Origin of the sequence: Aeromonas sp. 96A, assembly GCF_051919165.1 — a bacterium.
GTDB lineage: Bacteria > Pseudomonadota > Gammaproteobacteria > Enterobacterales > Aeromonadaceae > Aeromonas > Aeromonas veronii.
This window is the reverse complement of sequence record NZ_JBQBFE010000001.1, coordinates 687,776-802,316: the sequence shown is the minus strand read 5'-3', so window position 1 is coordinate 802,316 and position 114,541 is coordinate 687,776. Positions and strand designations below refer to the sequence as shown.

Sequence of the window (114,541 nt, the reverse complement as noted above, 5' to 3'; positions counted from 1 at the left end):
GCTTTTCACCGACCACGCGCAGCGGCGCAAGCAGCTGGGCGACCCCGGCAACGGCCAGCACGGCCACCACGCTCCCCATGGCGCGCAGGCCGCGGGCCGCCCCGCCATGGGGTGAGAAGTGGAACCAGAGGGCGTGGTCATACTCCACCTGGCGGTAGGAGAAGAGCAGCAGCCACAGCGCTCCCAGCAGCACGGCGCCGACCGAGATGAGCCAGCCCGGGGTGTACTGGGGATAGAGCAGCGACCCCTTGCGATAGAAGAGAGAACGGCAGGGGGTCATGATGAGCAGGAAGCTGCCGAGCAGCAGGGCTGACTCCCAGTCCCCCCCCTTGAGCAGGGAGAAGGCGATACCCAGAGCCAACAGCAGCTGGGTGATGCGAAACGCGGCGTCGTGACGGCGATAGAGGCTGCGCGCCAGCAGGATCAGGAGGATACCGCTCACGCTGCCGAGCACGTGGGAGAGCTCGAGCAGATGGAGCGGCAGCACTTGCAGCCACACCTCGATGTGGCTGCGCATGGTCGGGATCATCCCCGAGCAAAGCAGCAGGCTACCGGCGGCGAAGGTGCCCATGCTGATAAGGGCAGGCAGAAATTCGCGCACTGCGCTCATCAGCCCCTGTAGACGCTGCCAGCGCGCTTTTTGTTGCAGCATCTCCTGACTCGCAAAGAGCAGCAGGGCACAGAGAAAGGGAAGCAGGTAATAGATGCAGCGATAGAGCAGCAGCGAGGCGAGCAGCTTGTCGGCCGGCAAGTAGTGGGCCAGCAGCAGACTCATGCTCGCTTCGAACACCCCGATCCCGCCCGGCACGTGGGCCAGCACCCCGAGGAAGCTGGCCAGCACGAAGGCGCTGAGCAGCACGGGGTAGGGGACGCTATCTGCAGGCAACAGCACAAACAGCACTGCGGCGGCGGCCATCCAGTCGGCCAGCGCGACCAGCAGTTGCAGCAGGCGTATCCGAAAGCCCGGCAGGGTCAGGGTGTGTTTCCGCCAGGATAGACGGTGTGTGGGCCAGCAGAGGTAGCAGGCCACCAACAGCAGAGCCATGACGCCCGCCAGCCTGAACAGGGTATCTGCCCATTGCGGCCAGTCAGGCTGCAACTGTGATACATCGCAGGTCAGTAGGGCGCCACCTCCCCACGCCAACAGGCCGAGGAAGAAGGTGATGGAGCAGAACAGCACCACGCGGGCCACTTCTCCGGTGGCGAGCCCCAGTGCAGAGTAGAGGCGATAGCGTACCGAGGTGCCGGTCAGCAGGGCAAATCCCAGGGTGTTGGAGAAGGTGTAGGCGATAAAAGAGGTGATGCTGACCTGTTGCCAGGGAAGGCGTTTGCCCAGCGCATGGAGCGCCAGCATGTCATAGCTGCAGAGGCAACTATAACTGAGCAGGGTCAGCAGCAGGGCGCCCGCCAGTCGCGGCAGGGGTTGGGACCAGATGGCCACACGAATATCGTGCCAGTGCCATGCCTGAGTCAGGTGATACAGCACGGTCAGAGCGGTGCCGAGTAGCAGCAAGCTGCACACGGGGCCGAGCCATTTAAGCAGATGACGCCACATGCCATGTTCCTGTGGTCATTGACCGTTTCCCGCAAAGGGGGAGCCGGGTCGTGGATCCGGTTTGGACGAGGGAGGCGCTCGTCAGGAAAATTTCGGGAAGAGATGGAAAGGGAGGCGTCAGCCTCCCTCTGTGTTATCCAGTGACCGGTTGGATCACTTGGTTTTCGGCGCGACTTTGACGGCAGGGGTCTTGGCGTGGGTGGCTTTATGGTGTTTTTTCACCACCTTGGTCTGGGTTGCCTGCGGTGTGGCTGTCTTGGTCGGGGTGGCCGCCATGGTGAAACCGGAGGTGAGGGCGAAGACGGCAGCCAGGGTCAGGGGAATGATCTTTTTCATGTTCAATTTCCTTATTCGGGTTGATGTTATGGAGCGTTCTCCATGACAGTCATCCTATGACGGTTGCGGCGTCCCTTCAGTGAGTGGTTGGTGACGGTTTGTATCCAAATGTACAGGCAGGGTGAGGCAGAAGTGGGCGCCGTGGTCACTGGCCAGCAACGCCACATCCCCCCCGTGATGACGGGCAATGCTGCGCACGATGGCCAGCCCCAACCCGGTGCCGCCGGTGCGACGATCCCGGCTCTGATCAAGGCGTACGAACGGCTCGAAGATCTGGGGCGCCAGCGCGGGATCGATCCCCGGCCCATCGTCGCTAACCTCCAGCAGATAGTTCTCCTGTAGCCGCGAGATGGAGAGGGTGACCTCGCTCTCGGCGTAGCGCAGAGCATTGCCGATGAGGTTCTCCACCGCGCGCGTCAGCAGACGCTGATCGCCGCACCAGGGCATGTGGCGTGGCGGCAGATCGAGGGTGAGCTTCTTCTCGGGTGCCAGCGCTTGCCAGTCGCCGAGATGTGCTTGTGCCCAGTGACTGAGCTCCAGCTCGTCCCGCTGCAGCGGCAGTTCGGGTCTATCCAGCTTGGCGTAAGTGAGCATCTCTTCGATCAGGGCGTCCAGCGCCCCCAGATCTCGCTCCAGCGCCTGCTGCTCCTGCTCGGCAGGGGCAGGATCGAGCATGGCAAGCCGATAGCGCAACCGGACCAGTGGGGTGCGCAACTCGTGGGCGATGGCATCGGTCAGTTGCTTGCGGCTGGCAATCATGGCCTGCAATTGGGTCGCCATTTGATCGAAGGTGCGTCCCACCCGGGCCAGACTGCTGCCCGGTGGCAGATTGGTTCGGCAGGAGAGATCCCCATCACCTACGCGACGTGCGGTTTGCTCCAACTGTTGCAAGCCGCGCCAGTGGGGACGCAGCCACAGAAGGATGGGTAGGCCGAGAGAGAGGCCGATCACCAGCAGCAGTCCCACATCGACCCAGTGCAGCTCGTGCAGGTAGGAGAGATAGGGAACCGGGCCGACAATCAGCACCCGATCGGTATCGGGGATGCGCTGCAGGAAGGTGTCATCTTCCTCGACGATGACAATATTGCCAGCGGCCAGAAAGGCCTGATCCTCGCTGGCCAAGGGCTGGCGCACCAGCTCGCCGATCTTGAGGGGGAGGGTAAACTGGCGGCTCTGCTCGGCCAGCCGATCGGGCCAGCGCTCTGGCGGGGTTCTTGCCAACTCGCTGGTCAACAGGCCAAGAGAGCCCTGCATCATGCGTTCGAGATAGCGATCACCCGCCCGTTCGGCGGTCACCTGATAGACCACGCCAACCAGCAGGATGGCCAGCGTGAAACAGCCGATCAGCAGCAGATAGAACTGGATAAAGAGGTGGCGCATGGCGGTGCTCCCGAAAGAGGGTTATTCCCAGGCGTGGGGGACAAAGAGGTAGCCTTTCTGGCGCACCGTCTTGATCCGGGTCGGGTTGTCGGGGTTATCACCCAGTTTTCGGCGCAGGCGGGAGATGGCCACATCCATGCTGCGATCCTGGCCGTCGTACTCCCTGCCGCGTAGGCTGCGAAAGAGGGCTTCCCGACTCAAGATTTGGCCCGCGTGACAGGCTAGCTCCCACAGCAGATCAAAGTCGGCGGTCGAGAGGGCAATGCTCTCGCCATCGAGCCGCACATCTCGCCCCGGGCCATCCACCCGCAGCCGACCAAATTGCAACTGCTGGGGAACGCTGCTGGTGGCGACGGGTTGGGTTGATGTTTGCTGGTGTTGGCGAAACTGCACCCGCAACCGGGCCAGCAGCACCGGCGGCGGCGTCGTTTTGAGAATGTAGTCGTTGGCGCCCAGCTCCAGACTCAGGATCTGGTTCATGTCACTATCCAGTGAGGTGAGCATTACGATGGGGCCGTCGAAGCGTGGCCGCAGATCCCGACAGAGGGACATGCCATCTTGCCCCGGCAGCATGATATCGAGCAGCACCAGATCGGGCTGTTCGGCCTCGACCCGGGCCAGCGCCAGATCCCCTCTGGGCTCGAGGATCACTTCCATATCGTGGCGACCGAGCCAACTGCTGATGAGCTGGCCAATCTCGGGATCATCTTCGACAAAAAGAATGCGTTGCATAGAAAAGCTCCGACGGGAAGCAGGAGAGAAGAAGAGCGATCAGCATATCAATGGCGCTTGGGAAATACAGAAAAAGAACCGGGCAGGCTGATGTGTGGGGGAGTGTGGCCGTGTGTATCGATGGGGAGGCGCATATCGTGACAAATGGGCGGGGCCGCGTTTATCGATCTGGAGGATGATGGCCTTGCAGACAAGGCAAGGTGCTGCCTGGCACAAAACAAAAAAACCGGCTAAGGCCGGTTTTTCGCGGAGCAGACCAGAAGGTCACTACACCAAGTCGATGGACATCACCTTGCGGTGATTATCGACAGAATAATGGGGTGGCTGATGGGGCTCGAACCCACGACAACCGGAATCACAATCCGGGACTCTACCAACTGAGCTACAGCCACCACTGAAATTTTCATCAACGCTCGCCAATCCAGAAGGATTGGGGAACATCAATGGCGCGCCCTGCAGGATTCGAACCTGCGACCCACGGCTTAGAAGGCCGTTGCTCTATCCAACTGAGCTAAGGGCGCTTTGTATCAACACGTCTTGAAGACAGGTCGATGAACATGGTCGGTGATAAAGGATTCGAACCTTTGACCCTCTGGTCCCAAACCAGATGCGCTACCGGACTGCGCTAATCACCGAAAATCCCTGACCAGCATATCGACATGATTCGTACTGGGCAACGGGCGGGCATCATAGCCAAGCGTAAGGGCCAGCGTCAACGACTTTTTCCCCCAGTAAATTCAAGTGCCTACTTATTGCCCGCTACAGGTCTGGCGTGCGTCTGCCGCTAACATCCCGGCTAAAAAAATGCGACAATGCGCGGCAGTTGAACACATGGTGAGTGGAGAACGATGTCTGCCAAAATCATAGATGGAAAACAGGTTGCGCAAACGATTCGCAGCCAGGTCGCGGCGCAAGTCCAACAGCGGTTGGCGGCAGGGAAACGGGCTCCAGGGCTGGCAGTCATTCTGGTGGGGGCGGATCCCGCCTCTCAGGTCTATGTCGGCAGCAAACGCCGGGCATGTGAGGAGGTGGGGTTTCTCTCCCGCTCCTATGATCTGAGTGCAACCGCCAGTCAGGAAGAGCTGCTGGCGCTGATCGACCAGTTGAATGCGGATAGCCACGTAGATGGCATTCTGGTTCAGCTGCCGTTGCCGGATCACTTTGATACCACTCAGGTGCTGGAGCGGATCCAGCCTGACAAGGATGTAGATGGATTTCACCCGTATAACGTCGGTCGTCTGGCCCAACGTATTCCGGCGCTGCGCCCCTGCACTCCGAAAGGGATCATGACACTGATCGAGACCACCGGCGTGAAGACACATGGTCTGCATGCGGTTGTGGTGGGAGCGTCCAACATAGTGGGGCGTCCCATGACCCTCGAATTGCTGCTGGCGGGCTGCACAACCACGACCTGTCACCGTTTTACCCGGGATCTGGAAGAGCAGGTACGCCGTGCCGATCTGCTGGTTGTTGCGGTCGGCAAGCCCAACTTCATCCCGGGCGAGTGGATCAAACCGGGGGCACTGGTAATCGATGTGGGCATCAATCGCCTGGCTGATGGCTCGCTGGTCGGGGATGTGGAGTTTGAGACGGCGCGCAGCCATGCCTCCTTCATTACTCCGGTACCCGGTGGCGTGGGCCCGATGACGGTCGCCAGCTTGATGGAAAATACCCTGATCGCCTGCAGCGAATATCACGACTGATCATGGCTGGTGATAACCCTGTGATCCCGTGAGGAGGCAGGATTCGCCAGAAATCTGACAATAAAAAACCGGTTGCTCAGAGAGGAACCGGTTTTTTATTTATCCAACGGGTGTTATTTACATATTTTGTGCTTCGTTTGGCACAATCACAGAGGCGTGATTTCCTTTCGGCCCCTGTTGCAGTTCAAAATTGACAGCCTGACCCGCTTTCAGGGTCTTGTAGCCCTCCATTTGAATCGTGGAGTAGTGAGCGAAGATATCCTCACCGCCCCCTTCCGGACAGATAAACCCAAATCCTTTTGCGTTGTTAAACCACTTAACTGTGCCGGTTGCCATACTTCTACATCCTTTTATTGATTACCCAGAAGTCGTTGAGTAACCTGCGCCAGCCCTTTATAACTAGGGACATGGGCCCATAGCAGACGGGCACAGATTAGCAAGTAACCAATCTAGTCTAACTTTTGAGCGAGTCAAGAAGTTGTTAACAGCTGATGTGATCTGGTTAACAAGTCTATTGACAACCTTGTGTTAGACGGTAGTAATCTAGAGGTACCAAAGCGCGATTATGAGCAAGCAGAAAGAACTCTTTGCTAATGAAGAGATTGCAGAAGCAGAGAAAACAAAACTGCAGCCGCCACCCATGTATAAGGTTGTGTTGAACAACGATGACTACACCCCGATGGAGTTCGTGGTGGAGGTGCTGCAAAAGTTCTTTGGTATGGATTTGGACAAGGCGACTCAGGTCATGCTGAGTGTGCATTATAGTGGTAAGGGTGTCTGCGGCATGTTTACCGCAGAGATCGCCGAAACCAAGGTTGTCCAGGTCAACACCTATGCACGTAACAACGAACATCCACTGCTCTGTACTATGGAAAAGGCTTGAATCTGATGACTTGATGGCGAGTGTGACACCACATTGTAGCTGTACTAGGGGAGGTGCCTATGTTGAATAAAGATCTAGAAAAGACGCTGAACGAGGCTTTCAAACTGGCCCGTGACGAGCGCCACGAATTCATGACCGTCGAGCATCTGTTGTTAGCCCTTCTGGATAACAGTTCAGCCCATGAGGCGCTGAGCTCTTGTGGTGCCGATGTCGAGCAGATGCGCAAGGAGATCCGCGCATTCATCACCCAAACTACTCCGCTCATACCGCGCGATGATGAAGATCGTGAAACCCAGCCGACACTGGGCTTCCAGCGCGTGTTGCAGCGTGCCGTCTTCCATGTGCAATCCTCCGGCAATACCGAAGTCAGCGGCGCCAACGTGCTGGTCGCTATCTTCAGTGAGCAGGAGTCACAAGCTGCCTATTTCCTGAAAAAAGCCGAGATCAGCCGTCTCGACGTCGTCAATTTCCTCTCCCACGGGGTGCGCAAGGACAGCAAGCCGGATCTCGGCAGCAATAACAATCCCGAGTCTGATGATGATGTTTCTGCCGCACAGATCGAGAGCTTTGCCACCAACCTGAACCAGCTGGTGCTGGAAGGGCGCATCGATCCGCTGATTGGCCGTGATCAGGAGCTCAGTCGGACTATTCAGGTGCTCTGCCGCCGTCGCAAGAACAACCCGCTGCTGGTGGGTGAAGCCGGCGTGGGCAAAACAGCCATTGCCGAAGGGTTGGCCTATCGCATCGTCAAGGGGGATGTCCCCGAGGTGATTGCGGGCAGTACCATCTATTCGCTGGATATGGGTTCTCTGCTGGCGGGCACCAAGTACCGTGGTGATTTCGAGAAGCGCCTCAAGGTACTGCTCAAGCAGATTGAGCGTCAGGAAGGGGCCATCCTCTTTATCGACGAGATCCATACCATCATTGGTGCCGGTGCTGCTTCCGGTGGTCAGCTGGATGCGGCCAACCTGATCAAGCCACTGCTCTCAAATGGTTTGCTCCGCTGTGTGGGCTCCACCACTTATCAGGAGTACGCCCAGATCTTCGAGAAAGACCGTGCGCTGGCCCGTCGCTTCCAGAAGATCGATATTGTCGAGCCAACTATCGATGACACCACGCGCATCCTGATGGGGCTCAAGAGTCGCTATGAAGCTCACCACTGCGTGCGCTATACCGCCAAGGCGATCCGTGCAGCTGCCGAGCTCTCTGCCAAGTACATCAATGATCGTCACTTGCCCGACAAGGCGATCGACGTGATCGACGAAGCGGGTGCCGGTCAGCGGTTGCTGCCGGCGAGCAAGCGCAAGAAAGTGATTAATGTGCAGGAAATTGAGTCCATCGTAGCCAAGATCGCCCGCATTCCGGAGAAATCAGTTTCTTCCTCGGATAAAGAGGTGCTGAAGAACTTGGAGCGTAATCTCAAGATGGTGGTCTTTGGTCAGGATAAAGCCATCGAGGTACTGACCGATGCGATTCGCCTCTCTCGTTCAGGACTTGGCAACGAGCGTCGCCCGGTTGGTTGCTTCCTGTTTGCCGGTCCTACCGGTGTTGGTAAAACAGAGGTGACCCAGCAGTTGGGCAAGGCATTGGGTGTCGAGATGCTGCGCTTTGATATGTCCGAGTACATGGAACGCCATACCGTATCTCGCCTGATTGGCGCGCCTCCCGGTTATGTCGGTTTTGAACAGGGGGGGTTGCTGACCGATGCTGTTATCAAGCATCCTCATTCCGTTGTGTTGCTTGACGAAATTGAGAAAGCTCATCCGGATGTATTCAATCTACTGCTGCAGGTGATGGACAACGGCACCTTGACCGATAACAACGGGCGCAAGGCGGATTTCCGTAACGTCATTTTGGTGATGACTACCAACGCCGGTGTGCAGGAGACTCAGCGTAAATCGATTGGCTTCCAGCAACAGGATTTGAGCCACGATGCCATGGCGGTGATCAACAAGACCTTCAGTCCGGAGTTCCGTAACCGGCTTGATCACACCATCTGGTTCAACCATCTCGATATGACAGTGATCCATCAGGTGGTCGACAAGTTCATTGTCGAATTGCAGGTTCAACTGGATGCGAAGGGAGTTTCTCTCGAGGTGTCCGAGCGTGCCCGCCACTGGTTGGCGGAGAAGGGGTATGACAGAGCCATGGGGGCCAGACCGATGGGTCGGGTAATCCAGGAGCACCTCAAGAAACCCCTGGCCAACGAGATCCTGTTTGGTTCACTGGTTGACGGGGGGATAGTGAAGGTTGAGTTGGTAAATGACAGCCTCAGCTTTGATTTTCAGGTCAATGTTGAAGCTGTTTCCCACTAAGCGTCAGTGATCAGAAAACGACAAAAAACCCCAACCGAAAGGTTGGGGTTTTTTGCTGAATTCCTGGCTTAGCGAGAGCGGAAAACAATACGTCCCTTGGAGAGATCGTAGGGAGTCAGTGCTACCGTTACTTTGTCTCCAGTCAGGATACGAATGTAGTTTTTGCGCATCTTGCCTGAAATATGAGCGATAACCACGTGACCATTCTCCAGTTCCACACGGAACATGGTATTGGGCAGGGTTTCGAGAATAGTGCCCTGCATCTCAATACTGTCTTCTTTAGCCATTGAATCCTCTTGATAAGCCACAACAAAAAACCGCTGGATCATGCCGGATTTAAGGCTATGTGTAAAGTTTACTCGGGCTTGGTGTCGATATTTTTCCATTCCCCCTGAATTAACAGCTCATGAGGGAGATAATTGCGCTTGTAATTCATCTTGCGACACGCCTCCACCAGATAGCCAAGATAGAGCCAGCTTCGCCCGGTTCGCCTGGCCAGATCGAGCTGGCAGAGGATGGCAAAGGTGCCCAGGGAGCGATCGGCATAATCCGGATCGAAGAAGGTGTACATAGCGCTCAAGGAGTGGGGTAGCAGGTCTGTGGTGGCCACGCCGATAAGACGGCCCTCCTTGCGCATCTCCAGATAGAGTGGCGGCATCCAGTCACAATGGAGAAATCCGCGATACTGGCTACGGTTGGGGGGATACATGCTGCCATCGTGATGGCGTTCGCGGATATAGCGTTCGTAGAGCAGGTAATACTCGGGCTTGTCGTCGTAGCTCAGGACGATCTCGATATCTTTGTTGAGCTGGCGGATCCGCTTCTGGCCACGGCTGGGGCGAAAGCGCTCGCTGTGAATTCGAAGGGATTGGCAGGCATGGCACGCCGGGCAGTGGGGGCGATAGATGTCGTTGCCACTGCGGCGAAAACCGGCAGTCAACAATCGCTCGTAACCGTTGGCGTTGAGCAGATTGTGATCCATCAGCACCAGCAACTGCTCCTGTTCATGGTCCAGATAACTGCAGGGATGCTTGGGAGTCAGCCCTACTTTAAGGATCACTTCTTCAGTCATAGGCTGATCTCCCCCTCTTGCCAGCAGGAAGCCAACAGTGGTTGATGGCCAAGGCGCGCCAGCTCGGCCAGAAAACGGGCCCGTGGCCACTCCTCGATACCCAGGGTCGCCAGAAACGGGTTTTGCATCTGGCAATCGATGAGGGCGCCGCGATGGCGGGCGAAGTGGCGACAGAGTGCCACCATGGCAAGTTTGGCGCCGTTATCAATCCGGCTGAACATGGATTCACCGCAAAACAGTCGGCCGATAGAGAGGCCATACAGTCCCGCTTGCAGCTCTCCCTCCTGCCAGATCTCGATAGAGTGGGCATGACCCAGTTGGTGCAACTGCTGGTAGGCCTCGATCATGGGTTGGCTGATCCAGGTGCCATCGGCAGTGCGACGAGGGGCGGCGCAGGCGGTAATGACTTCATTAAAGGCGCGATTGACGGAAATATCGAATGGGGTACGGCGGATAATCTTCTGCAGTGTCCGCCCCACATGGAGTTGGTCGGGACGGATCACCCCACGGGGATCCGGTGACCACCACAGGGTCGGTTGGTGGGGTTCATTCCACGGGAAGATCCCCTTGTGGTAAGCTGCCAGCAATCTGGCAGGGGAGAGATCCCCGCCGATCGCCAGCAAGCCGTTGGGTTCTTCCAGCGCATGGCTGGGGTCGGGAAACCAGCAAAGCTCATCATCCAGTTGGGTAAGATAGCGAGACATAAGGCAACGAGGTTCATAGATGAAGGCCATTATCCTGATAGTATCCAGCTTGTTCTGCTTTGTCACGGCGCCCGCCGGGGCGGAGGTCTACCAGCGCAATACCGCGCGGCCGGTCAATCAGGTGGTGTTTGGTCAGGTCGAAACGGTGCGCAATATTACCCAGCGCCAGATCCTGGAGTCCGAGCACTCTGGCTGGAAGACGCTGGGTGGTGCCGTGTTGGGCGGCCTGCTGGGGAACCAGTTTGGCGGCGGTCATGGCCGTGAAATCGCCACCGCCGTCGGCGCGCTCGCGGGAGCTGCGGCTGCGCAGCAATACCAGTCCGGGGGAACCGTGGTGGAAAACAAGTTGGTGGAGCTGCTGATCCGCAACGAGCAAAATGCCCTTATCAACGTGATCCAGGATTATGATCCCGCCATGGTCTTTGCCAATGGGGACAAGGTGCGCATTCTCTACTTCGATGATGGGGTGCGGGTGGATAAAACCTATTGATGCTCATGTTGAATGATGCAGTTGCGGCCAGCATGCTTGGCTTGATAGAGCAGTTGGTCTGCATCGTTGAGTAGGTTACCTAGCTCATCCGATGGGGTGTTGGTGATGCCAAAACTTATGGTTATCGAAAAGACAGCATTGTCTACCCTGATCTCTTCCTGTGATATTGCCACTCTAAACTGGTCTAGTCGCTCAAGCAGGCATGAGAAACTTGGTTGTTTACTGAGAATGCAAAACTCTTCTCCGCCGAGTCTGGCCACCAACTCTTCCTTGAAGTATTCCTTTAACTTCCCTGCGACCAGTTTAAGTACAGTGTCGCCGATGTGATGCCCATGTTGGTCATTGACACGTTTGAAGTGATCGATATCGAGTAAACAGGCCGTCAGCGTAGGCTGTTCTTGCAGCCATTTGTTGCCGTGTTCGAACAGAAAACGGCGGTTGTAGAGATTGGTTAGATAGTCGCGATTGGCTGTATCACGGATGGTATCCATTAGCTCCAGTGTCTCCAGATTATGGCCAACCCGGCAGTAAAGCTCTTCGGGGGTGAACGGTTTGCTCAAAAAATCATTTGCCCCCAGTTTGATGAATCGGGCTGAAAGCGTTTTGTCTTCAGAGCTGGAGAGTCCAAGAATAGCGAGAGACTGTTTATCGAAGATGTCCCGTAGTCGCCGAACCAACTCTATACCATCCATCTGTGGCATTAGATAATCGGTCACGATAAGACGAATGGTAGGATGCTCCCTGAGCAGTTGTAACGCTTGTTGGCCAGATTCGGCTTCAAAGACGGTCAATAACTGACGACGTAGCAGGTTGGCAATATGGTGGCGTGACATCATTGAATCGTCCACTACCATGACCTCGATAGCGCGGTTATTAGAGAGGCGTCTTACCATACTGACAGTGTATTGGGCACTGAAGCGGGAATCCTTGATGATGTAGTCAAGTGCGCCTTGTTCGAGCCAATAGCGTCTGGAATCTTCGTTGAGGTTAGCAGTCAGGATTATGACAGGCACCCCACGAGCTAATAATGCGCTGGCCGCTTCACCATTTGGTGCATCGGGCAATGTCAAATCGACTAACGCCACAAAACAGTCACCATGATGTTTGGCTAGACACTCGGTCAGGGTATATACAGCATCCACTTCCAGATTGAGATGTTGGCGGATGGCTTGTGTCAGCATACGGCTTATGGTCTGACTATCTTCCACCAGAAGAAGTTTATTCATTACGCGAGTTCCCTGCGAGAGCGACATTCTATCCAATAAAGCAAAAGGTATACCAGAGTATACCTTTTGCCAGTCATTGCGTTGTTAGAGAGCCGTGCTTTTATTGCGCGTCGAGGTAGCGTTCGGCATCGAGGGCTGCCATGCAGCCGGTACCGGCAGAGGTGATCGCCTGACGGTAGTTGTGGTCGGCCACATCGCCGGCAGCGAAGACACCTTCAATGCTGGTCTGGGTGGCAAAACCGTCGAGGCCGCCACGTACCTTCAGATAGCCGTTTTGCATCTCCAGCTGGCCATCGAAGATCTGGGTATTGGGCTGGTGGCCGATGGCGATGAAGACGCCCATCAGCGGCAGCTCGCTGGTGCTGTTGTCCTGAGTGTTGCGCAGGCGCACACCGGTGACCCCCATCTGATCACCCAGCACTTCGTCCAGGGTCTGGTGGGTGTGCAGCACGATATTGCCGCTCGCGACCTTGTCGTGCAGACGCTTGATCAGGATCTTCTCGGCACGGAATTCGTCGCGGCGGTGGATCAGGTGCACCTTCTTGGCGATGTTGGCCAGATACAAAGCTTCTTCAACAGCGGTGTTGCCGCCGCCGATCACCGCCACTTCCTGATTGCGGTAGAAGAAACCGTCACAGGTGGCACAGGCGGAGACGCCGCGACCCTTGAAGGCCTCTTCGGAAGGCAGACCCAGATACTTGGCGGAGGCGCCGGTCGCGATGATCAGGGCATCGCAGGTGTACTCGCCGTTGTCGCCCTTGAGACGGAACGGGCGCTGAGCCAGTTCGACACTGTTGATGTGATCAAACAGGATGCGAGTATCGAACTTCTCAGCATGGGCTTTCATGCGCTCCATCAGGGCTGGGCCGGTCAGCCCTTCCGGATCACCTGGCCAGTTTTCCACTTCGGTGGTGGTGGTCAGCTGACCCCCTTGCTGCATGCCGGTGATGAGCAGGGGATTGAGGTTGGCGCGGGCGGCGTAGACGGCCGCGGTGTAACCGGCCGGGCCTGACCCTAAGATCAGCAATTTGCTGTGAGTGACTTGGCTCATGATGTCATTTCCGGGATGTGATGAGTTTGCGCGATTGTAGGTAATTCGTGATCCGGGGTCAAAGGCTGGTGAGTCGATTGCACTAATCGTGTTCACAAGGGGTGACATGCAAAATAAAGGAATAAAAAAACCGCCCATCGCGGGCGGATTTTCACTCATCTCCAACTGGCGCAGGCCAGCGCAGATCAGTTCAGCAGGGTCAGGGGATCCGTGTAGGCAAGGCCATGCGCCACGGCCACTTCCTTGCAGGTGAGCTTGCCCTCCATCACGTTGAGCCCGTGCAACAGGTTGGGGTCGCTCAGCAGTGCCTGACGATATCCTTGCTGGGCCAGCTTGATGATAAAGGGGAGGGTGGCATTGTTGAGCGCAACGGTCGAGGTGCGGGCCACCGCCCCCGGCATGTTGGCGACACAGTAGTGCACCACCTCATCGACAATATAGGTCGGATCCTGGTGGGTGGTGGCGTGGGAGGTTTCCACACAGCCGCCCTGATCGATGGCCACATCGACGATGGCAGAACCCGGCTTCATGCGCGCAATGTGGTCACGGCGGACAAGTTTTGGCGCAGTGGCACCCGGTACCAGCACACCGCCGATGACCAGATCGGCCGCCAGCAGATGGCGCTCCAGCGTCTCGCTGTTGGAGTAGACCACTTTGGCCGCTCCCTGGAACTCGTTATCGAGACGGCGCAGGGTATCGACGTTGTTATCGAGGATGGTCACATCTGCGCGCAGGCCAATGGCCATGCGGGCTGCATTGGATCCGACCACGCCGCCACCGATGATCACCACCTTGGCCGGTTCGACACCGGGCACGCCGCCGAGCAGCACACCGCTACCACCGCGCGATTTTTCCAGCGCCTGGGCACCCGCCTGAATAGACATGCGTCCGGCCACTTCCGACATGGGGGCCAGCAGGGGCAGGCCGCCACGGCCGTCGGTGACGGTTTCATAGGCGATACAGATGGCGCCGCTTTTCAGCAGGGCTTCGGTCTGGGGCAAGTCTGGCGCTAGATGCAGATAGGTAAACAGGGTTTGACCCGGACGCAGCATGGCACATTCGACAGGCTGAGGTTCCTTGACCTTGACGATCATCTCGGCTTTGGCGAAAACCTCTGCTGCAGAGGCCAAAATTTCGGCACCAACAGCGATATAATCTGCATCGCTGAAGCCAATGCCGTTTCCGGCACCGCTTTGGACGAAAACAGTATGGTTTCGTGCTGTCAGTTCACGTACACTGGCCGGAACCATGCCTACGCGGTATTCATGGTTTTTTATCTCTTTAGGTACACCGATAATCATGCTATCCCTCGTCTATAGATTGGTGTTTTATGTTGCCAAAATGTTAACCAACATTTGCGCCTAGTATATTCAGGTATTGACAGGATTTGTGACCATAATTATAAAATGACTGGTGATTCTTACCAAAAAATAGCCAAAGGATGGAATAAAATGATGGAAGCTAAGAGTCGGCTAAAGGATTTGGACAGGATTGACCGCAACATTCTTAATGAACTGCAAAAGGATGGCAGGATTTCGAATGTTGAGTTGTCCAAGCGAGTTGGCCTGAGTCCTACACCGTGTCTGGAACGGGTTCGTCGCCTCGAGCGACAAGGTTATATCGAAGGATATGCCGCTATTCTGAACCCTCATTATCTGGACGCATCTCTGCTGGTGTTTGTAGAGATAACCCTCAATCGCGGGGCGCCTGATGTGTTTGAACAGTTCAACAAGGCTGTTCAGGTGCTCGAAGAGATCCAGGAGTGTCATCTGGTTTCCGGTGACTTCGACTACCTGCTCAAGACCCGAGTCAGCGACATGTCGGCTTACCGCCGTCTGTTGGGGGAAACCCTGCTGCGTCTGCCCGGTGTCAATGACACCCGCACCTATGTGGTGATGGAAGAGGTCAAGCAGAGCAGTCGTCTGGTGATCAGCACCCGATAAAGCAGGTTATGCCGTGGTATCTTTTCCATATGAGACACCATGACAGTCAGAAACGAGCGGCCGGTCCGCTCGTTTCTTCTTGTAAAGATAATTGCAAATATGGCCCCGTCCCATCAGGCTCTGGCTGACAATCGATGGGCTTTTCGGGGATACTAGGCCCCCTTATTTCCTGCATTACATGTTTTCAGAAAGGAGCCGGAGTTTGGCCGATAAAAAGCTGTTTACTCCTTTATCAGGTACACAACGGATCTTCGAAGCCGTCTTGATCGCCATCACCCTGATGGCTGCTTATCTTCTGCTTGCCCTGTTGTCCTATCATCCCGCTGATCCCGGCTGGTCCCAGACCTCCTGGCAAGGGGAGGTGAAGAACCTCGCCGGTAGTGCCGGTGCCTGGCTCGCCGATATCACCATGTTTACCTTTGGTGCCTTCTCCTATCTGGTGCCGCCGCTGGTGGTGGTGCTGGGCTGGAGTCTGTTCTGGCGGCCGAGCCGTCTGCTTGATGTGGATTACCTCACCCTGGGGGTGCGGATCATCGGCTTTATCCTGACCGTGCTCGGCATGTCGGCCATTGCCAGCATGAACTTCAACGATATGCAAAACTTCTCCGCCGGTGGTCTGGTGGGGGATGTGATCGCTTCTGCAGTGGTGCCGCTGTTTGGCGGCGTCGGGGCCAACCTGATGCTGCTCTGCTTCGTGGCAACCGGCATCACTCTGTTTACCGGCTGGTCCTGGCTCACCATCGTCGAGCAGATCGGTGCGGCCTGTACCGGTTCGGTCAGCGCTGTTTACCACTTCCCGACCACCCTCGGCCGCTGGCTGACCGGTGGCTGGCGTCAACCCCGCAACGAGGGGCCGGATCCCTTGCTGGAAGGCGGGGTAGGGGCCATCGCGTTTGATGATGAGGAAGATGAGCCGCACACCAGCTGGACTCGCAAGCCCAAGGCCAAGAACCAGAAGGCTGCCGCCGAAGAGTGGCTGCCGGAACTCGACGACGATACCTTCGAGTTCGACCCACAGTTTGATGATGAAGATGATGAGCCGTCTCCGGCTGCCAAGCCCAAACGTGCGGTGGCGGCCGCCAATGGTCGTCGCCAGCCGGTACTGGCTGTGGCCGATGACGATGATGAGGACGATCTGGATCTGCCCTGGGCCGAAGGGGACGACGAGGTTGCCGCGCCGGTAGCCGTCGCACCAACCAAGCCCAAGCGTCGTCCGCAGTCAACAATGCCGCCGTTACCGAGTATCGAACTGCTGGACAGACCGCCCGCCAAGACTCAGATGATGAGCAAGGATGAGCTGGATCGCATGGGCCGTCTGGTGGAGGCCAAACTTGCCGACTACAACGTGCAGGCCAAGGTGGTGGGTGTCTATCCGGGTCCGGTCATTACCCGTTTTGAACTGGATCTGGCGCCGGGCATGAAGGCGAGCAAGATCACCAACCTCTCGCGCGACCTAGCACGTTCCCTCTCTGCCAGCAGCGTGCGGGTGGTGGAAGTGATCCCGGGTAAAACCTATGTCGGTATCGAGCTGCCCAACCGGGTGCGCCAGACCGTTTACCTGCGTGAAACCCTCGACTGCGATGCTTTCCGCGATAGCCGCAACCCGCTCACAATGGGCCTGGGTCAGGACATCGCCGGCGAGCCGGTGGTGGTGAACCTGGCCAAGATGCCGCACCTGCTGGTGGCCGGTACCACAGGTTCCGGTAAGTCGGTAGGGGTCAACACCATGATCATATCGATGCTCTACAAGTCATCCCCCGATGATCTGCGTTTTATCATGATCGATCCCAAGATGCTGGAACTCTCGGTCTACGAAGGGATCCCGCATCTGCTGACCGAGGTGGTGACCGACATGAAGGACGCCGCCAACGCACTGCGCTGGTGCGTGGGTGAGATGGAGCGCCGTTACAAGCTGATGTCGGCTGTCGGGGTGCGCAACCTCAAGGGCTACAACGACAAGGTACTGGCCGCCATCGAGGAGGGGGAACCCCTGCTGGATCCGTTGTGGCGTCCGGGTGACTCCATGGATCAGATGCCGCCGGAGCTGGAGAAGCTTCCCCACATCGTGGTGGTGGTGGACGAATTTGCCGACATGATGATGATCGTCGGCAAGAAGGTGGAAGAGCTGATCGCACGTATCGCCCAGAAGGCGCGGGCCGCAGGTATTCACCTTATTTTGGCAACCCAGCGTCCGTCGGTGGATGTCATTACCGGTCTTATCAAGGCCAACATCCCGACCCGGATCTCGTTCCAGGTGTCGAGCAAGATCGACTCGCGCACCATCATCGATCAGGGCGGCGCAGAATCTCTGCTCGGTATGGGCGACATGCTCTACATGCCGGCCGGTACCTCCAACCCGACCCGGGTACACGGTGCCTTTGTCGATGACCACGAAGTGCACAAGGTGGTGGCGGACTGGAAACTGCGCGGCGAGCCGAACTACATCGAGGAGATCCTCTCCGGTGAGTCGGGTGGCGAAGGTGGCAGCGGCGAATATGGCGGTGGTGGCGATGAAGAGCTCGACCCCCTGTTCGACGAAGCGGTCGCTTTTGTGGTGGAGTCCCGCCGTGGCTCGACCTCCAGCGTCCAGCGCAAGTTCAAGATTGGTTACAACCGGGCAGCCCGTCTCATCGAGCAGATGGAGAATCAGGGCATCGTCAGCTCACCGGGTGGCAATGGTCAGCGCGACGTGCTGGCACCGCCGCCGGTGCGGGACTAAGCCTCACCGTTTCATACTATCCCTGGCCATGCCCTCCGCGGGCGTGGCCTTTTATCGAGAGCGTCTTTATGAAGAGCGTGATGAAAAAACAACTGTTGATGGGTACCGTGTTGCTGATGGCCAGCAGCCAGGTGTGGGCCGATGCGGCCAGCGATCTCAAACAGAAGCTGGCGGGGGTGAGCCTCTTCTCCGCCAAATTTGCCCAGACCGTCTATGACAGCAAGGGCAAGGAGCTGCAAAAGGCCAGCGGCGATCTGCTGGTGCAGCGGCCAAACCGTTTCAACTGGCACACCACCTCGCCGGACGAGAGCCTGATCGTGGCCGATGGTCAGGATGTCTGGGTCTATGATCCCTTCGTCGAGCAGGTGACCGCCCTCAAGCTGAAAGATGCAGTGCTCAACACCCCCTTTATTCTGATCGCTGGCAATGACGACAAGTTCTGGAAGAACTATGACGTGACCCAGCAGGGGGATGTCTATACCGTCACCAGCCGTAACAAGGATGAGCTGATTGCCTCCTTCCGTGTCACCTTCGACAGACAAGACAACATCAGTCGTTTCGATGTGAAAGAGGCGCAAGGGCAGTGGAGTGAATTCACCCTGAGCAGCTTTAACCGCAAGCCGGTGCTCAAGGGCAACGAATTTGTTTTCAAGATCCCGAAGGGGGTCGAACTGGACGACCAGCGCTAATGAGCAAGCGGTCGTTGGATTGCTCGCCACTGCGCCAGTCAAAGGTGAGTGGCGTGACGCTGGGTGGTCAATACAGATGAGCAACTTGTCGCTGGATTTCTCGTCGGACTTTCGTCCGCTGGCGGCCCGGATGCGGCCGCAAAACCTCGACCAGTATATCGGTCAGCAACATATCCTGGGGGCTGACAAGCCCCTGCGCAAAGCCATTCTGGCGGGTCACTGCCACTCGATGATCCTGTGGGGGCCGCCCGGTACCGGCAAGACTACGCTGGCGGAGCTGATGGCTCACTACTGCCAGGCGGAAGTGGAGCGACTCTCTGCGGTCACCTCCGGTATCAAGGAGATCCGCGCCGCCATCGACAAAGCGAAGGAGAACAGCTGGCGCGGGGTGCGCACCATTCTGTTTGTGGATGAAGTGCACCGCTTCAACAAGAGCCAGCAGGATGTGTTCCTGCCTCACATCGAGGATGGCACCATCACCTTTATCGGTGCCACCACCGAAAACCCCTCGTTCGAACTCAACAACGCACTGCTCTCACGAGCCCGGGTCTATCTGCTCAAGCGACTGGAGGAGAGCGATATTCTCGCCATGCTCGATCAGGCGATGACCGATCCCCGTGGTCTCAATGATCCGGCACTCACCTTCGCCCCCGGCGTCAAAGAGGCGTTGGCTAAGGCAGTTGATGGAGACGGGCGTAAATCCCTCAACTATCTGGAGCTGTTGGCCGACATGGCCGAAACCGACAGCACTGGGGCGCGGGTGATCGACAGTGCCCTGCTCGCTGCCGTGGTGGGGGAGCACGTGGCCCGCTTCGACAAGGGGGGCGATCACTTCTACGACCTCATCTCGGCGGTGCACAAATCCATTCGCGGCTCGGCGCCGGATGCGGCGCTCTACTGGTACGCCCGCATGGTGAGCGCCGGTTGCGATCCCCTCTATATTGCCCGCCGCTTGCTGGCGATTGCCTCGGAAGATGTGGGCAATGCCGATCCGCGCGCCATGCAGGTCGCCCTGTCGGCCTGGGATTGTTTCCATCGGATCGGGCCGGCGGAAGGGGAGCGGGCCATCGCCCAGGCGATCGTCTATCTCGCCTGTGCCCCGAAAAGCAATGCGGTCTACACCGCCTGGAAGGCGGCGCTTAATGATGCCAAAAACCTCCCTGACTTCGAGGTGCCGGTACACCTGCGCAATGCGCCGACCAAGCTGATGAGCGATCTGGGCTATGGCGCCGAGTATCGCTATGCCCATGACGAGCCGGGCGCCTATGCCGCTGGCGAGCAGTATTTCCCGCCCGAGCTGGCGGGCAAGCAGTACTACCAGCCCACCGATCGCGGCCTTGAAAAGCAGATTGGTCAGAAGCTCGATTACCTCCATGAACTGGACAGGCAAAGTCCGCAGCAACGGGGCAAATAGCCCCTTTGTTACCTCGCATGGCTGAAAATTGGTCAGGCGTTTGAATATGCAGGACGGTTTGCGTGCCAAAGTCGGTAAAAACGACACAAATAGTCCCTGTTCGGGCGGGGGGGCGGTCTGCTACACTGCCCGTCTGACCCCGCTTGTCTTGGCCTTGCGCCATCTTCTTGATCTCGAAGGCCTGATAGTTAAGGCCCGATTCTGAAGACGATTGGGGTGCGCCAACCGATGTTAACTTCCGGATCTGTTTCCCAGCCCGTCATGACGACTCAGGCCCAGATCCCATTTTAAAAAAGTAGGTAAACCATGCTGGATCCCAAATATCTGCGCAGCGATATCGAAGAGGCTGCCGCTCGTCTGGCGACACGTGGCTACGTTCTGGACGTAGCGGCTGTCAACGCTCTGGAAGAGAAACGCAAGGATCTGCAGTCCCGTACTCAGGAGCTGCAGGCCGAGCGCAACGCCCGCTCCAAATCCATCGGTGAAGCTGCCCGTCGTGGTGAAGATGTTGCCCCGCTCAAGGCCGAAGTGACCAAGATCAACGATGAGCTGGAGACCAGCAAGGTCGAGCTGGATGCCCTGCTGGCCCAGCTGAAAGCCATTGCCGACGCCATCCCCAACCTGCCGAGCGAGACCACTCCGGTGGGCCGTGACGAGAACGACAACGTGGAAGTGCGCCGCTGGGGTACCCCGCGCGAGTTCAGCTTCCCGGTACGCGATCACATCGATCTGGGCGAAGCGGCCAAGGGCGTTGACTTCAAGAATGGCGTCAAACTCTCCGGTACCCGTTTCGTGGTGATGAAGGGTCAGATTGCCCGTCTGCACCGTGCCCTGGCTCAGTTCATGCTGGATTTGCACACCCAGCAGCACGGTTACACCGAGTGCTACGTGCCCTATCTGGTGAACCCGGACAGCCTCTATGGCACCGGCCAGTTGCCGAAATTTGCTCAAGACCTGTTCAATACCGGTATCGAAGGTGAAGGGGAAGAAGAGGGCAAGCTGCGCAAGTTCTCCCTGATCCCGACCTCCGAAGTGCCGCTCACCAACATGGCCCGTGACGAGATCTTTGACGCCCAAGAGCTGCCGATCAAGATGACCGCCCACAGCCCCTGCTTCCGCTCCGAAGCCGGTTCCTACGGTCGTGATACCCGTGGCCTCATCCGTATGCACCAGTTCGACAAGGTTGAAATGGTTCAGCTGGCTCACCCGGAGAAATCCTGGGATGCGCTGGAGGAGATGGTGGGTCACGCCGAGAAGGTGCTGCAACTGCTGGAGCTGCCGTATCGCGTGATGGCGCTCTCTACCGGTGACATGGGCTTCTGCGCCTCCAAGACCTACGATCTGGAAGTGTGGCTGCCGGCCCAGAACACTTACCGCGAGATCTCCTCTGTCTCCAACTGCACCGACTTCCAGGCGCGCCGCATGCAGGCTCGCGTGCGCATCGACGGCAAGCCGCAACTGCTGCACACCCTGAACGGCTCCGGTCTGGCAGTGGGTCGTACCCTGGTTGCCGTGATGGAGAACTACCAGCAGGAAGATGGCCGCATCGCCATCCCAGCTGCGCTGCAATCCTACATGGGTGGCCTGACCCACATCGGGTAAGTTCACGCCGCTGACCACAACGCCATGGCATTGCCATGGCGTTGTGCATTCTGGCGCCGATCAACCGTTTTAGTGCTGAAAAAATGCGGCTTTTCGGCGTCGCTTTGAACAGTTAACACATTTTTATCAAGCAATGCGCAATCGTTTTTGTTAGACTGCGCCGCAATTTCGCAGGACATCTTTTTCTATGGTCTGGATTGATTACGCCATCATCGGCATCGTCGGTTTCTCTGCTCTCATCAGCCTGGTGCGCGGCTTCGTCAAGGAGGCCATGTCTCTTGTCACCTGGTTCGTCGCCTTCTTTATTGCCAGCCATTTCTATCCCGATCTCGCCGTCTATTTCACCTCCTTCTCCGACGCGCTGGTTCGCAACGGTCTGGCCATCACGGCGCTGTTTGTGGCGACCTTGATCCTCGGCAGCGTGGTCAACTATGTGGTGGGCCTGTTGGTGGACAAGACGGGTCTCTCCGGTACCGATCGGGTGCTGGGGGTCTGTTTCGGTGCAATTCGCGGGGTGCTGATCGTCAGTGCCCTGCTTTTTTTCATGGATACCTTCACCAGCCTCTCCCAGAGCGACTGGTGGGTGGCGTCCAAGCTGGTGCCGGAGTTCAAGCCGGTGATCCAGTGGTTTTTCGGGTTCATGTTGAACTCATCCAGTTTTCTTAAACAGGTATAGTGACTTCGAGGTAGCAAAGACATGTGTGGTATTGTCGGTATAGTTGGCACCACCCCCGTCAATCAGGCCCTCTACGACGCCTTGACGGTGTTGCAGCACAGGGGACAGGATGCCGCCGGGATCGTGACCATTGATAGTGGAAACTTCCGGCAACGCAAGGCCAATGGCCTGGTGAAGGACGTGTTTGAAGTGCGCCACATGCAGCGTTTGCAAGGGAACATCGGCATAGGTCATGTCAGATATCCCACCGCAGGTAGCTCAAGTGCCGCTGAAGCCCAACCTTTTTATGTGAACTCACCCTACGGCATGGTGCTGGCCCATAACGGCAACCTCACCAACGCCAAGGAGCTCAAGGAGCAGCAGTTCAAGGTCGCCCGCCGCCACATCAACACCACCTCCGACTCGGAAGTGCTGCTGAACGTGCTGGCCCACGAGCTGGATCGTTGTGACAAGATGGCGCTGCGCCCCGAAGATATCTTCGCCGCGGTGCGCAGAACCCATCAGCAGATCCGCGGTGCTTATGCGGTGGTCTCGCTGGTGATTGGTCATGGTCTCATCGGTTTTCGCGATCCCAACGGCATTCGCCCGCTGATCCTCGGTCGTCGTCAGGACGAGCAGGGCCAGGTGGAGTACATGCTCGCCTCCGAGAGCGTGGCGCTCGACGCCATCGGTTTCGAGACGGTGCGGGATATTGCGCCGGGTGAAGCCATCTACATCACCGAGCAGGGTCAACTCTTCTCCGAGCAGTGTGCGGAGAACCCGCAGATGAGCTCCTGTATCTTCGAATATGTCTATTTCGCCCGTCCCGATTCGTGCATCGACAAGGTCTCGGTCTACGCCGCCCGCCTCAACATGGGTCGCAAGCTGGGTCAGAAGATTGCCCGCGAGTGGGAAGATCTCGACGTTGATGTGGTTATCCCCATCCCCGAGACCTCCTGTGACGTGGCGCTGGAGATCGCCCATACCCTGGATCTGCCTTACCGTCAGGGCTTCGTGAAAAACCGCTACATCGGCCGTACCTTCATCATGCCGGGCCAGACCCAGCGCAAGAAGTCGGTGCGCCGCAAACTCAACGCCATCAGCTCCGAATTCAAGGGCAAGAAGGTGTTGCTGGTGGACGATTCCATCGTGCGTGGTACCACGTCCGAGCAGATCATCCAGATGGCCCGTGAAGCGGGGGCAGCCAAGGTCTACTTCGCCTCGGCGGCGCCGGAAATTCGCTTCCCCAACGTCTATGGCATCGACATGCCCACCGCCAACGAGCTGATCGCCCACGGCCGTGAAGTAGAAGAGGTGTGCAAGCTGATTGGCGCTGACGGTCTGATTTTCCAGGATCTGGAAGATCTGGAAGCCGCCGTACGGGAGATCAACCCGGATCTGCGTCACTTCGAGACCTCGGTCTTCAATGGCCACTACGTCACCTCCGACGTGGACCAGTCCTATCTGGATCACCTCAATGCCCTGCGCAACGATGACACCAAAGCGGTGCGTGAATGGCAGGAAGGCACCAGCAATCTGGAAATTTTTAACGAAGGCAGTTAAACGTTTGCGGTTTTTGCCGGATGGGATAGCGAGATGGGGGCCAGTGGCCCCCATTGTCGTTTCTACCTTGCACGGGCAGAAGGGGTAGGGGGTATCTGTTTGAAAAACATCCGTTTATCTTGCCGGATATGGGCATGGCCAGCGGGATCCGCTAGCATAGGCGGCAACATATATGATCGATACGCTTTTAAGAGACGAGATTTCAGATGGATGATCTGCTAGCCCCAGTGCGCCAGTTTTTGCAGTGCGAGACCCCGGATGAGTGGGTGGAGATGGCGCGGGATCCGGCCCGTTTACCGACCCTGCTCATCGATCACGCCAACTGCGAGACCAAGGCCGCACTCACTGCCCACAGTCTGGTGCGCCGCTACTGCCTGCCCAAGGGCAAGCGCCATCTGCTGCCCAAGCTGGAGTTTTATCGCGAGCTGGATGCCATTCCGGAGAAGGCCGAGATCCTGGGCAAACGCAGCATGGGAGAGTCTGATCGCACCGTCTTTGCCGAGCTGGAGCGCAATCCGCTGCTGTTTCCCATGGTGCGGCTCATTCAGGAGGAGCTGCACCACTTCGAGCAGGTGCTGGAGATCATGCAGGCCCGCGGCATCGAATACGGGCCGGTGACGGCCTCCCGCTATGCTCGCCAGTTGATGCAGCATGTGCGCACCCATGAGCCGGCCACCATAGTCGACAAGATGATCATCGGCGCCTATATCGAGGCCCGCTCCTGCGAGCGCTTTGCCAAGCTGGCCCCCCATCTGGACGAGGAGTTGAGCCGCTTCTATGTCTCTTTGCTGCGCTCCGAAGCGCGTCACTATCAGGATTACCTGAGCCTGGCCGAACAGTACGCAGGGGAGGATATCAGCGAGCGGGTAGCCTTCTTTGGCAAGCTGGAAGCCGAGCTAATCTGCTCGCCGGATCCGCAGTTCCGGTTCCATAGCGGCCTGCCTGTCACATCTGACAGTTGTTGACGCACAGGGGGCAAACTACTATTGCCCTGTTCCTACTACGAGCGACAAGTAGTTACTTTTAAGCGCAATTCCCGGCCCTGAGCCGGGATCTTTTTTTCTGTCGTACCTCCTTCCTGCTTTTGGCGCTCTATGCTGAATCCCTGGCTATTTTTGCGTCTTCCCCTTGCGATGAAATCCTGTTCGATCAGCCGGTTATTGTGGTGATAAAGTGCTCATTCAGGTGGCTCACCCTTGTAGAAACGGGCGAAACCGTGTACTTTTTTGCCTTCGCAAGATTTGAATAACCAATCAATAGGAGCGTGTATGCGCATTGTTCTGTTGGGGGCTCCGGGCGCCGGCAAAGGTACCCAGGCTCAGTTCATCATGGAAAAACACGGTATTCCCCAGATCTCCACCGGCGACATGCTGCGTGCGGCGATCAAAGCGGGCACCGAGCTCGGTCTGAAAGCCAAAGCTGTGATGGACGCAGGTCAGCTGGTCTCTGACGACATCATCATCGGTCTGGTCAAAGAGCGCATCGCTCAGCCGGACTGCGCCAAAGGCTTCCTGTTGGACGGTTTCCCGCGCACCATTCCCCAGGCGCAAGCCATGAAGGACGCCGGTGTCGTAGTTGATTTCGTGCTGGAGTTCGATGTGCCGGACGAAGAGATCGTCAAGCGCATGAGCGGCCGTCGCGTTCACTCCGGCTCCGGCCGTACCTACCACGTGGTGTTCAACCCGCCGAAAGTGGAAGGCAAGGATGACGTGACCGGTGAAGATCTGGTGATCCGCGCCGACGACGAAGAGACCACAGTACGCAAGCGTCTGGATGTATATCATCAGCAGACCGCACCGCTGATCGGTTTCTACGGCAAAGAGGCGGAAGCGGGCCACACCCGTTACGTCAAGATCGACGGCACCCAGCCGGTTGATCTGGTCAGCAAGCAGCTTGCCACCATTCTGGGCTGATCTTTGCTGCCGGCACTGTTTCCCGTGCCATCAGATAAATAAAGAGAAGGGCCCTGTCGGGCCCTTTTTGCATAATGACAGATAGACAGGAAGCCAACGTGACCACGAAAACCGGAATATTGCTGGTCAATCTGGGTACCCCAGCCGCACCGACCACCGCTGCCGTCAAAGCGTTCCTCAGCCAGTTCCTGCACGATCCCCGTGTGGTGGACCTGCCCCGTTACCTCTGGTGTCCGCTGCTCCACTTCATCATCTTGCCGACGCGCTCGCCCAAAGTGGCCAAGCTCTATCAGCAGGTGTGGACCGAGCAGGGCTCGCCGCTGATGGTGATAAGCAAGCAGCAGCGTGCTGCGCTGGAGCAGGAGCTCAAGCGGGAGGGGGTTGAGGTGCCGGTGGAGCTGGCGATGACCTATGGTTCTCCGTCAGTGAATGATGGCTGGCAGGCGCTCAAGGCCAAAGGGGTCAACCGGGTGATCCTGTTGCCGCTATATCCGCAATATTCGGTCAGTACCACCGCCTCGGTCTTTGATGCCTGGGGCAAGGCAATGAAGAAAGAGCGCAATCTGCCGGTGGTACGGCTCATTCGTGATTATCACGCCCACCCCGAATACATTCAGGCGCTGGCCATGAGCGTGCGCCGTCACTGGGAGCAGCACGGTCAGGGTGATCACCTGCTGATGTCGTTCCACGGTATTCCCGAGCGCTACGAGAACGAAGGAGATCCCTATGGTCACCAGTGTCGCCATACCGCCAGCTTGCTGGCCGAGGCGCTCGGGCTGGAGGCAGGGCAGTGGACAGCCAGCTTCCAGTCCCGCTTTGGCAAGGAGGAGTGGCTCAAGCCCTACACCGACGTGACCATCGCTGGCATGCCGGCAGCGGGCATCAAGCGGCTCGATGTGATTTGTCCTGCCTTTGCGGCCGACTGCCTCGAAACCCTCGAGGAAATTCAGGTACAGAATCGGGAGATCTTCATGGAGGCCGGTGGCGAGCGGTTTGAATATATTCCGGCCCTCAACAGCGATCAGGCCCACATCAGGATGATGGTCTCGCTCATTTGCCGCGAATTGGCATGAGTGACCGGCAGTCAGTCAAACAAGGAGTCGAGTCATGGTACATATCACGCTGAGCTACGCAGGCCTGCTTGGGCTGCTGTTTCTGGGGCTCTCCTTCTGGGTGGTCAAACGCCGCGCCCAGTTCGGGGTGATGATAGGGCAGGGGGAGGCCCCCGAGCTGCTGGCGGCGATCCGGGCTCACGGTAATTTTGCCGAGTATGTGCCGCTGACCCTGCTGCTGATGGCGCTGTGCGAGCTCTCCGGTGCCGGTGCGCTCTGGCTGCATGCCGGTGGCGCCATGCTGCTGGCTGGCCGCATCCTGCATGCCATCGGCATCCAGATCCCCAAAGCCCCCAATGTGCCCCGTTTTCTGGGCACCTTGCTGTTCTGGCTCGCCCTCGGCCTCTTCTCGGTGCTGGCTCTGTTGCAGGGCATGGCGGCCGCCTGAAAACAGGCGCTTTGTATGCTATTGAACCACCTCGGGCAGGGTGGTTTTTTTATGGTGAAAAGGCAAACGTTTTTCCTTGCGGGCCTTGTCTATACTGACTCCATTATTTAAACAGGGCGACTTTTCGGGGCGGCGGATTGTGTTAAAATCCCGCCCCTCTTTCCCCCAGAGCACAGAACATTGCCATGAAATTTCCCGGTCAGCGCAAGTCCAAACACTACTTCCCTGTCGACAGACGCGATCCCCTGGTTCCGCAAAATCCCCTGTTAACCGAGCTGGGCAAAGCCTACGTGGTCGGGATTGATCAGACCCTGGTTGATATTGAAGCCCATGTGGATGAAGACTTTCTGACCCGTTATGGTCTGAGCAAGGGGCACTCCGTCGTCATCAATGACGATGTAGCCGAACGGATTTATGACGAGCTCAAGGCCAACAACATGGTAGTGAGCGAGTTTGCCGGTGGCACCATTGGCAACACGGTACACAACTACTCGGTACTGGCCGATTCCCACTCCATCCTGCTGGGTGTGATGAGTCAGGATATTCGCATCGGCTGCTACGCCTACCGTTATCTGTGCAACACCTCTTCCCGTGTCAATCTGGACTATCTGCAGCCGGTGGATGGCCCCATCGGCCGTTGCTTCACCTTCATTACCGAGTGCGGCGAGCGCAGCTTCGGCATCAACGCCGGCAAGATGAACCAGCTGGATGTGCAGCACATTCCGGAGGATGTGATTAAGGGGGCGTCTGCCCTGGTGATCACCGCCTATCTAGTGCGTGGTGACGATGGTGACCCGATGAAAGAGGCGGCCATGACCGCGGTGCGTTATGCCCGCGAGGCCGGTATTCCCGTGGTGCTGACCCTGGGCACCCGTTTCGTCATCGACGAAAACCCCCAGTGGTGGCGCGACTTCATTGCCGAAAACGTGACTGTGCTGGCGATGAACGAAGACGAAGGTGAAGCCCTGACCGGTATCGCTGATCCGCTCGGTGCGGCCGACAAGGCGCTCGACTGGGCCGACATGGTGCTCTGTACTGCTGGCCCCATCGGCCTCTACATGGCGAGCTACACCGATGAGGACTACAAACGCGAGACCACTCATACCCTGTTGCCGGGCGTTATCCCCGAGTTCAACATGTATGAGTTCAGCCGCCCGATGGCCCGCGCCAAGTGCCGTAAACCGGCCCGCATCTACTCCCACATCTCCCCGTACATGGGTGGCCCGGAGAAGATCAAGAACACCAACGGGGCAGGGGATGGCGCGCTTTCCGCCGTGCTGCACGACATGGTGGCCAACTCCTATCACCGGATGAATGTGCCCAACTCCGCCAAACACATCTCCGAGTTCCTGACTTACTCCTCACTGGCCCAGGTGTGCAAATACGCCAACCGCGTCAGCTACGAGGTGTTGGCCCAGAGCAGCCCCCGTCTCTCCCGCGGTTTGCCGGAGAAAGAGGACAGCCTGGAAGAGGTTTACTGGGAGCGTTGATCTCCTGAATCTGCAAGACGCCTCCATCGGGAGGCGTTTTTGCAGGCAAATATGAGTTATCCCGGCTTTTTTCCCGGAATAACCCCAATATGCTTGAGTCCATGTCACTTTTACGACACCATTTGGCCATCGTATTGTCGCCCGACAATGCCGCAGCACCCGAAAGAAAGAGAGAACCCCATGAGTATGCTTAACGACAACCTTGACGCCAATTTCCAACTGTTTATCGAACAAGTCCGCGAGTCGGGTCAGGTGTGGGGTCTGCGCTATGGGGAAGACTGGGTCGTCTGCCGCTCCGCCGAATTTGAAGATGCCGACGTGATGCCGCTCTGGTCTGCCGAAGAGGACGCCCGTCTGCACTGCGTCGACGAGTGGGCCGATTACGAGCCGGAAGTGATCGATCTGGAAGAGTTTCTCGATATCTGGATCAATGATCTGGATGAAGATGATGTGCTGGTAGGCCCGAACTGGAACGCCGATCTGGAAGGTCAGGAGCTCGAACCCATCGAGCTGGCCAAGGCACTGGTTGAACTGGACGCCTGAAAGCGCCTCCATTGATGGTCTGAACGCACAGGCCATCGGGACAAAGACCGGCATCCGTGAGGGGGCCGGTCTTTTTTATGGTCGAATGGTCCGATTGATGAGTTAAAAGCCGATTTGCCTTTGCACCTGTCAGGGGGATGGTCCATCATCAACCTTTTGCCAAGGGAGGAGCGCCATGTTTGTATTCGACGTAACGGGAGCTGCGGGTGAGAAGGCCAGCATTCGGGTGCAGGCGCTGGATTGGGCGCAAGCCGGACCAGTGACCTTCCAGTGCGATGACGATCAGCTGGCGGTCGTGCTTCTGAGCGGTTGTCGTTGCGACGCGGTGGGCTTTTTCAACCTGTTGGCGGGGTGCAAACCGCTCTATATCGAACAGTGGCTCAGCTATCTGCAGGAGAGTGGTCGCATTGGCAAGTGGAGCCACCAGACCGAGAGTCCCGCCGATGGGGACTATCTGGCCAGAGCAGGTCTGGAGCACGATGAACTCAATACCCTGCTTGGCCAGGTCTATCAGGTGGCGGGGTTCAATCGCCTGCAAATCAACCGTTACCTCAAGAACCGCCACAACCCCACCACACTGGCGACCCGGTACGATCAGAAAGAGCTGGAGCGCTATCGCCAGCTCAATGACATCATTCTGACCCTTTTGAAGCTGAAGCATCCTCAGTAAAGAGCCCCAGTTGGCTGATATCCGGTCGCAGCGGTTGCGGCCGGGCGATCAGATAGCCCTGCAAGCCATCCACATACATCCCCTGCAGCAGCTGTTTCTGGCCAAGCTGTTCCACCCCCTCTGCAATCACCTGGCACCCCATCCGATGTGATACATCGACGATCATCCGCACGAACTGCTGGTTGGTCTGATCCTGCTCCAGTCCGGTGATCAGGGCAGGATCGAGCTTGATGTAGTCGGGCTTGAGCTCGCGAAACAGGGTAAAGGAGCCGATCCCTTTGCCGAAATTGGCGATGGCCGAGCGGCTGCCGTTGCGGCGCAGCAGTTCAAACACCCGCTTGGCGCCTGTCAGGTTGCGTTCCAGATGCTCTTCATCCAGTTCGAACACCAGATTGGCGCTGGTATTGGGATCTTTGAGCAGCTGGCGGTCAAGCCAGATCAGGAAGGCGCTGTTTTGCAGTAGGTTGGGGGAGAGGTTGATCCCCCAGCGACTCTGGTTGGCACCAAAGGCCCGGTACTGGCGCATGATGTGGGTAATGACCAACTGCTCCAGCCGCATCACCATATCCAGCCGCTGTGCCATGGCAAACAGGGTGTCGGTGGGCAGGGCGGTGCCGTCATTGCCGCTGAAGCGGGTGTAGATCTCGTTGTAGGCCAGCATGCTGCGGTGCAGTGGCTGGATTGGCTGATAGGTAAAGCTGAGGCGCTCCTGTGCCAGCACTTCGGTCAGCACGTCGCGCCAGTGGTGTTGCCCCTGCAGATCGGAGGCGCTGTCATCCTGCTGGATGGCCCAGCCGTTGATGGTTTCGGTCTGGGCGCGAGCCAGCGCCAGATCCGCTCTGGCCAGCACAGCTTCGATTTTCTGGCCGCTGCTGAGCTTGGTCAGCCCCGAGTAACCGGTGCTCTCCAGCTCGTGCTGATCCTGATAGTGATCGAAGGCCACCTTCAAATCCTGCCCCAGCAGATGGGGGGGAATATTGGCCACCGGTTGCACCAGCACGGCAAAATCGGCCCCCGAGATGCGGTAGACCTGATTGCCCGGGAAGCGGCTTACCACCCGCTTGATAAGGGCCGCCATGTCCTTGATGTAGGCATCACCAGACTGGAAGCCGCGCTGGGCGTTGATCTTGCCAAGCTCGGTGGCACGGATCAGCACCAGGGTCGCGGTCTGGGTGTCCTGATCCCGCTGCAGCAACTCGGTCATGTCGCGGCGAAACGCGTGGCGGTTGAGTAGCTGAGTCAGCTCGTCGGTGGTAGCCAGATTGCTGAGCTCGGTCAGCTGGCGATGAGCGCTCTGCTCGGCGCTTTCGAACTGTTCCAGCAGCTGTTGCAGCACCTCCTGGGAAGCGGGCTCATCGAGTTGTGAGGGATCCCGTCCTCTGATCGCCTTGACCCAGGTGAGCTCCTGATGCTGAAGCATGCCATCCATGGTGCGGATGGCCAGCATCAACAGCAGGATCATGCCAAGCAGTGTGGTGGCCAGAATAATGGCCAAAGTGAGCGGTGTGCTCTGAAGGGCCAACCAAACTGCTTGCAGGAGCAGCAGGGGGATGGTCACTATGGTGGCGATCAGAAAGAGGGTACGTCCGAGCTTGTGAACCATCTTGTCATCCTTGAAGTGGCTGCTTTGTGGGGGAATTTTAACCAAGCTGGCGGAGCAAAGCATGCTATTCCTCGCAACTCGGTGAAAAGGGTCAATTGAGATCGGTTAAATGTGAGTGAAACCACTTTCACAGGTGCCGAAACAGGCGAAGATGAGTTGAAAATAGATCAAACAAGGCAGAGGTAAATCATGTTGTTAGAGCCCGAAAATAGTGCCAAAGCACGACAATTATTGAACCAGAGTATGGCACTGGTGCTGGCGGGTGGACGTGGTAGTCGCCTGAAGCAGTTGACTGACAACCGCGCCAAGCCTGCCGTCCATTTCGGTGGCAAATTCCGGATCATTGATTTTGTGCTCTCCAACTGTATCAACTCGGGGATCCGCCGGGTTGGTGTAGTCACCCAATACAAATCTCACAGCCTGCTGCGTCACCTGCAATCGGGCTGGTCCTTCCTGCGTTACCAGATGAACGAATTCATCGACCTGCTCCCTGCCCAGCAACGGGTGGACGAGGTGCACTGGTATCGCGGCACCGCCGATGCCATCTATCAGAACGTCGATATCATCCGTGACTACGGCCCCAAATACCTGGTGGTGCTGGCGGGGGATCACATCTACAAGATGGATTACGCCGCCATGCTGCTCGACCATGTGCGCCTTGGTGCCAAGGTGACTGTGGCTTGTATCGAGGTGCCGCGGGCCGAGGCATCCGCCTTCGGGATCATGGATATCGACGAGCAGCGCAAGATCCGCGCCTTCGTCGAAAAACCGGCCAATCCGCCCGCCATGCCGGGTTGCGAAGATCGCTCGCTGGCCTCCATGGGGATCTATATCTTCGAGGCGGAGTACCTCTACCAACTGCTGGAGGAGGATATTCACAATCAGGACTCCAAACACGACTTCGGGATGGACGTGATCCCCCGCATCGTGGAGGAGGGGATGGCATTTGCTCACCCCTTCAACATGTCCTGTGTCGGGGCGCGTGAGGGGCAAAAGCCCTACTGGCGTGATGTAGGTACGCTGGACTCCTTCTGGGAAGCGAACATGGATCTCGCCTCCGTGTTGCCCGAGCTTGATATCTACGATCAGAACTGGCCCATCTGGACCAGCCAGACCCTGACGCCACCGGCCAAGTTCGTGCAGGATCGCAATGGTCAGCATGGCATGACCATCAACTCCATGTTCTCGGGCGGGACCATCGTCAGCGGGTCGTTTGTGCTCAACTCGGTGCTCTTTACCAATGTGCGGGTGCACTCCTTCTGCACCCTGGATCAGGCCATCATCTTCCCCGGGGTCGAGATTGGCGCCGGTTGCCGTCTGCGCCGGGTGGTGGTGGACAAGGGATGTGTGCTGCCCGATGGGCTGGTGGTGGGTGAAAACGCCGATGAGGATAGCCGCCGCTTCTACCGCTCCGAGCAGGGAATTGTGCTGGTGACCAAGGAGATGCTGGATAAGCTGGTTTGAGGAAGGCCCTTGAAACTGTGTCAGACGCTGTAATGCAAAGGGAGCCAAACTGGCTCCCTTTTTCATGCTGGTGAATGGCGAGGATTATTCGCTAACCACTGCTTTGGCGGCCATCACCATGGCGGTGCCGTGCTTGCCACCGGCGGCGGTCACTTGCGGTACGCCATCTTCATCGGTGTCGCTGCCGGCACCTTCGATGATGTTCTCGCCGGAGTCACCGATCCACTCAGCCATTTGCATGCCACCGTTGACGGTGCCACGGAACCAGCTGACGTACTGACCGGTCAGCTTGGCCAGCTCCAGCTCGGGCGCCTTCTCGGCCCCTTCGTTGCGCAGGTTCAGCATGGCTGAGCGCAGGGCGCCGGAGATGGCTGCCTGGGTCCAGGGGGTGTATTCACCCTGTTTGCCAGCGAGCCAGGTACCGGCCTTCTGGTTGAAGTAGGCCTTGTCGGCGGCGATAAACAGTTCGCGCGCCGCGGTGCGGTACTTGGCATCCGAGGTCGCCAGGAAGGCGGCGGTTAGGCCGCGGATGGCGGCAAACTGCGCATCGATGGAGTGGCCGGCATCGAGCTTGCCATCTAGCGTGATGCCGTCATGCACCAGCCCATGTTTGCCCTTGAGATTGGCAAGGATGAAATCGGCCTGTTTGCGGATCAAGTCGAGCGCCTCTTGACCCTGCCTGGTCTTGAGGTTCAGCTCGCCATTGTCACCGGCGGCGTAACCGACCGGCAGCGCATCCTGAGCGCGCTGGAAGATCTGCAGGGCGACCAGTGCGTAAGCAGCGTCAAAGGTGGTGACGTGCTTGCCCTGTTTGCCTGCCTGCCAGCTGTCGACCAGGGTGCCAGCCTTGGTATCAAAGTGCAGGGCAGCCAGGTTCTTGAAGGTGAGGTTGGAGAGATTGATCGCCAGCGAGAAGGCATCGCTGCCCGCGACCGCTTTGCCCAGGTCATTGGTCTTGTTGGCAGCCGGTGCGGCGGCAAACGGCGCACCGTCAAACACGGCGTGGAAGGCCGGGTTCTGGTTGGTGTTGGCGCTGCGCTGATCGCTGAAGGCATAGAACTCGGATAGCGGCCACAGCATCATCCAGGCATCGCGCAGCTGGGCGGAGCCATCCACCACCTCCAGCTTGCCGATGGCACCGGCATCGTTGTTGCTGGTTTCGGTCACTTTCACCTGATGGGGGAAGTAAATCACGCCCTTGGCCGGATCGTACTGCGGGGTGATTTTGGCGCCCAGTTGCTTGCCATCGAAGCCAAGCTGGTTCTGCATGATGGCCAGCTTGTCGATGGATTGCTCGGTCAGCATCATGCCATTGAAGCCATCGGCGGCAGAGACGCCCAGCTTGTGTTTGCCATCCTGATCCATGGTGGCGGAGGCGGCTTCTACCTCTTCATCGGTCTCGGCCACGTGCACGCCGCCGAGGAAGTCTTGCGACCACATCACCTCTTTGAGCAGGATGCCGCCTACCGCTGCGGGCACCAGCAGGTTGTCGCTGCCGCTCCAGCGCAGGGTGCTGTAGTCACGGAAGTAGGCGGGTACCTGGGTCTTGACGGTTTTCTCGGTCCCTTTGGCGGTCTTGATGGTGATCTGGTCGCCATTGACCGGGGTGGCGTTAACGGCCTGGGCAAACTCCGGATTGGCGGAGGCGTAGGGCAGGGAGAGGGGATACATGCCCTGCGGCACTTCATCAGCCGGGAAGCCAACGGCATCGGCCATGGCCAGCACCCGTTGCCCCAGAGAGGCCATGGTGCCACCACGAGCCAGGTTTTGCGGCCCGTTCACCAGATGCGGGCCCATGCCGGATTGGTAGTTGAGGGCGTACATCGCCTCTTCTGAGTATTCGTAGGATTCGATGCCGGCGGCGAAGTCGAACGGGGTCGGCTCATCGGCACGGTTGGCATCCAGCACATCCAGATCCAGCCCCAGCGCTTCGGCAAGCGGCTCACCGGAGAGCTCGAATTCGGTATAGGCCAGCATGTTGGCGGCGGTATTGAATGTCTTGTCTTCGACTTTGACGGCAGCGTGTGCGGCGCCGCTGATCAGTGCGCAGGCAATCGCCTGAACCAGTACGGTTTTTCTCATGTCCCTTCTCACCATTGGTTTTATTATTGACGCTTCTCATAACGAATCTAAATGAGAATGGTCTGCATTATGCTGTGTTGCAGGGGACTTGAGAAGTAAAAAACCGCCCCATTCGGCTGCACGTTAAACCGGATGTGTGCTGTCGAAGAGGACGGTTATCTGTTTATTGCGATGAAAGTGCCGGTGCGACGGCGATCAGAGCAGCTTGAACGGGATGACCAGACGGCCCGGCTCTACCTTGAGGGCTTCTACCTTCTCCTTGATCCTGGCTTCGTTCTTGCGGCTGCTGTCGAGGCGGTAGACCGGGGTCTGCGACAAGAACAGGGAGAGCGACTGATTGAAGGTGGGTAGCAGCGGGGTGAGGGCGGCCCCGATATCGGCCGGCTCGGTCTTGACCGAGACCAGTTCAAGGTCGCGCAGATAGATGGCGCCCTGATCGGCCACATAGTCCGGGCGGGCGCTCAAAGCAAAGCGGATCTTCATCTGCTGGCTGCCAAGGGGGCTGCTCACCTGCAGGTCGCCAGCGGCGTCCAGCTCGATGCGATCTGCTTGTTTGCGGCCTATACGGCTCTGCATCTCATCCAGACGGATCTTGCTCGACATGATACCGGGGATCCCCAGCTGTTTTTCAAAAGAGACCTGATCTTTGAGGTATTGGTTGATTTCGGCCTCGCTGACATTGTACTGGGTCAGGGAGCAGGCCCCCAGCAGCAGGGCGAGGGGGAGTAACAACAGCTGTTTCAACATGATGGATTCCGCTTGGGCAACTATGATGGCGCTATCTTACGCGATAACGGGCGTGGAATGAGAGCCTCATACCGTGGGAAATCACGGACTTGCTGCATTCCCGATTGTTTTTTGGCAACCGCCGGGTTCATCATCGACGAGTGAGCGGAATAGGGCTGAGCTATTGGCTGCAGGCATGGGTCTACGCCTTAAGCAGAGAGAAGAGCACAGAGAACGAGGAGAGCGTAATGGTTCGGATGGGCAAGGTTGGCCGCAGGGCGCTGTTGTGGCTTGGCTGCATGATGGGACTCTGGAGCCCGTTGTTGTGGGCCGAGGTGAAGGTGATCCCGGTCTTCGAGGCGCAGGCGGCGGTGCAGACCCTCAAGGAGATCTATCCCCAGCTTGGGGTCAGCGCCATGGGTAACCAATTGGTGCTGAGCGGGACGCCAGCCCAGCTGCAGGAGGCCGAAGCCACGCTGGCGCAGGTCAACCAGCCGCCGCAAAGTCTGCTTATCGAGTGGCGGGTGGAGGGGACCGCCAGCGGTCAGCAACTGGGGGGCTCAATCAGTCGCGACGAGGCCAAGCGGCAGTGGCTGCTCGATGGCAACGCCCAACAGTACCAGCGCAGCCAGAACGACAGCTGGCAGGTGCGCGGGCTGTCGGGCCGTCCCGTGCTGCTGCAGATGGGCTCCTATCAGCCGGTCACCTTCTATCAGTGGAACGGGGGCGCCGTGGTGGGGATGATGCCGCTGGTGAACGGCCTCTATGCCACGGCCACCTTGATTGGCGATCGGGTGCAGATTGCGCTGAGCAGCGAACAGGCGAGGCTGGATCAGGGCACCATCAATCGTGGCCAGAGTGCCACCGAGGTGAGCGGGGCCCCGGGCAAGTGGCTGACGGTGGGGGAGCTCTCGACCAGCTCAGCGGATCAGGGGAGTAGCCTCGGCACCCAGCTACAGGGGGGGCGAGGCAGCCAGAGCGAGCGCCAGACCCTGCAGATCCGGGTCACTCGTCAATAGGTGTCAGCCCCGTCAGTGGGGCTGATCTGCGGCATATTCCCGTAGCTGGCGACTGCGCAGCAGATACCAGAGCGCCCAGAGGCTGGCGACCAGCACCAGTGCGGTGGGCCAGCTGAATGACCACTTCTGCAGATTGAGGCTGTGCAGTTGCATCAGCAGGCCGCTGACGGCAGAGCAGAGCAGCAGCAGCGGGCTGTGGCGCCGGAGTCTGGCGCGAATGCTCTGGGTCTGCTGATAGGTGCCGCCGCAGGCGAGCAACGCCAGGATGGCGGGCACGTCGGTCAGCAGGCTGATGTAGAGGGTGATCTTGTCCGGATAAAAGAGGGTCAGGATCTCGCTGCCGCTCTCGCGGGTCACTCCCGCCATCAGAAAGAGCCAGACCGAGCGGGTCAGCAACAGGGCGATGGGCCAGAACCAGAGAGGCGGGCGCAACTGGCCGTGATCGTCATATCGGTGTTCGGGGTAGAGGGTCATGGTTGCCCGTTATCCACTTGAATTGAATGATGGAAGGGATATGGGGCGACGAAGAGCCCTTTGCAAGGCGTTGGGTGTGGCGCAAATTAATCGGGGGGCCATGCCCCCCAATCGGTTTCTTAAGATATCGCAGCGCGCGTCGGCGGCGTTACAGCCAGCCTTTGCGCTTGAAGAAGAGGCCGGTGCCGAGCGATGACATCACCATCAGCACCAGTGACATGGGATAACCATACTCCCAAGCGAGCTCCGGCATGCGGCCGAAGTTCATGCCGTAGATACTGGCGATCAGGGTCGGCGGCAGGAAGATCACTGCGGCTACCGAGAAGATCTTGATCACCTTGTTCTGCTCCAGATTGGTCACCCCCATGGAGGCCTCCAGCTGGAAGTTGATCTTGTCGAACAGGAACTGGGTGTGGGGCAACAGGGATTCCACGTCGTGCAGCATCTCGTCAATCCACTTGTTCTGCTCAAGGCTCATGCGCTGGCGCAGGCTGCGTTTGAGGAAACGCAGGGCGCGGCGGGTATCGTGCAGAGAGAGACGGATCTGGCCGTTGGCCTCTTCCTGCGCCATCAACTCTTTCAGCATGGGGTTGATCTGATCCGGCTCGAAGATCTGATCGGCGGTGTTTTCCAAGGTCTTGTAACCATCTTCGATAAGGTCGGAGAGGTACTCCACCTTGAGGTTCTGCACCTCCAGCAGGATGTCGAGGGCATCCTCCACCTCCAGCCGATCCTGGCGCATATAGTGGCGCAGCAGGCGCACCAGCCCGATGTCATCTTCGCGAATGCTGATCAGCAGGTTGTTGCGCAGGGTAAAGGAGACGTGGACACCCTTGGTGTCACGACCGATCCGCTGGGGAAACAGGGAGTGAATGTGCAGACCATCGGTATCCCAGTAAAAACGGGCGGATGCTTCGATGTCGTCGAGCTCTTCCTTGTCGGGGACCTCTTCCAGGAACAGGCCCGTCAACCATTCTCGCTCTGCCGTGTCCGGCTTGTAGGCATCCAGCCAGACCGTGTTGTCAGGTACTATGTCGTCAGGCCCGAGCGTGACTATGTCCAGCACCTTGTTGTTGAGAATGTAGGCGGTGATCATCTGTCCCCCCTTAAAAAGTCATGGGTAATCAGGGATGGTTGCACAGGTCATGCGGCCTTAGATCGCTGCAGAAGGCGATCCCGTGGATAAGCAGATCGGGCCGATGGAAAACCTGAATGCGGCGAACTATACAGGGGCGGGCCGCGCTTGTCAGGGGCTATTCATCAGGGATTCAGCCTGTTTGTTCAAAAAAACAGCGAGGTCGGATCACCTGAGCGGCTATGCGGGGTAGAACCCAGCCTTTGGTTGGGGGAGGGCTAGCTGGGGCTGCTTGTTGCCGCTCCCCCGCTTCATCACATATTCGGATAATTGGGCCCGGAGCCCCCCTGTGGTGGCGTCCAGATAATGTTTTGACTGGGGTCCTTGATATCGCAGGTTTTGCAGTGGATGCAGTTGGCGGCGTTGATTTGCAGTTTGGCCGCGCCTTCCATTTCCAGCACTTCAAACACCCCTGCCGGGCAGTAGCGTTGGGCGGGTTCGGCCCAGGTGGGCAGATTGACCTCGACCGGAATGCGCTCGTCCTGCAGCTTGAGGTGGCAAGGTTGATCCTCGTCGTGACTGGTGTTGGCCAGATACACAGATGAGAGCTTGTCAAAGCTCAGCTTGCCATCGGGTTTGGGATAACGAATGGGCTCGCAGCGGCTGGCCACGCGCAGCTGACGGTAGTCGTGAGCCTTATCGAGCAGCTTGAAGGGCGAGTTTGCGCCAAACAGCCGTTGCTCCAGCCAGTTGAAGGCACCACCCAACCAGGGACCATAGCGATGAAGCGCCGCGCCGAAGTTGCGCGCTGCCTTGAGTTCGCGGGCCAGCCAGCTCTGGTGCAGCTCGTCACCATACTGGGCCAGATCCCGGCCCCCTTCATCGCCACCTCGCAGCGCCATCGCGACGGTTTTTGCCGCCAGCATGCCGGACTTCATGGCGGTGTGGATCCCCTTGATGCGGGAAAAGTCGAGAGTTCCCGCATTACAACCGATCAGCAGGCCGCCCGGGAAGTGCATGCGGGGCAGGGCGTGCCAGCCCCCCTTGGTGATGGCGCGGGCGCCATAGCTGATGCGCTCACCCCCTTGCAACACGCCGGCGATAAGCGGGTGATGCTTGAGACGCTGGAATTCGTCGAACGGGCTGAGCCAGGGATTCTGGTAGTTGAGATCGACAATCAGCCCGACCGCGACCTGATCCCCCTCCATGTAATAGAGGTAGAAACCGCCGTGGCTATTGCCGCCCCCCTGCTTGCCAAGGGGCCAGCCACTGCCGTGCAGCACCTGTCCCGCTTTGCCTTGGCCAGCAGGCAGTTGCCACAGTTCCTTGAAGCCGATGGCATAGTGCTGGGGCTGGGCAGGGCTTGCCAGGTTGAAGTCGGCGATCAGCTGCTTGCCGAGATGGCCTCGGGCCCCTTCGGCAAAGAGGGTGTAGCGACCGAGCAGCGCCATGCCGGGCACATGATCTGCTTTCGGGTTGCCCGCCCGATCAAGCCCCAGATCGCCGGTGATGACCCCCTTGACCCGGCCCGCTTCCATGATAAGTTCGCTGGCGGTAAATCCCGGGTATATTTCGACTCCCAGTTTTTCCGCCTGTTGGCCAAGCCAGCGGCAGAGATTGCCCAGACTGACCACATGGCAACCCTCATTGTGCATCCGTGGCGGCACCGCCCAGGCGGGGAGTTGCAGGGAGCGTTGCTCGCTTTGCAGCAGATGCACCTGATCGTCGTTGACCGGTACGCCGAGCGGCGCTTGCTGCCAGCAATCCGGCAGCAGCTCTTGCAAGGCGACGGGATCAAACAGGGCGCCGGAGAGCAGATGGGCGCCAATTTCCGCCCCTTTCTCCAGCAGACAGACAGAGAGAGTGGCATCCTGCTGTTTCAGGGCGATGGCTGCACTGAGCCCCGCCGGACCGCCGCCGACGATGACGACATCAAATTCCATTGCTTCCCGTTCCATCTTGCCTCTGCGCTCTGGTTGGCCTAGGGTAATGCTGGTAGTTTACGTAAACGTAAAGCAGTTGTAAGCAAAACTGAGCAAGAAAAAGCAAAAAATCAGGGAAGAGCGTACTGCAACAAACGCAGAGGCACACTAATGAATTCAATCCAAAGAGACGAGGCATGACCCCATGAAGCTGCTGGTCGCAATCAAACGGGTAGTCGACTACAACGTCAAGATCCGGGTGAAGGGAGACGGCTCCGACGTGGAGCTGGCCAATGTGAAGATGGGGATCAACCCCTTTTGTGAAATTGCGGTGGAGGAGGGGGTCAGGCTGCGGGAAGCCGGGGTTGCCAGCGAACTGGTGGTGGTGACCTTCGGCCCTGACGCTGCCGCCGAGCAACTGCGCCATGGGCTGGCGCTGGGGGCGGATCGGGCGCTGCATTATGTCACCGATGAGACGCTCACCCCACTGACTGTCGCCCGCGCCTTGCACAAGGTGTGTGAGCTGGAGCAGCCAGGTCTGGTGCTGCTTGGCAAGCAGTCCATCGATTCAGACAACAATCAGGTGGCCCAGATGCTGGCTGCCCTCAATGATTGGCCGCTGGCGACCTGTGCGTCCGCCCTCAAGGTGGAAGCTGGGGAACTGCTGGTGACCCGCGAAATCGACGGTGGCCTCGAGACCCTCGGCATGCCGTTGCCTGCGGTAGTGAGCGCCGATCTGCGTTTGAATGAACCGCGCTTTGCCTCGCTGCCCAACATCATGAAGGCCAAGCGCAAGCCGCTTGATAGCGCTCCGTTCTCGACACTCGCCGTTGAGGTGACCAACCAGACCCGCTTGCTCGGGGTGATGGCGCCGCCAGCCCGCAGCGCCGGGATCAAGGTGGGCTCGGTGGACGAGCTGGTGGACAAACTCAAACACGAAGCGAAGGTGCTGCCATGAGCGTGCTGATCATTGCCGAACATCATCAGGGCCATCTGGCCGACAACGTGGCACAACTGGTCACCGCCGCCGGATCCATCGGCGGTCAAGTTGACCTGCTGTTGCTGGGTCAGGGGCTGACCGAGGCGGGTGAACAGGCGGCAGCCCTCAGCGGTGTCGACAAGGTTCTGCTTGCCGAGCATCCCCTGCTGGCCGACGGGCTGCTGGATGGGGTCGACAAGCTGCTGGCCTGCTGGTGCGAAGGTTACAGCCACTGCCTGATGGCGGCGAGTACCATGGGCAAGGCGCTGCTGCCACAGGTAGCGGCTCGGCTCGGGGTGGAGATGCTCTCCGAGGTGACGGCTATCGAGAGCAGCGCCACCTTCCTGCGCCCCATCTATGCGGGCAATGCCATCGCCAGAGTGGCAAGCTCGGCGCCCGTCAAGGTGATGACGGTGCGGGCCACCGCGTTTGCCAAGGCGGCGACGGGCGGGCAGGCTCTCATCGAGCCCTTGGCTGTGCCCGAATTCGCTGGCCGTACTCGGCTGGTCGAGCGCCGCGCGGTGCGCTCCAGCAGGCCTGAACTTACCGCCGCCAGGGTGGTGGTCTCCGGTGGCCGCGCGCTTGGCTCCAAGGCGCAATTTGCCCTGATTGAGGCGCTGGCCGACAAGCTGGGTGGCGCGGTGGGGGCGTCGCGGGCTGCCGTTGATGCAGGATATGTCGCCAACGATCTGCAAGTGGGGCAGACCGGCAAGGTGGTGGCGCCGGAGCTCTATATCGCGGTCGGTATCTCGGGCGCCATCCAGCATCTGGCGGGGATGAAGGAGTCGAAGGTGATCGTGGCCATCAACAAGGACAGCGACGCCCCCATCTTTCAGGTGGCGGACTACGGGCTGGTGGGGGATCTCTTCACCCTGCTGCCTGAGCTTACCGCCAAACTGTAAATTTGTCAGAAATGGCTGAGCTGTGGTCGTTTATGCGCTCTGCCCGCCATTTCTGTGCATGTTCCCTGCAAGCCCTGACCCGTTCAGGGCTTTTTCTACTGCAAGGGGGACGCAGAGTGACGGTAAAAGGTTGAGCCAGCTCCCAAAAAGCCTTTGATCCGCTGGCTGCTCTTGTGTAAAACCTGACAAGTCATCGATTACTCTCATCCACTCACGGAAAGCGTCATGAGCAAACAGATTTACAACTTCTGCGCCGGCCCCGCCATGCTGCCGGTTGAAGTCATGGAGCGCGCCCAGCGCGAATTTTGTAATTTTCAGGGGCTGGGAGCCTCGGTCATGGAGCTTTCCCATCGCGGCAAGCCCTACATGGCGGTTGCCGAGAAGGCCGAAGCGGATCTGCGTGAGCTGCTGGCGGTGCCGGACAACTACAAGGTGCTGTTTATGCACGGCGGTGGCCGCGGTCAGTTCTCCGCTGTGCCCATGAACCTGCTGGGCGGGGCCAACAAGAAAGCGGACTTCCTGCTGACCGGTGTCTGGTCCCAGAGCGCGGTGGATGAAGCCAAAAAGTATGGCGATATCCAGACCTTTCAGGGGGTTGCCAAGAACGAGCAGGGGATCTCTCACCTGCTGCCGACCCCGGCGTTTCGCGCCGATGCGGCCTATGTTCACTACTGCTCGAACGAAACCATTGACGGCATCGAGATGTTCGACATCCCGGCCACCGGCGAGGTGCCGCTGGTAGCAGATCTCTCCTCCACCATTCTCTCCCGTCCTCTCGATTTGAGCCGCTTTGGCATCATCTATGCCGGTGCCCAAAAAAATATCGGGCCGTCCGGGCTTGCCATCGCCATCGTGCGCGATGACTTGCTGGATCAGGCGAGAGCCGATGTCCCCTCGATTTTTGACTACAAGCTCACTGCCAAGAACGACTCCATGTTCAACACGCCGCCCACCTACGCCTGGTATCTGGCCGGTCTGGTGTTCGAGTGGCTGAAAGAACAGGGTGGCCTCGAGGCGATGGAGGCGCGCAACAAGGAGAAGGCCGACTTCCTCTATGACTATCTCGATCAGTCGAGCTTCTATGGCAATCAGGTGGATGTCAGCTGCCGTTCGCGTATGAACATCCCGTTCCAGCTGAAAAATGCCGAGCTGGACAAGCAGTTCCTGGCCGAATCGGAAGCCGCTGGCCTGCTGGCCCTCAAAGGACACCGCATTGTCGGTGGCATGCGCGCCAGCATCTACAACGCCATGCCGCTGGAGGGGGTGAAGGCCCTGGTGAGCTTTATGGATGACTTTGCCAAGCGCCACGGCTGAGAAGAGTGCCCCTATGTGTTTGCTGGTGGCCTCTCGTGACAACTCGTGAGCCGCTTCCAGCTATTGCAGTGATTCAAGACGCCGGGGATACCCCGGCGTCTTTTTTTCAACAGAACCAGCGCGCTGGCGTTTACCGTGCGATTTCCCCTGAAAGTGCCCTTGCCGAGCGGGACGCAGGCTGTTAACGTCCGGACAGGCGTTTATTTTTGAGATAGCACAGGAAGTCTATGAATTCGTTGCGTTTGGAACCCATCTCTCGTGTGGCCGGTGAGGTCAATCTGCCCGGCTCCAAGAGTGTCTCTAACCGTGCGCTGCTGTTGGCGGCGCTGGCTCGTGGCACCACCCGTTTGACCAACCTGCTCGACAGCGATGACATTCGTCATATGCTGGCTGCGCTGACCCAGCTCGGGGTCAAGTACAAGCTCTCCGCCGACAAGACCGAGTGTACCGTGCAGGGTCTGGGTCGCAGCTTTGCGGTGAAAGAGCCGGTCAATCTGTTCCTCGGCAACGCCGGTACCGCCATGCGACCGCTCTGCGCCGCGCTATGCCTAGGTTCCGGTGAATATACCTTGGGCGGCGAGCCGCGCATGGAAGAGCGTCCCATCGGCCATCTGGTGGATGCCCTGCGTGAAGCGGGTGCCCATATCCAGTACCTCAAACACGATGGTTATCCGCCGCTGGTGGTGGATGCCAAGGGGCTGTGGGGCGGCGATGTGCACGTTGATGGCTCCGTCTCCAGCCAGTTCCTGACCGCGTTTTTGATGGCAGCGCCGATGGCGGCCGGTGATACCCGGATCCACATCAAGGGGGAGCTGGTCTCCAAGCCCTACATCGACATCACCCTGCACATCATGAAGCAGTTTGGGGTGGTCATCGAGCACGACAACTACAAGCTCTTCTACATCAAGGGCAACCAGACCTACATCAGTCCGGGTGATTTTCTGGTGGAAGGGGATGCCTCCAGCGCCTCCTACTTCCTCGCGGCGGGTGCCATCAAGGGCAAGGTGCGGGTCACCGGTATTGGCAAGCACAGCATTCAGGGTGATATCCACTTCGCCGACGTGCTGGAGAAGATGGGCGCGCGCATCACCTGGGGCGATGATTTTATCGAGGCGGAGCAGGCACCGCTGCACGGAGTGGATATGGACATGAACCATATTCCCGATGCGGCCATGACCATCGCGGTTGCCGCGCTGTTTGCCGAGGGGCCGACCTCCATTCGCAATATCTACAACTGGCGGGTGAAAGAGACCGATCGTCTGCACGCCATGGCGACCGAGCTGCGCAAGCTGGGCGTCGAAGTGGAGGAGGGGCATGACTTCATCACAGTGACCCCGCCAATGCAGCTCAAGCACGCCGAGATCGATACCTACAACGATCACCGTATCGCCATGTGCTTCTCGCTGGTGGCGTTGTCGGATACCCCGGTCACCATCAATGATCCCAAGTGCACGTCGAAGACCTTCCCGGATTACTTCGACAAGCTGGCCAGTATCAGCCAGCGTGGCTGATCACTGACAAACCCGTCATCACCGACACTTCGGGCCCGCGCTGAGCGGGCCTTTTTGCCTTCCTCACCAGTATCGTCATTTCGCCTAGCATCATTTCAATAACTTGCAAGATTGCCATATAAAATAGTTTTGTGATTGCTGTAATTTCCTATTTACACATGCGCGGTCGCGGGCTATGTTGAGATTTCCTAATCGCAGTCATCTAGCAGGAAGCCTTGTCATGCAGCATCAAACCGACGACGTTCGTATCAGTGAAATCAAAGAGTTATTACCCCCGGTTGCGGTGCTTGAGAAGTTTCCGGCTACCGAGGTTGCCTCGTCCACCGTTTTTGAATCCCGTCAGGCCATTCACAATATCCTGGCCGGCGAAGATGATCGTCTGCTGGTGGTGATTGGTCCTTGCTCCATCCATGATCCGGTTGCCGCGCTGGAGTACGGCAAGCGCCTCAAGGCGTTGCGCGACGAGCTGAAAGGTCAGCTGGAGATCGTGATGCGGGTCTACTTCGAAAAACCGCGCACCACAGTGGGCTGGAAGGGGCTGATCAACGATCCGTACCTCGACAACAGCTGCAAGATCAACGACGGTCTGCGCATTGGTCGCAAGCTGTTACTGGATCTCAACGACATGGGGCTGCCGACTGCCTCCGAGTTCCTCGACATGATCACCCCGCAATATGTGGCGGATCTGATGAGCTGGGGCGCGATCGGTGCCCGTACTACCGAATCCCAGGTACACCGCGAGCTGGCCTCCGGCCTCTCCTGTCCGGTGGGCTTCAAGAACGGCACTGACGGCACCATCAAGGTTGCCATCGATGCCATTGGCGCTGCCAGTGCGCCGCACCACTTCCTGTCGGTCACCAAATATGGTCACTCCGCCATCGTGGCGACTCGCGGCAACCCGGACTGTCACATCATTCTGCGTGGTGGTCGTGAGCCGAACTACAGCGCGGCTCATGTTGATGAGGTAGTGAAGGGGCTGGAGAAGGCCGGTCTGCCGCAAAAGGTGATGATCGACTTTAGTCACGCCAACAGCAGCAAACAGTTCAAGAACCAGATGGTGGTGGCAGAAGACGTAGCCGGTCAGCTGCGTGCTGGCAGCAAGGCGGTGTTTGGGGTGATGGTGGAGAGCCATCTGGTGGAAGGCCGTCAGGATCTGGTGGAAGGGTGTGAACTCACTGTTGGCCAGAGCATCACAGATGCCTGCATCGGTTGGGCCGATACCGAAGTGTTGTTGCGCAACCTGGCGGATGCCGTCGCAACCCGCAACGCCCGCTAAAGCCATCCTAGCGGCGCTGTTAATCGTCAACGCGCCGCTGGAACAGCAAGCGGCCGTTCGGCCATATCGAATCCATAAAGCAAAAGCGCGACCCTCGGGTCGCGCTTTTTCGTTGGTGAAGTGGATTACCAACGGTAGGTTTTCAGCAGCGCCTCCAGTTTCTGACACTGCTCCACCAGCTGGATGCTGGCGAGATTGGCGGCGTGCGCTTGACCCAGGGTGTCGTTGGAGGTGTTGCGGATATCGCTCACCGAGCTGTCTACCTCATGGCAGACCCTGTCCTGCTCTTCGGCCGACTGCGCCATCTGGGCGTTGAGGTCGTTGATGCGGGCGATGCGCTCGATGATGTTCTGCATGGCTGCCAGGGTCGCTTCGGTCTTGCTGATGCTCTCATCGGCTTTGCTTTTTGCATCCCCGATCACCGTAACTGCGCTCTGGGCCTCATTTTGCAGGGCGGCGATCATCTGGGAGATCTCTTCGCTGGCGGCGCGGCTGCGGTTGGAGAGGGCCCGCACTTCATCGGCCACCACCGCAAAGCCACGGCCTTGCTCACCTGCCCGGGCTGCTTCAATGGCGGCGTTGAGGGCCAGCAGGTTGGTCTGATCGGCAATCCCCTTGATCACCTCGAGTACGCCGTCAACCGCCAGGCAGCGGCTGTCGAGTTGCTGGATCACCTGATCCACTCGATCGATCTCTGCCGACATCTCGCCCATATCGGTGATGGAGTGCTGGGCGAGGCGGCTGGTGTCGGCGGCATCCTGATTGGTGAGGGCGGAGAGCTCGGCGCTGTGGCGGGCATGTTCGCGCACTTCATGAGAGCTGGCGGCCAGCTCGCTGACGGCGGCGGCAACCTGGGTGGTCATCCCCTCTTGCTGGCGGGCCGAGTTTTCGGTCTGGGTCGCGACCTGACGGATCTGGTTCGACTCCTGATAGAGCTGGTGGGTCGCCCCTTCCACCTCCTGCAGGCTGTGGCGGAATCCCTGCACCATGTCATTGACGGCGCGGGTCATCTGGCCCAGTTCATCCCGGCTGTGATTGACCAGGGGGAGGGCGAGGTCGCGCTCTTTGGCCATCCGGATCATGGTGAGCTGCAACTGGCGCAGGGGGTGTTTCACGTAACGTTGCAATACCCACCAGAGCAAGCCGAAGCCGAGGCTGAAGACGGCGGCCAGGCTGCCGCTCAGGATCAGGTTGTTGTGGCGGATCTCGCCGAAGGTGTGGCTGAGGTCATAACTGATCCGCACTGCCCCCATCACTGTTCCTTCATTGACCTGGTGACAGGTGAGGCACTGGGTGCCGCGATACTCCTTGTAGGCTTTGAACGGTTTGATCAGGGTGAGCCGGTTGCCCTGCTGCTCCAGGATGGCTTCGCCCTGATTGATGGCACGCTCATCGAGGGGATCCTGCGCTTTCTGATCCGGATGACCCGGGCCAAACAGGTTGCTGACGGCCGGCGCGCGCACCAGACGGGCCTCAACGATGCCCGCTTCACTCTTGAGTTTGGTCTGCACTATCTGCCGGTTGGCCATGCCACCGGTCATCATCAGCACGTTCACCTGATCCATATAGGTGTTGGCCATGCTCTCAACTTTCTCCTCTGCCAGCCGGATGGCGAGATCCCGTTGCAGCCAGGCGGAGAGTTCGAAGCAGAGGCCAAAGGTGGTGCTGATGACCAGCGCAAGAGGGAGGAATATTTTCCAGTTCAAGGAGAGGTTATGCATTTTGGGCAAGTTCCATGCGCTTGGTGTTGTTATGTGATCCCGTATCATCTTGATCGTAGACGAAGAAACGGCGGGAGATGGTTCTCTATCGGCACACGATAACCACTCTTGAGTAAATAATCTGTTAAGCAGATCGGTAATGCAGGTTGCCAAAATGCCTTTCGGGAGGGGGGCTGCTCCTCGGGTTGATCCAGAACAAATTGCTAGTAACGATAATCGTTATCATTGTCATTATTTGCTGATAATAGTGACCATCATGAATCTGACCCCTTCCATGACCGGTATTGCCACGCCGGATCCCCTCAAGTTTGCTTTTAGCGCCAAGACCTCGGCTCACGCCAGTCGGGGAGGGATGCGCCCCTTCCCGCTGGATGAGGCTGGCTGGCAGAGCTGGTGGCAGCGAGAGAGTGAAGCTGAGGAGCGCGCCCTTTACATCCACATTCCGTTTTGCCGAAAGCGCTGCAGCTTCTGCAATTTCTTTGAAAATGGCGCCAACCCGGCGCGGATCAACCGCTATGTCAACGCCTTGTGCGCCTCTCTTGCGCAGGCGGCTGACACCCCGCTGGCGCAGAGCATGCCGTTTTCAGCCGTCTATGTAGGGGGCGGTACACCGACCGACATGAGCGCCGACGAGCTGGCCATGCTGGCCGCCGTGATCCGCCGTTTCCCGTTGGCGGCCGATGCCGAGGTGACGCTGGAGGGGCGTCTAAACGGCTTTGATGATGAGAAATGGCAGGTTGCGCTGGCGGGGGGCTTCAACCGTTTCTCATTCGGGGTGCAAAGCTTTGATACCCGGGTGCGTCAGCAGGCGGCCCGTTTCGATGACAGGGAGACGCTGCTGACCCGTCTGGGTGAGCTGACCCGGGATGATGCGGCTGTGATCGTGGCGGATCTCATCTTTGGTCTGCCCGGTCAGGATGATGCCGTGTGGCAGCAGGATATCCGCGATGTGATGGCGAGCGGTGTACACGGGGTCGATCTCTACCAGCTCATCGCCATGCAGGGCACCAATCTGGAGCGGGCGCAGGAGAAGGGCACCCTGGATTGGCTCGCCGATGGCCAGCAGCGGGCGGCCATGTATGCCTATGGCGGGGCGCAACTGGAAGCCCACGGCTGGGAGCGTCTCTCTTGCAGTCACTGGCGGCGCAGCCCGGCCGAGCAGAGTCGTTATAACCAGATGGCCAAGCGCGGTGCGGAGATCCTCCCCTTTGGCGCCGGTGCGGGGGGCAGCATTCTTGGCCACGGTTTGATGTATGGACGGGATCTGGCCCCCTGGCATGACGCGCTGGCCAGTGGCAAGCGGGCGCCCGGGATGGTGATGGGACGCAATCCCAATGCAAGGATGGACGGTCTGCTGCGTGGCGCCCTCGACAGTGGCGTGCTGGAGCTGGATCGTCTGCCAGCGCCTTTGCTGACCCATCTGATGCCGCTTTTTGCCGCCTGGCAGCAGCACGGGCTGGCCGAGATCGAGAATGCACGGTTGCAACTCACCCTCGCCGGACGCTTCTGGAACGTCAATATGCAGGCTGGCTTGTTCGAGTTCTTGCAGCACAATCCGCTCGATGGTTCAGCGCCGCCCAGCCATGGTACCGCCGCGGTTCGCCATTCGCTGGTTTGAGCCCGAGCGGAGCATTTGCACGGAGCACTTGCATGGCTCCGAGCGATCCATAACGAAAGAGGGAGCCTTGCAGGCTCCCTCTTTTGGCTTGGCAGTTAGCGTCGCGCGAGCTTACTCGTCGCTGCTCTCCTGATAACTGTCGCGCATCGCCTTGGGCAGGCGGCGCATCGGAGTAAAGCCGATATCCTCGCCCACCACTTCCCGCTTGCGGGCCGGGGCGGGTTTCTTGGCTGCATCACCCTTGGCTTTGCCCTTGCCCGCGGCCGGCTTGCCCTTGGCATTGCTGCTCTTGGCGTTGGCATGACCGCGAGACCGAGGCGGGTTCTGCACCGGCTTGCTGCCCGGCAGAGTCTGGCGACTCGGCTTGCCGCTTGGCTCATATCCTTCCAGGATCTCCACGGTCAGGGATTGGCCGATCAGGGCTTCGATAGCCTTGAGCTGACCCAGCTCGTCCTGGCTGACCAGTGAGATGGCCTCACCGCCACGACCGGCGCGGCCGGTACGGCCGATACGGTGGATGTAATCTTCCGCCATCTGGGGCAGTTCAAAGTTGATCACGTAGGGCAGTTGATCGATGTCCAGACCGCGGGCGGCGATATCGGTCGCTACCAGCACCCGCACCTCGCCACTGCGAAAATCGGCCAGCGCCCGGTTGCGGGCACCCTGGCTCTTGTCACCGTGGATCGCCACGGTATTGAGGCCATCTTTTTGCATCTGCTGGGCGAGGCGGTCGGCGATCTGCTTGGTGCGAACAAACACCAGCACCCGCTGCCAGTTGCCACGGCCAATCATGTGGGAGAGCAGCTCGCGGCGGCGTTCCCGATCCACCTGAATGATGCGCTGGGTCACCTGCTCGGCGGCCGTATTGCTGGGGTCCACCTCGATCAGGGTGGGGTCGTTCAGCAGGTCATCCGCCAGCGCCTTGATGTCGTTTGAGAAGGTGGCAGAGAAGAGCAGGGTTTGCCGCTCTGCAGGCAGCGCCTTCATGATGCGGCGAATGTCGACGATAAAGCCCATGTCGAGCATGCGATCCGCTTCATCCAGCACCAGCACTTCCAGCTGGCTCAGGGTCAGGGCGCCCTGGGTCAGCAGATCCAGCAGACGGCCCGGGGTGGCGACCAGAATGTCCACCCCCAGCTTGATGGCGTCCAGATTGGGCTTGATGCTGACACCGCCATAGGCGATCAGAGTCTTGAACGGCAGGTGGTGGGCATACTTGATGATGCTCTCGCCCACCTGTGCCGCCAGTTCGCGGGTCGGGGTCAGTACCAGTGCACGCACCTGACGACGGCCACGGCCGTGGTTGGCCAGCAGACGCTGCAACATCGGCAGGGTGAAACCGGCCGTTTTGCCTGTGCCTGTCTGAGCGCCGCCGAGCACATCCTGACCGGCCAGAATGGCCGGAATCGCTTGCTGCTGGATGGGGGTTGGCTGTTCGTAACCCAGCTCCTTGACGGCCCGCAGAATATGCGGAGACAGACCCAGTTCGTTGAATGACATGTTCGAGAGAAACTCCTGAGATGAGCCTTTGGCTCAACGGGCAGCCAGCGTATTGGGGCCAGCCACAATATGGAAAAGATAGTGGGGCCGTAATATAGCAAAAGAGCGGCCGCTGCGCAGTAGCTGTCGCACCGGCCGCCATACAATCGCTCAATGCAGTGGCACAAAACGGCTCGGGAGGGTCAGAGCATCTCGCGGATCTGCTCGGCCAGACTCTCCGGTTTGGCCTGGGGGGCGAAACGCTCTACCACATTGCCATCGCGGTCGATCAGGAACTTGGTGAAGTTCCATTTGACGTTTTCCAGCCCAAGAAAGCCCGGTTTCTGTTGCTTGAGCCACTGGTAGAAGGGGTGGGCATGCTCACCGTTGACATCGCTCTTGGCCATGATGGGGAAGGTGACCGGATAGTCGAGGGAGCAGAAGCGAGCGATCTCGTCCGCATCCCCCGGCTCCTGCTGACCGAACTGGTTGCAGGGGAAGCCCAAAATCACCAGCCCCTTGGGGCCGAGTTCCCGATAGAGCGTTTCCAGCCCTTCATATTGGGGAGTAAAGCCGCAGCGACTGGCCACATTGACCACCAGCACCACCTTGCCCGCCAGTTGAGTCAGCGGGTAGGGGGTACCATCCAGTCGTTGCAAAGTGAGATCGGGCAGAGGCATGAGAAGATCCTTTCGTGGGTGATGCGCGGGTTGTGCCGTGAGTAGTTCGGTCGGTGACAGAGACAAGCGCCGGATGAACAGCAACATGGCGATGCGGATACGGTATCGGCTGGCTCTTGGCACCGCAAGGAGGCCGCGGCGCCTCCTCGTCCCGATTGCAAGAGCCATCACAGTTTCTACAGCCAATACGCTTTTTGGCAGGGCAGGATCACAACTGGCGACAAAAATGCGGGGAGGCGGGCAGCAACTCGCGTATTGATGTTGGGACTTCTCAAGAGAAGCAAACCGGTTTGTGACTTTGCCGGTAAGTCGCTACAAAGCGCCCTCTTTCCACTCATTGTGAGCCAATCTTGGACTATCAAGCTGCCATGGATGCCATTTACACCCGGGGATGGGTGATAGTGGATGATTTTTTGACCGCCGCCGAGGTGGATGCCCTCAAAGCCTGTTTGCCAAGCGAATGGCAACCGGCCGGGATCGGCCGTGACGCCCTGCACCAGGGCAATCCCGATATTCGCCGTGACCAGATCCACTGGCTGGAGCCCTCCCTCGGTGCGCCGGTGGCTGACTACCTCGCCCGGATGGAGTCCCTGCGTCTTGCCGCCAACCGGATGCTGATGCTGGGATTGTTCGACTACGAGGCCCACTTCGCCCGCTATCGCAGCGGGGATTTTTACGCCACCCACCGGGATGCCTTTGCCGGTCGCTCCAACCGCCGTCTTACCACCGTGTTTTACCTCAACAACGACTGGCTGCCCGAAGCGGGTGGAGTGCTGCGCATGTATGACGACCAGGAGCAGTTTCTGATGGATGTCAGCCCCAAGGGGGGCCGGCTGGTCATGTTTCTCTCCGAGGAGTTTCCCCACGAGGTGCTGCCTGCCAATCGCGAGCGCTACAGTATTGCCGGCTGGTTTCGGGTCAATGGCAACGGCATGGGAAGGGTCGATCCCCCGCGCTGAGGGGCAATGTGTCCCGATTTTGACACAGGGGAGACTTTTCACTGCAAGAAGTGGGGTCATGGGTCTCCCATCAGCTGACAAGGGTTGATCTCCCTTGCTACACTGGCGCGCACTTATGTTCGTATCTGGCTTCGTCCGGTTTTTATGGTGGTTGGCTTATCAAATGGTCATGACGAGGCCGCTTTTCCCAAGGGATCACATCTAATGAAGAACATGCATGTCTTGCTGCTGTGCGGCGGCGGTGGCTCAGAGCACGAGGTTTCTCTGCGCAGCGCCAATTTCCTCGAGCAACAACTGGGCCTTCTGCCCGGTGTCGAAGTGACCCGCGTCGAGATGTTCGCCGATCGCTGGCTCAGTGCCGATGGCCGTGAGTGCAAGCTGGGGCTCGACAAGCTGCTTTCGTTTGACAGCGTGGCCCGTCCGGTGGATTACGTGGTGCCCTGCATCCACGGCTACCCGGGTGAGACCGGCGATCTGCAATCCTTCCTCGAACTGGCCGGATTGCCTTATCTCGGTTGCGATGCCGAGGCGAGCAAGATCTGCTTCAACAAGATCAGCACCAAGCTGTGGCTCTCCGCCATTGGCATTCCCAACACCCCGTACCTGTTCCTGACCGAGCAAAATGACGCTGCGCTGGACGAAGCGAAGGCCGCGCTGGCCAAGTGGGGCAAGGTCTTTATCAAGGCCGCTTCCCAGGGCTCTTCCGTTGGCTGCTACTCCGCCAGCAACGAAGCTGATCTGGTAAAGGGCATTGCCGATGCCTTCGGTTACTCCGAGCAGGTACTGATTGAGAAAGCGGTCAAGCCGCGCGAGCTGGAAGTAGCGGTTTACCAGTATGGTGACGAGCTGGTGGCGACTTATCCGGGCGAGATCTGCGTGCCGCAGGACAAGTTCTACACCTATGAAGAGAAGTACAGCAGCGCCAGCCATACCGAGACTGCACTGCGTGCCGAGGGGCTGACCCAGGCGCAGGCCGATGCGATCCACGAGTATGCCCTCAAGGCGTTCCGTCAGCTGAAACTGACTCACCTCTCGCGCATCGACTTCTTCCTGACCGAGGAGGGGGAGATCCTGCTGAATGAAATCAACACCTTCCCAGGCATGACCTCCATCTCCATGTTCCCGAAACTGCTGGAGCATCACGGTCACCGCTTCGCCGACTACCTTGAGCAGATCCTGCGCAAGGCCAGCTAAGTGCGCTCTCCCGCTCGCGGGATGAAGCAGAACCCAATAAAAATCCCCGCCAACTGGCAGGGATTTTTTTATGTCTTTATCAAGCGGGGCAGGCCAGCTTGAAGGGATAAACAGGCGGGGAGGGGATGACTCTTCCCCGCCTGTTGCTACCTGTGGGTGTTACCGGCGGTTAGCCGCGAGCCACCCGAAAGCGCACGCTGCGGGAGTGGCACGGCGCCAGCTCGCCAAACTCGCCAGCGGCCAGTTCAAGGGGCTGGGGCTGTTCGTCCATCCGCACCGCTTGCCAGTCGCTCAGGGCGTGTTCGCTGCTCATTTTGCCACCCTCCAGTACCGCCTGCTCGCTCGGGTTGTAGACCCGGATCACCAGCGCCTCTTCATCTTCGGCTTTCTTTAGGGCGCTCAGCACCGGACCGGAGGGATCCATGGTGAGCAGACTGAAGTGGAGCGGGGTGGCGAAGCTCGCCTTGTTGAGCTTCATGGCATCGAACGGGATCTTGTTGTAGCAGTGTACCGGAGTGAGGTAGCTGCGCGCCGCCTGCATTACGTTGGCGCTGATGTGATCGCCAGCAAACGCCAGCAGGCTGAAACGGCAGCTGAGCTTGCCACGCACCTGGGAGTCAGGGGTGGGCAGCTTGATGCCGGAGGGGCGACCCGGGCGCAGCAGCAGCTCCTCTTTACCGAGCACGCCGACCCCGCGCAGCAGGGTGAGTGCCAGGGTGTCACACTGCTCGCCAATCACTTCAAACTCGCGCAGACCGTCGCTCAGCACCGCCAGCCCCTGCTTGCCATCTTGCAGGGCGACGAAGTTCATCAGCTGCCAGACCGGAATGGGGGCCTCTTTCCACCCTTCTGCCTCCCAGTTCGCCATGGCGCTGTCGCGGGTGGGGCGAGTGATGCAGCCAAACTGGTTGTCAGAGACCACGGTGTCGCTCGGGAAGGGGGTGGGGATCAGCACTCGCACCCGGTGGTCATCGGCCTGATTGTCGAGCTCCAGCTCGATGTCGATGCGCGGACTCTGATGTGCAAGCGTGATGCGGCAGGTGCCATCAAGGTGACCGCTGCACTGACGGTTGGCTCGCTCGGCGAGGTTGGCAGGCAATGCCATACGCAGTTTGAGCGTGGCGATGCTCTGCCATGCCTGATGGGTAACCTCGCGGGTCACTGCAAACTCGGTGGAGTAGCGCAGCCATTCGTCCCGCGACGGCGAGTAGTCATACTCGTCGCCATCATCGGAGCCCTCTTCCAGCGTGAGCACCTGATCGAAGGTGGTGCCGCGAAGCTTGTCCAGGATCTGCAAAGTGCCGTTGTCATTGAGGGCGATGCGGTAAAAATCGTTCTCCAGCAGCTCGCCGCTGGCCATCACCGGCTGCTCCAGTCCCGGCTGATTGCCCTCGATATGCAGAGTGCAGTAGCCCATAGCCGGCAGCGGATGGCAGAGTTGGATGTCGTACTCCATAAAGGGGTCGTAGTTGCCGTAGTGCACGATCTGTCTTTCTACCAAACCAGGATCAATCTCGCGCTTGGCGCGGATGAAGTAGGGAACCGGCTGGCCCGCCTCATCGCTCAGGGCAAAGGATTGGGCGCGAATGCGGATGCTGGTATTGATCACCTCCTGACGGGGGAAGGGCATCAGGTTGAACAGGCAGAGCTTGTCGGCCACCTGCACGCCGTCTTCACAGAGCGCCACCGGCATGTTGTCGACAATCTTGCGCATGTAGAAGCGGATCAGGTTCTCGGCCATGTCGTCGGCCAGAATGAAGCGGGTCATCACCTCCTGATGCACCTTGTCGCTACAGCAGCAGCCGATGCTGTCATGGGCGTGGTTCTTCATGATCTCCTTCCACATCTTCTCCAATAGCCCGTGGTGGTACTCGAAGCCGAGTGCCCAGGCGATGCTCGCCAGCGGCTCGAGGATGTTGACGATCTTGTTCTCGATGGCGGCGTGGGCCAGCTTGATGTCCATCCGGGTGGAGGAGATGGTGCGGTGTACCCGCATGTATTTGCCGTCGTTGAACTCCCCCTTGAGGGTGGCAAGCTGGTCGCGGCACGCCTCGATGCGCTCGAAGACCTGCTCGAAGCGGCTCATGTGGAATTCACGCTGGGGGTAGATCTCCCGCAGCTTGTCGATAATGGCGAAGATGTTCTGTTGCAGCGGCATCTGGTCGTGGCCGTTGGGCAGCAGGATATCCTTGGTCACCGAGGCCTTCTCCAGCACCTCGAAGTAGGATTCGAGCCGCTTGCGCAGGCCCGCTTCATCTTCCGGCAGGTACTTGCCGATGGCGTAGCCGAGCGGCAGGACCTGGGCGGTCACCTCGCTGCCATCGTTGCTCTGCCAGAGGAACTCGGTCTTGTCGGTGCCGTGACGCTCGGAGCAGCCGCGCCAGAACATGGCCCGATCGATCCCGAAGCCGTTGAAGATGTGGGGTAGCTGGGAGGACATGCCGAATGAATCGGGCAGGTAACCGATCTTCATCGGCTCGCCAAGGCTAAGGCAGTCGCGCATCCCGTAGAGCAGGTTGCGCAGGATGGACTCGCCGCTCACCTGCATGGTGTCGGTCTGGGTGTACCAGGGGCCGATGATGAGTTTGCCCGCTTCCACCAGCGCCTTCACCCGGGCCTTGTTCTCGGGCTGGATGGCGAAGTAATCCTCCAGCACCGCGGTCTGGCCGTCCAGCACATAGAACTTGTAGTCAGGGTCGGATTCAAGACGTGCCAGGATCTCCGCCATGTTGTTGACCAGCAGGATGCGGGACTCCTCGGTGGTGAAGTACCACTCCCGATCCCAGTGCATGTGCGGCGTGATGTGAACTCGTGAAACTGTCATGACAATGATCCTTTGCTGACGCACGGCGGCCCTTGCCTGCCGTGCGGAAAAATAGTCTGTTGAAAAAACGGTGGTGAAGATGAGCCTTACTCTGCGGCGACCACCTGATAGGTGCCGCGCTGCATGGCGTGACGGCGCCAGCCGATCAGCACCACAGTGGAGATAAGGGTGCCCACCAGCGCCGCACCGAGCCAGACGGCGGCAGCCGTCAGGGCGCCATGGCCACCATCGTGGAGCAGGAATAGGGAGAAGATGCCGGCCCCCGGGGTGGAGAGACCAATCCCCATGGCTCCTACCATGGCGCCGGTGACCACCGAGCCTGCGAGGAAGGAGCCGATCACCCGGATCGGATCTTCGATGGCCATCGGAATGGCGCCCTCGGTGATCCCCGCCAGCCCCAGCAGCCAGGTCGATTTGCCGGTCTCGATCTCGAAGGTCTGGAACAGGCGTGGCGCCAGCAGGGTGGAGAAGGTGACGGTAAAGGCCGAGACCATCTTGACCGCGCCGAAGATGGCGTAAGGGCCGTAGACCCCGTTGGCCATGGCGCCGAGGCAGAAGGCGTAGGCCGCCTTGTTGACCGGGCCACCCAAGTCAAACGAACACATAAAGCCGAGCAGGGCACCCAGCACCAGCGCATTGGTGCCGGAGAGGCCGTTGAGCCACTCGGTAAGGCTGTTGTTGAGCCAAGCTACCGGCTGGCCGATGACAAACAGCATCAGGCTGCCCGCCACCAGGGTGCCGATCACCGGATAGAGATAAAAGGTGAGAAAGCCGTTGAAGTTGGGGCTAAGGCGCACATGCTGCTTGACCCAGCGCATCAGGTAACCGGCGATCAGGCCGCCGACCACGCCGCCGAGAAAACCGGAGCCAATCATGTTGGCGGCCAGCCCCGCCGCAAATCCCGGGCCCAGCGCCGGTTTGTCCGCCAGCGAATAGGCGGTATAGGCCGCCAGCACCGGTACCATCAGAGTGCCCAGCATGCCACCGCCCAGCTTGCGGTACATCCAGAGCCAGGAGTTCTCGGTATCAAACAGATGTTGCAGGCCGAAGATCTGGGCCAGCAGCACAGAGACGGCGAGCACGGTACCGCCCGCCACGATCAGCGGCACGGCAAAGGAGATACCGCTCAGCAGCGCCTGCTTGAGCTCGGTCTTGAGGCTCACCTTCTTGCCGGTCTGCGCGTCGCTCTGGCTGGGGTTGGGCGTCGGGGCGGTGCGCCCGGCCTTGGCCGCTTCCAGCGCATCATTGAGGATCCGCTCGGCATGGCGGATGGGCTCGGCCACCGGCGTCTCGATCCGGGGGATGCCAGCAAAACGCTCCTGCTCCTTGATGGCCACCTCGGCGGCGAAGATGCAGGCCACCGCAGCATCGAGCGCCTCTTGCGGCAGGCGATCCTCGATGCCGTTGGCACCCTGCTTTTCGACCAGTACCCGAATGCCCAGCTTGCGCCCCGCCTTTTCCAGATACTCGGCAGCCATATAGGTGTGGGCGATCCCCGCCGGGCAGGCGGTGACACAGACCACAGTGGGTTTATTTGTATTTAAGTTGTCTTCTTTTTCTGGTTGCTTGTCGCCATCCCCTTCACCATCAAGCAGCGCCATCAGCTGCTCGGCACTCTGGGCCGCCAGCACCGCCTCGCGGGTATCGTCATCCACCAGGGCAGTGGTGAGGGTGGTGAGCAGCTGCATATGGGTGGAGCCCGCCTGATCGGTCGGGATCGCCAGCATGAAGATCAGGTTGACCGGCTCGGGGCCGTCGATCCCCTCCCAGCCCAGCTCCTCGCTCAAGGTCGCGACGGCAAAGGCCGCTTCACGCACCGCATCACACTTGCCGTGGGGCACTGCCAGCCCTTCGCCAAGGGCGGTGGGGCCCTGCGCCTCGCGGGCCATGACCGCGGCCAGAAAGGCGGCCTTGTCGTGCAGCTTGCCGGCCTGATCGAGCCGATCAGCCAGGGCATGAATGGCCGCATCCCGATCGGCAAACCGGGTTTGCAACGTGATGAGATAGGGGCCGGTAAGACTGGTCAGATTCATGATGATCCTCTGTCAGGTTGGCTTGCCAGCAAGCCGTCATGGTGAAAGTGACAGCGATGCTAACAAACCGGCCGACTGATTTTTGTGAGTGGTATCATACAATTCATTATTTGTATTGTTTTTGTATTGTTTGGTCAAGGTGATTTGTTAGGTCAAATGGGGCCGAGCCGTTTTGTCTGCCAGGCAACTGGGGTAGAATGGCGCCTCTTCCATTTATCATGGCGCAGAGCCGACGAGGTGGCCTTTCGTGTCGAAAAAACCCATGTATCGCCAGATAGCCGACACCATTCAGCAGTGGATTGCGCAAGGGGAGCTGGCCCCCGGCGATGCCTTGCCCACCGAAGCCGAGCTGCGCGAGCAGTTCGGGGTGAGCCGGGTGACGGTGCGCCAGGCCCTCAAGCAGCTGACCGAACTCAATGTCATCGAGAGCATTCAGGGCAGCGGCAGCTATGTGCGGCAGGAGAAGGTGAACTACGACATCTATCAGCTCACCAGCCTCTATGAGAAGGTGACCGATCCGGCGGCCGAGACCCACAGTGACATTCTCGCCTTCGAGGTGATCAAGGCGAGCAGCGAGCTGGCCGAGCGGCTCAATCTGCTGGAAGGGGCGCTGGTCTACTACGTCAAGCGGGTGCGCTTTATTCGCCAGATCGCGGTAACGCTGGAGGAGACCTGGATGCCGATCGCCCTCTTCCCCGACCTCAGCTATGCGGTGATGCAGGGCTCGAAGTACCACTACATCGAAGAGGTCAAGCAGCTGGTGATCGACCGCAGCGAGCAGGAGATCATTCCGGTGCTCCCCTCGGCGCAGGTAGTGGAGGCGCTCGGTATCGATCCCGCCAAGCCCATTATCGAGAAGGTCTCCCGTGGCTTCTTGCAAGATGGCACAGTGTTCGAGTTCAGTCGCAACTTCTTCAAGAGCGATGATTACAAGTTCACCCTGGTCGCCCGCCGCGCCAAGGGGTGAGCAGGCGCCTGCACCCGAGATAAAAAAGGCCACCACCGTATTTGCGGTGGTGGCCTTTTTGTTTGGTTGATTAACGGGCCAACAGCCGGGCTGGGTAGCATGCTGGTTGGTGGTTTGGCGCAGTGGATCTACTGCGCTGAATCTTTGATAACTCCCTCGACCCGTACCTGCAGGCTCCCTTGTGCCAGGGTGGTGATGAGCTGATCGCCACTGTTGACCTGATCGGCGCGGCTGATAACTTCACCACGCGCGGTTCGGGTGATGGAGTAGCCGCGCCCCAGGGTGGCGAGCGGGCTTACCCCGTCGAGGCGGGTGGTGAGCATGGCGAGGCGGTGACTGGCAAGGTCTTGCCGCTTGGCAATCAGGGCATAGAGTCGCTCTTCGGCCAGCTGGTGGCGGCGCTTGCCAGCTGCCAAGAGGCGCTCCGGGCTCTTGCCCTGCAGGCGCAGTTCAAGGTTGGCGAGGCGCCGCTCACCCTGATGCAGCCGCTGGCGCAATAGCTGCTGCAAACGGGTGGAGAGTTCGTCGAGGCGCTGGGACTGCTGTTCCAGCCGCCGCTTCGGATCCTGATGGTCGAGCCGCTTTTGCAGCAGGATGAAATCGTGGCGGGCGGCGGTCTGCTGGCGGCTCATCGCCTGCAGCAGTCGCTGCTTGAGGTGAACGAGACGCTGGGCGCGGGCTTGATTGTCTGGCGCCACCAGCTCGGCGGCGGCCGACGGGGTAGGGGCGCGCAAGTCGGCGGCAAAGTCGCTGATGGTAACGTCCACCTCGTGGCCCACCGCGCTCACCACCGGGATGGCGGAGTGGGCGATGGCGCGCGCCACCGCCTCTTCGTTGAAGCACCAGAGATCTTCGAGGGATCCGCCGCCGCGCCCGACGATCAGCACATCCACCTCGGCGCGCTGGTTCGCTTTGGCGATCGCCGCGACGATCTGGCTGATGGCGGCGCTCCCCTGTACCTGAGTCGGGTAGATAAAGACAGGCAGATCCGGCGCGCGCCGTTTAAGCACCGTCAGCATATCGTGCAGGGCGGCACCGGTGGCGGAGGTGATAAGGCCCACCGCCCGTGGTTCACGGGGCAGCGGCCGCTTGCGGCTTTCGTCAAACAGCCCCTCGGCGCCGAGACGGCGCTTGAGCTCTTCAAAACGCAGCGCCAGCACGCCATCGCCTGCGGGCTGCATCGACTCGATGATCAGCTGGTAGTCGCCGCGCGGCTCATAGAGGGAGACCCGCGCCTGCACCAGCACCTGCATGCCATCCTGCGGGCGGAAGGCCACCCGCCGGTTGTTGCCCTTGAACATGGCGCAGCGCACCTGCGCCGACATGTCCTTGAGGGAGAAGTACCAATGGCCGGAGCTTGGCATCGCCAGATTGGAGAGTTCGCCGGTCAGCCACACCAGCCCCAGATCCTGCTCCAGGATCATGCGTACGGCGCTGTTGAGGCGGGTGACGGTAAAGACCTGCTGCTCGCGGCCATTCGCCGCACTGGATGGGGTAAATCGGTTCAATGGCGTACCTGTGGTCTGCCCCGGCGGGGCCGGGATAAAACGATGGCCGCTATCTTAACCCGAAACAGGGGGAGGGCGCTAAGCAGGAGGCGTCAGCAGCAGAAAAGCAAGATTGGAAACGCTGCCGTTTATCCGGGCAGGCAGTATGGCTCCCGACAAAGCCCTCGCGCTTGCCTGCATCTGACCAAGTTGCGGCTTGCCTCGATGCCGTTGATCTCTCAGGTGCTGCTGATATTCACGGCGCCACCATCTTGACCAGCGTTCACTCGCCCCCTGTTTGGAGTAGCTTATGAATCCCTCAACCCGCTTAAGTTTGACGACCCGTTTGCTGCACTGGTCGGTTGCCTTGCTGATGATTGGCCTGACCCTTGTCGGTTATCTGATGGTGAAATTTGAAATATGGGATCTCTATGCGCAGCATAAATCTCTGGGGGTGATTGCACTTATCTTGATCCTGCCCCGCGCCATTCTCCGCCTTGTTAAAGGGTGGCCTGAGCCTGTGCGTCAATATCCTGTTTACGAGGCATTGGCAGCCAGGGCGATCCACTGGGGTTTGCTGATTTCAACGCTGCTTATTCCGGTGTCCGGTCTCTGTTATTCCGCTGCGGCTGGCCGAGGTGTTTCGATATTTGGCTAGTCTATTATTCCGATGAATTCAGATATCCATGATCCGGCCAATGTAATTCCACTCAGTGAATCCGTTCGGGATATTGCTCACACAGTCCATATTTATTTGCCATATGTCATGCTGGCATTTTTGTTGGTGCACATTGTCGGGGCGCTGAAACATCATCTGCTGGATAAAGATAATACCTTGTTGCGGATGGTGGGGCGAAAATAATAAAGAGAGGCACCCCTTGTTGTGCCGGAAAATATATATTGTCAGTGGGTGAAATTTATTATCCAGACCGAGCAAGGGACATTGAGAAGAGAATGATACCGGTGTGAGTGGTCACCGCGAGGGCAAGAGAGAATACAAGGACACAAAACAAGGGGAGGGGGTCAGAGGCCCCTTGCCCCCTGAGCCCTTGTCGATCATCCCGTTGCATGGGGGTTGCGCTGCGTCGGCACCTACCGGTTTTGCATAAATCACCGGTTAGCCAACTCTTTTGCCCCGAAATGGCGCTTTTCGTACTGATAATCTTGGTTTTTTGGCGTTTTGGCCGCCTAAAAGAGGGCTATGCCATAAAAAATTCAAAAAACTTCTTTACCAGTGACCAATGCGTGAGTAAACTTCGTCGGCAATATTTTACACCCCCACTTCCTCAACGGTGAGATATTGCCATGCTCAGGATTGCCAAAGAAGCGTTAACCTTCGACGATGTACTGTTGGTTCCCGCCCACTCCGAAGTTCTTCCCAATACTGCCGATCTGCGTACCAAGCTGACCTCTGCCATCAGTTTGAACATCCCGATGATCTCCGCTGCCATGGACACAGTGACCGAAGCCCGTCTGGCTATCGCACTGGCCCAGGAAGGCGGTATCGGCTTTATCCACAAGAACATGTCCATCGAGCAGCAGGCTGCCGAAGTGCGCAAGGTCAAGAAGTACGAGAGCGGCGTGGTCACTGACCCCGTCACCGTGCGCCCTGACATGACCATCGCCCAAATCAAGGAGCTGAGCCACAAGAATGGCTTCGCCGGTTACCCCGTGGTGACTGACGGCAATCAGCTGGTCGGTATCATCACCGGCCGTGACGTGCGCTTCGTGATTGACCTCTCCCAGACCGTTGAACAGATCATGACCCAGAAAGATCGTCTGGTCACCGTGCGTGAAGGGGCCCCTCGTGAAGAGGTGGTTGCCCTGATGCAAAAGCACCGTATCGAAAAAGTGCTGGTGGTGAACGCCGACTTCAAACTCAAGGGCATGATCACCGTTAAAGATTTCCAGAAAGCCGAGCGCAAGCCCCACGCTTGTAAAGATGACAAGGGTCGTCTGCGGGTCGGTGCTGCGGTTGGTGCCGGTGCCGGCAACGAAGAGCGCGTCGCCGCGCTGGTGGAAGCCGGTGTTGACGTGCTGCTGATCGACTCCTCCCACGGCCACTCCCAGGGCGTGCTGGATCGCATCAAGGCCACTCGCGATGCCTATCCGGATCTGCAGATCATCGGTGGCAACGTGGCGACCGCCGCGGGCGCCAAAGCGCTGGCTGCTGCCGGTGTCAACGCCGTCAAGGTCGGTATCGGCCCGGGCTCCATCTGTACTACCCGTATCGTGACCGGCGTGGGCGTGCCCCAGATCACTGCCATCTCCGACGCCGTTGACGCGCTGGAAGGCACCGGTATTCCGGTGATTGCCGATGGCGGTATCCGCTTCTCCGGCGACATCGCCAAGGCCATTGCCGCGGGCGCCAGCTGCGTCATGGTAGGTTCCATGTTCGCCGGTACTGAAGAAGCGCCGGGCGAGATCGAGCTCTATCAGGGCCGCTCTTTCAAATCCTACCGTGGTATGGGTTCTCTGGGCGCCATGTCCAAAGGCTCCAGCGACCGCTACTTCCAGACCGACAACGCCGCCGACAAGCTGGTGCCGGAAGGCATCGAAGGGCGCGTGCCGTACAAAGGCCGCCTCAAAGAGATCATCCATCAGCAGATGGGCGGCCTGCGCTCCTCCATGGGCCTGACCGGCAGCGCCACCATCGACGACATGCGCACCAAAGCTGAATTTGTGCGCATCTCCGGAGCCGGGATGAAAGAGTCCCACGTCCACGATGTGACCATTACCAAAGAAGCCCCCAACTATCGGATGGGCTGATAAAACGGGGCCCTGCGCCCCGTTTTTCCACCCTTTTTTTATCCCGTGCCCTTTGTGACAACATCAGCCTGATGCAGGAATAAAATGACTAAAGACATTCACCAGCACCGTATTCTTATCCTCGACTTCGGTTCCCAGTACACCCAGCTGATCGCCCGCCGCGTGCGCGAAATCGGCGTTTACTGCGAACTGTGGGCCTGGGACGTAACCGAAGAGCAGATCCGCGAATTCAATCCGAGCGGCATCATCCTCTCCGGCGGCCCCGAGTCCGTGACCGAAGCGGGCAGCCCGCGCGCCCCCGAGTATGTGTTCAACGCCGGTGTCCCTGTGTTCGGTATCTGCTACGGCATGCAGACCATGGCCGAGCAGCTGGGTGGCAAGGTGCAATCCTCCACCGAGCGTGAATTCGGTTATGCCAAGGTGGAAGTGCTGGGCGAAGCTGGCAAGAGCAGCGCCCTCTTGCGCAACATCGAAGATGCCATCGCCGACAACGGCAATGCCCTGCTGGATGTCTGGATGAGCCACGGTGACAAGGTCACCACCATCCCGGCCGACTTCACCACCATCGCCCGGACCCCGACCTGCCCGCACGCGGCCATGGCCAACGAAGCCAAGCGTTTCTACGGCGTGCAGTTCCACCCAGAAGTGACCCACACCCGTCAGGGTGCCCGCATGCTGGAGCACTTCGTCAAAGATATCTGCGGCTGCGAATGCCTTTGGACGCCGGCCACCATCATCGACGACGCCGTTGCCCGTATCCGCGAGCAGGTGGGTGACGATGAAGTGATCCTCGGCCTCTCCGGCGGTGTCGATTCCTCCGTGGTTGCCATGCTGGTGCACCGCGCCATCGGCGATCGCCTCACCTGCGTCTTCGTGGACAACGGCCTGCTGCGCCTGAACGAAGGCACCCAGGTGATGGAGATGTTTGGCGATCACTTTGGTCTGAACATCATCAAGGTTGAAGCCGAAGAGCGCTTCCTCTCTGCCCTGGCCGGTGTTGACGAGCCGGAAGCCAAGCGCAAGATCATCGGCCGCGTCTTCGTTGAAGTGTTTGATGATGAAGCGAAAAAGCTGAAAAACGCCAAGTGGCTGGCGCAAGGCACCATCTATCCGGACGTTATCGAATCTGCTGCCAGCAAGACCGGCAAGGCCCACGTCATCAAGTCTCACCACAACGTCGGCGGCCTGCCGGAAGAGATGAAGATGGGTCTGGTCGAGCCGCTGCGCGAGCTGTTCAAAGACGAAGTACGCCGCGTTGGCCTCGAGCTGGGTCTGCCTTACGACATGCTCTACCGTCACCCGTTCCCGGGTCCGGGTCTGGGCGTGCGCGTCCTTGGCGAAGTGAAGAAAGAGTACTGCGATATCTTGCGCCGCGCCGATGCCGTCTTTATCGAAGAGCTGCGCAAAGCCGACCTCTACAACCAGGTCAGCCAGGCGTTCGCCGTGTTCCTGCCGGTGCGCTCCGTTGGCGTGATGGGCGATGGCCGCAAATATGACTGGGTGATTGCCCTGCGCGCTGTTGAAACCATCGACTTTATGACCGCCCACTGGGCTCACCTGCCTTACGACTTCCTCGGTCACGTATCGAACCGCATCATCAACGAGATCAACGGTATCTCCCGCGTGGTGTACGACGTCTCCGGCAAGCCGCCCGCAACTATCGAATGGGAATAAGCGGCTCGCGCCCTTCTGCCCTTCGAGCATAAAAATGCAAAAAAGACGCCCTTGAGGCGTCTTTTCTTTTCTCAATCGTTTGCGCCACATATATTCTTTTTCGAGCAGCTTTTTCGCCACCTTGCCCCTGTCATATGTGACAGGGGCATTTTTGCCATGTCGCACTAGGCTCTCTCATGCCAATTGAGCCCGCTGTCAACAGCGGCTCGTGGCTGGGGGGAGGGCTGATCCAGTTGCAGATAGCTGCGTAAATTTGCCCATCGTTATCGCGCCAACCGGCAGTGACGATCCCCCGGTGGAGACCGGAAACCACTTGAATCAACGGGGCGCAGCCCGAACGGCCAAACGAGTCGGGATCATAGAGCACGGAGAGTTTGATATGTCAGAACAAGCAGTGTTGGTGGGTGGATGGACCGCATATCACAAGCTGACCGCCGAGGATCAGGCGGTATTTGATCAGGCGCTGAAAGGATTTGTCGGGGTGCAGTACGTACCCTTTGAAGTCTCCACCCAGGTGGTGGCTGGCACCAACTACCGCTTCAAGTGCAAGAGCACTGTGCCGCTCGCCCAGCCGATCCATGGCGAAGCCGTGGTGCAGATCTTCCAGTCTCTGGATGGCTCGGCCCATATCACCTCCATCACCCCGATCTGATTGCGTTGCGGGGCAAGGCGGGGAGGGGAAATCTCCTAACCGGTTTGCTCCAAATCCTGGAAATAAGAAAGACGCCTTAGGGTAATGCAAGTCAGTTAAGAGAATTTGAGTCCCAACCCGCGGGGTATAAGGGCTAACGAGTGAGGGAGGCATGATGCCTCCCTCTTTTTATTGCATGCCAGTCAGGGCAAGGGTTGGAGCCAAATTGACTCTTTAATCATGGAGCTACTTTTGATATTCAACATCTTGAATATTTAATCATAAAGGTGCTTGACTGACTGGCATTAACGCCTTAGGGCGTCTTTTCTTTTTCCAATTGTTCGTGTGGTAAAGTAGCTTTCCTAAGACAGCAAGTCACATAGAAAAGATAAGTCGATGTTATATCGGGGTATCACCGTCGCTCGCTGGCAGAGACGGCAATGTATCGGTTCAAGCAGTTGCTGGCGGGGAAAATCAGTCTGCGTAACTACAACGGCCAAGTGGGAGAAGTCATGGCATATGTAAGTGCCATAAACAAACGGAATACCCTTGGCCTACCTGTCAGAAAGCCTCGAGTGTAGCGGTCACTTGGGGCTGGGGCAGGTGTGGCTTGATGGTTGATTTGGGAAACAACGCCCAACCGCGTTCAAGGATCATGGTGTACCGCTACGGTATGTTGCGGCGATCTTGGGGCATACCAATGGTGCCATCAGTGAGCGAAAATTCGATCAATGTTATATCCTTGATGGCTTTTTATTACAGGGTAAATAACTACCGGACTATCAATGTCGTGACTCCGCCACTCTGATGCAGTTACGGCCGGATGATTTGGCGGTGTAGAGCGCAGCATCAGCCAGTTTGACCAGTTCAGACGGCTGCCAGTGACTCGATGGTCTGAGGCAGGCGACACCCATGCTAACGGTCACCAGACCGGTGGTATTTTGTGCGTGTGGCTGCGCGAGTGCAAAAATCAGTCGCTGGATATGTTGGGCAATTTCATAGGCGGATTGACGCTCGACATGTGGCAACAGGATGACAAATTCCTCTCCGCCGTAGCGGGCCACCAACTCCCCCGAGCGGCGCCCGGATAGCGCCAGGGTATGGGCCAGCAATCGAAGGCACTCGTCACCGGCAACGTGGCCATAGAGGTCGTTGAACTGCTTGAAATGATCGATGTCGAGCATGATGAGCGCAATCGGCATCTCTGTCTGAATACAGTGCTCCCAGGCCTGGTTCAATGAGTTGTCGAACAGACGACGGTTACCGATATTGGTGAGCCCGTCGGTATTGCTGAGCGCTTCCAGTTTTCGGTTCGCTTCCGCCAGCTCCTTGGTTCTGAGCTCGATAATGAGCTCCAGCTCATGTTGGCGCTCCTCCAGACTGGTCATCGGATAGATTTCGTTCTCGCGAGCCAGACCGTAAGGGATGGAGATGCTGCTGTGAGCAATTTTCCACGCCATGGCTTCATGCCGAAACATCAGCACCAGCCTGGCGGTTCTGCGGGAAAGGATAGGTTCTGATTTCGGTAGATGGATATGGAAGAAGGCGGTGACAGCCACCACGTCAGCGGCCAGATCTTGCAGGCTCACATCGAGTATTTCCAGGTGGATTCTGCCCGGGATCTGGGCAAAATCGCGGCGGGTTATCCGGATCCACTCATCTTTATCGGTAACCAGAACATCACTGCTGCCGGCAAAACCGCTAAAATTGTCGCTAAACCGCGTGGTGAGCCGATCATCCCGTGATGAATACAGCTCGATGTACTCATCAAACAGTGAGCGGATCAACAGTTCCCGTTCAGTGGTCATTGCGCTGGGCCCATGTGAAGTGGTCACGTTTTTCAAACGTTCGATTTAACTATAGTCAATTATGTCATTTTAATTGACTATCTATCTTGATTTTTCTCGTTTTTTTGTTCAATTCCCGCACTTGGCAAGTGTCCGTAGGGCCCGCCAGAAACAAGGTTCCATGGCGTGGTTATCGGGTAGGCATCTCTCTGCAACTGCGGCCGCTGCGGGCTGCATTTCACGAGGTGAGCAGGGCTGTCAACGAGTTCGAGTTTGATAAGGCAAGGTAGTTGCTGGAGCCACTGCTCGGCTGATGATTAACACGCTTATCGTTTGTCATGTTCATCGTCATCCAAACTCATTTTTTGGGGTTGCCATTGAACAAGAATAATTATCATCTATATCGATGGAGATGGATATTTACGCTCTGGTTAATTACGCAGGGTGACGTGAAGGTAAATAGTGTGAAGGTGGGCAGTAACATCTGTAACCGGATGAGCGAATGTATCGCGAGTTAAATATGATCACTATGTTGCAGGCAGCCTTCCACCTTGCATTTTCTCTTACCATTAATTTGAATGCAGATTCACGATGATGCGTAAACATATCCGTGAGTGCGATATTTTACTCACCAGCATCCAAGACAATAAAGAGTGGGGGGAGCGTATTGATATGCATACCTCGGCGGCATCTTTTCATTAACCTGTGTTAAACGGCAGGGAGGCTAAGCGGGGTTGTGTTGTGTGCGCTAGCAGTAGAACGTGTCGCACTGAAGCGCAGGTAAAATGCAAACTGAAACCAAGCGACATGCAGGTAAATCGTGCCGTGCCGTGCCGTGCCGTGCCGTGCTTGCTACCGGTGGCAGCTGGCCGTGAGACCGTTCTGGTGTGGGGAGGCAAGTCAGGAGGTTGTTCCGTGGATGACTGTATGGAATATGCAATGAGATGAGTAAAGATATATTCAATGGATCATTTATTGGTGGGCATCAGTATTGTGAAATGAGCGGTATAGCCAAGATTTCAATCATGTTAATTTGGCTCACAGTGAAAGAGAGGATATGCAGTGATTAATTATTTAATATCCAATTAAGTTCATAAAATTTATGGGGATGCTAAATATCTCTTTGGGGGTAATTAATTTCATTTGTGATGTGGCTCGCTATGAAAATAGGGGTAAGCCGGTCGAAATTGATAGAGATCAATACTGCAGGGTGGGTGAGTCCTTAGCATTTCCGCTATTAAGCATTTATCAAACAAGTGCTCACTACGGGAATAAGAAGAATGGTCGAGGATAATTTTTTATCGGCTCATGGGATTAATCGCCGTGATTTTATGAAATTGTGTGCCGGGATGGCCGCAACCCTGGGATTAAGTCAGCATGCCGTCGCCAAGATGGCCACTGCGCTCACCAGCCCCGAACGGCCGCCGGTGATCTGGATTGGGGCGCAGGAGTGCACCGGTTGTACCGAATCGCTGCTGCGGGCCACCCACCCCACCATCGAGAACCTGATCCTCAACACCATTTCGCTGGAGTACCACGAGGTGCTCTCGGCGGCCTTTGGTCATCAGGCGGAAGAGAACAAGCACAACGCCATCAAGCGCTATAAAGGCAAGTATGTGCTGGTGGTGGATGGCTCCATTCCGCTCAAAGATGGTGGCGTCTACTGCATGGTGGCCGGTGAGCCTATCGTCGACCATATTCGCCGTGCTGCCGCCGACGCGGCTGCGGTGATCGCCATCGGCTCCTGCGCCGCCTGGGGCGGTGTGCCTGCCAGCGGCGGCAACCCGACCGGCGCTGTCAGCCTGGAAGAGGCCCTCGGCAATATCGGCACCCCCATCATCAATATCCCGGGCTGCCCGCCCAATCCCCACAACTTCCTCACCACGGTTGCCTACTACATCACCTACGGCAAGCTGCCGGCGCTGGATAGCAAGAAGCGCCCGCTGTTTGCCTATGAGCGGCTGATCCACGAGAACTGCGAGCGTCGTCCGCACTTCGACGCAGGGCGTTTTGCCAAGGAGTTTGGTGATGAGGGTCACCGTCAGGGTTGGTGTCTCTACCATCTTGGCTGCAAGGGGCCGGAGACCTACGGCAACTGCTCGACTCTGGAGTTCTGCGATGTGGGCGGCGGCATCTGGCCGGTCGGCATCGGTCACCCCTGTTATGGCTGTAACGAGCAGGGGGTCGGTTTTAGCAAGGGGATCTTCCAGCTCGCCAAGGTAGAGAATCCGACTCCGAGGGTGGATAAACCCGATGTGAAGATCCAGGAGGGGGGCTATACCTCGCCCACCGCGACCGGCCTTATCGGTGGCGCCCTCGGGGTGCTGGTAGGGGTGAGTCTGATGACGGTGCGTGAACTCGGTCGCCAGCAGAAACGCCACGAAGCCGGGCAGCACCCATCACGGGAGGAGTAGCCGTGAACAGACGCAACTTCCTCAAATTCGCCTCCGTCGGCGCGCTGGCGGCGGGCACAGCCGTACCCGGCACCGCACTGGCGGCGGCCAAGAACAAGCCGCCCATTCCCGGCGCACTCGGCATGCTCTACGACTCCACCCTCTGCGTTGGCTGTCAGGCCTGTGTGGCGGAGTGTCAGCGCCTCAACGGCAACCCGGCCAATCCAGCCGGGGCGCAAACCTGGTCCAACAACGACAAGCTGACCCCCTACACCAACAACATCATTCAGGTGTGGAAGAGCGGCACTGGCGAGCACAAGGATCAGTTGGTGGATGGCTACGCCTACATCAAGAAGCAGTGCATGCACTGTGTCGATCCCAACTGCGTCTCTGTCTGTCCGGTGCAGGCTCTTAAAAAAGATCCCAAGACCGGCATCGTTCACTACGACCCGAGCGTCTGCACCGGCTGTCGCTACTGCATGGTGGGTTGCCCGTTCGATGTGCCCAAATATGACTATGACAACCCGCTGGGGGCGATCCACAAGTGCGAGCTCTGCAACCAGAAGGGGCTTGAGCGGATCGATCAGGGGAAATTGCCCGGGTGTGTCGAGGTGTGCCCCACCGGCGCCGTCATTTTCGGTACCCGCGAGGAGCTGATGGCCGAGGCCAAGCGCCGCCTGCTGGCGACCCCTGGCAGTGAATATGCCTATCCGCGCCAGACCCTCTCTGCCAACGACCCTTACCTGCACGAAGTGCCCAACTACCAGCCTTACGTCTATGGCGAGAAGGAGGGGGGCGGTACCCAGGTGCTGGTGCTGGCCGGGGTGCCCTATACCAAGCTCGATATGCCCGATCTGCCGGAGCTCTCCTCCGGTGCCCGCTCCGAGCATATCCAGCACACCCTCTACAAGGGGATGGTGCTACCCATGGTGGTGCTGACCGGCCTCTCGGTGCTCATTCGCCGCAACACCAAGAATGGTCACGATCACCATCACGATGATGGCCATGATCAGGGGAGTGCGCAGATCAAGGATCAGGGCACCACAAAGGGAGGCAAGGATCATGAGTAACCACAAGGCGTATCCCCTCGGCGGCAAGCTGGTCAGCTGGCCGGTGCTGGTGCTGGCCCCCTTTGCCGTGCTGTGCGGCATGTTGATTTTAAAACGCCTCGTCTTCGGGCTGGGTTCGGTCACCGATCTGAATGGCGGTTATCCCTGGGGACTCTGGATCTCGTTCGATCTGCTGATCGGCACCGGTTTCGCCTGCGGCGGCTGGGCACTGGCCTGGGCTGTCTATGTGTTCAACCGGGGCGAGTATCATCCGCTGGTGCGGCCGGCTCTTTTGGCGAGCCTGTTTGGCTACTCGTTGGGCGGCCTCTCCATCACCATCGACGTGGGGCGTTACTGGAACCTGCCGTACTTTTACCTGCCCGGTCACTTCAACACCTCCTCGGTGCTGTTCGAGACGGCGGTCTGCATGACCATCTATATCGGGGTGATGGCGCTGGAGTTCGCTCCCGTGCTGCTGGAGAAGTTCGGCTGGAAGGCGTCACTCATTCGCCTCAACAAGATCATGTTCTTCGTGCTGGCGTTGGGGGCTCTGTTGCCCACCATGCACCAATCCTCCATGGGATCCTTGATGATAGTGGCGGGGGAGAAGATCCATCCGCTCTGGCAAAGCTACGAGTTGCTGCCGGTCTTTTCGCTGCTGACCGCCTTCATCATGGGCTTCTCCATCGTGGTATTTGAGGGCTCTCTGGTGCAGGCGGGACTGGCGGGGCGGGGCCCCAATGAGAAGTCGCTCTTCTACAAGCTGACCCAGGTGATCGACATCTTCCTGATCCTGTTTGTGGCGCTGCGCTTTGCCGAGATCGTCATCCACGACAAGTCGGAGTATCTCTCCGAGTTCAATCGCTTCTCCATCATGTTCTGGAGCGAGATTGCGCTGATGATCTTCCCGCTGCTGGTGTTCCACTGGGACAAGAGCCGCCGGGATTCGCGCATGTTGTTCCTGGGGGCCCTCAGCATGCTGCTGGGCGCCGCCCTCTGGCGACTGGATTACTCCCTGCTCGCCTTCAACCCCGGCAATGGCTACCACTACTTCCCCTCTGCGGAGGAGGTGCTGATCTCTCTGGGCTTTGTTGCCATCGAGGTGTGTGCCTATTTGCTGTTGATCCGGCTGCTGCCGGTACTGCCATCACTTGAACGTGTTCACCAAGATTATCAGGCCCGAGGGAAAGCCAACGTATGAGCCAACGTATCACCATAGACCCCATCACCCGCATTGAGGGGCACCTGCGTATCGACTGCGAAATCGAAGGCGGTAAAGTGACCAAAGCCTGGTCGTCCGGCACCATGTGGCGCGGGATGGAGGAGATCGTCAAGGGCAACGACCCGCGCGATGCCTGGATGATAGTGCAGCGCATTTGCGGGGTATGTACCTCCATTCACGCCATCGCCTCGGTGCGGGCTGTGGAGAATGCCATCGGCGCCAAGGTGCCGGTCAACGCCCAGTTTATCCGCAACCTCATCATCGCGGCCCACAACATCCACGATCACATCGTCCACTTCTATCAGCTCTCCGCGCTGGACTGGGTGGACATCACCGCGGCCCTTGAGGCCAATCCGCAAAAAGCGGCGGACATGCTCAAGGGTGTATCAACCTGGTCCCTCAACAGTGCCGATGAACTGACCAAGGTGCAGGACAAGATCCGCGCGCTGGTGGCGAGCGGCCAGCTCGGCATCTTTGCCAACGGTTACTGGGGTCACAAGGAGATGAAGCTGAGCCCGGAGGTAAACCTCATCGCCGTGGCCCACTACCTGCAGGCGCTGGAGTGCCAGCGCGATGCCAACCGCATTGTCGCCATCCTCGGTGGCAAGAGCCCGCACATCCAGAATCTGGCGGTGGGCGGCGTGGCCAACCCCATCAATCTGGATGCACCTAGCGTGCTCAACCTGGAGCGGCTGCTCTATGTGAAGAGCTTTATCGACCGGCTTGGCGAGTTTATCGAGCAGGTCTACAAGGTGGATGCCGCCATCATCGCTGCCCACTACCCCGAGTGGCTGAGTCTGGGGCAGGGGGCCAAGCACTACCTGAGCGTGCCGGAGCTCCCCACCGACGCCAACGGCGGCAGCTTCCTGATGCCGGGAGGCTACATCGAGAATGGCAATCTGGCGGGTTATCGCCCCATCGAGAGCCATCAGGATAGCTGGCTGATGGACGGCATCGCCGAGAGCAACAAGCACGCCTGGTACAAGGATGACGAGCCGCTCAAACCTTGGGAGGGCAAGACCGAGCCGAACTACACCGGCTGGCAGGATGACGGCAAATACTCCTGGGTCAAATCCCCCACCTTCTACGGCAAGGTGGTGGAGGTGGGGCCGCTTGCCGACTTGCTGGTGAAGCTGGCCGCCAAACACCCGGAGACGGTAGCGCACTTCGATCAGCTGAACGGCATCTACAAGGCGCTCACCGGCTCGGCCATCAAGACCGAACAGCTGCACTCCACCATGGGCCGCATCATCGGCCGTGCGGTGCGCTGCTGTGTGCTCAAAGACACCCTGTCCCATCAGTGGAAGGCGCTGGTGGACAACATCGGCAAGGGGGACACCACCGCCTACATCAAGGCCGAGATCCCGGCGGATAAAGAGTTTCGCGGGGTAGGCTTTGAAGAGGCGCCGCGCGGCATGCTCTCCCACTGGATCGTCATCAAGGGCGGCAAGATCGAGAACTATCAGGCGGTGGTGCCGTCGACTTGGAACTCGGGCCCGCGCAACTTCAATGATGAGCCCGGCCCCTACGAGCAATCTCTGGTGGGCACCCCGGTGGCGGACCCCGCCAAACCGCTGGAGGTGGTGCGCACCATCCACTCGTTCGATCCCTGCATGTCCTGCGCGGTGCATGTGGTGGATACCCAGAATGGCGAAACAACTCAGGTGAAGGTGCTGTGATGAACACCTTGATCCTGGGCGTCGGCAACCTGCTGTTGAGCGATGAGGCGGTGGGGGTTCGCATCGTCGAGGCGCTGGGGCGCAACTACCGTTTCGCCCCCGGCATCGAGCTGCTCGACGGCGGTACCGCCGGCATGGCTTTGCTCGAAGCGATGGCCAGTCGCGATCACATCATTCTGGTGGATGCGGTGCGCAGCGGTAATCCGCCGGGCACCGTAGTGACCCTGAAGGATGAGGAGATCCCGACCCTGTTTGGTCGCAAGATCTCCCCGCACCAGCTGGGGCTGGCGGACGTGCTCTCGGCGCTGCACATGACGGGGGAGTCGCCCAAGCGGCTCACTCTGATCGGCATAGAGCCTGAATCCCTCGAACCGCGCATCGGTCTCACCCCTGTGGTGGCGGCGGCCATGAGGGAGGCGACGGATCGGATCTTGACCCTGCTGGTCAGTGTCGGTGCCCCCGCCATCCCGCTCTCTGTGCAGGAGAAAGCTGAACAAGCGCGGGAGGGCCTATGGCGCAGTCCCATTTAAGTGAGGTTGATGCTGTGCAGGAGTTTGCCGGTTTTGCCACCAACCCCGCGCCCTTGCTGGTAGCCCAGTATGAGCGGATCGCTCGCGAAGAGATGCAGGCGTTGCCCTTCTATCACCCGGACATGCCAATCGTTGCGGAGTGCGTGTTGTTTGAAGACCAGTGGCTTGGCTGCGTGCTCACCCCCTGGATGCTGAGCGTGGTGGTGCTGCCGGGGCCGGATCAGCTTTGGCCGGTGCGCAGCAGCAGCGATCGGCTCGCCCTGCAGCTCCCCTGCGGCAACATGACCTTTATGGTGGGTGAACTGCCCGAGACGGGACAGTTGCTGGCCTGCTCCCTGATGTCGCCGCTCGATCCCCATCTCGGTGCTAATCAGGGTAGAACGCTGGTGAGCAGCACCCTCAAGATGCTGCTCTCCTTGCCGGTGCAGCAAGGGGCTGGCGGCGTGGATCTGGGCCGCAGACGGCTATTCGGTGCCCGGCGCGGTCAACCGGCATAGTCGCTAGGTTTCACGCGAAATCAAGTTTAGAATAGGGGGCCATTTTGGCCCCTCACTCCCATGTTCAGACACGCATTCCGCCTCTTTTTTGAGTGATGATCCGTGAGTGGTACAAAACAAGAAGGATCCCCATGACTGTTCCACGCAATTCCCTTCGCCATTACGCCAGATCCAGCGCGAGCGTCCTGTTGACCCTGCTGCTGGGCACCGCCTCTCACGCGGCGCTGGCCGCCGCCCAACCTGTGCCTGCCGAGCTCAAGCTCGCCATCGGCAGTGAGCCCACCGAGGGGTTTGACCCTCTGCTTGGCTGGAGTCACGGCAGCTACCTGCTGCTGCACAGCCCGCTGCTCAAGCAAAACGCGGACCTCAGCTGGCAGAATGTGCTCACCCAATCGGTGACCCCGAGCACGGATGGCAAGGGATGGATCATTACCCTCAAGCCTGACCTGAAATTCTCCAACGGTGCACCGCTCACCGCCGAGGATGTGGCCTTCACCTACAACAGCGCAGCCAAGGGCGGCGGCAAGATCGACATGGGCAACTTTGTCTCGGCCAAGGTGCTCTCGCCCACCGAGGTTGCCATCACCCTGAGTGCTCCCCAGAGCACCTTCGTCAACGTGCTGGGATCCTTGGGGATAGTGTCGAAGAAGGATTACGACGCAAAAGCATATGCCCAAAAGCCGGTCGGTGCCGGCCCTTACCGGTTGGTGAGCTTCCTGCCCGGCCAACAGCTGGTGGTGGAGGCGAACCCCTATTACGCCGGTGGCAACAATGACTTCAAACGGCTGGTCTTTGTCTTTATCGATGAAGAGAGCGCCTATGCCGCCGCCCAGAGCAGCCAGCTCGATGTGGTGCGCATTGCCCCGTCGCTGGCGCCCACCGTGCCTGCCTCCCTCAAGCTCTGGGTGCGGCCGAGCGTGGAGAACCGCGGTATCGTCTTCCCCATTCCTCCTGCGGGTAAAAAAGATGCCAAGGGTTATCCCATCGGCAACGACGTGACCTCGGATGTAGCGGTGCGCCGCGCCATCAACTACGCCATCGACCGCAAGCTGCTGGCCGATCAACTGCTGGAAGGGCACGCCATCCCCGCCTACAGCGCGGTGGAAGGCTTGCCCTGGCTAAACAAAGCCACCGCCTTCAAGGATGGCGATGCCGCCCACGCCAACGCCCTGCTCGACGAGGCGGGTTGGAAGATGGGCAGTGACGGCATTCGCCACAAGGGCAATCTGCGCGCCGCTTTTACCCTCTGGTACACCAGTGGCGACAGCACCCGCCGTGATCTGGCGGAAGCGGTGCGGGCCATGCTCAAACCCATCGGTCTTGAGGTGAGCCTCAAGTCCGGCAGCTGGGAGCAGGTGGAGCGGGAGATGCATGCCAATACGGTGCTGATGGGGTGGGGGAGTCTGGATCCCATGGAGCTCTATCACCACTACCAGAGCGGCTCAGGTGGCGTGGAGTTCTACAACCCGGGCTACTACAGCAACCCTGTGGTGGATAGCCACCTCAAGCAGGCGCTGGATGCCCCGAACTGGCAGGCGGCCGTGCCGTTCTGGCAGCAGGTGGAGTGGGATGGCAAAACGGGCGCCGGAGTGCAGGGAGATGCCGCCTGGGCATGGCTGCTCAATGTGCAGCATACCTATCTGGCCAACCGTTGCATCGATCTTGGCAAGGGGGTGCCGGAAATCCACGGTAGCTGGTCCCTGCTCAACAACCTGCAGGATTGGCGGTGGACGTGCCGTTAAGTTCGCCCTTGAGTCACTCCGGTTATCTGTTGCTAAAAGCCCTGCTGCGTCTGGCAGGGTTGTTATGTTTGGTCTCGGTCGCCACCTTTGTGCTGCTGAGTTACTCCCCCATCGACCCCATCAAGGCCTATATCGGCAACGATCTGCTCCATGTGCCGCCGGAGCAATACGCCCGCATCGCAGCCCGCTGGGGGCTGGATCAACCGCTCTGGCTGCGCTACTGGCACTGGTTTACCCAAGTGCTGCAGGGGGATCTCGGTTACTCCATGCTCTACAACGCGCCTGTGGGTGAGGTCATTGGCCAGCGTTTTGCTGCCTCCTTCCTGCTGCTGGCGGGCGCCTGGCTGCTCTCCGGCTTTTTCGGGATTTTGCTGGGCCTCTGCGCTGGTCGCTATCTCAACCGCTGGCCCGATCGCCTGATTTGCCGCTTTGCCTACCTGCTCGCCTCCCTGCCCACCTTCTGGGTCGGCCTGTTGCTGCTCGCCCTGTTTGCGGTGCACTGGCCGCTACTGCCAGTCTGCTGCGCCTGGACGCCGGGGCTTGCTGCCGATGAGGTGGACTGGGCCATGCGGCTGCGTCATCTATTGCTGCCGGTGACGACCCTGGCGCTGCTCGGGGTGGGCAACATTGCCCTGCATACCCGGGGGCGGGTGGCCGAGGTGCTGGAGAGCGACTTTATCCGCTACGCCCGCGCTCAGGGGGATGGCGGCTGGCCCATGCTGCGTTTTCACGTGCTGCGCCACGCCCTGACCCCGGCGCTCTGCCTGCAGTTTGCCTCCCTTGGCGAGCTGATTGGCGGATCGCTCTTGGCAGAGAAGGTCTTCTCCTACCCGGGGCTCGGCCAGGCCACCGTGGATGCGGGGCTCAGGGGCGATATCCCCCTGCTGATGGGAATCGTGCTCTTCTGCACCCTGCTGGTCTTTATTGGCAACACGGTGGCCAGTTTGCTGCTGGCCCGCATCAATCGGGGCTGGGAGGGTGAGCATGCTGTTTAATCCGCTTCCCTCCATACTGCGGCTGGGTTTTGCCCTGCTCGGATTGGCGCTGCTGGCCACTTACGGCTGGAGCCTATCTCATCAGGATGTGCCGATGGATCTGCTGACGCGCCAGCAGCCCCCCTCGCTGGCCCACTGGTTCGGCACCGACCAGATGGGGCGGGATCTCTGGTTGCGTGCATTTCAGGGCACCCTCACCAGTCTGGAGCTGGGTATCAGCACGGCGCTGTGCAGCGGGCTGCTCGCCATGGTGGCGGCAAGCGTGTCGCTCATTCATCCCAGATGCGATGTGGCGGTGCGGCTGCTGATCGATGCCATGCTGGCGCTGCCCCATATGCTGCTGCTGATCCTGATCTGCTTTACCGTGGGGGGCGGCATGCGCGGGGTGATCCTGGCGGTGGCGCTCACCCACTGGCCCAAGGTGGCGCTCATTCTCTGCGCCGAGGCGCGGCGGATCGCCTGCAGCGACTACGTGGTGCTGGCCCGCTGTCAGGGGATGGGGGCGCTGCGTCGCTGGCGCATCCACCTGCTGCCGGGGCTGTTGCCCCAGTGGTTTATCGGCACCTTGCTGATGTTTCCCCATGCGGTGCTGCACAGCGCGGCCTTGAGCTTTCTCGGTTTTGGGCTGGCGGCCCACGAGGCCTCGCTGGGCCTGCTGCTGGCCGATGCCCTGCGTTATCTGGCCGGTGGCGGTTGGTGGCTGGCGCTCTTCCCCGGCCTGATGTTGCTGCTGCTGGTTCTGCTGTTTGATCAGGCTACCCGCGCCTTGCAACAGCTGTTGTGGCACAGGAGTGAACCATGCTGAGTTTTGATCAGGTGACCATAGAGGCGGCCCACTACTCCTGGCTGGGGCGGCGCAGCTGGCAGCCTTTGCTGACCGATATCAGCCTGCAACTGGCGCCGGGGGAGGTAGTGGCGCTGGTGGGGGGGAGCGGTGAGGGCAAGAGCCTGCTGCTGCAAAGCGCCCTGACATTGCTGCCGGACAATCTGCGGATGCGCGGCGCCATCTCTCTTGATGGCACTCCTCTGTGCGATGCCAGCCGGGCCCGTTTGCGCGGGCACACCCTCTGCTATGTGCCGCAGGGGGTAAGCGCCCTCAATCCATTGCTGACGGTGGAGCGTCAGCTGGGACGTGCGGCACGCCTCTGCGGCCAGAGCGGTTCTCGCGAGCGGCTCGGCGAGCAGCTGCTGCGCTACCAGCTGCCCGCTGCCACTCTGGACCGCTATCCGCGTCAGCTCTCCGGGGGCATGGCCAAGCGCATTCTGGCCTGCACTGCGGCGCTCGGCGGTGCCCGCTTCATTCTGGCAGACGAGATCACTGCCTGGCTCGAAGAGGGGCTGGCCTGTCTGCTGCTCGGCCAGTTGCGTGAATTGGCCAATCAGGGCAGCGGTATCCTCTGGGTGACCCACGATCTGGCGCTGGCGGCTCGCTTTGCCGATCGCATTGTGGCGCTGCATCAGGGGCAGGTGAGCGATACCTTGAGCTGCCACCATCTGCGCCAGGGGCAGGGGAGCGAGATGCTCCGTGCCCACTGGCAGGCGCTGCCGGAGTTCAACGCGCTCTTCTCTGTGCCGGAGGTTTCCTGATGTTGGAAGTACGAAATCTCACTATCGCCCAGGGGGAACGCCCCCTTTGGCAGGGATTGTCGCTGACGGTGAAAGCGGGCGAACGGCTCGGTATCTCCGCCCCGAGCGGTTATGGCAAGACCACGCTGGGGCGGGTATTGGCGGGTTGGCAACCGGTTGGGGCCGGCGGGCAGATCCTGCTGGATGGGCAGCCAGTACCTGAACAGGTAAAAGGTTATAACCCCATCCAGCTGGTGCCCCAGCACCCGGAACTCACCTTCAATCCCTATCGCACCACCGGGCAGGCGTTGTGGGATGTATGGCGCCCCGATGACGCCATACTGGCCCGCTTTATGGTCAAGCCCGAATGGCTTGGCCGTAAACCCGGTCAGCTCTCCGGTGGCGAGCTGGCCCGCATCGCGTTGCTGCGCGCCCTCGATCCCCGCACCCGACTGCTGATTGCCGACGAGGTGACCGCCCAGCTGGATCCGCAAATTCAGCGCCAGCTCTGGCGGGAGTTGATGATTGAGTGCGAGCAGCGCGGGCTTGGCATACTTGTCTTCAGTCACCAGCAGGCACTGCTGCGCCAGATCTGCCATCGGGTGCTGCGCTTTGGTGAGGTGCAGCCCGTGACTGGTGTATTGGCTGAAAATGCGGCCTGAGGGTTAGTTCCCCCTCATCCCCAGCCCTTCTCCCGCAAGGGGAGAAGGGAGCAGAAGGTGCCATCTCGCCAGACTCGGGGTTTGGGAAACCGGTTCTGGTTGTATGATCGCAGGCTCTCTGGGGCGAATATTTCGAGCATATAGCCAGCATCCATGAATAGGTTCCCCTTTCCCTGTTGAGACAGGGAGCGGAATGCGGCATCCACAAACCGATTCCCTCTCCCTGGGGAGAGGGCCAGGGTGAGGGGGGCGAGTATGAAACGCTGGCCACTCTGGACAGATAGCACGGCGGGCAAGATTCGCAGATAAAAGAGAGGGAGGCATCAGCCTCCCTCTCTTGTTTTCTACCGTTATCAGCGGCGTTTAACCGGTTCAGGCACTGGCCAGCCAGTTAAGCCAGGCATCCATCCCTTCGCCTGTAGTGGCGCTGACCTGGATCACCTGGATATAGGGGTTGACCCGTTTGGCGTTCTCGATGCAGCGGGCCACGTCAAAGCTGACGTAGGGCAGCAGATCGATCTTGTTGATCACCATCAGCTGGGCGGCGGCAAACATGTCCGGGTATTTCAGCGGCTTCTCTTCCCCCTCGGTGACGGAGAGGATCGCTACCTTGTACTTCTCGCCGAGATCGAAGCTGGCGGGGCAGACCAGATTGCCCACGTTCTCGATAAAGAGGATGCCCCCTTCATTGGCGGGCAGCTGGTGGCAGGCGTCGTGAACCATTTTGGCGTCCAGATGGCAGCCCTTGCCGGTGTTGATCTGCACGGCAGGGACGCCGGTGGCACGGATGCGATCCGCATCGGCGCTGGTCTGTTGATCCCCTTCGATCACCGCGCAGGGGCGTTTGTCGGCCAGCTGGCGCAGGGTTTCGCACAGCAAAGTGGTCTTGCCTGAACCCGGGCTGGATACCAGATTGAGCACCAGCTGGGCCGCTTCGTCGAAGTGTTCGCGGTTGTGGGCCGCCAGCGCGTTGTTCTTGGCCAGCACGTCCATCTCGATGGCGATCAGCTGACGCTGCCCCATGCCCGGAACCGACAATCCAGCTTCCCCTTTGCCGTAGTGCAGATCACCCTGCTGATGGTCATGGTCATGGTCATGGTTATGGCAGTGATCATGGGGATGCGTGTGGGAATGGCCGTGGTCATGAGAGTGGGTATGATCATGATGATGGTCGTGGGGGTGATCATGGTGGTGCTCATGCGGGTGATCATGCCCATCATGGCTCACGGGAGCCCGCACCCCGTGGTAGTGGTGATGGACATCTCCCTGATGGTGATAGTGGTGGTGAATGATCAGGGTGCGCGGCGCACTCCGCTCGTGATCATGATGGTGGTCGTGCTCATGACCATGTTCATGGTGATGTTCATGTTCGTGCTCATGATCGTGCTCATGGCCGGCAATCCGCGCCTGGCCGCATCCGCATACGCTACACATATCAACTTACCTCGATGTCGGTGATGCGCAGGCTATCACCCTGCGCGACTCGTAATTTGTATCCGCCGCACTCGGGACAGGCCTGCCCGCGCTCGGTGAGGGTGACCGTCTTGTTGCAGTCGTAACACCAGGCCTCTGCCGCCTGGTGCTGAAAGTGAAGTTGGGCCCCCTCGACGACTGTGCCCTTGGCGGCCGCCTCGAAACAGAAGGCAATGGTGTCCGGGTCGACGCAGGAGAAGCTGCCGACCTCGAGCCAGAGGGCGGTTACCTTGTTAAAGCCCCGCTGGGTGGCCTGTTCGGCCGCCAGATCGATGGCAGCCATGGCCAGAGACATTTCGTGCATGGTGGCTCCTTAACCGATATGGGGAGGAGCAGTGACTCCTCCCTGTAATTGACGGAACGGCATGGCCGCTCAACAGATCCGCGGCAGCAGCTCCCCTTGCGGCAGCTCCAGATAGCGGCGGCTGCCCCAGGGGTTGTTGAGGATCACCTTGTGGCGATCGCTCGCCTGCACCACGCCGATCTGGCTTGCCGCGGGGTTGAATTGTCGCAAGATACCCAGTGCGTCCTGCGCCTGTTCGGCAGGCAGGGCCAGCACCATGGTCCCCTCGTTGGCGAGATCATGGGGCTCGAAACCGTAGAGCTCGCACAGACCGCGTACCGGATCGCACACCGGAATGGTGGACTCCTCCAGCTCGATGGCCACCTGAGAGGCGGTGCTCCACTCGTTGAGCACGGCGGCAAGGCCACCGCGGGTGGCATCGCGCAGGGCGTGAGGAGTAATGCCCGCCTGCAGCAGCGCTTCTACCTGCGGCCAGAGGGTGGTGCAGTCGCTCTTGAGATCGGATCCCAGTTGCAGGGCGTCACGGGCCATCAGGATGCAGGCGCCGTGGCTGCCAATATCCCGCGACACCAGAATGGCGTCACCGGCCTTGAGGCTCCGCACCGAGATGCCCCGGCTCTGTTCGGGCAGGGGGAAAGTGCCGACCCCGCTGGTGTTGATAAAGATCTTGTCGGCAGCCCCCTTGGGCACCACCTTGGTGTCGCCGCAGACGATGCGGGCACCGCTTTTGGCAAGCTCTGCTGCCATAGACTCGACGATGCGGGCGAGGTCTGCATAGGGGAATCCCTCCTCGATGATAAAACTGCAGCTCAGATACTCGGGCTTGGCCCCCATCATGGCGAGATCGTTGACCGTGCCGGCGATGGCCAGCTTGCCGATATCACCCCCCTCGAAGAAGAGCGGCGAGACGGTAAAGCTGTCGGTGGTGAAGGCGACGGGGCCGCTTACCGGCAGCAGGGCGGCATCTTCACCGCGCAGCAGGATCTCGTTGCCAAAGTGGCGAAAGAAGAGCTGAATGATCAGCTGGTTCATCTCGACACCGCCGCCGCCGTGGCTAAGTTGGATTTCTCTCATCGTTCCTGGATCCCCATATATCGGTAGTAGGCATTGCAGGCCCCCTCGGAGCTGACCATGCAGCTGCCCATGGGCTGGGTCGGGGTGCAGCCCCGGCCAAAGACTTTGCACTGGTTCGGTTTGGCCAGGCCGCGCAGAATATCGGCGCACTGGCACGCCTTGTGGTCATCGATAGGGGTCTGATTGAGCGCAAAGTGACGCTCCGCATCGCGCTTGGCGAAGGCATCGCGCAGGCGCAGGGCGGAGGCGTTGATATCGCCAAGACCCCGCCAGCGAAAGTGCTCGCGGGTCTCGAAAAAGCGCTCGACCAGCCGCTGGGCGGCTTTATTGCCACTGGCGGTGACGGCGCGGCTGTATTGCACCTCCAGCGCGTAGCGACCCTCAACCTTCTGGCGCACCATCATCAAGAGCGCCTCCATCACATCCACCGGTTCGAAGCCACTCACCACCACCGGTACCTGATAACGATCGACGATGGGCAGGTAGATATCGGCGCCGGTGATGACGCTGACGTGGGAGGGGCCGATAAAGGCGTTCACCTTGGCGACCCCGTCGGCCATCACCGCATGAATGGCGGGCGGCACCAGCACATGGTTGATATGAAACAGGAGGTTCTCAATCCCCTCAGCTTCAGCTGCAGCCAGCAAGGCGGCGGTCATGGGGGTAGAGGTCTCGAAACCGATGGCGAAGAAGACCACGGTTTTCTCCGGATTCTCTTTGGCGATACGCAGGGCATCGAGGGGGTCATAGACCGGGCGGATATCGCTCCCCTTGGCGCGCTGCTGGGCCAGCGTGCCCTTGGAGCCCGGCACCCGGATCATGTCCCCCAGGGTGACCAGAATGACGTTGGGCTGGCGGGCGAGCTCGATGGCCTGATCGATGCGCTCTTTTGGCATGATGCAGACCGGGCAGCCGGGGCCGTGGACAAACTCGATGCTGGCGGGCAGCAGCTGGTGCAGGCCGTACTTCATGATGGTGTGGGTATGGCCGCCGCACACCTCCATCACCCGCAGCGGCTCGGGCAGATCTTTGGCCAGTTCGGTGATCTGGGCGGCGAGGGCGCGGATCACCTCGGGCTGGCGAAAGCCCTGAAAGAGATCATTCAAGGTCAGCATGGCAAGATATCCTGTTTGGGCATCAGGGCCACCATCTGGCGGAAGCTCTCGAGGCTGGCCTGCGCCTCCTCTTCGTCAATCTTGCTCATCACAAAGCCGATATGGAGCAGCACATAGTCGCCCACCTGGAGAGGCTCTTCGAGCAGCATGCAGCTGACGCGCCGCTGCACCCCCAGGGTATCGACGGTGACGCAGTTGTCTTCGGGGTGCAGCTGCACCACCTGAGAGGGGATGGATAGACACATGAATTTCAGGACTCCGACAAGGTGGCACAGCCGGCTGTGGTTGGGCGGTGCGTGGCAATATGGTGGATGGCAAACCAGAGCTGACCGGCGGCGATGCCACCGTCATTGAGCGGCAGGGTTTCGCTGGTCAATACCTGCCTGCCAGCGGCTTCGAGAGTGGGAACAAGCTGATCCATCAGCACCCGGTTTTGAAAGACGCCGCCCCCCAGCGCCACCGGATAGCCGGGGAAGCGCTCGGCAAGGGCGATGACCAGATTGCTGATGGCGCGGATAAAACCGGCGGCCAGGCTGGCGGTGGCGGTGCCTTTGCGCCGCTCGCTGACAAGGGTATTGATGAGCTCTGCCCACTCGATATGCAGTGGCCCCTCTGCTGATTGGCTGAGATCAAAGGCGAGGGGGAAGGGCTGTTCATCGGGGGCCAGCAGCAAGGCTGCCGCCTCCAGCAGGAGTCCCGCTTCGCCCTCGTAATCCGGGGTGTTGATCACCCCCAAGAGTGCTGCCACCGCATCGAACAGCCGACCGATGGAGCTGGTGTAGGGGGTGTTGCGACCCAGCTGCCAGAGCTGGTGCAGGTTGCTGATCCGCTTAAGGGGCAGTTTGTTGATCAGCGGAATATCGAGGGCACTGATCTCCTCAGGGCTGTGCGATTCAAACAGCAGCCCCAGCAGCTGACGTACCGGCTCGCGAATGGCCGCCTCGCCGCCGATCAGCTTGAAGGGTTTGAGGTGGGCAACGCGAGTAAAGCTCTGAACGTCTGCGATCAGCAGCTCGCCGCCCCAGAGTGTGCCGTCATCGCCAAGGCCGGTGCCATCGAAGGCAACACCCAGCACCGGGCCCGTGATGTTGTGCTCGGCCATCACAGCCAGCAGGTGGGCGTGATGGTGCTGCACCTCGAGATGGGTTGCACCCTGATGGTGGCAATAGTCCTTGGCCCACTGGTGGCTGAGGTAGCCTGGGTGGCGATCCGAGACCAGCACTTCGGGGTTGAGATCGTAGAGATCGCGAAAGGTGGCCAGGGTCTGCTCGAAGTGCTCCTGCATCGGCAGGCTGTGCAGATCGCCAATATAGGGGCTGTAGATGCGCTGGCGGCCGAAGGCGAGCGCCAGCTGGTTCTTCTGCTGCGCCCCGACTGCCAAGAGCGGCGCCTTGACCGCCTCTTTCAGGCTGGGAGTGCAGGGGGCATAGCCTCGGGCGAGGCGCAACGTCTGGCGTCGCCCGCCTGCCCACTGCACCAGACTGTCGTCGCAGGGGCGCAGGATGGGGCGGTTGTGATCCAGGATGCCGTCAATCTCGTCCCCGAGTTCCCTGACCAGCGCCTCGCACTCGATAAGGATCGGGCTGCCGCGACCATTGGCGCTGGTGGCCACCAGCGGTATGGCGCAGGTATCCAGCAGCAGCTGATGGAGCGGGGTATAGGGGAGAATGATGCCAAGGTAGGGGATGCCGGGGGCTATCCCCTCGGCCAGCGGTATGGCCGACTGTCGGGATTCTGAGAGCCGATCATCATTTTTGCGCTTGCGCAGCAAGGTGATGGGTCTGGCCTGAGAGGCGAGCAGTTGCCACTCGTCTTCGCTGCCGGTGACATGCAGTTTGGCCTCGGCAAGGGAGCCCATCATCACCGCCAGCGGCTTGCGCTCACGCCGCTTGATCGTTCGCAATCTGGCCACACTCTGTTCATTGCGGGCATCGCACATCAGGTGATAACCCCCCATCCCCTTGACCGCAATCAGCGCCCCCGCTTGCAAGGCGCGGGCCGCCGCTTGCAGCGCATCCTCGCGCTCGGCCAGCGCATCGCCACGACCGTTGCGCCAGCTGAGATAGGGCCCGCACTCGGGGCAGCTCACCGGCTGGGCGTGGTAGCGTCTATCCAGCGGATTTTCATAGGCCGCCGCACAGCGCGGGCACATGGCAAAGCCCGCCATGGCGGTGTGAGGGCGGTCGTAGGGAAGACGGCGGATGATGGTGTAGCGCGGGCCGCAGTGGGTGCAGTTGGTAAAAGGGTAGCGATGGTGGCGATCGTTGGGGTTGGCCACATCCCGGGCGCATGCCTCGCACATCCCCTGATCCGGCGAGATGGCGACCGTGGCCGTGCTCTGCTGCTGACTGGCTTTAATTCGAAACTGGCCATGAAATTGGCCATCGAAGTCGGGATCATGAGCGAGGGGCAGTTCCCGCTCGCTGAAATGATCGATGCGGCTAAGCGGCGGCGCCAGTTCCCGCAGTTCGCGGGCAAAGGCGGCTAGCTGCTCGGGGGCGCCTTCGGCGCCAATGGTGACGCCGTTGGCATCGTTCAACACATAACCGGCAAGGCCGTGGCGCAGCGCCAGCCCATAGACGAAGGGGCGAAAGCCGACCCCCTGCACGATGCCGTCGATATGAAATTCGCGGCGCAGCCGGTTGGCCACAGGATTGGCAGAGACAGAGGGGGCGATGGTTGCGCTCATGCCGGCTCCATCTCATCTTGAGTCTGCGGCAAACGCAGCACTCGGCGCTCGTTCTCCTCGCGTCGTACCCAGCCATCCATCTCCATGCGCAGGCAGAACGGAATGGCGTATTTGCGTGACAAGCCGGTGATCTCCTTGAGGGATGCCATGTCGATCAGATCTCCCACCTGCTGGCCCGCCAGCACGGCGGCGACCATCTGGTTGTAAAGCTCGGTGTCGTAGTAGATGGGGCCATCGAGCTGCACCAGATACTTGAGTCGTGCCAGATTGCGCAGCTGCTTTTGCAACGCGCCTTTTTGCAGCAAGCCCTGCTGCAGGGCGGCGGGCAGCTGGCGGGTGATAAAGGGATCCAGCTCAACGCCGCCGGGGCCCAGTTTACCGGGCTCGTAACCCTCCTTGCCTTGATCTCGCACCACCTTGAGCACCAGCTGTGCATCTTCCCCCAGATCATCTTCCGACTCGCCGCAGCCCGGCTGCCACTTGTCATGGTGCAGGCGAATGAGCTGTTCGCTCTTGAGCTGCTGGAGCAGGGCATGAGTGACCGGCAAGGAGATGCCAAAGCGGGTCGCCAGCTCGGCGGCGCTGAGCGGTTCGCTGGCCAGCGTGGCGAGCAGCTGGTCGCGGCTTTGGGCCAGCCAGCAGTTATCCAGCAGCCACTCACCGAGGGGGGTGACCTGCTCTGGCTGCTGGTCAAAGCGGCTGGCCAGCACATAGCCATTGAGCCCCAGCTGCAGGGTGGCCGGGTTGTAGTGTTCGAGCTCATCTGGCAGCTCGCCCAGCAGGGCGTGCAGCGCCTTGCGTCTGGCGGGGTGGATGTCGCCGCACCAGACGATGCGGGCGCCGTGCAGCAGTTCGCTACTGCCGTGGCGAATGATGGCGAGTGGCTGGCCGAAGAAGCAGGGGATGGGGCTGGTAAAGATCAGCCGTGCCAGACGGGTGTCCTTGATGGGCACGAAGCGGGCCCGGCCATGCCAGCTGCCGAGGGCCACTTCCACTTCGCGGTTGCGCTGTTCCCGGATGCTGCCACCGACCTCGCAGAGCCGCACGATAAGGTGGGTGGCCGCCTCGCACTGACCGGCAGTGCTGGTGAGGCAGTGGCCGCGAGCCACCTCCTTGTGGGGCACTTTTTTAAGGCCCACCGCCACCCGGCAGACGGCGCCGATCTCGTCGGCGCTCTGGTGATAGGCCTGCAGGGAGCGCACCTGCACCTCCCGATCGGCGGGGTAGAGGCGCAGCTTGTCCCCCACCTTGAGGCTGCCCTGTTGCAAGGTGCCGGTAAGCACGGTACCGGTGCCATTGGCGGTAAAGACCCTGTCTACATACAGTCGCGGGGCGCTCTGCTCGCGGGCAGCGTGTGAGGCTGGCAGTTCGGCAAGCTGGCGCACGATAGCGGCGTGCAGGGCAGCCATATTGGCGCCGGTTTTGGCGCTGACGCTGACGATATCGGGCACCATGCCGCTCTCGTCCATCACCCGCTCCAGCAGACTCTCTTCCAACAGCAAAAGCTCGTCAGGGGAGACCAGATCGCACTTGTTGATGCAGACCAAGAGACGCGGCACCCCCATCGCCTTGAGCAGGCGCAGGTGATCGCCGGTCATCGGCATCCACCCCTCATCGGCGGCGATGACCAGCAGCACCAGATCCAGACTCCAGAGCCCCGCCACCATATTGCGGATATAGCGCTCGTGGCCGGGCACATCGATGACGCCTATGGTGTTGCCCTGACCGTCGTCAAAGTGGGCAAAGCCGAGATCCTGAGTCATGCCGATGGCCTGCTCGTGGGCGCGGGCTGTGGTGATGCCGGTGAGGGCCTTGATCAGCAGGGTCTTGCCGTGATCCACGTGGCCAGCAAGGCCGATAACGGCGCGATAGGAGGTCATGGGATCAGGACTCCTCTGTTGCATTGATCGAGGCAGGTAGCAGCAGCTCGTTAAGCTGGGCGATCAACAGATCCATCTCGGTCGGCAGCAGGGTCGCCATATTGAGCAGCACCTTCTGCTGGCGCACGGTGGCAATCACCGGCACCGGCAGTTCGCGCAAATCATCGAGTAGTTGCTGGGCCGGGCGCGGGTCGGTGCATTCGAGCGCAGGGGCCGGATAGAACTCGTCCGGCAAGGTGCCACCGCCCACCACCAGCTGGGCGGGAATGGGCACAAAGCAGCCGGGCAGGGCGGCCATCAGCCGGGAGGCTCTCGCCTGCATGGCGGCAGGGTTGCTTAAGACTCGCTGGGCAATCCCTTCGCCGACTGGGGACTTGTTGAGCTTGTGGATGAGCAGGCGCTCTAACAGGGAGTAGACGATGCGGCTCGGGCGGAAGGTGCGCATCATGGGGTGTTTTTCCAGCCGCTTGATGAGATCGCTGCGTCCGCTGATGATGCCCGATTGTGGGCCCCCCAGCAGCTTGTCGCCGGAGTAGCAGACCAGATCCGCCCCCGCCTTGATGTATTGGCGCACCGAGGTTTCATCTGGCGCAAACTCTTCGGTGGTCAAGCCCGAGCCCTGATCCACCGCCAGCACCACGTGCTCGGGCAGGGCGCGGGCCACCTCGCCGATATCGGGGGATTCGGTAAAGCCGCGAATGGCGAAATTGGATCTGTGCACCATCAGTACCAGCGCGGTCTGATCGGTGATGGCATCGAGGTAATCTTTGGCGGTAGTGATATTGGTGGTGCCCACCTCCACCAGTTTGGCACCGGAGAGGGCCAGAATATCGGGGATGCGAAAGCCGCCACCAATCTGGATCTGCTCGCCGCGCGAGACGATCACCTCGCGCCCCTTGGCCACCTCCTGCAGCAACAGGAAGAGGGAAGCTGCGTTGTTGTTGACCACCAGCGAATCCTCGGCCTGGGTGAGGCAACGGAGCAGGGGGGCGATCAGCCCCTTGCGCCCGCCGCGCTTGCCGGTGGCAAGATCCAGCTCCAGATTGTTGTAGCCGGTGTTGAGGTCGCGCACCTCGTCCCACAGCTCGCTGCTTAGCGGCGAGCGCCCCAGATTGGTATGCACCAGGGTGCCGGTGGCGTTGATCACCCGGGTCTGACGCTGGCGCAACTGCTGTCGGCAGCGCTCGGCAATCAGCGCCTCGATCTGCTCGGGGGCAACGCCATGCTGGCGAAAATCTTCGCTCTGACGCAGCTCGCTCAGGGTGTCGCGCACCACCTGGGTCACCAGCGGGCGGCTCAGCGCCTCGATAAAACCTGCTAGAAAGGGTTGCTGCAGCAGCTGTTCCACTTGGGGCAGACGGCGCGTTGGTTGCTGGCTGTTCTGTTGCTGTGAATCTGGCTGTGAATCGTCGGCAGCCTGACCTGATGCGGGCTGGCGGTGGAGGATGGCTGGCGCGTGAGACGAGTTCGGCATGGGATTACCAGTGCAGTGCGTGGGTTCGGGATGCGCACCGGTTTGCCGATAGAGAGGCCGAGCTGACGGGTTATGGCACTGCTGGCGATTTGCGGATGACAGCAAACTGGGGGCATCAATGAGCGGGTATAAATTAATACTGCATCGATGCTGATAAATTAATTTTTGGCCAGCGAGATAACCTGAGTTCGGATTATATTGGCAAGCGGCAAGCACCTTTTGCTAAGGTATTACTTCAAACATATTGAACAAGCGACGAAAATAACACTCGGGCAGATAAACTCAGCAAGAGAGTATTTGTTCAATAGATAAATTTGGCGGAAGAGGCAGGAATCGAACCTGCCAAAGCCTTCTCGGCTCACATCGGTTTTGAAGACCGAGGAGGCCACCAGACCCCATCAACTTCCGTAACGGCCGCCATTTTGTGGCAAATTTCTGTGACTGGCAACGCTTTTTTGTCATAAAAAATCGAGAGTTATCGGTTTTTTGAAAAAATCAAAGAACCTTGTTTTATATCAAGTTCAGCACAATTAGCCCGATGTTTTTAATTTAACATCGGGCCTCGATCACATTGCCGGAACCGTCGGTCAATAACGGTCGTTAACAACTCGCTAAATAATCACCTCTTGGAATTGTCAATATTCCACTGCTCCAGTTTATCTATTAACAAGTCGGTATCTTTGGCTGCATCAAGATGCTGATAAAGATAATCCATCGCCTCGCTCACCATCTCGGTCATCGGGAAGGAAAACGCCACGATGGCCGGTTGTACCCCGACAAAGATCACCTCGGGGACAAAGGTCTTGAGCTCGTCGATCAGGAAATTGAGCGGCATATTGTGGGTCGAGAAGATAAACATCTCGGCGATGGTCTCGGGGGGGATCACCTGCAGGGTTCCCGCCTTCTCGCCGATCTCGGCGGCATCCACCAGCACCACCCGATCCGGTTGCAGCTCCCGCACCTTGTAGACCACATTTTCCGGCGCGATGCCGCCGTCGATATGGAGCCAGCCGGGCAGGGGGGCGGCCTGCAGCTTGTCGGCGAGATAGGGGCCGGCACCGTCGTCCCCCATCATGGCATTGCCCACGGTCAACACGAGATTGCAGCCCATCAGCGGCTCCTTACCATCAGGTACATATGGGGGTCGTTAAAGAGGGCGGTGAGCTGATCCATAAAGGTATTGGTCCAGCCCAGCTCCTGCTCATCGAGCACGCCTTCGGCTTTGCGCAGTCGGTCGAAGGCGCAGGCCAGCATATGGCAGTGCTCGCGATAGATGGTGATCTCGCCAAAGGTGAGAAATCCCTCCATCTTGCGGCGCGCTTCACTTCCCTCTGGCAGCTTTGCTACCCAGTCGCGATAACCGGTCAGCGAGCAGACCAGGTCTGCTCGCAGGCAATCGACGATGCCGAGGTGGTGGCCGATGGCGAGGCTGTAGTACATCACCTCCTTTGCCTCTTCCGGCACGTCAAACTGCTCGTCGACGAACTTGCGCGAGAGGCGATAGAAGAAAACCTCGTCAGCCATGTACCGCCTCTCCCTTGCTGGCCGCCCGGTTGAGGCAGGCGTTTGCGAGGTTGTTGACGATCTCCGAGAGGCGCGGATCGTCGTGCTGATCGAGGTAGCTCTGGATACGCAGATCCACATCCTGCTGGGTCGCCCCTTCGAGCAGGGCCATAAACTCGTCGGCGATGATCCGCCCCTGCCGATAACCGGCCATGCGGCGGGCTTCGCGCTCGATCATCACCCGAATTTCGTTGGGGATGCCGGTGTGGCGCAGCTCGACCCGTTCACCTGGTTGCACCTCGTGGCTGGTGGCTTTGAGTTTCTGCTCAAGCAGACCGAGCGCCACGGCAAAGCCGTAGATGGTGGCGGCGGGAGTAGGCGGGCAGCCGGGAATATAGACATCCACCGGTACGATCTTGTCGGTGCCGCCCCAGACGCAGTAGAGGTCGTGGAAGATGCCGCCGTCACAGCCGCAGGCGCCGTAGGCGATGCAGATCTTGGGATCGGGTGCCGCCTCGTAGGCGCGCAGGGCCGGTACCCGCATCGCCCGGGTCACCGCGCCGGTAAAGAGCAGGATGTCGGCGTGGCGGGGGGAGGCAACCACCTTGATGCCGAAACGCTCGGCATCAAACAGTGGGGTGATGGTGGCGAAGATCTCGATCTCGCAGGCGTTGCAGCCGCCGCAATCGACCCGGTAGACATAGGCCGAGCGGCGAATGTCTTTCAGCAGGGTCTTCTTGAGTTTGGTGATCTCGGGATCCTGTGCCAGCGGCACGGCGCGGGTATGGGCATGGCCGACAACCGGTTCTATGCCTTTGATCTTGCTCATCACATCCACTCCTTTTGTGCGGCCATCGGTGTGGCTATCGGTGTGATCAGGGCCGAGTCAGGCTGGCTCAGCATGCTCTGTTTTCGTTTGCAGTCGGGGCAGTGGTGCAGTCGCTCCGGGGTCGCCAGCGGTGTGTCCGCCTGCTTGAGGGTGTCCTCCACCAGCGCCACCAGTTTGCTCGGGGCAAAGTAGGTGCCGCACAGAGTGCAGGGGGCCAGCGCAAAGCGGGCCTCCTCATAAAGGTCCGCCTTGTTGGTCACCGCCAGCTCGAACTCGGGGGAGAGCGCGATGGCGCGGGTCGGGCAGACCTCTTCGCAGCGACCGCAGAAGATGCAGCGCGCCATGGAGATCTCCCAGCGCCGTTCGCCGGTCTCCATGTCCACTTCCATCACCAGCGCATTGGCCGGGCAGGCCTTGGTGCAGGCGGCGCAGGCGATGCACTGATCCGCCTGATATTTCGGTTTGCCGCGAAAATCCCGGTTCACCTCATAAGGGGCGAAGGGGTACTTGGCGGTCGGGGTGCCAGCCTTGAGGATGGTCTTGAACAGCTTGATCATGATGACCCCTTATTTCAGCGGAGAGTTTTTGCGATCGATACCGTAGCGCTCGATCTCCTTGTAGGAGACCACGGTGGATTTGCCCTTCTTGGGGTCGACCAGGGTGACCCGGTCGGTACAGGAGTAGCAGGGATCCAGACTGCCGATGATGAGCGGCGCATCCGCCACGGTATTGCCGCGCAGCATGTAGCGCAGGGCGGGCCAGTTGGCGTAGGTGGCGGCGCGGCAGCGCCAGCGGAACAGCTTCTGGTTGTCTCCGGTCATGCTCCAGTGGACGTTCTCGCCGCGGGGCGCCTCGGTAAAGCCCAGCGCAAACTTGCCCGGCTGGTAGGTGAAGCCTTCGGTCAGCAGCGGCCCTTCCGGCAGGTGCTCCAGGCCGAACTCAATCATGTCGAGGGAGTCGTAGAGCTCGTGGATCCGCACCAGTACCCGGGATTGCACATCGCAACCCGCCTTGGTCTGGATCTCCATCGGCAGCTCGCGGTAACCGGCAAAATCGTGAACCCGGCGCACGTCGCGCTTGAAGCCGCTCGCCCGCACCATGGGGCCGACGCAGCTGAAATCGCGGGCAATCTGCGGGTCGAGCTTGCCGATACCGATGAGGCGGGAGGAGATGTTGGCGGTATCCAGCAGCATGGCCACCAGGGGTTTGAGCTCATCACGCAGTTCGCGCACCAGCTGGGCACCCTTGATGCGATCTTCCTTGAAGATGTCGCGGCGTACCCCGCCAATCAGGTTGAGGCCGTAGGTCTTGCGGGCGCCGGTCAGCAGCTCGGCCAGGGTCATGGATTTCTCCCGCACCCGGAAGAACTGCATGAAGCCGGTGTCGAAACCGGTGAAGTGGCTCGACAGGCCGATGTTGAGGATATGGCTGTGCAGGCGCTCCACCTCCAGCAGCACGGCGCGGATCATCTTGGCCCGCTCCGGCACCGGAATGCCCATGGCGTTCTCCACCGAAGTGGTGTAGGCGACGCTGTGGGTAAAGCCGCAGATGCCGCAGACCCGGTCGGTCAGAAACGCCACTTCGTTGTAGCCCATCCGGGTTTCGGCCAGCTTCTCCATGCCGCGATGGACATAGAAGAGGCGGTAGTCGGCATCGATGATGTCTTCCCCATCGACGAACAGACGAAAGTGGCCCGGTTCGTCCGAGGTAATGTGCAGCGGGCCGACCGGCACGATGCGGTTGGCATCACTACCCAGCTCGTTGACGAAGGGGTAGGTCTCGGTGTCGGTGGTGGGCATCGGGCGCTGGCGGTAATCCATGGCGTCCTTGCGTAGCGGGTGGATATCCTCCGGCCAGTCGTCCGGCAGCACCAGACGACGTTCGTCCGGCAGGCCGATGGCGCGCAGGCCGTACATATCGCGGATCTCCCGCTCGCCCCACACTGCCGCCGGAATGGTCGGGGTGATGGAGGGGTACTCCTGGGTATCGGCATCTACCAGCACCTTGACGGTGATCCAGCACTTGGTGTCGCCCTCCATGGAGAAGACGTGGTAGACCGCGAAGTGGCCGTTGAGGCTGCGCTCGTCATTGGCAAAGGAGAGCGGAAGCCAGCCCCCCAGCTGATGGAAGATCAGGCTGGCCGTCTCGACCAGACTGGTGGGCTTGACGGTAATGGTGGCCTGATCGGCGGTTTGCCACTCCTCGTCGACGATGGCGTGGGGCAGTTGTGCTCGCACCTGCTGGATGTAGTCGCAGCCGATGCGATCCGAAATGGCGATGGTCATGCAGTTCTCACTTTAATGTTCGGGAATGAGCATTCACAAATGATGAAATCGGAAAAAGTTGCTGTGCTGGCGGGCATGATTCAGATCCCGACCAGATAGGCGAGCAGCGCCAGCAGGGCCAGCCCCAGCCCAAAGCGGGTGAGCTTGTGGGTGCGCACGAACTGGGTACGGGCCATGGCGTTTTCGATGATGCCGGCCAGCAAAAAGGCCACCAGCAGCTTGCAGGCGAGGATCAGCGCCGCGCCGATGAGCGCAGGCAGACTCCAGTTGGCCGCCTTGCCGAAGGGCAGGAAAATCACCAGAAAGAGCTGCACCACCACCAGTTGCTTGAGGCCGATGGAGAGCTTGAGCAGGGCCAGGCCCGCACCGGAGTACTCGGTGAGCGGCCCCTCCTGCAGCTCCTGTTCAGCTTCGGCGCAATCAAAGGGCAGCTTGCCCATCTCGACAAACACCGCGAAGGCGCAGGCGGCGCCGGCCAGCAGGGTGGCAATCGGCGCGGCCAGCGGCTGGGTCGCCACATAGCTGCTGATGTTGCCCAGATCCGAGCTGCCCACCATCATCGCCATGATGAAGCAGGCGAGCACCAGAATGGGCTCCACCAGAATGCCGAGGGTCAGTTCGCGGCGGGCGCCGATCCCTGCAAACATGCTGCCGCTGTCGAGCCCCGCCAGCGAAAAGAAGAAGCGGAAGATGGCGAACAGATAGATATCGATGATGAGATCCCCGGCGATGGGGAAGGGGGACTCATGAGTCAGGGTTGGCAGCGCCATCCCTACCAGCAAGAGGGCGGCGATCAGCAGCGCAGGCATCAGGTTGAAGATGATGCCGGCAGGCTCGGGGGTTACCTCCTGACGGCGCAGGAGCTTGGCGATATCCCGGTAATCCTGCAGCAGACCCGGCCCTTGGCGGGAGTGCATCTTGGCCCGCAGCACCCGGTTGAAACCGGTGGCGAGCGGCGCCAGCGCCAGCATGGCGATGGCCTGGGTCAGGGCGAGGGCAACCATGCCCCAGCTCGGCATTTCAAGAACAGGCATATCAGACTCCTACAGCCATCAGGATAAAGAGCGCCAGCACAACACCGTGCAGCAGCCAGCTGGTCGTCCCGCTGGTATCGCTCACCCCATGCAGGGCGCTGGCCAGATCGAGCTGCGGCTGCTTGCGATAGAGCGGCGCGCAGAGTTGGCGCAAGGTGTGGGTGACACCGCCAGAGGTGAGGCTCATGCGCTCCTCATAGGCGTAACCACAGGCCCACGGGGTGCCAGCGTGACGACGACCCAGCTTGGGGCCCTTGAAGATGGCCAGTACCAGCAACGGGATGAGGAACAGCCCCAGCAAGGTGATGGCGATAACGGGCGGGGAGAGGATCGCTTGTGAGCTGTCGAGCGGCAGCAGGGTGGCGCCAGTGGCGACGTTCATCTGGCCGCTTACCAAGGCTTGGCCATAGCTGGCGATATGGGGGGCAATCCAGGGGGCGCCCAGACCCAGCACCAGACAGACCGCAGCCAGCAGCAGGGTGCCTGCCACCATGGCGCCCGGCACTTCGCGGGCGTGGCTCGCGTGTTCGCTGCGCGGGGCGCCGCAGAAGCAGATGCCATACACCTTGACGAAACACATCACCGCCATGGCGCCGGTCACCGCCAGCATCACTACCGCGAGCGGCGCGACGACGGAGGTGCCGAGCTTGGTCATGGAGAGCAGGGACTGGTAGATAAACCACTCGCTGACAAAGCCGTTGAGCGGCGGCAGCGCCGAGATGGCCATGGCGCCGATGAGGAACGCCAGCGCGGTCCAGGGCATCAGTTTGGCCAGCCCCCCCATCTTGTCCATGTCGCGGGTGTGCAGGCGGAACATCACAGAGCCGGTGCCCATAAAGAGCAGGCTCTTGAAGATGGCGTGGTTGAGCAGGTGATAGAGGGCGCCGAGCAGCCCCAGCACCACCAGCGCCGGTTGCTGGTTGGCGATGCCGATCATGCCGATGCCCATTCCCATCAGGATGATGCCGATGTTCTCCACCGTGTGGTAGGCGAGCAGCCGTTTGAGGTCATGCTCGGCCAGCGCAAACAGCACCCCGAGCACTGCCGAGCAGGCGCCGAAGATCAGTACCACATAGCCCCACCAGAGCTGGCTGGCGCCGAGAAAATCGATGCTGACCCGCAAGATGCCAAAGAGACCCAGCTTCACCATCACACCGGACATCAGCGCCGAGATATGGGAGGGCGCAACGGGCTCGGCCACCGGCAGCCAGCCGTGCAGCGGCACGAAACCGGCGCGCAGGCCAAAGCCGCCGAAGCTGAGCAGAAACACCAGGGATGCCAGGGCGCCCGCCAGATGGTGCTCGCGCAGCGCGGCGAACTCCAGCGAGCCGCTTTCGCGGCAGAGCAGCCAGAAGGCGATCAGCACCAGCGCCATGCCGATATGGTTCATCACCAGGTAAAGCCGGCTCTGTTTGGCGGCCTCCGGATTGGTCTTGACCAGCCAGTAGGTGGTGAGGGTTACCAGCTCGTAGCAGAGCAAGAAACCGAGTGCGTTGTCGGCCAGCACCATGCCCACCATGGCAAACAGGAAGAGGTTCATCAGCGCACCGATGGCCACATCCCCCTTGCCCTGATATTCGCGGATATAGGCAAAGGAGTAGAGGGCGACGGCAACACCGACGGTGCTAATCACCAGCAGCATCAGCGCGGCAAGCATGTCGAGGTGCACCGAGCCCAGCAGCCAGAGCTGGCCGTCGACGGGGGCGCCTTGGGCAAAGATCTGGATGGCGGCGACCAGACCCGCGAGCGAGCCCAGCAGGGCAAAACCGCTATTGAGACGGTTGGCCAGTGCGGGCAGTTTTTGCAGCAGCAAACCGGCGGCAGCGCCCAGCAAAAAGAGCAGGAGCGTGGCCATTACAAGGGGGGACAACATCAGCGAACTCCCTCTGTGGTGGATATATCGGATGCAGGGATCGCCGTGGCAGGCGCCGAGAAGGCAGAGGCCCCTTGCGGGTTGGTGTCGGCCGCTTGCTGGCGACGGATACGGGCGGCGCGTTCGGTGTCGCCGTCATTGACCAGCTTCAGTGCCTGGGAGGGGCAGGCTCCGACACAGGCCGGGCCATCGGCGCGAAACTCGCACAGGTCGCACTTGACGGCGATGCTGCGCACGCCCGGCTCCCAGCTCAGCAGATCCTCGCCAAAGCAGCGCAGGCCGGCAGAGGTGGAGGGGTTGCTGGAGCGGATGGAGCAGGGGATATAGGTGTCGTAACTGGTGGCCACGGCCACCGGACGGCTGCCGCCGCTCTGGATAGCGCCAAAGGGGCAGGCCACGGCGCAGAGATTGCAGCCGATGCAGAGCGACTCGTTGAGTTGCACGCAATCGCCGGTCTGGCGAATTGCCTCGACCGGGCACACCTTGATGCAGGGGGCATCGTCACAGTGACGGCACTGAACCGGCATGGTCGCCTGCTCGTGTCGCATAACGGTTAAACGGGGGGCTTGCTGCAAACCTTGCGCCTTGTGTACCTCGCTGCAGGCCGCCATACAGGTGCCACAGCCGATACAAAGCTTGGGGTCAGCGATAACGAAGCGGTTCATAGCCTACCTTGTCGTGTCGCGAACGGAGAAAGTAGGGGCAGGTTGGCAAGATACGGGCCAGATTGGTTTCTGCAGCGAAATTGCTTTTAAGTAGCTGTTTTTAAATGAATAAAAATCTTCGCGTGGTTGGATGAACGCGCTGATGTGGCTGTCGAACTGTGACGTTCGTCACTTGTGACGAAGCCCCCAAGAGGGTTCGTCACCTTGGAAAACGCAGCATGAGTAGGGTGCAAAGAACGAAGTGAATTGCACCGCTATCAAAATATGTTCGTGGTGCACGGCGCTGCGCTTGTTGCCCCCTACGGTGGGATGTCTGTGGGGGCGATGTGGTTTGCTCCCTTCTCCCCTTGCGGGAGAAGGGTTGGGGATGAGGGGGCCGGTAATCGGGGTTAACGGAAAATAGAGAGAGAGGCCAATGCCTCCCTCTCTATTTGCTGACGTTTTCTATGCCTTTAAGAGGCCATCAACCCGCTATCAGATATCCACCTGGGATCCCAGCTCGATGACCCGGTTGGGCGGGATCTCGAACTGATCCGGGGCCCGCAGGGCGTTGCGCTGCAGCAGCATAAAGAGCTTGCCGCGCAGATAGAGATACCAGGGGCGGTCTTTCATGATGAGCGACTCGTGGGCCATAAAGAACGAGGTCTCCATCATCCGGCAGCTGAGCCCCTCGGCGTTGCAGCGGTGGAAGATCTCCTCCACGTTCGGGGTCTCGCGCCAGCCGTAGCTTGCCACCACCCGCCAGAAGGTGGGGGAGAGCTGCTCGATGCAGACCCGGCGCACGTTGTGGACGTAGGGCACATCCTCCACCCGCAGGGTGAGCAGGATGATCCGCTCGTGCAGCACCTTGTTGTGCTTGAGGTTATGGAGCAGCGCATGAGGGATCACGTTGACCACCCGCGACATATAGACGGCAGTGCCGGCCACCCGGGTCGGCGGGGATTTCTCCAGCGAGGCGATCATCGGCTCAAGGGAGTTGCCGTGCTCGTTCAGGCGACGAATAAGCTGGAAACGCTCGCTCTTCCAGCTGGTCATCACGGTGAACATCACCGCGCCCAGGGTGAGCGGCAGCCAGCCGCCGGAGAAGATCTTGGCAAGATTGGCGGCAAACAGCGGCACGTCGATACAGAGCAGCGCGGCAAACAGGATGGCCACCAGATACTTGTTCCAGTGCCAGCTGTTCTTGGCCACCGAGCAGGAGAGGATGGAGGTGAGCACCATGGTGCCGGTCACCGCGATGCCGTAGGCCGCCGCCAGATTGCTGGAGTGCTCGAAGCTCATGATGACGATCACCACCGAGATATAGAGCATCCAGTTGATGACCGGAATATAGATCTGGCCGGACTCCTGCTCGGAGGTGTGAACGATGCGAATGGGTGAGAGATAACCGAGGCGCACCGCCTGCCGGGTCAGCGAAAAGACCCCGGAGATCACCGCCTGCGAGGCGATCACCGTCGCCATGGTTGCCAGCAGCAGCAGCGGCACCAGCGCCCATTTCGGCGCGAGCAGGAAGAAGGGGTTGGCAATGGCTGCCGGATTGCTTAGCAGCAGCGCACCCTGACCGAAGTAGTTAAGCACCAGCGAGGGCAGCACCACGATAAACCAGGCGAGGCGAATTGGATTCTTGCCAAAGTGGCCCATATCCGCGTAGAGCGCCTCCACCCCGGTGATGGCCAGCACCACGGCGCCGAGGGCAAAGAAGGAGGTGGTCTGGTACTGGATAAAGAAGCGCACCGCCCAGATGGGGTTGAGCGCCCCCAGCACCTCGGGGTTGTGGATGATGCCGCGCAGCCCCAGCACCGCCAGCGTCATAAACCAGATCAGCATGATGGGGGCAAACAGCTTGCCCACCATGGCGGTGCCATGTTTCTGGATGGCAAACAGCAGGGTCAGCACCAGCACCGAGAGAGTGACGATATAGGGGTCGAGGGCGGGGGTGAGAATGCTCAGACCCTCGATGGCCGACATCACCGACATCGCCGGGGTGATCACCACCTCGCCATAGAAGAAGCTGCCGCCAATCAGGCCGAGGATGATCAGCAGCGGCGTCCAGCGGGTGGAGGCGTTGCGGGTCGCCAGCGACATCAGGGTGAGAATGCCACCCTCGCCGGCGTTGTCGGCCCGCATCACAAAGGAGAGGTACTTGACCGACACCACCAGGATCAGCAGCCAGAAGATCAGCGAGAGAAAGCCGAGAATGGAGGCCGGCTCGACGCCGAACCCGAATTGACCTGACAGGCACTCGCGCAAGGTATAGAGCGGGCTGGTGCCGATATCGCCATAGACTACGCCAATCGCCGCCAGCATGACGCCGGACATAGCTTGTTGTTTATCACAGTTCATGAGTTCATCTTGTCAGTTTGATGTTTACACGTTTGCCACAGCAGATCGCCCCGAACACATCAGGTATGTGTGGATACAACATCGGGGGGAAATCAAAGGATTGCGATGGGAAGGGAGCTAATCGGATATAAAGATGCGTTTCATGGGACACAGTCTGTTCATCTGTCGTTAAGCTTATAATGACACACACTCTGCGGGTTCATGCTCAGGTATAAATAATCAAAACGCCCTTTTGAGTAAGGTTATTAATTGGCCGTTGATTGAAATATTCATGCGCTCTGCGGGCAACCGTTTGTTTTATCTGGGGAAGTGGTTTGGCCACTATTTTTTTACCGGGTTGAGTGAAAAACAGACGATAAAATAGTGACTAATTAATTGCTGTCAGTATGACAAGGGGGAGGGCGTTGGGTAGCAATGGAGTCTTTATTTGGAAGGAAAAAATGTAGGGTGCAATGAACGAAGTGAATTGCACCAAGTATTAAAATAGGCAAGAGGTGCAATGCGCTGCGCTTATTGCCCCCTACGGTAATTATTACTCTCCATGATAGTGCTTCAATAAAAAGTAGCGGTCAGGACTATTTTTAATTCCGCTCACTTTACCGACTATTTTAAATCCCATTTTTTCATAAAATTTGGGTGCCTGAAATGAGAGGGTATCGACTTGAGCTACAATACAGCCTCGTTTTTTTGCCTCGCATTCAGCAATCTCCATTAATTGAATGCCAAGCCCCTGTCCTCTCTTGTCATTGTGTACCCAAAGCACCTCGATCAACAGTTGATGATAAATAGTACGTCCGGCAATACCACCGACAACTTCGTCATTATCATCATGAATGGCAACAATTAAAGGTTGGGAGCGCTCCTCACCCATTTTATCAAAGTTAAATTGTCTAAGGTTATCAACAAGTACATTGAAGATGTCATCTTTATGTTCATTATGGATTTTTATATTCATCAAATCTTACTCCATTAAAATATAATCGTAGTATTAAAATAGGCAAGAGGTGCAATGCGCTGCGCTTATTGCACCCTACGGCAATGTGGTTATTGTTTTTTATTCCCCTTTTTCAATAGAGTTAGCTCGTCACTGAAATTCTCTACTTCTTTAATATCGATTTTAGCTGGTCCAAACCCAAGAGGGAAATATGAGTGGCTAATATCGGCATTACAAATGTAGGAAATTAGTGCGTATGCAGCATCAATATTATCAAATACTCTACTATGTAGGAGTGCAGTTAGGTAACCAGAATCTATATCAGTCTTTTTCTTAATCGAAGTTTTTTGATGGATTATTTCATTTCTAATCACTTCTAATTCTCTGAATTTTGACCAAAAAGGTTGTTCTGATGGATTGTTTACATTAAGAATTGACGGTATTAGCTTTGTGTATTTGTCGCTGGTTTTAAACCAGCGTTCGATAGCTTCTTTATCCCAAACTTCAACAATTCCCTTATTGTTTTTAACTTCGTATTTATAGTCATTAGGGATTGCCACGTTGGCTAGTGCTTCAACAGCAGTATAAACACAAATTATGGTTGTTTGAATGTGTTCAAGATATTTATACAGCTTTGAAATATCTTTTTGCTCAATTTCAAACTCATTTTTATTTTTCGAGTTGTCAGCGATAATTTCTTTATATAGTTTCTTTGATATTGTCAGTTCACGTTTAGATATATTTACAAAAATTGAAACGTTATTTGGTGCCGCAAAAGATATCTCGCAGTCATCAACCAAAACAAGAGCTATTTGTTGTAAAGTAATAACTTTTTTTGATGATCTCTCTTTAAGCATGATAGGTCTCATTGACCTAATATCATTCACAATTTCATCATTCATGATGGTCCTTATACACATTTCAATTTTAAATTAATATTTTGCTCTGAAATTTTTACTTGCCGAGCAATGGAAGTAACCCCCAACGGAGCTGGTTGCCAACTGGCACATATTAACCGGAGGGATAGAAAACTGAAGGGGCAGGGGCCTAAAACCGGCTCTGGCTCAACAAATCAGTCAATAAGTGGCCCATTTTTGTTCGGTTTGACTTGATGATGGCTTGCCAGCGCGATAGTAAAACCAAACAACTTGCCATCGCCGCAAGCGGCTTTAGCGTACTGCACAGCCCATTTTGGGCCCTTGCTATGGTTTTTCTCCCCCGGTTTCCTTCCTCCGTTTGTCCGGTTTGGGGCGGCCGATCCTGGCTGCAAACTCCTTCAAACGGCTCCGTTATACGGCTGGGGCAGGGGCTGGTCAGCCGGTGTCGAGCTCGTCACTTTTGTCGTGTCGATCACACTTCCCACCCCGTCGTCACCCTCGTCAGTTGTGGCATTCAGCACGCATCTCTTTCTGATTACTCCTTTATTTTCAGTTGGTTGTGATTTTTTATCGCACCATCGGCGCGTTTTGGTCTGATAAATGCTTTGTGGGGGGCTGGCCGCCTCTTTGCCTGTCGGCGGGCGGCCCGGTGTAACGAACCATTTAGGATCCCTCTCTATGAACAGCTTCGTGATTGCAGATCCCAGTCTCTGTATTGGGTGTCGTACCTGTGAGGTGGCCTGCGCCGTTTCACACCAGTCAGGGTCTTGCAGCGGGACCCTTGAGCGGGAGGGCGGCCTGCATCTTGCCATCGAGGATGGACATCTGGTCTCCAAGGACAGCTACTTTCAGCCGCGCCTGAAGGTGATCGTGGGCAGCAAGGTGACCACGCCGGTGCTCTGTCGCCAGTGTGAAGACAAGCCGTGCGCCATGGCCTGCCCGAACAATGCCATCGTCAGTGAGGATGGCTGCGTCAAGGTTTTGCAGGAGCGCTGCATCGGCTGCAAGTCCTGCGTGGTGGCCTGTCCTTACGGCGCCATGGCGGTGGTGCTCAAAGAGGTGGCACCCGCTGCCGATGCGCTCTTCAAGCGGCCGCAGACCAAGGCGCAGGCGCTCAAGTGCGATCTCTGCCGTCACCGCGAGGAGGGCCCGGCCTGTGTCGAGGTGTGTCCGACCCAGGCGCTGCGGCTGGTCACGCCGGAGCATCTTGAAAACCTGAACCGGCAGAAACAGCTGGCTAGTGCCGAGGCACTGCTGGCGATGCCGGCGCGGGTGTGAGCGGGCTTGCCGAGCCGTTTTTCGTTAACAAACAAGAGTGTGAGTCATGAAAAAAGTCATTACCGTGTGCCCCTATTGCGGCACCGGTTGCAAAATCAACCTGCTGGTTGAAAACGACAAGGTGGTGGGGGCCGAAGGCGCCAACGGCCGGACCAACGAGGGGCAGCTCTGCCTCAAGGGCTATTACGGTTGGGATTTCCTGAACGACACCAACCTGCTGACCCCCCGTCTCAAGAGCCCGATGATCCGCCGCGAGCGCGGTGGCAAGTTCGAGGCCGTCTCCTGGGATGAGGCGATCGAGTTCGCCAGCAGCCGTCTCTCCGCCATCAAGGCGAAATATGGCCCGGACGCCATCATGACCACCGGCTCTGCCCGTGGCCCCGGCAATGAAGCCAACTATGTGATGCAGAAATTTGCCCGTGCGGTGATTGGGACGAACAACGTCGACCACTGCGCGAGGGTGTGACACGCACCCTCAGTCTCCGGTCTGGAGACAACTGTAGGCAACGGCGCCATGAGCAACGCCATTCCCGAAATTCAAGAGACCAAGTGCCTGCTGGTGTTTGGTTACAACGCTGCTGACTCTCACCCCATCGTCGCCCGCCATATCCTCAAGGCGAAGGCAAACGGGGCCAAGGTGATTGTGTGTGATCCCCGTATGGTGGAGACCGCCCGTATCGCCGATCAGTGGCTGCCGCTCAAAAACGGTTCCAACATGGCGCTGGTTAACGCTTTCGCCAACGTGTTGATCAATGAAGGGCTCTACAACAAGGCATTTGTCGCCAACTACACCGAAGGGTTCGAGACCTTCAAGGCGACGGTGGCCAAGTACACCCCGGAATATGTCGAGGGGATCACTGGCCTCAAAGCTGCCGATATCCGCGCCGCCATTCGCACCTATGCCGAGTCGCCTGCGTCCATGATCCTGTGGGGCATGGGGGTGACCCAATACGGTCAGGCGGTGGATGTGGTCAAGGGGCTGGCGGGTCTGGCGCTGCTGACCGGCAACTTCGGTCGCCGCGGCACCGGTTGCGGGCCGGTACGTGGTCAGAACAACGTGCAGGGCACCTGTGACATGGGGATGCTGCCGCACCAGTTCCCGGGTTATCAGTCGGTGGCCGATCCCGCCATCAGCGCCAAGTTCGCCAAGGCGTGGGGCGTGGAGTCACTCTCCCAAAAGCCCGGCTATCGCCTGACCGAGCTTGGCCACAAGGTGGAGGAGGGCAAGTGCAAGGCCTTCTACATCTTCGGTGAAGATCCGGCCCAGACCGAGGCAGATCTCGGTCAATTCCGCCGCACTCTGGCAGGGATGGAGCTGGTGATTGTGCAGGATATCTTCATGACCCAGACCGCCGAGATGGCCGACGTCATTCTGCCCGCCACCAGCTGGGGCGAGCACGAAGGGGTCTACAGCTCGGCGGATCGCGGCTTCCAGCGCTTCTACAAGGCGGTGACGCCCCCCGAGAACGTGAAGCCGGACTGGGCCATCTTCTCATTGATGGCGACTGCCATGGGTTATCCCATGGAGTACCACAACACCGAAGAGATCTGGGACGAGATGCGTGCGCTCTGTCCGCTCTATGCCGGGGTCAGCTACGACAAGATGGCCGATCTCAAGAGCGTGCAGTGGCCCTGCCCGACCGAGGATCACCCGGGCACCAGCACCCTGTTCGAGGGGAACGTGTTCACCACCCCGAGCGGCAAGGGTCAGCTGATTGCCTCCGAGTGGCGGCCGCCGCTGGAGCAGCCCTGTGCCGAGTATCCGCTGGTGCTCTCCACCGTGCGGGAGGTAGGGCACTACTCCTGCCGCTCCATGACCGGCAACTGCTCGGCGCTGCAGACCCTGGCCGATGAGCCCGGTTATGTGCAGATCCACCCGAGCGATGCCAAAAAGCTTGGAGTGAAGGATCAGGCGCTGGTCTGGATCTCGTCACGCCGTGGCAAGGTGATCACCCGCGCCAACTACAACGACCGGGTCAACGCCGGGGTGGTCTATATGACCTACCAGTGGTGGATCGGGGCCTGTAACGAGCTCACCATCGAGCACGTCGATCCCGTCTCCCACACGCCGGAGTACAAGTACTGCGCGGTTAAGATCGAGCGCATTGACAATCAGCCTGAGGCGGAAGTGTACGTCCAGACTGAATACAGCGCGCTCAAGGCGAAATTGCGCAGCGCAGCCAAGGGCTGATCACCCTAAAAAAGAGGTTCTGCACAAATAAGGGAACCCGACTCGGATTTATCGAGTCGGGCACCCTTTTATTACCCAAAAAAGGGGAGTAAATGATGCAACATGAAATTGGTCGCTTATTCGGACTTTTCTATATTGGCACCTATCTGGCGGCGATATTGCTGGGAATAGGTTGCTATATTTGGCGCGACGAGATGATATTTCTGCTCGGCTTCGGTTTTTTCGGCTGTTTTATGGCAGCAAGGCTTGCCATGAACAGCGTATTTTCTGCCTTGAGTATTTCCAGTGCCTGGCTGATCGGGTTTATCTCCACCACCTTGATCAACGGCCTGCTGCTGGGGGTGATCACCCTGCTGATCTACCTCACTCACCAGAGCGTCACCGCCGAGCTTGCCGACAACGCCAGCTGGCTGCTGATGGCCTTCCAGAGCTTGTCGGCCCTCTTTATCTTCGGTGGTCTGAAGTGCTGCCACAGCCGGATCATCACCTCATAAATTACCGATTTATGAGCAGCAAACGCCATCTTGAAACCCGTAGTCAGCGAAGAGGAGAGGCAGATCTGACAGTTGACGGCGGCCCACTTTTCGGACGCCTTAATTGAGATCAAGAACTGATGAAATAACCGGTTAAATATGGCCATCAGATATATTAAATCGGATTGTAATGAAATTTGAGCTCATCTATGATGAGTCGCCATTCCAATATATCCCCCGATAACGATGTTACTTTTTGTTGTCGTTCGTTAATAACAACTCTGGAATTGCAACATGCGACAATTTTCGTCACCGCTTTTCTTATTGGCAGCCGCTTTTACGGGCTGCGGCTATTTATTTTGGTGACGAGTGCTTGTCGTGATGCGATGGCATGGACAGCCTGACTGGTGACTAAATCGATATAACGTGAGGCCGCAATGCTAAATGTGAGTGCCATCCCCCTGGACGAGATCTCTCCCATCTGGGACGACGGTTTCCTCCTGCTCTCCAAATCCCTCCTGTCGGCCGTGACGCTCGATGATTTTATCCACAAACTCAACAAGATAGATGCCAGCTTCGGCGGCGTGACCCGGGTCAACCTGATCCTCAACATGGGTGCGGACGAGGAGGCCATCTTCTATTTCATGGGACATTCCGGCCCAAAGCATCTGGTCTGCCCCAAGGCAGAGCTGCACCTCTCCCCCCGTCCGACCAAAGAGACCCCGGAACAGGCCATCATTCTCGCTGCCGCCCGCTTTGAGAATCGCTGCCCGGCGCTGGATCGCGAAGGGGTCTACGGGGGGCTGCGCTCCTACTGCCAGCTCCCCATCACCACCGCCCGCAGCCACCTTGGCGGGGTCGAGTTTATCAACACCCAGCTCGACAGCTTCACCATGGAGACCCTGGCCAAACTGACCCAGCTGGCGGCCATTATCGCCATTGCGCTGGAGAACGTGCTCGACAAGGAGCGCACCCTGGAGCAGGCCAACTCCCTGCGTCTTGAGCGCGACAGCTGCAAAATTCTGGTGGATGTGACCAATGCAGTGATCAAACTGGTGCGCATCGCCGAGCTGCCCAAGAGCCTGTTTACCATCCTGCATCACCACTTCGGCATCAGCAGCTTGTGTCTGGCGGAGTACAACGCCACCTCCGACAGCTTCAAGAGCTATCTGGTCAATCAGCACCAGAGCGAGCAGCCGGGCATCATCGATCACTCCTGTTTTGAAAAGAAGTGCCTGCAGGGGGCCCTTGGCCACAGCGAGCCGTTTTTCGTCTATCGCGAACACGGCCACGGCTGCAGCAATCGCTGTCGGTTTACCTCCCAGATCCTGCCCCCCGAGGCCGACAGCTCCTGCATTTTGCCGCTGCGTTATCGGGGCAACCTGCTGGGGGTGTTGATCCTCTCGCACCCCAACGCCGACTTCTTTGCCGATATCGATATCTCATTGCTGGAGCAAGTGGCGGCGCGCACCGCCATTGCCATGAACAACGTGCAGGCGCAGCAGGAGATCTCCAACACCAACGGTGCCAAAGAGAAGACCATTCGCATCAACGAGCCGCAGATGCAGGGGGAGTTCCCGCACATCATCTACCAGAGCGCGGTGATGGAGAGCGTGCTGGAGAAGGTGCGGCTGGTGGCCGAGAGCGACAGCACTGTGCTGATCCTCGGCGAGACCGGTACCGGCAAGGAGCTGATCGCCCAGGCCATTCACGCCCTGAGTGCCCGCCACGACCACGAGATGGTGAAGGTGAACTGCGCCGCCATCCCGACCGGCCTTATCGAGAGCGATCTCTTTGGCCACGAGAAGGGGGCCTTTACCGGCGCCCTGACCCAGCGCATCGGCCGTTTCGAGCGGGCCCACAAGGGCACCCTGTTCCTCGACGAGGTGGGGGATATGCCGCTGGACTTGCAGCCCAAACTCTTGCGGGTATTGCAGGAGCACGAGCTGGAGCGGGTGGGGAACAGCAACCCCATCGCAGTGGATGTGCGGCTGGTGGCCGCCACCAACTGCGATCTGCTCTCCATGGTCAAGAACAAGCGTTTCAGAAGCGATCTCTACTACCGCCTCAACGTCTTTCCCATCGAGCTGCCGCCGCTGCGCGAGCGGCGCGAGGATATTCCGCTGCTGGTCAATTTTTTTATCAAGAAGATCGCCAAGCGGATGCGCCGCACCATCACCTCGATCCCCGCCGATGCCATGAAAATGCTGGTGTCACTCCCTTGGTACGGCAATATCCGCGAGCTGGAGAACGTCATCGAGCGCGCCGTGGTGATGACCCGCGGCCATGTGCTCAACCTCTCGCCCGATGAGCTGATGCCCCTCAAGGGCTACCACAAGATTGAGACCCTGGTTTATGACGAACCCGCCACGCCGCTCTTTACCGAGGAGGGGCCGATTGATGAGCGTGAGGCGATCATCGCTGCCCTGCGTGACTGCAACGGCATCGTCGCTGGCGAGCGGGGGGCGGCCAACCGCCTTGGCATGAAGCGCACCACCTTGCTTTCGAAAATGAAGCGGCTCGGCATCTCAGCCAGAGATCCCGAGATCATCGATGGGGTCGCACCATGAGAGAGGTAATTGAGCTTGAGGTGCGGAGTGAGCGGAGCGAGCAAAAACAGAACGAACAGTGCGAGCAGAGAGAACAGAACGAGCTGGCCCGCTGCGCTATCCACCGCGAGGTGGTGCACTACCGCGCCGATACACTGACCTGCGACAGCGAAATGGCGCTCCCCTCCGAGACTCCGGTGGCGCTGGTCTACAACGGCATCGCCCACAGTGTGATGATGTGTTCGGCCTCCGATCTGGAGGATTTCGCCATCGGCTTTTCGCTATCCGAGGGGATTATCGACAGCCTGCTCGATATCCACGACATCGAGCAGATTGATGGCTGTCAGGGGATTGAGCTGCATATCACCCTGGCCAATCGCTGCGTCCATCGCCTCAAAGAGAAGCGGCGCACGCTGGCGGGCCGCACCGGTTGCGGCATCTGCGGCAGCGAGAGTCTGGAGCAGGTGATCCGCACCCAGCCAAGCTTGCCCGACAGCCAGCGTCTGGCGGTGGGTCATATCGACAAGGTATTGACCGCGCTGCGCCCGCTTCAGCAGCTGGGCCAGCGCACCGGCGCCACCCATGCGGCTGTGCATCTGGACGGGGAAGGCAACATTCTCGCCATTCGCGAGGATGTGGGGCGCCATATTGCGCTGGACAAGCTGGTTGGCCATCTGTGCCGCACGGGTCGCCGTGACGGTGCCATTCTGGTGACCAGCCGCGCCAGCTTCGAAATGGTGCAAAAGTGCGCCAGCGCCGGGGTGGAGATCTTGCTCGCCATCTCCGCTGCCACCGAGCTTGCGGTCGAGCGGGCCGAGCAGACCGGGCTGACGCTGGTGGGCTTTTGCCGTCCCGGGCGGGCCGAGATCTACAGCGGCTGCCAGCGCATTCTGCTTTAAGTGACAGCAAGAGTGAGAGACTGCTAAAGGGCTTATAAAAACTGGTAATAAAAAAGGGCGGGGAGTGTGACTCCCCGCCCTTGTTGTCTCTGCTGCTGTGGCGGCTTAGCGCGCCAGCAGGATACGCAGCATGCGGCGCAGCGGCTCGGCGGCGCCCCACAGCAGCTGGTCACCCACGGTAAAGGCGGCCAGATACTCAGGGCCCATATTGAGTTTGCGCAGACGGCCCACCGGAATGCTGAGGGTGCCGGTGACGGCCGCCGGAGTCAGTTCGCGGGCGGTGATGTCGCGATCGTTGGGGATCACTTTTACCCAGTCGTTGTGGGCAGCCAGCAGGGCTTCGATCTCCGCCAGCGGCACATCCTTTTTCAGCTTGATGGTGAAGGCCTGGCTGTGGCAGCGCAGGGCACCGATCCGCACGCACAAACCATCCACCGGAATGACGGCATTCTCGATACCCAAAATCTTGTTGGTCTCGGCCTGACCCTTCCACTCTTCACGGCTTTGGCCGTTGTCGAGCTTGGTGTCGATCCAGGGGATGAGGCCACCGGCCAGCGGTACGCCGAAGTTGTCCACCGGCAGGGTGCCGGAGCGGGTCTTCTCGGTGATCTTGCGCTCGATGTCGAGAATGGCGGAGGCGGGATCCGCCAGCTCGACCGCCACTTCGTCGCGCAGCATCCCCATCTGGGTGACCAGCTCACGCATATGGCGGGCACCGCCACCGGAGGCAGCCTGATAGGTGGCCACGCTCACCCACTCCACCAGATCGGCCTTGAACAGGCCACCGAGGGCCAGCAGCATCAGGCTGACGGTGCAGTTGCCGCCGACGAAGGTCTTGATGCCATCGTTCAGGGCCTGCTCGATGACGCCGCCGTTGACCGGATCCAGAATGATGACGGCGTCTTTCTCCATCCGCAGGGAGGAGGCGGCGTCAATCCAGTAACCCTGCCAGCCAGCGGCTTTCAGGCGTGGATAGACATCCTTGGTGTAGTCGCCGCCTTGGGCGGTGATGATGATATCCTGCTTGGCCAGCGCCTCGATATCGAAGGCGTCCTGCAGAGTACCGGCATCGACGCCGAAGTTGGGGGCGGCCTCACCGGCCTGGGAGGTGGTGAAGAAGGTGGGTTGAATATGGGCGAAATCCTGCTCTTCCTGCATCCGGCTCATCAGAACCGATCCCACCATGCCACGCCAACCGACCAAACCTACTTTTTTCATAATGTCCTACCCTGGATTGCTGCTAATGAAAGGGGTGTTGCACGCCTGCGTCCCTGCTGGCGAAGGCCATTTACAAGGTCTTTACAAGCCATTTAAAAAATATGCGCTGCGAAAAATGCGTCTATCCACATTACGGATTGTGGCGGCTTGCGCAAGTCGAATTGCGCAATATTCTGTGCCGTTTGCTGCATTAACCGGCAGCCAGAGCACCGCTCAGGCAGACGGGGAGGGAGAAGGTCAACATCAGACGAAAAGGCCACCGTTTATGGCGGTGGCCTGTCAATAAAGCGGTTGAGGACGTCCTCTGCTGGGCGTAGTTGGCGAGTGAAACAGCCCGACAGCTTGGGTGCTTAGGCGTAGCGGGCCAGGGTCAACCCCTCATCGCTGATGGCGGGCTCGCTGCCGCTGATCAGATCGCACAACAGCTGACCCGAACCGGCCGCCATGGTCCAGCCCAGGGTGCCGTGGCCGGTATTGAGCCAGAGACCGGGAATGGGGCTCGGCCCTACCAGCGGGGTGCCATCCGGAGTCATGGGGCGCAGACCGGTCCAGAACTCGGCCTTGCTGATATCGCCCCCTTCGGGGAAGAGATCGCCCACCACCATGGCCAGAGTGTCGTGGCGCCTCGGATTAAGGGCGAGGTTGTAGCCCGACAGCTCCGCCATGCCACCGACCCGGATCCGCTCGTCAAAACGGGTGATGGCCACCTTGTAGGTCTCGTCGAGCACGGTACTGCGCGGCGCGGCCTCGGCGTTGATCATCGGCAGGGTGAGGGAGTAGCCCTTGACCGGATAGACCGGCAGCTCCAGCCCGAGCGGGCGCAGCAGCGGCCGCAAAAAGCCGGTGGCATAACTGCCGAGCGCACAGACGATGGCATCGGCGCGATAGCGCTGCTCACCCGCCCGCACCGCCACGGCGAGGCCGCGGGCTTGCTCAATCTCGTCGATGTCGCAGTTGAAGACAAACTTGACCCCGAGCTTCTCGGCTTCAAGGGCAAGGGCCTTGGTGAAGCGGAAGCAGTCGCCGGTCTCGTCGCCGGGCAGACGCAGGCCGCCGACGATTTTGCCGCGCACCCGCGCCAGCCCAGGCTCTGCCGCTTCGCAGCCGCTGGCATCCAGCGACTGGTAGGGGACGCCATACTCCTCCAGCACCTCGATATCGCGTTGACTGGCATCGAGCTGGGATTGACTGCGAAACAGTTGCAGGGTGCCGAGCTGACGCCCTTCGTAATCGATGCTCAGCTCGTCGCGCAGTGCCTTCATGCAGTCGCGGCTGTATTCGGCCAGACGCACCATGCGCCCCTTGTTGGTGGCATAGGCGGTCGGGGTGCAGTTGGCGAGCATCTTCAGCATCCAGCGCAGCTGGAAGGGGTCGGCAGTGGGGCGCACCGTGAAGGGGGCATGCTTTTGCAGCATCCATTTGGCCGCCTTGAGGGGGATGCCGGGAGCCGCCCAAGGGGCTGCATAGCCCGGGGATATCTGCCCGGCGTTGGCATGGCTGGTTTCAAGGGCGACGCCCCCTTGTCGCTCCAGCAGGGTCACCTTGTGACCCGCTTTGGCCAGATACCAGGCGCTGGTTACCCCAATTACGCCGCCACCGAGAACCACTATCTCCATATCGTCTTTCCTTAGACTCGTTTTTCTGATGCTTGGTTGATGGAAACCTTGATGTGGCCACCACCATAATCAGCCGCCACAGGATATTCAACCGCTCTGCGCAGGATTGGGATCTCCGTCTGCCTGCCAGTCACGGAGCGGTTTTTGGTGCGATGACGCGCCTGATTGCCAGCGTAAATCGCTGCGCTGTTGTCAGGGGGCATGTGTCAGGAGGCATGGTCCGCTTACAGCTGCTCAAGATGGATCAGATAGTGCTCCGCCGTCGCCAGAATGGCCTGCTGCTGTTCGGCGGCTTGGCCATCCCAGTTGGCATAGGGGAGGGCGAGGCGGGGATTGCCGCCCAGTTTGTCCCGATTGCGCCAAAGAAAGTGCCAGTAGAGGCTGTTGAAGGGGCAGCTCCCGTCGCCGTGGCGGGCTTTGACCTGATAGTGGCACCCCTTGCAGTAGTGGCCCATCCGCTCGAGATAGGCGCCGCTGCTGGCGTAGGGCTTGCTGCCCATCAGGCCGCCATCGGCAAACTGGCTCATACCGCGGGTGTTGGGCAGCTCCACCCACTCGATGGCATCCACATAGATACCGAGATACCACTGATCCACCTCATCGGGGTCAATCCCCGCCAGCAGGGCAAAGTTGCCGGTCACCATCAGCCGCTGGATATGGTGGGCGTAACCGTGCTCAAGGGATTGGTTGATGGAGTGGCGCACGCAGGCCATCCTGGTTTCTCCATTCCAGAAGAAACCGGGCAGCGGCCGGTTGGCCCCGAGAAAATTGCTCTGCTTGTAGTCGGGCATCTTCTCCCAGTAGAGGGCGCGGACAAACTCGCGCCAGCCGAGGATCTGGCGAATAAACCCCTCCACCTGCGCCTGCGTGATGGTGGCCTGATTGGCCTGCCAGTGGGTCTCGGCGGCGCGGATCACCTCAAGCGGATGGAGCATCTTGCTGTTGAGGGAAAACGACAGTCGGCTGTGAAACAGGCTCCAGCCGCGCTCGCTCAGGGCATCCTGATAGCGGCCAAAGTGGGGCAGGCAGTGGGTGAGAAAATGGGCCAGCAGCTCGCGACTCTGGCGCCGGGTGATAGGCCACGGTAGGGCGCTGGCATCCGCCTTGCCGATGGTGCTGACCCCGTGGCGGGTCAGCATGGCATCGATGTCGCTCACCTCGTTGGCAAAGGTGAGGGGCGCCGGGATCGGCTGGCTCGCCGGCAGTTTGGCGCGGTTCTCGTCATCAAAATTCCAGCGCCCGCCAAGGGGTTGGCCGCGCTCATCGAGCAGCACTTGATATTGCTTTCGCAGGGCGCGGTAGAAGAACTCC

At 59.3% G+C, this 114,541-nt stretch carries 97 protein-coding genes, 4 tRNA genes and 2 pseudogenes (2 of these 103 cut by a window edge); 52 read left to right on the top strand and 51 right to left on the bottom strand.

Annotation, left to right across the window (positions count from 1 at the left end; genetic code table 11):
• The 7 genes from mprF to ACTG2W_RS03640 form a co-directional block, all read right to left on the bottom strand.
• Positions 1 to 1,555, bottom strand: partial view of a bifunctional lysylphosphatidylglycerol flippase/synthetase MprF gene (gene mprF / locus ACTG2W_RS03670; RefSeq protein WP_106843256.1) — the 5' portion only. It extends 995 nt beyond the left edge of the window; the window shows 1,555 of its 2,550 coding nt (coding positions 1–1,555); the start codon lies at positions 1,553 to 1,555; its stop codon lies off the left edge, out of view.
• A 153-nt stretch (positions 1,556 to 1,708) separates the two neighbouring features.
• Entirely contained in the window at positions 1,709 to 1,891 is a 183-nt protein-coding gene (locus tag ACTG2W_RS03665) for a hypothetical protein (protein ID WP_005337116.1), read from the bottom strand.
• 54 nt (positions 1,892 to 1,945) lie between these two features.
• Complete coding sequence (gene rstB / locus ACTG2W_RS03660; protein ID WP_106843257.1) at positions 1,946 to 3,271, bottom strand: two-component system sensor histidine kinase RstB; 1,326 nt, start codon at positions 3,269 to 3,271, stop codon at positions 1,946 to 1,948.
• A gap of 21 nt (positions 3,272 to 3,292) precedes the next feature.
• Positions 3,293 to 4,003: a two-component system response regulator RstA gene (gene rstA, locus ACTG2W_RS03655; RefSeq protein WP_106843258.1), complete on the bottom strand. Its 711-nt coding sequence runs from the start codon at positions 4,001 to 4,003 to the stop codon at positions 3,293 to 3,295.
• Between the two features lie 316 nt (positions 4,004 to 4,319).
• Positions 4,320 to 4,395 (bottom strand) — tRNA-His (locus ACTG2W_RS03650).
• A 52-nt stretch (positions 4,396 to 4,447) separates the two neighbouring features.
• Positions 4,448 to 4,524: transfer RNA gene (locus ACTG2W_RS03645), tRNA-Arg, on the bottom strand.
• 37 nt (positions 4,525 to 4,561) lie between these two features.
• Positions 4,562 to 4,638: transfer RNA gene (locus tag ACTG2W_RS03640), tRNA-Pro, on the bottom strand.
• A 213-nt stretch (positions 4,639 to 4,851) separates the two neighbouring features.
• Between ACTG2W_RS03640 and folD the strand changes: the two genes are divergently transcribed.
• Positions 4,852 to 5,706 carry a bifunctional methylenetetrahydrofolate dehydrogenase/methenyltetrahydrofolate cyclohydrolase FolD gene (gene folD / locus ACTG2W_RS03635; protein WP_005337113.1) on the top strand — a complete coding sequence of 285 codons (855 nt, stop codon included), beginning with the start codon at positions 4,852 to 4,854 and terminating at the stop codon, positions 5,704 to 5,706.
• 117 nt (positions 5,707 to 5,823) lie between these two features.
• On the opposite strand, the gene cspD is transcribed toward folD, so the two are convergent.
• Positions 5,824 to 6,042, bottom strand: a complete 219-nt coding sequence (gene cspD / locus ACTG2W_RS03630) for a cold shock-like protein CspD (protein ID WP_005300025.1) — start codon at positions 6,040 to 6,042, stop codon at positions 5,824 to 5,826.
• A 229-nt stretch (positions 6,043 to 6,271) separates the two neighbouring features.
• Between cspD and clpS the strand changes: the two genes are divergently transcribed.
• Positions 6,272 to 6,589 (top strand): ATP-dependent Clp protease adapter ClpS, encoded by a 318-nt coding sequence (gene clpS / locus ACTG2W_RS03625; RefSeq protein WP_005337111.1) that lies wholly within the window; start codon positions 6,272 to 6,274, stop codon positions 6,587 to 6,589.
• A 59-nt stretch (positions 6,590 to 6,648) separates the two neighbouring features.
• A complete protein-coding gene (clpA, locus tag ACTG2W_RS03620; RefSeq protein WP_106843259.1) occupies positions 6,649 to 8,904 on the top strand; it encodes an ATP-dependent Clp protease ATP-binding subunit ClpA in 2,256 nt (751 codons plus the stop codon).
• Positions 8,905 to 8,972: 68 nt separating this feature from the next.
• Here the strand turns inward: clpA and infA are convergent, their stop codons facing one another.
• The 3 genes from infA to aat all read right to left on the bottom strand — a co-directional run bounded on the left by infA (position 8,973) and on the right by aat (position 10,680).
• Positions 8,973 to 9,191, bottom strand: a complete 219-nt coding sequence (gene infA, locus ACTG2W_RS03615; RefSeq protein ID WP_005300033.1) for a translation initiation factor IF-1 — start codon at positions 9,189 to 9,191, stop codon at positions 8,973 to 8,975.
• Positions 9,192 to 9,259: 68 nt separating this feature from the next.
• The gene (locus ACTG2W_RS03610; protein ID WP_040066402.1) at positions 9,260 to 9,976 is read right to left on the bottom strand and encodes an arginyltransferase; all 717 of its coding nucleotides are present in this window, start codon (positions 9,974 to 9,976) and stop codon (positions 9,260 to 9,262) included.
• On the bottom strand, positions 9,973 to 10,680 hold the full coding sequence (gene aat / locus ACTG2W_RS03605) for a leucyl/phenylalanyl-tRNA--protein transferase (protein ID WP_069527212.1): 708 nt from the start codon (positions 10,678 to 10,680) through the stop codon (positions 9,973 to 9,975). Before aat ends, ACTG2W_RS03610 begins: the two co-directional genes overlap by 4 nt.
• A 19-nt stretch (positions 10,681 to 10,699) precedes the next feature.
• On the opposite strand from aat, the gene ACTG2W_RS03600 reads away from it, so the two are divergent.
• The gene (locus tag ACTG2W_RS03600) at positions 10,700 to 11,170 is read left to right on the top strand and encodes a glycine zipper 2TM domain-containing protein (protein ID WP_005359981.1); all 471 of its coding nucleotides are present in this window, start codon (positions 10,700 to 10,702) and stop codon (positions 11,168 to 11,170) included.
• Here ACTG2W_RS03600 and ACTG2W_RS03595 read toward each other — a convergent pair.
• The 3 genes from ACTG2W_RS03595 to ald all read right to left on the bottom strand — a co-directional run bounded on the left by ACTG2W_RS03595 (position 11,164) and on the right by ald (position 14,748).
• The gene (locus ACTG2W_RS03595) at positions 11,164 to 12,396 is read right to left on the bottom strand and encodes a diguanylate cyclase (RefSeq protein ID WP_106843260.1); all 1,233 of its coding nucleotides are present in this window, start codon (positions 12,394 to 12,396) and stop codon (positions 11,164 to 11,166) included. The genes ACTG2W_RS03600 and ACTG2W_RS03595 overlap by 7 nt on opposite strands.
• A gap of 100 nt (positions 12,397 to 12,496) precedes the next feature.
• A complete protein-coding gene (trxB, locus tag ACTG2W_RS03590) occupies positions 12,497 to 13,447 on the bottom strand; it encodes a thioredoxin-disulfide reductase (RefSeq protein WP_106843261.1) in 951 nt (316 codons plus the stop codon).
• Positions 13,448 to 13,632: 185 nt separating this feature from the next.
• Positions 13,633 to 14,748, bottom strand: a complete 1,116-nt coding sequence (ald, locus tag ACTG2W_RS03585) for an alanine dehydrogenase (RefSeq protein WP_005337098.1) — start codon at positions 14,746 to 14,748, stop codon at positions 13,633 to 13,635.
• Between the two features lie 150 nt (positions 14,749 to 14,898).
• On the opposite strand from ald, the gene lrp reads away from it, so the two are divergent.
• The 5 genes from lrp to serS all read left to right on the top strand — a co-directional run bounded on the left by lrp (position 14,899) and on the right by serS (position 21,814).
• Positions 14,899 to 15,390, top strand: a complete 492-nt coding sequence (gene lrp / locus ACTG2W_RS03580; RefSeq protein ID WP_005300047.1) for a leucine-responsive transcriptional regulator Lrp — start codon at positions 14,899 to 14,901, stop codon at positions 15,388 to 15,390.
• Between the two features lie 202 nt (positions 15,391 to 15,592).
• The gene (locus ACTG2W_RS03575; RefSeq protein WP_106843262.1) at positions 15,593 to 18,109 is read left to right on the top strand and encodes a DNA translocase FtsK; all 2,517 of its coding nucleotides are present in this window, start codon (positions 15,593 to 15,595) and stop codon (positions 18,107 to 18,109) included.
• 80 nt (positions 18,110 to 18,189) lie between these two features.
• Positions 18,190 to 18,798 carry an outer membrane lipoprotein chaperone LolA gene (gene lolA, locus ACTG2W_RS03570; protein WP_041202312.1) on the top strand — a complete coding sequence of 203 codons (609 nt, stop codon included), beginning with the start codon at positions 18,190 to 18,192 and terminating at the stop codon, positions 18,796 to 18,798.
• A gap of 76 nt (positions 18,799 to 18,874) precedes the next feature.
• Complete coding sequence (locus ACTG2W_RS03565) at positions 18,875 to 20,212, top strand: replication-associated recombination protein A (protein WP_088869179.1); 1,338 nt, start codon at positions 18,875 to 18,877, stop codon at positions 20,210 to 20,212.
• 306 nt (positions 20,213 to 20,518) lie between these two features.
• A complete protein-coding gene (serS, locus tag ACTG2W_RS03560; RefSeq protein WP_106843263.1) occupies positions 20,519 to 21,814 on the top strand; it encodes a serine--tRNA ligase in 1,296 nt (431 codons plus the stop codon).
• A 2-nt stretch (positions 21,815 to 21,816) separates the two neighbouring features.
• On the opposite strand, the gene ACTG2W_RS03555 is transcribed toward serS, so the two are convergent.
• On the bottom strand, positions 21,817 to 21,993 hold the full coding sequence (locus ACTG2W_RS03555; RefSeq protein WP_155395816.1) for a hypothetical protein: 177 nt from the start codon (positions 21,991 to 21,993) through the stop codon (positions 21,817 to 21,819).
• An 8-nt stretch (positions 21,994 to 22,001) separates the two neighbouring features.
• On the opposite strand from ACTG2W_RS03555, the gene ACTG2W_RS03550 reads away from it, so the two are divergent.
• The 9 genes from ACTG2W_RS03550 to ACTG2W_RS03510 all read left to right on the top strand — a co-directional run bounded on the left by ACTG2W_RS03550 (position 22,002) and on the right by ACTG2W_RS03510 (position 30,148).
• Positions 22,002 to 22,490, top strand: a complete 489-nt coding sequence (locus ACTG2W_RS03550; RefSeq protein ID WP_106843264.1) for a CvpA family protein — start codon at positions 22,002 to 22,004, stop codon at positions 22,488 to 22,490.
• Between the two features lie 21 nt (positions 22,491 to 22,511).
• Entirely contained in the window at positions 22,512 to 24,032 is a 1,521-nt protein-coding gene (gene purF / locus ACTG2W_RS03545; RefSeq protein WP_005351229.1) for an amidophosphoribosyltransferase, read from the top strand.
• 206 nt (positions 24,033 to 24,238) lie between these two features.
• Complete coding sequence (gene miaE / locus ACTG2W_RS03540; RefSeq protein ID WP_005346385.1) at positions 24,239 to 24,997, top strand: tRNA isopentenyl-2-thiomethyl-A-37 hydroxylase MiaE; 759 nt, start codon at positions 24,239 to 24,241, stop codon at positions 24,995 to 24,997.
• A 303-nt stretch (positions 24,998 to 25,300) separates the two neighbouring features.
• Complete coding sequence (gene adk / locus ACTG2W_RS03535) at positions 25,301 to 25,945, top strand: adenylate kinase (protein ID WP_005337083.1); 645 nt, start codon at positions 25,301 to 25,303, stop codon at positions 25,943 to 25,945.
• Positions 25,946 to 26,043: 98 nt separating this feature from the next.
• Positions 26,044 to 27,018, top strand: a complete 975-nt coding sequence (gene hemH, locus ACTG2W_RS03530) for a ferrochelatase (protein ID WP_005359991.1) — start codon at positions 26,044 to 26,046, stop codon at positions 27,016 to 27,018.
• 34 nt (positions 27,019 to 27,052) lie between these two features.
• Positions 27,053 to 27,445, top strand: coding sequence for an MAPEG family protein (locus tag ACTG2W_RS03525; protein ID WP_106843266.1), 393 nt, complete (start codon positions 27,053 to 27,055; stop codon positions 27,443 to 27,445).
• 185 nt (positions 27,446 to 27,630) lie between these two features.
• Positions 27,631 to 28,935 (top strand): inosine/guanosine kinase, encoded by a 1,305-nt coding sequence (locus ACTG2W_RS03520; RefSeq protein WP_005337079.1) that lies wholly within the window; start codon positions 27,631 to 27,633, stop codon positions 28,933 to 28,935.
• 180 nt (positions 28,936 to 29,115) lie between these two features.
• On the top strand, positions 29,116 to 29,478 hold the full coding sequence (locus tag ACTG2W_RS03515; RefSeq protein WP_005337077.1) for a DUF2750 domain-containing protein: 363 nt from the start codon (positions 29,116 to 29,118) through the stop codon (positions 29,476 to 29,478).
• A gap of 175 nt (positions 29,479 to 29,653) precedes the next feature.
• Positions 29,654 to 30,148, top strand: a complete 495-nt coding sequence (locus ACTG2W_RS03510; protein WP_042055706.1) for a hypothetical protein — start codon at positions 29,654 to 29,656, stop codon at positions 30,146 to 30,148.
• Here ACTG2W_RS03510 and ACTG2W_RS03505 read toward each other — a convergent pair.
• Positions 30,111 to 31,751: an EAL domain-containing protein gene (locus ACTG2W_RS03505; protein WP_031227665.1), complete on the bottom strand. Its 1,641-nt coding sequence runs from the start codon at positions 31,749 to 31,751 to the stop codon at positions 30,111 to 30,113. The genes ACTG2W_RS03510 and ACTG2W_RS03505 overlap by 38 nt on opposite strands.
• A 189-nt stretch (positions 31,752 to 31,940) precedes the next feature.
• Here ACTG2W_RS03505 and glgC point away from each other — a divergent pair, with 189 nt between their 5' ends.
• Positions 31,941 to 33,215: a glucose-1-phosphate adenylyltransferase gene (gene glgC / locus ACTG2W_RS03500; protein WP_005337070.1), complete on the top strand. Its 1,275-nt coding sequence runs from the start codon at positions 31,941 to 31,943 to the stop codon at positions 33,213 to 33,215.
• Between the two features lie 84 nt (positions 33,216 to 33,299).
• Here the strand turns inward: glgC and ACTG2W_RS03495 are convergent, their stop codons facing one another.
• A complete protein-coding gene (locus tag ACTG2W_RS03495; RefSeq protein ID WP_106843267.1) occupies positions 33,300 to 35,297 on the bottom strand; it encodes a hypothetical protein in 1,998 nt (665 codons plus the stop codon).
• A gap of 195 nt (positions 35,298 to 35,492) precedes the next feature.
• Positions 35,493 to 36,044: a lipoprotein gene (locus ACTG2W_RS03490; RefSeq protein WP_005337065.1), complete on the bottom strand. Its 552-nt coding sequence runs from the start codon at positions 36,042 to 36,044 to the stop codon at positions 35,493 to 35,495.
• Positions 36,045 to 36,322: 278 nt separating this feature from the next.
• Here ACTG2W_RS03490 and ACTG2W_RS03485 point away from each other — a divergent pair, with 278 nt between their 5' ends.
• Positions 36,323 to 37,042, top strand: coding sequence for a hypothetical protein (locus ACTG2W_RS03485; protein WP_420093699.1), 720 nt, complete (start codon positions 36,323 to 36,325; stop codon positions 37,040 to 37,042).
• A 12-nt stretch (positions 37,043 to 37,054) separates the two neighbouring features.
• On the opposite strand, the gene ACTG2W_RS03480 is transcribed toward ACTG2W_RS03485, so the two are convergent.
• The 3 genes from ACTG2W_RS03480 to ACTG2W_RS03470 all read right to left on the bottom strand — a co-directional run bounded on the left by ACTG2W_RS03480 (position 37,055) and on the right by ACTG2W_RS03470 (position 40,549).
• Positions 37,055 to 37,516: a DUF2919 domain-containing protein gene (locus ACTG2W_RS03480; RefSeq protein ID WP_005337060.1), complete on the bottom strand. Its 462-nt coding sequence runs from the start codon at positions 37,514 to 37,516 to the stop codon at positions 37,055 to 37,057.
• A 148-nt stretch (positions 37,517 to 37,664) separates the two neighbouring features.
• Positions 37,665 to 38,612: a magnesium/cobalt transporter CorA gene (corA, locus tag ACTG2W_RS03475; protein WP_005337059.1), complete on the bottom strand. Its 948-nt coding sequence runs from the start codon at positions 38,610 to 38,612 to the stop codon at positions 37,665 to 37,667.
• A 293-nt stretch (positions 38,613 to 38,905) separates the two neighbouring features.
• A complete protein-coding gene (locus ACTG2W_RS03470) occupies positions 38,906 to 40,549 on the bottom strand; it encodes an electron transfer flavoprotein-ubiquinone oxidoreductase (RefSeq protein ID WP_106843269.1) in 1,644 nt (547 codons plus the stop codon).
• Between the two features lie 169 nt (positions 40,550 to 40,718).
• Between ACTG2W_RS03470 and ACTG2W_RS03465 the strand changes: the two genes are divergently transcribed.
• The 5 genes from ACTG2W_RS03465 to aroG all read left to right on the top strand — a co-directional run bounded on the left by ACTG2W_RS03465 (position 40,719) and on the right by aroG (position 46,495).
• Positions 40,719 to 41,471 carry an electron transfer flavoprotein subunit beta/FixA family protein gene (locus ACTG2W_RS03465; protein WP_106843270.1) on the top strand — a complete coding sequence of 251 codons (753 nt, stop codon included), beginning with the start codon at positions 40,719 to 40,721 and terminating at the stop codon, positions 41,469 to 41,471.
• On the top strand, positions 41,468 to 42,394 hold the full coding sequence (locus ACTG2W_RS03460; RefSeq protein ID WP_064336260.1) for an electron transfer flavoprotein subunit alpha/FixB family protein: 927 nt from the start codon (positions 41,468 to 41,470) through the stop codon (positions 42,392 to 42,394). The genes ACTG2W_RS03465 and ACTG2W_RS03460 overlap by 4 nt, the downstream gene beginning before the upstream one ends.
• Positions 42,395 to 42,619: 225 nt before the next feature.
• Positions 42,620 to 43,708 carry a 3-phosphoserine/phosphohydroxythreonine transaminase gene (gene serC / locus ACTG2W_RS03455; protein WP_106843271.1) on the top strand — a complete coding sequence of 363 codons (1,089 nt, stop codon included), beginning with the start codon at positions 42,620 to 42,622 and terminating at the stop codon, positions 43,706 to 43,708.
• Between the two features lie 227 nt (positions 43,709 to 43,935).
• Complete coding sequence (gene aroA, locus ACTG2W_RS03450) at positions 43,936 to 45,219, top strand: 3-phosphoshikimate 1-carboxyvinyltransferase (RefSeq protein WP_106843272.1); 1,284 nt, start codon at positions 43,936 to 43,938, stop codon at positions 45,217 to 45,219.
• A 220-nt stretch (positions 45,220 to 45,439) separates the two neighbouring features.
• Positions 45,440 to 46,495 carry a 3-deoxy-7-phosphoheptulonate synthase AroG gene (gene aroG, locus ACTG2W_RS03445; protein WP_005337046.1) on the top strand — a complete coding sequence of 352 codons (1,056 nt, stop codon included), beginning with the start codon at positions 45,440 to 45,442 and terminating at the stop codon, positions 46,493 to 46,495.
• Positions 46,496 to 46,620: 125 nt separating this feature from the next.
• On the opposite strand, the gene ACTG2W_RS03440 is transcribed toward aroG, so the two are convergent.
• The gene (locus ACTG2W_RS03440; RefSeq protein ID WP_005360022.1) at positions 46,621 to 48,216 is read right to left on the bottom strand and encodes a methyl-accepting chemotaxis protein; all 1,596 of its coding nucleotides are present in this window, start codon (positions 48,214 to 48,216) and stop codon (positions 46,621 to 46,623) included.
• 256 nt (positions 48,217 to 48,472) lie between these two features.
• On the opposite strand from ACTG2W_RS03440, the gene hutW reads away from it, so the two are divergent.
• The gene (hutW, locus tag ACTG2W_RS03435; protein WP_106843273.1) at positions 48,473 to 49,834 is read left to right on the top strand and encodes a heme anaerobic degradation radical SAM methyltransferase ChuW/HutW; all 1,362 of its coding nucleotides are present in this window, start codon (positions 48,473 to 48,475) and stop codon (positions 49,832 to 49,834) included.
• A 111-nt stretch (positions 49,835 to 49,945) separates the two neighbouring features.
• Here hutW and ACTG2W_RS03430 read toward each other — a convergent pair whose 3' ends face one another.
• Entirely contained in the window at positions 49,946 to 51,334 is a 1,389-nt protein-coding gene (locus ACTG2W_RS03430; RefSeq protein WP_106843274.1) for a DEAD/DEAH box helicase, read from the bottom strand.
• A gap of 182 nt (positions 51,335 to 51,516) precedes the next feature.
• The gene (locus ACTG2W_RS03425; protein WP_021230570.1) at positions 51,517 to 51,993 is read right to left on the bottom strand and encodes a glutathione peroxidase; all 477 of its coding nucleotides are present in this window, start codon (positions 51,991 to 51,993) and stop codon (positions 51,517 to 51,519) included.
• Positions 51,994 to 52,343: 350 nt separating this feature from the next.
• Here ACTG2W_RS03425 and ACTG2W_RS03420 point away from each other — a divergent pair, with 350 nt between their 5' ends.
• Both ACTG2W_RS03420 and ACTG2W_RS03415 read left to right on the top strand, forming a co-directional pair.
• The gene (locus ACTG2W_RS03420) at positions 52,344 to 52,952 is read left to right on the top strand and encodes a 2OG-Fe(II) oxygenase (protein ID WP_021230571.1); all 609 of its coding nucleotides are present in this window, start codon (positions 52,344 to 52,346) and stop codon (positions 52,950 to 52,952) included.
• A 204-nt stretch (positions 52,953 to 53,156) separates the two neighbouring features.
• A complete protein-coding gene (locus tag ACTG2W_RS03415) occupies positions 53,157 to 54,146 on the top strand; it encodes a D-alanine--D-alanine ligase (protein ID WP_106843275.1) in 990 nt (329 codons plus the stop codon).
• A 169-nt stretch (positions 54,147 to 54,315) separates the two neighbouring features.
• On the opposite strand, the gene mngB is transcribed toward ACTG2W_RS03415, so the two are convergent.
• Together mngB and mngA are read right to left on the bottom strand one after the other, a co-directional pair.
• On the bottom strand, positions 54,316 to 56,970 hold the full coding sequence (gene mngB, locus ACTG2W_RS03410; RefSeq protein WP_440016049.1) for a mannosylglycerate hydrolase: 2,655 nt from the start codon (positions 56,968 to 56,970) through the stop codon (positions 54,316 to 54,318).
• 86 nt (positions 56,971 to 57,056) lie between these two features.
• Positions 57,057 to 59,003: a PTS 2-O-a-mannosyl-D-glycerate transporter subunit IIABC gene (gene mngA, locus ACTG2W_RS03405; RefSeq protein ID WP_106843277.1), complete on the bottom strand. Its 1,947-nt coding sequence runs from the start codon at positions 59,001 to 59,003 to the stop codon at positions 57,057 to 57,059.
• 247 nt (positions 59,004 to 59,250) lie between these two features.
• Between mngA and ACTG2W_RS03400 the strand changes: the two genes are divergently transcribed.
• A complete protein-coding gene (locus tag ACTG2W_RS03400; RefSeq protein WP_106843278.1) occupies positions 59,251 to 59,970 on the top strand; it encodes a GntR family transcriptional regulator in 720 nt (239 codons plus the stop codon).
• A 128-nt stretch (positions 59,971 to 60,098) separates the two neighbouring features.
• On the opposite strand, the gene xseA is transcribed toward ACTG2W_RS03400, so the two are convergent.
• A complete protein-coding gene (xseA, locus tag ACTG2W_RS03395) occupies positions 60,099 to 61,478 on the bottom strand; it encodes an exodeoxyribonuclease VII large subunit (protein WP_106843279.1) in 1,380 nt (459 codons plus the stop codon).
• 289 nt (positions 61,479 to 61,767) lie between these two features.
• Between xseA and ACTG2W_RS03390 the strand changes: the two are divergent.
• The 5 genes and pseudogenes from ACTG2W_RS03390 to ACTG2W_RS03370 form a co-directional block, all read left to right on the top strand.
• Positions 61,768 to 62,319, top strand: a pseudogene (locus tag ACTG2W_RS03390) (cytochrome b).
• 443 nt (positions 62,320 to 62,762) lie between these two features.
• Positions 62,763 to 64,226: an IMP dehydrogenase gene (guaB, locus tag ACTG2W_RS03385; protein WP_005360033.1), complete on the top strand. Its 1,464-nt coding sequence runs from the start codon at positions 62,763 to 62,765 to the stop codon at positions 64,224 to 64,226.
• A gap of 84 nt (positions 64,227 to 64,310) precedes the next feature.
• Positions 64,311 to 65,900 carry a glutamine-hydrolyzing GMP synthase gene (gene guaA / locus ACTG2W_RS03380; RefSeq protein ID WP_043851047.1) on the top strand — a complete coding sequence of 530 codons (1,590 nt, stop codon included), beginning with the start codon at positions 64,311 to 64,313 and terminating at the stop codon, positions 65,898 to 65,900.
• Between the two features lie 379 nt (positions 65,901 to 66,279).
• Positions 66,280 to 66,552 (top strand): hypothetical protein, encoded by a 273-nt coding sequence (locus tag ACTG2W_RS03375; RefSeq protein WP_040099652.1) that lies wholly within the window; start codon positions 66,280 to 66,282, stop codon positions 66,550 to 66,552.
• 380 nt (positions 66,553 to 66,932) lie between these two features.
• Positions 66,933 to 67,112, top strand: a pseudogene (locus tag ACTG2W_RS03370) (IS5/IS1182 family transposase); the annotation flags it as partial.
• Between the two features lie 201 nt (positions 67,113 to 67,313).
• On the opposite strand, the gene ACTG2W_RS03365 reads toward ACTG2W_RS03370, so the two are convergent.
• Positions 67,314 to 68,366, bottom strand: a complete 1,053-nt coding sequence (locus ACTG2W_RS03365; RefSeq protein WP_440016538.1) for a diguanylate cyclase domain-containing protein — start codon at positions 68,364 to 68,366, stop codon at positions 67,314 to 67,316.
• Between the two features lie 1,232 nt (positions 68,367 to 69,598).
• Between ACTG2W_RS03365 and hybO the strand changes: the two genes are divergently transcribed.
• From hybO to ACTG2W_RS03310, 11 genes are all read left to right on the top strand, one after another.
• On the top strand, positions 69,599 to 70,732 hold the full coding sequence (gene hybO, locus ACTG2W_RS03360) for a hydrogenase 2 small subunit (RefSeq protein WP_005345182.1): 1,134 nt from the start codon (positions 69,599 to 69,601) through the stop codon (positions 70,730 to 70,732).
• A gap of 2 nt (positions 70,733 to 70,734) precedes the next feature.
• A complete protein-coding gene (hybA, locus tag ACTG2W_RS03355) occupies positions 70,735 to 71,781 on the top strand; it encodes a hydrogenase 2 operon protein HybA (RefSeq protein ID WP_115522337.1) in 1,047 nt (348 codons plus the stop codon).
• Positions 71,774 to 72,961 carry a Ni/Fe-hydrogenase cytochrome b subunit gene (gene hybB / locus ACTG2W_RS03350; RefSeq protein WP_021230238.1) on the top strand — a complete coding sequence of 396 codons (1,188 nt, stop codon included), beginning with the start codon at positions 71,774 to 71,776 and terminating at the stop codon, positions 72,959 to 72,961. The genes hybA and hybB overlap by 8 nt, the downstream gene beginning before the upstream one ends.
• On the top strand, positions 72,958 to 74,661 hold the full coding sequence (gene hybC, locus ACTG2W_RS03345; protein ID WP_106843283.1) for a hydrogenase 2 large subunit: 1,704 nt from the start codon (positions 72,958 to 72,960) through the stop codon (positions 74,659 to 74,661). Before hybB ends, hybC begins: the two co-directional genes overlap by 4 nt.
• Positions 74,661 to 75,191: a HyaD/HybD family hydrogenase maturation endopeptidase gene (locus tag ACTG2W_RS03340; RefSeq protein WP_440016048.1), complete on the top strand. Its 531-nt coding sequence runs from the start codon at positions 74,661 to 74,663 to the stop codon at positions 75,189 to 75,191. Before hybC ends, ACTG2W_RS03340 begins: the two co-directional genes overlap by 1 nt.
• Positions 75,173 to 75,688, top strand: a complete 516-nt coding sequence (hybE, locus tag ACTG2W_RS03335; RefSeq protein ID WP_106843285.1) for a hydrogenase-2 assembly chaperone — start codon at positions 75,173 to 75,175, stop codon at positions 75,686 to 75,688. The genes ACTG2W_RS03340 and hybE overlap by 19 nt, the downstream gene beginning before the upstream one ends.
• A gap of 131 nt (positions 75,689 to 75,819) precedes the next feature.
• Positions 75,820 to 77,430, top strand: coding sequence for an ABC transporter substrate-binding protein (locus ACTG2W_RS03330; protein WP_106843286.1), 1,611 nt, complete (start codon positions 75,820 to 75,822; stop codon positions 77,428 to 77,430).
• Positions 77,415 to 78,425 carry an ABC transporter permease gene (locus tag ACTG2W_RS03325; protein WP_213389499.1) on the top strand — a complete coding sequence of 337 codons (1,011 nt, stop codon included), beginning with the start codon at positions 77,415 to 77,417 and terminating at the stop codon, positions 78,423 to 78,425. Before ACTG2W_RS03330 ends, ACTG2W_RS03325 begins: the two co-directional genes overlap by 16 nt.
• Positions 78,415 to 79,230: an ABC transporter permease gene (locus ACTG2W_RS03320; RefSeq protein WP_440016047.1), complete on the top strand. Its 816-nt coding sequence runs from the start codon at positions 78,415 to 78,417 to the stop codon at positions 79,228 to 79,230. The genes ACTG2W_RS03325 and ACTG2W_RS03320 overlap by 11 nt, the downstream gene beginning before the upstream one ends.
• Positions 79,224 to 80,012: an ATP-binding cassette domain-containing protein gene (locus tag ACTG2W_RS03315; RefSeq protein ID WP_440016046.1), complete on the top strand. Its 789-nt coding sequence runs from the start codon at positions 79,224 to 79,226 to the stop codon at positions 80,010 to 80,012. The genes ACTG2W_RS03320 and ACTG2W_RS03315 overlap by 7 nt, the downstream gene beginning before the upstream one ends.
• Positions 80,012 to 80,653, top strand: a complete 642-nt coding sequence (locus ACTG2W_RS03310) for an ATP-binding cassette domain-containing protein (RefSeq protein WP_440016045.1) — start codon at positions 80,012 to 80,014, stop codon at positions 80,651 to 80,653. Before ACTG2W_RS03315 ends, ACTG2W_RS03310 begins: the two co-directional genes overlap by 1 nt.
• Before the next feature lie 372 nt (positions 80,654 to 81,025).
• On the opposite strand, the gene hypB is transcribed toward ACTG2W_RS03310, so the two are convergent.
• Complete coding sequence (gene hypB / locus ACTG2W_RS03305; RefSeq protein ID WP_219899342.1) at positions 81,026 to 81,880, bottom strand: hydrogenase nickel incorporation protein HypB; 855 nt, start codon at positions 81,878 to 81,880, stop codon at positions 81,026 to 81,028.
• On the opposite strand from hypB, the gene ACTG2W_RS03300 reads away from it, so the two are divergent.
• The gene (locus ACTG2W_RS03300) at positions 81,767 to 82,111 is read left to right on the top strand and encodes a hypothetical protein (RefSeq protein WP_440016044.1); all 345 of its coding nucleotides are present in this window, start codon (positions 81,767 to 81,769) and stop codon (positions 82,109 to 82,111) included. The two genes, hypB and ACTG2W_RS03300, sit on opposite strands and share 114 nt — an antisense overlap.
• Here the strand turns inward: ACTG2W_RS03300 and hypA are convergent.
• The 19 genes from hypA to ACTG2W_RS03205 form a co-directional block, all read right to left on the bottom strand.
• Positions 82,089 to 82,430 (bottom strand): hydrogenase maturation nickel metallochaperone HypA, encoded by a 342-nt coding sequence (gene hypA / locus ACTG2W_RS03295; RefSeq protein WP_059168076.1) that lies wholly within the window; start codon positions 82,428 to 82,430, stop codon positions 82,089 to 82,091. The two genes, ACTG2W_RS03300 and hypA, sit on opposite strands and share 23 nt — an antisense overlap.
• Positions 82,431 to 82,499: 69 nt before the next feature.
• On the bottom strand, positions 82,500 to 83,504 hold the full coding sequence (gene hypE, locus ACTG2W_RS03290; protein WP_440016043.1) for a hydrogenase expression/formation protein HypE: 1,005 nt from the start codon (positions 83,502 to 83,504) through the stop codon (positions 82,500 to 82,502).
• Complete coding sequence (gene hypD, locus ACTG2W_RS03285; protein ID WP_440016042.1) at positions 83,501 to 84,619, bottom strand: hydrogenase formation protein HypD; 1,119 nt, start codon at positions 84,617 to 84,619, stop codon at positions 83,501 to 83,503. The genes hypE and hypD overlap by 4 nt, the downstream gene beginning before the upstream one ends.
• Positions 84,613 to 84,864, bottom strand: coding sequence for a HypC/HybG/HupF family hydrogenase formation chaperone (locus tag ACTG2W_RS03280; protein ID WP_040065728.1), 252 nt, complete (start codon positions 84,862 to 84,864; stop codon positions 84,613 to 84,615). Before ACTG2W_RS03280 ends, hypD begins: the two co-directional genes overlap by 7 nt.
• 5 nt (positions 84,865 to 84,869) lie before the next feature.
• Positions 84,870 to 87,308: a carbamoyltransferase HypF gene (hypF, locus tag ACTG2W_RS03275; protein WP_106843294.1), complete on the bottom strand. Its 2,439-nt coding sequence runs from the start codon at positions 87,306 to 87,308 to the stop codon at positions 84,870 to 84,872.
• Positions 87,305 to 89,188 (bottom strand): selenocysteine-specific translation elongation factor, encoded by a 1,884-nt coding sequence (gene selB / locus ACTG2W_RS03270; RefSeq protein ID WP_106843295.1) that lies wholly within the window; start codon positions 89,186 to 89,188, stop codon positions 87,305 to 87,307. The genes hypF and selB overlap by 4 nt, the downstream gene beginning before the upstream one ends.
• A gap of 4 nt (positions 89,189 to 89,192) precedes the next feature.
• Entirely contained in the window at positions 89,193 to 90,662 is a 1,470-nt protein-coding gene (gene selA / locus ACTG2W_RS03265; RefSeq protein WP_106843296.1) for an L-seryl-tRNA(Sec) selenium transferase, read from the bottom strand.
• A 315-nt stretch (positions 90,663 to 90,977) separates the two neighbouring features.
• A tRNA-Sec gene (locus ACTG2W_RS03260) sits at positions 90,978 to 91,069 on the bottom strand.
• A 212-nt stretch (positions 91,070 to 91,281) separates the two neighbouring features.
• On the bottom strand, positions 91,282 to 91,773 hold the full coding sequence (gene hycI / locus ACTG2W_RS03255) for a hydrogenase maturation peptidase HycI (RefSeq protein ID WP_106843297.1): 492 nt from the start codon (positions 91,771 to 91,773) through the stop codon (positions 91,282 to 91,284).
• Entirely contained in the window at positions 91,773 to 92,186 is a 414-nt protein-coding gene (locus ACTG2W_RS03250; RefSeq protein WP_076492969.1) for a formate hydrogenlyase maturation HycH family protein, read from the bottom strand. The genes hycI and ACTG2W_RS03250 overlap by 1 nt, the downstream gene beginning before the upstream one ends.
• Positions 92,179 to 92,994 (bottom strand): NADH-quinone oxidoreductase subunit B family protein, encoded by an 816-nt coding sequence (locus ACTG2W_RS03245; RefSeq protein ID WP_005360200.1) that lies wholly within the window; start codon positions 92,992 to 92,994, stop codon positions 92,179 to 92,181. Before ACTG2W_RS03245 ends, ACTG2W_RS03250 begins: the two co-directional genes overlap by 8 nt.
• Complete coding sequence (locus ACTG2W_RS03240; protein ID WP_106843298.1) at positions 92,994 to 93,551, bottom strand: formate hydrogenlyase complex iron-sulfur subunit; 558 nt, start codon at positions 93,549 to 93,551, stop codon at positions 92,994 to 92,996. The genes ACTG2W_RS03245 and ACTG2W_RS03240 overlap by 1 nt, the downstream gene beginning before the upstream one ends.
• A gap of 9 nt (positions 93,552 to 93,560) precedes the next feature.
• Positions 93,561 to 95,279 (bottom strand): hydrogenase large subunit, encoded by a 1,719-nt coding sequence (locus ACTG2W_RS03235; protein WP_017784116.1) that lies wholly within the window; start codon positions 95,277 to 95,279, stop codon positions 93,561 to 93,563.
• Between the two features lie 80 nt (positions 95,280 to 95,359).
• The gene (locus tag ACTG2W_RS03230) at positions 95,360 to 96,313 is read right to left on the bottom strand and encodes a respiratory chain complex I subunit 1 family protein (RefSeq protein WP_106843299.1); all 954 of its coding nucleotides are present in this window, start codon (positions 96,311 to 96,313) and stop codon (positions 95,360 to 95,362) included.
• A gap of 1 nt (position 96,314) precedes the next feature.
• Positions 96,315 to 98,186, bottom strand: coding sequence for a hydrogenase 4 subunit B (hyfB, locus tag ACTG2W_RS03225; RefSeq protein WP_421308136.1), 1,872 nt, complete (start codon positions 98,184 to 98,186; stop codon positions 96,315 to 96,317).
• Positions 98,186 to 98,851 carry a 4Fe-4S dicluster domain-containing protein gene (locus ACTG2W_RS03220; RefSeq protein ID WP_202002677.1) on the bottom strand — a complete coding sequence of 222 codons (666 nt, stop codon included), beginning with the start codon at positions 98,849 to 98,851 and terminating at the stop codon, positions 98,186 to 98,188. Before ACTG2W_RS03220 ends, hyfB begins: the two co-directional genes overlap by 1 nt.
• 474 nt (positions 98,852 to 99,325) lie before the next feature.
• Entirely contained in the window at positions 99,326 to 101,194 is a 1,869-nt protein-coding gene (gene kup / locus ACTG2W_RS03215; RefSeq protein WP_024944982.1) for a low affinity potassium transporter Kup, read from the bottom strand.
• Positions 101,195 to 101,726: 532 nt separating this feature from the next.
• Positions 101,727 to 102,149 carry a GNAT family N-acetyltransferase gene (locus tag ACTG2W_RS03210; protein ID WP_421308132.1) on the bottom strand — a complete coding sequence of 141 codons (423 nt, stop codon included), beginning with the start codon at positions 102,147 to 102,149 and terminating at the stop codon, positions 101,727 to 101,729.
• 89 nt (positions 102,150 to 102,238) lie between these two features.
• Complete coding sequence (locus tag ACTG2W_RS03205) at positions 102,239 to 103,030, bottom strand: hypothetical protein (RefSeq protein ID WP_146142118.1); 792 nt, start codon at positions 103,028 to 103,030, stop codon at positions 102,239 to 102,241.
• A 654-nt stretch (positions 103,031 to 103,684) separates the two neighbouring features.
• Here ACTG2W_RS03205 and ACTG2W_RS03200 point away from each other — a divergent pair.
• The 5 genes from ACTG2W_RS03200 to fdhD all read left to right on the top strand — a co-directional run bounded on the left by ACTG2W_RS03200 (position 103,685) and on the right by fdhD (position 110,396).
• A complete protein-coding gene (locus tag ACTG2W_RS03200; protein ID WP_106843304.1) occupies positions 103,685 to 104,284 on the top strand; it encodes a 4Fe-4S dicluster domain-containing protein in 600 nt (199 codons plus the stop codon).
• Between the two features lie 46 nt (positions 104,285 to 104,330).
• Positions 104,331 to 106,475 carry a formate dehydrogenase subunit alpha gene (gene fdhF / locus ACTG2W_RS03195; protein ID WP_081376060.1) on the top strand — a complete coding sequence of 715 codons (2,145 nt, stop codon included), beginning with the start codon at positions 104,331 to 104,333 and terminating at the stop codon, positions 106,473 to 106,475.
• 251 nt (positions 106,476 to 106,726) lie between these two features.
• Positions 106,727 to 106,969 carry a hypothetical protein gene (locus ACTG2W_RS03190; protein WP_235657002.1) on the top strand — a complete coding sequence of 81 codons (243 nt, stop codon included), beginning with the start codon at positions 106,727 to 106,729 and terminating at the stop codon, positions 106,967 to 106,969.
• 416 nt (positions 106,970 to 107,385) lie between these two features.
• Entirely contained in the window at positions 107,386 to 109,518 is a 2,133-nt protein-coding gene (locus ACTG2W_RS03185; protein ID WP_042053803.1) for a sigma 54-interacting transcriptional regulator, read from the top strand.
• Entirely contained in the window at positions 109,515 to 110,396 is an 882-nt protein-coding gene (fdhD, locus tag ACTG2W_RS03180; RefSeq protein WP_235657003.1) for a formate dehydrogenase accessory sulfurtransferase FdhD, read from the top strand. The genes ACTG2W_RS03185 and fdhD overlap by 4 nt, the downstream gene beginning before the upstream one ends.
• A 105-nt stretch (positions 110,397 to 110,501) precedes the next feature.
• Here the strand turns inward: fdhD and asd are convergent, their stop codons facing one another.
• Positions 110,502 to 111,614 carry an aspartate-semialdehyde dehydrogenase gene (asd, locus tag ACTG2W_RS03175; RefSeq protein WP_421287606.1) on the bottom strand — a complete coding sequence of 371 codons (1,113 nt, stop codon included), beginning with the start codon at positions 111,612 to 111,614 and terminating at the stop codon, positions 110,502 to 110,504.
• A 25-nt stretch (positions 111,615 to 111,639) separates the two neighbouring features.
• Here asd and ACTG2W_RS03170 point away from each other — a divergent pair, with 25 nt between their 5' ends.
• Positions 111,640 to 111,900, top strand: a complete 261-nt coding sequence (locus ACTG2W_RS03170) for a hypothetical protein (RefSeq protein WP_440016041.1) — start codon at positions 111,640 to 111,642, stop codon at positions 111,898 to 111,900.
• 64 nt (positions 111,901 to 111,964) lie between these two features.
• On the opposite strand, the gene ACTG2W_RS03165 is transcribed toward ACTG2W_RS03170, so the two are convergent.
• Entirely contained in the window at positions 111,965 to 113,260 is a 1,296-nt protein-coding gene (locus tag ACTG2W_RS03165; RefSeq protein WP_440016537.1) for a D-amino acid dehydrogenase, read from the bottom strand.
• Positions 113,261 to 113,454: 194 nt separating this feature from the next.
• Positions 113,455 to 114,541: the 3' portion of a cryptochrome/photolyase family protein gene (locus ACTG2W_RS03160; protein WP_440016040.1), read on the bottom strand. The gene runs 434 nt beyond the window's last position; only the last 1,087 of its 1,521 coding nucleotides appear in the window; its start codon lies off the right edge, out of view — the gene reads right to left on this strand; its stop codon occupies positions 113,455 to 113,457.

Excerpts from the sequence above, each read along its gene's own strand:
- ACTG2W_RS03190 (WP_235657002.1), top strand. The coding sequence starts at position 106,727 with ATGAACAGCGTATTTTCTGCCTTGAGTATTTCCAGTGCCTGGCTGATC.
- selB (WP_106843295.1), bottom strand. The coding sequence starts at position 89,188 with ATGACCTCCTATCGCGCCGTTATCGGCCTTGCTGGCCACGTGGATCAC.
- hyfB (WP_421308136.1), bottom strand. The coding sequence starts at position 98,186 with ATGTTGTCCCCCCTTGTAATGGCCACGCTCCTGCTCTTTTTGCTGGGC.
- hybE (WP_106843285.1), top strand. The coding sequence starts at position 75,173 with ATGGCGCAGTCCCATTTAAGTGAGGTTGATGCTGTGCAGGAGTTTGCC.
- adk (WP_005337083.1), top strand. The coding sequence starts at position 25,301 with ATGCGCATTGTTCTGTTGGGGGCTCCGGGCGCCGGCAAAGGTACCCAG.
- hybO (WP_005345182.1), top strand. The coding sequence starts at position 69,599 with ATGGTCGAGGATAATTTTTTATCGGCTCATGGGATTAATCGCCGTGAT.
- ACTG2W_RS03510 (WP_042055706.1), top strand. The coding sequence starts at position 29,654 with ATGTTTGTATTCGACGTAACGGGAGCTGCGGGTGAGAAGGCCAGCATT.
- ACTG2W_RS03375 (WP_040099652.1), top strand. The coding sequence starts at position 66,280 with ATGTCAGAACAAGCAGTGTTGGTGGGTGGATGGACCGCATATCACAAG.
- ACTG2W_RS03185 (WP_042053803.1), top strand. The coding sequence starts at position 107,386 with ATGCTAAATGTGAGTGCCATCCCCCTGGACGAGATCTCTCCCATCTGG.
- ACTG2W_RS03230 (WP_106843299.1), bottom strand. The coding sequence starts at position 96,313 with ATGCCTGTTCTTGAAATGCCGAGCTGGGGCATGGTTGCCCTCGCCCTG.
- ACTG2W_RS03300 (WP_440016044.1), top strand. The coding sequence starts at position 81,767 with ATGGGGATGCGTGTGGGAATGGCCGTGGTCATGAGAGTGGGTATGATC.
- hypA (WP_059168076.1), bottom strand. The coding sequence starts at position 82,430 with ATGCACGAAATGTCTCTGGCCATGGCTGCCATCGATCTGGCGGCCGAA.
- serS (WP_106843263.1), top strand. The coding sequence starts at position 20,519 with ATGCTGGATCCCAAATATCTGCGCAGCGATATCGAAGAGGCTGCCGCT.
- aat (WP_069527212.1), bottom strand. The coding sequence starts at position 10,680 with ATGTCTCGCTATCTTACCCAACTGGATGATGAGCTTTGCTGGTTTCCC.
- ACTG2W_RS03315 (WP_440016046.1), top strand. The coding sequence starts at position 79,224 with ATGCTGAGTTTTGATCAGGTGACCATAGAGGCGGCCCACTACTCCTGG.
- ACTG2W_RS03520 (WP_005337079.1), top strand. The coding sequence starts at position 27,631 with ATGAAATTTCCCGGTCAGCGCAAGTCCAAACACTACTTCCCTGTCGAC.
- ACTG2W_RS03430 (WP_106843274.1), bottom strand. The coding sequence starts at position 51,334 with ATGTCATTCAACGAACTGGGTCTGTCTCCGCATATTCTGCGGGCCGTC.
- miaE (WP_005346385.1), top strand. The coding sequence starts at position 24,239 with ATGGATGATCTGCTAGCCCCAGTGCGCCAGTTTTTGCAGTGCGAGACC.
- selA (WP_106843296.1), bottom strand. The coding sequence starts at position 90,662 with ATGCCGAACTCGTCTCACGCGCCAGCCATCCTCCACCGCCAGCCCGCA.
- ACTG2W_RS03330 (WP_106843286.1), top strand. The coding sequence starts at position 75,820 with ATGACTGTTCCACGCAATTCCCTTCGCCATTACGCCAGATCCAGCGCG.
- ACTG2W_RS03425 (WP_021230570.1), bottom strand. The coding sequence starts at position 51,993 with ATGCCTCTGCCCGATCTCACTTTGCAACGACTGGATGGTACCCCCTAC.
- ACTG2W_RS03505 (WP_031227665.1), bottom strand. The coding sequence starts at position 31,751 with ATGGTTCACAAGCTCGGACGTACCCTCTTTCTGATCGCCACCATAGTG.
- glgC (WP_005337070.1), top strand. The coding sequence starts at position 31,941 with ATGTTGTTAGAGCCCGAAAATAGTGCCAAAGCACGACAATTATTGAAC.
- ACTG2W_RS03280 (WP_040065728.1), bottom strand. The coding sequence starts at position 84,864 with ATGTGTCTATCCATCCCCTCTCAGGTGGTGCAGCTGCACCCCGAAGAC.
- asd (WP_421287606.1), bottom strand. The coding sequence starts at position 111,614 with ATGAAAAAAGTAGGTTTGGTCGGTTGGCGTGGCATGGTGGGATCGGTT.
- ACTG2W_RS03310 (WP_440016045.1), top strand. The coding sequence starts at position 80,012 with ATGTTGGAAGTACGAAATCTCACTATCGCCCAGGGGGAACGCCCCCTT.
- ACTG2W_RS03600 (WP_005359981.1), top strand. The coding sequence starts at position 10,700 with ATGAAGGCCATTATCCTGATAGTATCCAGCTTGTTCTGCTTTGTCACG.
- hutW (WP_106843273.1), top strand. The coding sequence starts at position 48,473 with ATGAATCTGACCCCTTCCATGACCGGTATTGCCACGCCGGATCCCCTC.
- ACTG2W_RS03220 (WP_202002677.1), bottom strand. The coding sequence starts at position 98,851 with ATGAACCGCTTCGTTATCGCTGACCCCAAGCTTTGTATCGGCTGTGGC.
- ald (WP_005337098.1), bottom strand. The coding sequence starts at position 14,748 with ATGATTATCGGTGTACCTAAAGAGATAAAAAACCATGAATACCGCGTA.
- purF (WP_005351229.1), top strand. The coding sequence starts at position 22,512 with ATGTGTGGTATTGTCGGTATAGTTGGCACCACCCCCGTCAATCAGGCC.
- ACTG2W_RS03205 (WP_146142118.1), bottom strand. The coding sequence starts at position 103,030 with ATGAATGATGAAATTGTGAATGATATTAGGTCAATGAGACCTATCATG.
- ACTG2W_RS03340 (WP_440016048.1), top strand. The coding sequence starts at position 74,661 with ATGAACACCTTGATCCTGGGCGTCGGCAACCTGCTGTTGAGCGATGAG.
- ACTG2W_RS03490 (WP_005337065.1), bottom strand. The coding sequence starts at position 36,044 with ATGTTGAAACAGCTGTTGTTACTCCCCCTCGCCCTGCTGCTGGGGGCC.
- trxB (WP_106843261.1), bottom strand. The coding sequence starts at position 13,447 with ATGAGCCAAGTCACTCACAGCAAATTGCTGATCTTAGGGTCAGGCCCG.
- ACTG2W_RS03245 (WP_005360200.1), bottom strand. The coding sequence starts at position 92,994 with ATGAGCAAGATCAAAGGCATAGAACCGGTTGTCGGCCATGCCCATACC.
- clpA (WP_106843259.1), top strand. The coding sequence starts at position 6,649 with ATGTTGAATAAAGATCTAGAAAAGACGCTGAACGAGGCTTTCAAACTG.
- ACTG2W_RS03170 (WP_440016041.1), top strand. The coding sequence starts at position 111,640 with ATGAAAGGGGTGTTGCACGCCTGCGTCCCTGCTGGCGAAGGCCATTTA.
- clpS (WP_005337111.1), top strand. The coding sequence starts at position 6,272 with ATGAGCAAGCAGAAAGAACTCTTTGCTAATGAAGAGATTGCAGAAGCA.
- aroG (WP_005337046.1), top strand. The coding sequence starts at position 45,440 with ATGCAGCATCAAACCGACGACGTTCGTATCAGTGAAATCAAAGAGTTA.
- ACTG2W_RS03555 (WP_155395816.1), bottom strand. The coding sequence starts at position 21,993 with ATGTCCTGCGAAATTGCGGCGCAGTCTAACAAAAACGATTGCGCATTG.
- ACTG2W_RS03550 (WP_106843264.1), top strand. The coding sequence starts at position 22,002 with ATGGTCTGGATTGATTACGCCATCATCGGCATCGTCGGTTTCTCTGCT.
- infA (WP_005300033.1), bottom strand. The coding sequence starts at position 9,191 with ATGGCTAAAGAAGACAGTATTGAGATGCAGGGCACTATTCTCGAAACC.
- guaB (WP_005360033.1), top strand. The coding sequence starts at position 62,763 with ATGCTCAGGATTGCCAAAGAAGCGTTAACCTTCGACGATGTACTGTTG.
- ACTG2W_RS03595 (WP_106843260.1), bottom strand. The coding sequence starts at position 12,396 with ATGAATAAACTTCTTCTGGTGGAAGATAGTCAGACCATAAGCCGTATG.
- ACTG2W_RS03485 (WP_420093699.1), top strand. The coding sequence starts at position 36,323 with ATGATGGGACTCTGGAGCCCGTTGTTGTGGGCCGAGGTGAAGGTGATC.
- ACTG2W_RS03515 (WP_005337077.1), top strand. The coding sequence starts at position 29,116 with ATGAGTATGCTTAACGACAACCTTGACGCCAATTTCCAACTGTTTATC.
- hybC (WP_106843283.1), top strand. The coding sequence starts at position 72,958 with ATGAGCCAACGTATCACCATAGACCCCATCACCCGCATTGAGGGGCAC.
- folD (WP_005337113.1), top strand. The coding sequence starts at position 4,852 with ATGTCTGCCAAAATCATAGATGGAAAACAGGTTGCGCAAACGATTCGC.
- mngA (WP_106843277.1), bottom strand. The coding sequence starts at position 59,003 with ATGAATCTGACCAGTCTTACCGGCCCCTATCTCATCACGTTGCAAACC.
- ACTG2W_RS03460 (WP_064336260.1), top strand. The coding sequence starts at position 41,468 with ATGAGCGTGCTGATCATTGCCGAACATCATCAGGGCCATCTGGCCGAC.
- ACTG2W_RS03320 (WP_440016047.1), top strand. The coding sequence starts at position 78,415 with ATGCTGTTTAATCCGCTTCCCTCCATACTGCGGCTGGGTTTTGCCCTG.
- ACTG2W_RS03610 (WP_040066402.1), bottom strand. The coding sequence starts at position 9,976 with ATGACTGAAGAAGTGATCCTTAAAGTAGGGCTGACTCCCAAGCATCCC.
- ACTG2W_RS03440 (WP_005360022.1), bottom strand. The coding sequence starts at position 48,216 with ATGCATAACCTCTCCTTGAACTGGAAAATATTCCTCCCTCTTGCGCTG.
- ACTG2W_RS03240 (WP_106843298.1), bottom strand. The coding sequence starts at position 93,551 with ATGATCAAGCTGTTCAAGACCATCCTCAAGGCTGGCACCCCGACCGCC.
- hypD (WP_440016042.1), bottom strand. The coding sequence starts at position 84,619 with ATGCTGACCTTGAATGATCTCTTTCAGGGCTTTCGCCAGCCCGAGGTG.
- corA (WP_005337059.1), bottom strand. The coding sequence starts at position 38,612 with ATGATCACCGCCTACATTCTCAACAACAAGGTGCTGGACATAGTCACG.
- ACTG2W_RS03250 (WP_076492969.1), bottom strand. The coding sequence starts at position 92,186 with ATGGCTGACGAGGTTTTCTTCTATCGCCTCTCGCGCAAGTTCGTCGAC.
- ACTG2W_RS03465 (WP_106843270.1), top strand. The coding sequence starts at position 40,719 with ATGAAGCTGCTGGTCGCAATCAAACGGGTAGTCGACTACAACGTCAAG.
- ACTG2W_RS03415 (WP_106843275.1), top strand. The coding sequence starts at position 53,157 with ATGAAGAACATGCATGTCTTGCTGCTGTGCGGCGGCGGTGGCTCAGAG.
- ACTG2W_RS03525 (WP_106843266.1), top strand. The coding sequence starts at position 27,053 with ATGGTACATATCACGCTGAGCTACGCAGGCCTGCTTGGGCTGCTGTTT.
- kup (WP_024944982.1), bottom strand. The coding sequence starts at position 101,194 with ATGAACTGTGATAAACAACAAGCTATGTCCGGCGTCATGCTGGCGGCG.
- ACTG2W_RS03480 (WP_005337060.1), bottom strand. The coding sequence starts at position 37,516 with ATGACCCTCTACCCCGAACACCGATATGACGATCACGGCCAGTTGCGC.
- hypE (WP_440016043.1), bottom strand. The coding sequence starts at position 83,504 with ATGAGAGAAATCCAACTTAGCCACGGCGGCGGCGGTGTCGAGATGAAC.
- lolA (WP_041202312.1), top strand. The coding sequence starts at position 18,190 with ATGAAAAAACAACTGTTGATGGGTACCGTGTTGCTGATGGCCAGCAGC.
- hypF (WP_106843294.1), bottom strand. The coding sequence starts at position 87,308 with ATGAGCGCAACCATCGCCCCCTCTGTCTCTGCCAATCCTGTGGCCAAC.
- fdhD (WP_235657003.1), top strand. The coding sequence starts at position 109,515 with ATGAGAGAGGTAATTGAGCTTGAGGTGCGGAGTGAGCGGAGCGAGCAA.
- ACTG2W_RS03200 (WP_106843304.1), top strand. The coding sequence starts at position 103,685 with ATGAACAGCTTCGTGATTGCAGATCCCAGTCTCTGTATTGGGTGTCGT.
- ACTG2W_RS03565 (WP_088869179.1), top strand. The coding sequence starts at position 18,875 with ATGAGCAACTTGTCGCTGGATTTCTCGTCGGACTTTCGTCCGCTGGCG.
- serC (WP_106843271.1), top strand. The coding sequence starts at position 42,620 with ATGAGCAAACAGATTTACAACTTCTGCGCCGGCCCCGCCATGCTGCCG.
- ACTG2W_RS03495 (WP_106843267.1), bottom strand. The coding sequence starts at position 35,297 with ATGAGAAAAACCGTACTGGTTCAGGCGATTGCCTGCGCACTGATCAGC.
- ACTG2W_RS03235 (WP_017784116.1), bottom strand. The coding sequence starts at position 95,279 with ATGACCATCGCCATTTCGGATCGCATCGGCTGCGACTACATCCAGCAG.
- rstA (WP_106843258.1), bottom strand. The coding sequence starts at position 4,003 with ATGCAACGCATTCTTTTTGTCGAAGATGATCCCGAGATTGGCCAGCTC.
- hycI (WP_106843297.1), bottom strand. The coding sequence starts at position 91,773 with ATGGGCTGCAATCTCGTGTTGACCGTGGGCAATGCCATGATGGGGGAC.
- lrp (WP_005300047.1), top strand. The coding sequence starts at position 14,899 with ATGATGGAAGCTAAGAGTCGGCTAAAGGATTTGGACAGGATTGACCGC.
- aroA (WP_106843272.1), top strand. The coding sequence starts at position 43,936 with ATGAATTCGTTGCGTTTGGAACCCATCTCTCGTGTGGCCGGTGAGGTC.
- ACTG2W_RS03665 (WP_005337116.1), bottom strand. The coding sequence starts at position 1,891 with ATGAAAAAGATCATTCCCCTGACCCTGGCTGCCGTCTTCGCCCTCACC.
- ACTG2W_RS03210 (WP_421308132.1), bottom strand. The coding sequence starts at position 102,149 with ATGAATATAAAAATCCATAATGAACATAAAGATGACATCTTCAATGTA.
- mngB (WP_440016049.1), bottom strand. The coding sequence starts at position 56,970 with ATGACAGTTTCACGAGTTCACATCACGCCGCACATGCACTGGGATCGG.
- guaA (WP_043851047.1), top strand. The coding sequence starts at position 64,311 with ATGACTAAAGACATTCACCAGCACCGTATTCTTATCCTCGACTTCGGT.
- ACTG2W_RS03470 (WP_106843269.1), bottom strand. The coding sequence starts at position 40,549 with ATGGAACGGGAAGCAATGGAATTTGATGTCGTCATCGTCGGCGGCGGT.
- cspD (WP_005300025.1), bottom strand. The coding sequence starts at position 6,042 with ATGGCAACCGGCACAGTTAAGTGGTTTAACAACGCAAAAGGATTTGGG.
- hybB (WP_021230238.1), top strand. The coding sequence starts at position 71,774 with ATGAGTAACCACAAGGCGTATCCCCTCGGCGGCAAGCTGGTCAGCTGG.
- rstB (WP_106843257.1), bottom strand. The coding sequence starts at position 3,271 with ATGCGCCACCTCTTTATCCAGTTCTATCTGCTGCTGATCGGCTGTTTC.